We start from the raw sequence: 111788 nt of genomic DNA, 5'->3' as shown, positions 1-111788 counted from the left end.
TCCCACCAGACCGGCTCCAGCATCTGGTTGATGAACTCCATCGCGGTGTCCATGGACGCGTGGCCCCACTCGATGGCCTGGTCCAGTGCGGCCGGCGTCGGTGCGAGGGTGACGGGCGACAGGGTCGGACTCATGCTGAGGAGTTGGTCGGCGTACGGCGCGTTGCGGACCATCCCGAGTTGTACGGCTCGCGTGATCGGCGTCAGCCACAGGTGCCGCGGATCCCACTGGGGATGGAAGCAGTCGAGCGCGACGTAGAGCGCGTTGCGCGTTCCGATCCGGCCTCGCTGGACCTTGATCCACGCCTGCTCGACGGGCACGTTGCTGGCTGCCCCGCCGTCGACCAGCGCGGCGACCTCCTTCTCGGCGAGGAACCGGTCGAGCAGGGGGACCATCCGCGGGTCGCTCGTCTCGTGGTGGAGGACGCCGGGGATTGCCGCGGAGAACGACATGGCGTCGAGGACGTTGAACTGGCGGGTCAGGTCGTCGTCGCCGAGGACCAGCGGCTTGACCACGCGCGAGTCGATGAAGGAGGCGGCCTGGTACAGCCGGCTCACGATGGACGGTCCGAGCCCGATCGGGACGACCGGCAACGAACGCAGCCGCACCATCGCCATCTCCTGGCGACGGAACCGGGCGGGCAGGCGCGCGAACAGCTGCTGGTGCACACCCGCGACGATGGCGTCGAACGGAATGGCCAGGTCCTCCATCCGCATCTGCTCGCCGTCGGGCCGTTCGAAGAGCGGCGCGGCGAACGCATCGATGCGCAACGACAGCACGCTGGTCAGGCCGTGCCTGCGGCGTGCGGGCTCGGGTCCCAGGAGGGCCCGGTACGTCAGCGAGCGGGCGAATTCGAGGTAGTCGTCGAACGGGATCGGCGTCTGACGGGCGAAGAGTCCGCCCAGGACCGCGCCGATCGAGGAGCCGACGATGTAGTCGGGTTCGACGCCACTCTCCACGAGGCGCTTCATCGCGCCGATGTAGACGAACCCGGCGCCGCCGCCTCCGCCGAGCACCAGGGCCAGGCTCTTGTAGCCGACCTCTGCGTCGAGCTCGGCGGCGCTGAATTCCCCGGCCCGGTTCTCGATGAGCAGGCGCCGTTGTTCGGACTGTTGCTCCTCGAGCTCGTAGTAGGCCTCGCGGGCGGCGGCCAGTCGCTTCGCGGCCGTCTGTTCGCGCCGCAGCGGGCCGGTGAACCGGTCGAGGACGACGTCGCGCCAGGCCGCGAGATCGGCGCTGACGTCCACGTCGCCACGACCGCGGGTGCCCTGGGGGCCGGCGGCGCCCGGCTCGAAGACGGTCAGCCGGGCGAAGCTGATCAGGTAGCGCAGGCGGCGTACCTCGACATCGGTCATCATGTCCGGGGCCTCGAGGTGGGCGCGCACGAGCGCCTGGTCGAACTTCTGGAGCGCGAACGTCGGGTCCTTCGCGGGGTCCGGCGCCACGGGCACCCCCGTGACGGGATCTTCCAGACCCGGCGGGAACAGCGGGGTCTGGGTTCGGCCGGGTAGGCGGGGGAGGCGCATCCGGACAGCGTGGCGCACGGGCAGGGCCGCGTCGAGCACGGTCCCGGAGCGAGTCGTGGGAGTAGGTTTGCCGCTGTGAAGTCGATTGCTGGCGGCGAGACCGACACGGCCCTGTTGGAGGAGACGATCGGGGCGAGCTTCGAGCGCACCGTGGCGTCGTACGGCGACCGCGAGGCGTTGGTCGAGGTGTCGACTGGTCGGCGTTGGACGTATGCGGAGCTGGACCGTGACGTCGATGCTTTTGCGGTGGGGTTGTTGCGTGCCGGGGTCGTGAAGGGTGACCGGGTGGGGATCTGGGCGCCGAATTGTGCGGAGTGGACGATCACCCAGTACGCCACCGCGAAGATCGGTGCGGTCCTGGTCAACATCAACCCGGCGTACCGGACCCACGAGCTGGCCTACGTGTTGAAGCAGGCGGGTGTGAAGCTCCTCGTGTCGGCGACGGAGTTCAAGACCAGTGACTACCGCGCGATGGTGGCCGAGGTGGTCGAGGAGACGCCGGTCGAGAGGGTGCTGTTCCTCGGCACCCCGGAGTGGGACGAGGCCAACGTCCACGACCCCGGTGTCACGGTGGCGGAGCTGGTGACGTGGTCCCTGGACCCGAATGATCCGATCAACATCCAGTACACCTCAGGCACGACCGGCTTCCCGAAGGGCGCGACGCTGTCGCACCGCAACATCTTGAACAACGGGTACTTCGTGACCGAGACGATCAACTTCACCCACGAGGACCGGTTGTGCATTCCGGTGCCGTTCTATCACTGCTTCGGGATGGTGATGGGCAACCTCGGTTGCACCACCCATGGCGCGGCGATGGTGATCCCGGCACCCGGGTTCGACCCCGCGGTCACGCTGCAGACCATCCAGGACGAGGCCTGTACGGGTGTGTACGGGGTGCCGACGATGTTCATCGCGATGCAGAACGCACCCGGGTTCGCCGACTACGACCTCTCCAGTTTGCGGACCGGGATCATGGCCGGTTCGCCGTGTCCGGTCGAGGTGATGAAGCGTTGCATCGAGGACATGCACATGAGCGAGGTCTCGATCGCGTACGGGATGACCGAGACCAGCCCCGTCTCCACGCAGACCCGCGCGGACGACGACCTGGATCGTCGTACGGCCACGATCGGGCGGGCGCACCCGCATGTGGAGATCAAGGTCGTCGACCCGGTCACGGGCGAGACCGTGGAACGTGGCGAACCGGGTGAGTTCTGCACCCGTGGGTATTCGGTGATGCTCGGCTACTGGAACGACGAGGACAAGACGGCCGAGGCGATCGATGCCGAGGGGTGGATGCACACCGGTGACCTGGCGGTGATGCGCGAGGACGGGTACTGCGCGATCGTGGGCCGGATCAAGGACATGGTGATCCGTGGTGGGGAGAACATCTATCCCCGTGAGATCGAGGAGTTCCTCTACACCCACCCCGATGTCGAGGACGTCCAGGTGATCGGGGTCCCGGACGAGAAGTACGGCGAAGAGCTCTGTGCCTGGGTACGGATGCGACCCGGGGCGGTGCCGCTGGATGCGGTGGCCGTGAAGGAGTTCGCGACCGGGAAGCTCGCGCACTACAAGGTCCCGCGCTACGTCCTGGTCGTCGAGGAGTTCCCCATGACCGTCACCGGCAAGGTCCGCAAGATCGAGATGCGCGAGGAGACCACCCGACGCCTGGGACTGGGCTGAGGGACCACCTGCTGAGGTTCCGCCGCTTCCCGTTGGGGCAGATTTCGTTGCCCGGAGATGCGTCCACCGACATCTTCTGCCGTTCGATGAGTCGTCAGTAGGTTCTGCCGATGGGGGACCACGAGCGGGCGCCGACGACAGACGCGCCCGCCTCCGCTCGTCCCGCCTCGTCGACGGAGGTCGCCCCGGCGGTGGGCGGCCCGTCGCTTGGACTGTTCGCCGCTGCCGGTCGTGTCGGAGGTCCACGGCAGCTTGCCGCGCTCCAGCGGGTGGCGGGCAATCATGCGACGTCGGTCGCCGTCCAGCGTGCTGCCACGGTCCAGCGTCACAAGGACAACGAGAAACCCCTGGCGGACATCCAGGGCTTCGCCATGCCGCAGCTGCTCGCCGCCCTCGCGACCCTCGAACCAGCCGCCGCACGGACCGACAAGGTGGCCGGGGCATTCGTCGGCGGCCCGCGGCTGGTGGCGGCGATGAACGCGGTCACGATGAAGGGCGACTGGAAGGCCTACGCGTCAGCGACGGCCGCTGAGCTCGGATCGCTGCCGATCGATCAGATCACCGACATCATGAAGTACGTCGGAGCACCGAAGGACGCGAAGACCTTCGAACGCGGCGACTTCGACGGTCGGTTCGACGCGTTCGTCGAACCGACGACAGGACTCATCTCGTTGATCTTCAAGGCCAAGGTCGTGCCGGGCGGTGATCCGCCGCCGAAGCCGAAGGAGATCGAGACGTTCAAGGCCCAGTTCAAGTCGATCGTGGAATCGACGTGGTCGGGCAAGGGCACCGTCAAGCCGGCCTACTCGGCCGGGCTCAAGGTGCCGTCCTTCAAGACCCAGGTCACCGTCTTGTGGGTCGACGGCGGTGAGCACCTGCCGATCGACCTCAAGAACACCACCTACGAGTCCGGGGAGATCAGCACCGACCTGAAGACGGGTGAGCGCCGCGGTGGCATGGCTCCCGATGCGGGAGAGGTGAAGAAGCGGGAGCAGTACCAGGGTCAGCCGCGGGACCCGGTCACGGGGAAGATCACTCCGTTGGTCTCCGAGCAGGCCACCGCCGCCCACGAGTTCGGTCACGCGATCGGCGTCGACCACGTCGCCCACGGCAAGCGCACCGAGTACGGCGAGACCCAGCAGGAGTGGGACGACGTCATGGGCGGCGGCATGAAGGTGCAGGTCGTCAAGGACAAGGCCGGCAAGGTGCTGCACGACGACTTCAAGCCGTTCGAGCGGATCGGGGAGCGTTGGGGCAAGGACTTCTTCCCGGGCGCCCTGCAGGCCAAGAACGTGTGGTCGGCCGGCTGAGGCGGTGGCGAAGCACGAGGCGTCACGGCCTGCGACGGACTGACGTCGGCCGTTGTCGGCTGTTCGAACGTCACCCGTACCGGGACCCCGTGGCCGGCCGCCCCTCGATCGGTCGGAGCGTGCTCGGATCGCACCAGTCGGTGGTGATGCGCCCCACGGGGTCGATCCAGGTCACGAGGGCCTGCCAGCCGTTCGACGTCGGCCTCCACAGCAGCACCAGGCCGGGCATCTCGACCGGCACGAAGGCCGGCCGGACCCACACGTGCCGGACGCCTGACATCCCCCAAGAATAGAACATGTGTTCGAGTTGGGTCGGGGTGGTCCGGGACCCGGCGGCGAACGTGATGCCTGCCTGGCGTCGACACGGAAGAACGAAACAGCCCCTGAATCTGCGTCTCCGCAGCTCAGGGGCTGTTTGCTGTGCGTGGGCGATACTGGGTTTGAACCAGTACGACCTGCCGTCAACGACTCTGGTTCTGACCTGCCGAAACCCTCGCTGACCTGCGAATATGTGGAACAGTAGCGCGTCCTCCCGATGGACACAAGTGGACACGTGTAGCCTCTCATTGGACACGTTCGGGACACGACGGGCTGAGGTGAGTGGTGGCGAGCAGGGCCGACAAGCGCAGGTTCGGGCAGATCGCACGCCTGCCGAGCGGGCGATACCGGGCGCGGTACGCCGACCCGGCCGGGCGTCGCACGGACAAGGGCGAGCCGGTGCGCCACAACGCGCCGACCACCTTCGAGACCTCCGAGGATGCGTCTGCCTGGCTGCGCGCCGAAGAGAACCTGATTCGGGACTGGCATGAGAACCGTGCCGAATGGACGCCTCCCGCCGAGCGAATGGCTGCCCAGCGCGCCACGGTCGCGACCCTGTCCGAGTACGCGCCGAGGTGGGTGGCCGGCCGTAAGGTCCGCGGCAAGCCCCTGGCTGATCGGACTCGGGACCACTACCTCGATCTGCTCGAGCGGTTCATCTTGCCGAGGTTCGGAGACACTCCGCTGCCCAAGATCACCCCCGAGGCTGTCGCGGTCTGGTTCGACACTGTCGCTCCCGAGACGCCGACCTACAGGGCGCACGCCTACGGCCTTCTCCGCTCGATCATGGCGACGGCGGCCGACCCGACGAAGAACAACGGTCGCCCGCTCGTGCCGTTCAACCCATGCGGGATCGTTGGGGGAGGTTCGGCCGGTCGTGCCACCAGGACGGATCCGGCGACGGCCGAGGAAGTTGCCACGATCGTTGGCGCGATGCCCGAGCGGCATCGGCTCATGGTGCTGCTTGCCGACGGCTGCGGGCTCCGATATGGCGAGCTCGCTGAGTTGCGCAGGTCGGACGTGAAGATGCCGGCTAAGAACGCGAAGCCAGGTACGACGGCGATCCTGAAGGTGCGCAGGGGAGTGGTCCGCTCGAAGTCCGCTGGCGTCGTCGCCAAGGCGCCGAAGTCCGAGGCTGGGCGGCGAGACGTTCCCGTGCCGCCCCACCTCCTGCCGGCGTTGCGTGAGCACCAGCTCAAGCACACCGCGCCCGGCGCCGACGGTCTCCTGTTCCCGGGCCGCACCGGCGAGCACCTGGCGCCCTCGGCGTTCTATGGGCGTGCGAGCAAGGAGCTTCGTGGCAAGGACCCCACGAAGGGATGGGGCTGGTACGAGGCGCGTCAGGTCGCTGGCAGACCTGACCTCCGCTTCCATGACCTACGCCATGGAGCGCTGACCGAGGCAGCCCGGAATGGCGCGACCCTGGCCGAACTGATGGCCCTCGGCGGACACTCGACGAGCCAGGCGGCGATGCGGTACCAGGCCGCGGCCTCGAGCCGGCTCGAGGATCTGGCGCGCAAGAGATCCGAGGCAGCCGGCTGGACGGCGGAGGTGGGGGAATGAACTCATCCAACTGGGACTACAAGGTGCCAAGGCTCGCAGGATCGGGCTTCAAGAGCAACGTCGTTACCGATCTTGATCACCCGACGATCGGCGTCTATTGCGAAGGAATCGAGGGGGCTCGGCACGACCTGTTTCTGGTCGGATCGTTCTCGGTATCCGGCGCAGTGTTGGAGCAGAATGGAACGGTGCACTGGGGCTGGAACGCCAGCTATGTCACGGGCGATGGCTACGTCATCTACCTGCGTCGACAGGCTGGCGCTCACGCGCCCACCTACTTGGTTGACGACCAGGTTTGGGATGCGGACGCTGAGCGCAAGAAGTTGCTGGCGCTAGGTGACGATCTCTTTGGCAAGGCACACGCGGACCAGAGCGCTCGTATGGATCACGCGAACGAGGTCATGCGGTCAATGCCGAACCTTCTCTGTCGCGCTCACATCACTCACGGCAAGCGGTGCAGGATGAAGACAGACGCCCGCAACGAGCGTGTGCAAGACGTCCTGACCTGGCTCTGGCAGCAGGGATTCAGGGAGGTGTCGCTCGAGTCGATCGGTCTCGCCTACAGGAGTGTGGCATCCCACATCCCGGCCGACGAATGAAGTAGAGTCCTAGTTAGTCCATCTGTGCCACTGATTTGTGTGGCCATGTGACTTCAGCCCCTCCAACGCGGGATCGCTTTCACGCGCCCCAAGGAGGGGTCCCCGCATGGCGAAGAACGCCACGACACTCGCTCGCCGGTTGGTGAGTATCCAGCAAGCCGCTGACTACGCAGCGGTCAATCCCAAAACGATTCGGCGGCGAATCGCCGCGGGCGACCTGACGGGCTACCGGTTTGGCAGCCGGCTTCTGAGAGTCGACCTCAACGAGCTCGACGAACTGCTCCGTCCCATCCCGTCCGCGAAGGCCGGGTGACCGTCGATGAGTTCAATCAACCACAGAGGGCGCCCCGCCCTCGGAACGCCCTCGCAGATGTTGATCGCCACCAACGTCTCCATTGTAAGCCCGGTCGACGGTCATATCCGGTGTACGCGCTGCGGTGCTGCGCTGTCCGCTGGCGAGTCGATTCGGCTCGAGCTCGGTCCGGTCTGCCGGCGCTTGATCGCTGATCTCGGGGCGGTGGCCTGATGACGGCGTCCACGAAGCCACTGCGGATCATCGGCCGCGACGGGAAGTCGTATCCGCCTCGCTGGCTTCCGAGCAAGGATCGCGACTGGATGCATGGGCGCTGTCACTGGCTCAAGCACGTTGAGCACCTGTCAATCCGCCAGATTCGTGATCACCTGCTCTACAACCACCGCATCCAGCGGTCTGCCGGGTCGATCTCGTCGTACCTGTCGGAGCCCTGCACTGCGTGTTCAGGTGGCCAAGATGGAACACCTGAGCACTCGGTAGTCGGCGGTGACCGATGATCACCGGATCGATCTACGTCCGCATGCCTGACGACAACACACTCGTGCAGGACTTTGACGGCGCCGCCCTGGCGATTCTGGACCAGTGCCCCGACGGCGTCCGCGTGGTCGTCGACATTCATCGTCGCGAGTACTTCACATCGAGCGTCCCAACGCTTCTGCATCGCCACGGCGAGCGGCTGCACATCGAGATCACCGGCGTCGACCGCGAGGTTGTTACACGGGTGATTCGTGCGGGCCGTGCTGGCTCCTGGGGCGTGGTCGCATGAGTACGCGCAACAGGGTCACGGTCACTCTTGACGGCCGCGTTGCTGTCGTCCGTGGGTGGCGAGCTGCTGACCTCATCAAGGAGGCCGGCGGCAAGGCGATCTATGCCGGCTCGGCGGGCGGGTGGATGGTCGACCGACACCGCGTCAGCGACCTGCTGGCATACCTCGAGCAGCGCAACATTGCGGCGACCGTGTCCCGTCACGACGAATCGACCTACCTGCCGCGGAAAGGCGCAGATGCGCCTTTCGTTCCCGATGTCGTCGACGCCGAGATTGTCGAGGACGGTGGTCTCTGGTGAGCGCCGGCGGATTCGGGCAGGACTATCCCGACGTCGACGTGCCACCACCCGACCATCTGGCGGTCATCGAGCCGGTGTTCCGGCGATCGTGGAAGCCGGTCGACCTCAGCGCCGTGTTGGAAGGCTCATGGCGAGCCGCTGAGCCGACCGTGGGCCGCCGATCGGACGGAGTCGGGCTCTTCTACCCCGGCAAGGTCCACACGGTCTCCAGCGAGTCCGAGGGCGGCAAGACGTGGCTGATCCTGGCCGCTGTGCTCGAGGAGCTCCGCGCCGGTAACTCGGTGGTCTACGTCGACTTCGAGGACGACGAGGGCGGGATCGTCGGTCGGCTCCTGACACTGCAGGCCGATCGCCTCGACCTCGCCTCGCGGTTCCACTACGTCAGGCCGATGGATCCGCTCGGTGGCGGTGTCCACCTCGATGATCTCGATGCGTTGATGCGCGACGTTGGCCCGACGCTCGGTGTCGTCGATGGGGTCACCGAAGCGATGACACTGCATGGCCTCGACACCAACTCCAACTCCGATGCTGCGAAGTTCGGTCGGATGCTGCCGCGCCGGCTCGCGGCTGCTGGGGCCGCGAGCGTCAGCCTGGACCACGTCACCAAGTCGACCGAGGGTCGCGGCCGGTACAGCCTGGGCGCGGTCCACAAACTCAACGCCCTCGACGGCGCGGCCTACGTACTGGAGAACCGGAACTCGTTCGGTGTCGGAATCACGGGCCGCTCGACGATCAGGATCGCGAAGGACAGGCCCGGTCAGTTGCGCCGGCACGCCCTGTCCTCGAGCGGTGGCCTGCACTGGTTCGGCGACATGATCCTGACGTCGCATGGCGAGAACTTCGCAGAGATCGAGATCGCTGCACCGATCGACCGGGCGCAGGTCGAGTTCCGCCCCACTCACCTGATGGGTGCGATCTGCGAGGCAATCGAGAAGGCCGGCAAGCCGCTGTCCAGCACGCAGATCGAAACCTTGGTCAAGGGCAAGGCAACCTCCATCCGTACCGCTCGATCGCACCTCGAGATCGAGGGCTACATCTCCGACAAGACCCCGTTCGCATTGCTGAAGCCGTGGGATGGGGGAGACGAAGATGCCTGACTTCCGTCCCCCGTCCCGAGTCCGTCCCGCCCCGTCCCGGACGGGGGTCAATCAACCCCGTCCCCCGTCCCCCTCCCTTAGGGGGGACGGGGACGGGGGTACTGACAAGCACTCGCAGTACTGCCGCGTCCCCGTCCCGCGTCCCTGCAGGTCTTGGGGGTGGTGGACGTGGCGCGACAACTGACCCTGCAATCAGCCGATGCGCTGGCGATGTTGCGCGCCCTCATGCGAGACCTGAACGTGCAGACCCGCAACGGGCGCCCGGTTCCTGCCTGGGCTCACCGGGTGTTGCCTGAACTCGCAGGTATCGCCGACAGCCCGATCGATGGTTCCGATACCGGAACCAGTATCGAGACCCTGAAGGGGACGGATTGGCTCCAGATGGTGTCGATCGAGGAAGCGGCCAATCAAGTCGGTCGAAGCCCTGAATACATCCGGCGCCTAGCTCGCACAGGTCGAGTCAGAAGCCGGCGGATCAACGGCAAGGCATGGGTGGTTGATCCCGACTCACTCAGGTCCGTGCTCGATAGGGCGGCGTGATGGCCGGACTCAACGATCTAGGAGAACGACATGACACGAACCGAACCTCAGACCGAGGCCGACGAAGCTCAGTCCTTGGTTGACACACTCCTCGAGCGGGTGCGGAACGGCGATGACGGCGTCACTCCGGAGGAGATCGACAACGCGCGCAAGTTGGCCGAGTTCGCGCAGCTGCGCATTGAGGCCGCCGAGCGCAAGGCGTGGACACAGGCGGCCGAAGCCGCGGCTGCGAACCAGCTCACCGCTGCCGATGCCCTCAAGGCCGTGGTCGTGGTGACTCCCAAGGAGGTCGCGACGCTTGAACAGAAAGCCGCCAAGGCGTTCGAAGCCCTGATGGCCGCTGTCGATCAGCGATACGTTGCGGCATTCCTCGCTGCTCGCCGGCTCCGGATTGCGAACGAGGAGGCTGCGAAGTACGACCTCCCGAGCTCGATTCAGGCTCACGGCATCGGCTACAACGTGCGTGCTGATCGATTCGACTTCATCAATGAGCGTGGATCGCACGGACATGTGGATTGGGGACACCTGAAGGAACCGAAGCGTTGGGTTGAGGCAGTGATCGGGCCTGCCGGGGTCCAGCTCGAGCGCGGAACCCAGGTGACCAGTGCTCGACGTCCCGAGCGACTGATCGACGCGGATTGAGCCACGCCGAGGGCATGGGAGGTGGTGGACATGGAGGTGACTCCCGTACCACCTCGATCGGCAGTTGTCGTCGTTCCCCAGGCTCTTCGAGAGGTGGTGTTGCGGGCCTTGGTGTCTGACATCCGTCGTCGGCAGCTCGTTGATGGTGGTGCGCCACTCAATCCGCTGATGAGGACCTTTCTCCACGCGCTCAGCAGCGATGCCGTCGACAGCGAGCAGATCACTTCCTCGTGCGGAAGTGCCGTCTCGGAACCTGCAAACGTGGTGATCACAACTCCGCAGATCGCCGAGCGACTCGGGTGCACCACCCGGTGGGCTCGCGAAGTTGCAAGGAGGGTCGGTGGGGTCAAGCAAGGGCGGGACTGGTTGGTCTCGCTTGATGAACTGGATCGCTTCATGAAGCACGGGAGGGGTAGCAACGATGGTCAGCATCAGCGCAGTGCGTAGTGCAATCAGTCGACTGCAGGAGGCGCCAGCGCGCGTTCGTGCGGTGCGCCAGGAGCACGAAGCCCAAGACGTCGAACTGCGCAACAATCCGCAGCTCTCCGACACCTATCGCCGCCAGCTTCGAAAGGAGCTGCACGAGGTCACGATCGCCACGCCGGATCAGGTCGACATGGATCTCAAGAGAATCCAGACGACGCTCACCTCGCCGGCACCGGCCGATACTCGTCCCAGCGTCGACCAACTGCTCGATGAGCAGCGGCAGGCAAAAGCGTGGGGCCGCGCCGAACGGTTGCTGGGAGCAGGTACCTCGCCGCTCGAGGTGGTCAAGGACGCAGAGCAGGCCACAGACCTTGCCACCCTGCGGGCACTTCGCACTGAACTGCCGACCTGGATCGTGGCGACAACGCACGGCGGGGCAACGCACGAGGAGCGAGTCTCTGCCGCCACCTCGGCCAAGCGTCTGGTGGACCTGGCATTGGCGCGCACTCTGCCCGAGGGCATTGAGCGAGCAGCACTGCGCGGGCGTCTGCAGTGGGAGACCCACGCACCCATGGTCGGAGTGGAGATGGAACACGCCCGACGCCTACTCGAAGGCAAGACCGCCGATGGCTTGGGCGTTGCCATCTCGCTCCGCTACATGAGTGCCGACGCACAGGCGCTCGACACCCTGACGGTCTGACATGCCGCATAGGGGGTGGCGGGGGACCCCGAACACGCGTGCGATAGGGAACCGCGGGGGAGGTGTCTCCGAAGTTCTTGACCCAATCAACCTCAACCACGCTTGAGATCGGGAGGTAGCAATGGCAGCCCCACGCAACGCCAGCAAGCCGCGAAGCCGCGCTCATCGCGGCTCCATGGGCAGCCGGCAGGCACTGGTCGACCTGCCCGCTTCGGGCTGCGACCTGCCCGTGCCGGACATGCCCGACGGCCGCGACTGGACCACGACTGAGCGGTCTCGCTGGTCAGAGTTGTGGGCATCGCCCCAAGCAACGCAGTGGGACGAGACGGCCCGCGGGACGGTCGCTGCCCTGCTCATCTTCGAGAGCGCCATCATGACCGGGACTGCGTCCGCGTGGCAGGCCCAGGAGGCGCGCTACGCGGCCGAGTCGTTGGGCCTCACGCCTCGAGCGCTCGGACAACTCGGATGGCGGATCGTCGAGTGAGCGCCCGCCGCCAAGCTCGTGCGGGGCAATCCACCGCGACAGTCGCAGCGTCCAACGGCGTGCCGCGTTGCCTGGCGATCGGGCCGCACGTCGACGTCTGGAGCAATCCGAGTGACCGCCATTCAGTCTTCGACCCCTGGCATCGCTGGAAAGACGTTCGGCGCGCGTGGCTGGCCGCCGCAGGCGTCAGCGTCCGGGATGGGTGGAGCGTTATCCCGTCCGGCGGCCCACGGCTACACCCTGCCGGCACCGCTCGTGAGGTGAGGGAACTTCGAGCCGACGCCATCCGGCTTGCCATGCAGTTTGGGATGCACGGACCGAAGCACGGAGCCGCCAAATGATCGCCGACGCCGAGTACCTCTACAGCCTTCCCGAGCCCGTACAGGCCGAACTGGTGGAGCTCGTGCGTCTCGGTGCCGGCATGTCACAGGACGAGAAGGAAGTCGTGCTGACCCTGCTCGTCAACTACGCCGAGAGCGCCATCCGGCACGCGCTCTTCCAGGAGCAGATGACCCTCGTGCAACTGCTCAACCCAGTGGGCCAGCTGCTCGGCGCCCTCAACGACTGCAACTCACCTGAGACCAACGGAAAGGTGGCCTGACATGGCTGTCCGCAGAGAACGCGTCGTGTTGGAGTTGGAAGATCACTTTTCGACGGGCATGGCGAAGGCGGCGACTGCGGCTGCACTTCTGGACAAGAGCCTGGCTGAACTCGAAGGATCCGCGCTTCGCACGACCAAGACCACACGGGGGACCGAGAGCGAGATCGATGGACTCTCCCGGTCGCTGCGCAGAAACGGTCCAGAGATCGACCGCTTCTCTGGCCGCCTCCGCCTGATGGCCGACACGATGTCGATCCTCGGCCCATCGCTGGCACCCGTTGCTGCGATCGGAGTTCCGACAATCGCGGGCCTCGCGTCCCAGCTCGGCTTCGCCGCTCTCGGCATGACGTCGCTCGTCGCCGCCACGCAGGGTGTCGGTGACGCGCTCAAGGCCGTCAACGACGCCGCCCTTGAGCCGACCGCAAAGAACCTCGACAAGGCCGCCGAAGCGATGCGCAACCTCGGCCCAGAGGCTCGCGAGTTCGTGTCCCACTTCCAGGACATCCGTCCCGCGCTGGCCGACATCAGGCACTCCGCGGCCGCCGGTTGGTTCCCAGGTCTGACTGAGTCACTCGACTCCCTCGAGAGGGTCGCACCGCGGCTGGCATCCATGTTCGAGACCATCGGCCGGACCGGTGGCAGGTTGGTTGCCGACGGCGCTGATGCCTTGGCCGGCCCTGAGTGGACTGAGTTCCTGTCCTTCGTCGAGAACAACGCACCACAGGCACTCGACGACCTCGGCCGCACGGTCGGCAACCTCACGCGGGGGATGGCCGAGCTCTGGATGGCCTTCGACCCCGTCAGTGACGACTTCTCCTCCTGGCTGCTCGAGGCTTCACGAGGTTTCGTTGAGTGGTCCGACAACCTCTCGCAGACCGACGGCTTCCGCGAGTTCGTCGACTACATCCGCACCAACGGCCCCCGTGTCGCCGACGCAATGTCGGCAGTCGGGGAGGCGGTCGTCGACATCGTCGAGGCGATCGCACCCCTCGGTGGCCCATCTCTCAAGATCATCGAGACCTTCGCGACTGCAGTCGGCGCCATCGCCGACTCCGACCTCGGCACACCCATCTTCGCCGCGGTGGCCGCCTATGCCGCCCTCAATCGCGTCATGCAGGTCACCGTGGCCCTGCAGACCCGCATGACGGGCACGAGCGCGATCGGTGCAGGTATGGCGTCCGGCGGCGTCCTTGGCGGGCTCAAGGCAGGCGGGACTGGCCTGACGCGGACGAATCGCGACCTGCGCACTACGGCCATCAACGCCGCCAAGGCAACCTCGGCTGTCGGCGGGCTCGCCCTAGTGATGACCGGCGCGGCCGAATCCACCGGCCTGTCGAACACGGCCTCACTGGCCCTGATGGGCACGATCGCCGGCCCGTGGGGCACTGTGATCGGTGCCGGCGCGGGGGCGATGCTCGACCTTGCCGGCGCCACCGAGTACTACGCGGACGCCCAGGCGCGAGCGAATGATGCCGTCAAGTCGGGCAACATCGAATCACTCATCAAGTCGATCGCTGAGCAGAAGAAGATCCTGTCTGGCGCGCTCGACTCCGACAAGGTGACCGGCTTCGGTGACTTCTTCTCCGACATCGGACGCGGGATCAGCGGCGGAGGAAGCGGTGACGTCAAGGATGCCGCCCGCGCGGAGATCGCGCGCCTCGAGGAGGCCCTGGCGGGCGCCGCTGGAAACGCTGAGGACTTTGCCGACGCGATAGCCCAGATCGAGAAGGACAAGGCAGTGACTGCTTGGGCCAAGGAGACGGCCGCGTCGTTCTCGTCTCTTGCTGCCGACATCGAGAAGCCCGAGCTCTCGCTGAAGGCGCTGAACCAACGCATGCGCGACAACGCCCGCGCTGCCCTGAACATGGGCGACAACATCCGCGCTGCCCTGACGAACGGCGTCAATCCCGAGGCGCTGATGCAGGCATATGAGGATCTGGGGCCTGCCGCCGGTGCGGCATTCGAGGATCTGGCGAACGGTGGCGAGGGCGCGGCGCGCAGGTTCAATGCGGCGTTCGGCAGGTCGACCCACGCCTCTGAGGTTCTCCAGGGCGCACTCACCGATCTGAATCGCGCAGTCGCCGGTCTGCGCGACCCGACGCTGCAGGTTCGGTTCGGAACGGCCCGCGCGGATATCAATGAGTTCAAGGGGATGCTTGCGTCGATTCCGCGGTCCCGTCGTGTCGATCTCTACGTCAACCAGGTCAATTCATACGACAAGCGCAACCAGGTCGGCGGCATCGACGGTGACATCACGACCTCCCGCGCTGTCGGCGGATTCACCGGCCGCGGCGGCAAGTTCGATCCCGCCGGCATCGTGCACCGCGGCGAGGTCGTCATCCCGCAGGAGCTGGTGCGGCGCGACAGCGACCTGCTGTCGTTCCTCTATGGCGACCTCCCCAACATGCGCGAACTCCCTGCGCCACAGGTCAACATGGCTGCCATCGGGGCGGTGGAGGCAAGATGGCGTCCGGTCAGCTTTGAGCGGTCCGCACCTGCGAATAGCGGCATCAGCGCAGCCGACGTCAGTGCTCTGCAGAACGAGCTCAAAATCGCGAACCGGCGCCTCGCTGCGATCGAGGGGACGATCCACGGCGAGCACCACGCCGACCGCAAGTCGATGCGCGCCGGCAGCGGTACCGCCGCTCGCTCCAGGCCGAGGGGCCACATCTAAGTGGAGGACGACGGCATGGATGCCAAGGTGGTCATCGAGAGCCTCGAAGCAATGATCGACCGCGCCCACATGCTGACGCTTGAGGAACAGGCCAGCGGGCCGTTCAATCTCGACCTCGATCCCACGCTGCGCCGGGTGATGGGCGATGTCGCGGGGCTCGCGGTGATCGTGCAGAGACTGGTCGAGGATCTCTATCTCGACCCATGCGACATGGCGTAGGGGGGCACCGCCTCGACGTGGCCTGCCCGACCCCCAACGTGTCGGCGGTCTGCTTCTGCCGTCGGATGATCGCGATCCCGCTTGCTTCAACTGCCTGAGGTCTCGCGGTGGTTGGGATAGCGTTCGGTCACCCCGTCCAGCCAGGGGTGACGGAGGGGATCGGAGTACGCATGAGGATCTGTCATGCGCGCGGGTGGTGTGAGCCTTGGTTCTGATCGCGCAGCCGCCGGGCGTGCGCGCGACGCGGGACGGCGGAACGTGGAAGTTCGCTCGCGGGACCAGCGGCACCAACTTCGTCATGAACGACTTTGCGGCCCTCGAGCGCAGCCTCGGGAAGTACGTGATGGAGATCGTTCGCGCTGAGATCTTCTACAAGATGAAGCGGGCAGAATCCGGCAAGTTGGCTTACGGCGAGGGCCGGGAGTTCGACGTGCAGCAGATGCATGCGGCTCAGGACGTTCTCGAGCTTCGGCTGTCGGACCGCACCGGCGATCGGGGCAACCGGCTGCACATGCGCTTCTTCTTCTCCGAACCACTGCATTTGCCCGGTCTGCTCGTGGGCCTCGGGTTGTTGTGGAAGCGACCAGGCGAGATCGATCTGCCTATGCAGACGCAGTTCGCCAAGCAGGCCGCCGTGAGACTTCAGGAGTATTCGCAACGAGCCGACTACGGATTGTGAGAACCGCCCTGCGGCCGCTTGACGACGCGACTATGATCTAGAAGTTATATAGGCAAGGAGGTTGGGATGGAACTCGAAGCACTGCTCGGTATCGATCCGCGCAACCCTCTGCAGATCCGAGCGAAGCGACTCGTCGAGGAAGACGAGTCCTATCTCGACGCGTTGGTTGCCATGAGAAAGGCGAAGGGCCTGTCTCAGGAAGCCATCGCTGACCGGATGGAGATCTCGCAGGGCGCCGTTGCTCGCATCGAGTCCGGCGAGCGTGACCCGCGCCTTTCGACCCTGCGGCGATACGCGATGGCCGTTGGCGCCGTGTACTCACACGACGTGATGGACGACGAGCCTCGGGTCGTTAAGAGTCCGATCGGTGACCACCGCGCCGCTGAAGATTCTTGGCCGCTTGCCAGTCACAAGGTCTCTGGCCGACGTGGCTGATTCCCGGTTTCAGCCGGGCTGGCCCGACGCGTTCGTCGCTGGTTACACAGTTCTGCGCACACTTCTTGACACGGATCGTCGTCGCGAAGAGGGGGGTCTTGAGTGGCAGATCTCCCCGGGGCTCATCGAGAACAGCGACAGAGCCTCCGCTGAACCGACCCTTGCGATCATCGGGGACCTGACGGCCTGGACCACGAGTGAGTGGGCCGGGGTGAGGGTCTACGCCACGTTGTATCTCCGGGATCAAGCCGCCTTGGGAGATGACGACTGGGGGCTGGCCAATCAGCTGCTAGAGACGCACGCTGGCTGGGTTACCCACGGCCTGTATGACTTCGCGGCTCAAGGCATGCGGACGATGCTCGGCGGAGGGTCGGGAATCCGCGTACCGCGGGTAACGCCCGCCTTCACGCTCGCGTTGGTCGACCCAGCAGATCTGGATGACGTCGTGGATGTTGCGAACGATGACTCGACGCCACTGGACAACGTCGACCCGTGATATGGGCCCATGCCGCGGTGGTTACCTCGGCTCGGGAAAGTTCTCGTTCGTCAGCCCACCCTTGGGCATCTGCAGCTTCGTCCTGCTCTCGCCAGCCCGGTGAGCGTTCCAGGCGCGGATGGTCAGCGCGAGTCCCTCGGTCTCGTTGATCCGGCCGCCGGAGACGCGGAGCTTGATGACGCGGTTGCGCAGGACCGCGATCGGGTCGGTGGCCGGAATCCCGTCGCCGTCTGCGACGCGAAGGAAGAACCACGTCGCCGCGTCGGAGTCGAGTTGCGAGAACAAGAAGTGACACAAGCCGATCACCGACGCCGGTAGACGCTCGCGCGACGCCAGCCGGGATGCCAGATCGGCCGAGGCTCGGATGCCGGGATTCCGCTCAAGGAAGTCATCCATCTCGAGGGCGGTCGGCCGGATCGCGCCCGAGTTCGTTCGCATCCCGCGTTCCCACATGACCGCTCGGCGGACGACTGCCGCCAGGGTCGAGGTGTTCTCTTCGCCGGCAAGCTTGAGCGCGTCGGCGTAGGACCGCTTGGCACCAGTGTCGACCGTGGCCATCACGTCGTCAGCAAGGTCACGCACGACGACCATCGGGATCGTCACGCCAGTCTGCGCGACAGCGGAGAGGCGGTGCTGGCCGTCTAGGAGTTGGCCGCGGGGTCCGAACTTGATCGTCTCGCCGTTGAGGCGCCAGCGGCCGGCCTCGATGTCTCTGGCGTACCCGTCGACCACGGCTCGGCGGATGTTGCGGTTGTTCGGGTTGCGGCTCAGCCAGGTCTCGGCGAGCTCGGGTGTGACGTCGACGATCTCGACGGCGGGGGAGGGGTCGGGCATATCAGTGTCCTCGAAACGTAGGTTGGTGATCTTCGAGAACGCGAGGAGCAGTTGGTCAGGGCGACACCTCCTCGGCCATCACCTTGTTGTCACCGAGGTGATGAAACGGATCGGCACTCGAAGTCGGGCGAGCGGGTTCGTTCGGTGCCCGTCCTCGAGGACGGGCGTCTTGGTGGCTCGCGGGTGGGGAAGCGGTAGCGGGTCATTTGTTGGTCTCCGTTGCTTGGATGGGCGGCGGCTGTTTAGACGCTGTGCAGGCGGCGCACTCGTGCCGCTGGCGGCTTCGGCTTGACGAGCCCGCCTGTGCCCGCATCGACGCCGAGTTCGAAGGCGTTCCGCCACGAGCGCGACGCCCGACGCTGGGTCATGATGACCAGTCGCCCAACGACGACCCTGCCCTCACGCATCTCGGTGAGCGTGTCGATCAGCCAGAGCATCACTGGTCGGTCCTCTCGGTCTCCAGTGCGGTCGGCAGGTAAGCGCACGCGAGGTCGTGGCGCTCCTCCGACGTGAGGTCGGCTGCGATCAAGAGGATGCGGTGACTGGAGATCCAGATCGCCGCTTCCTCGAGGTCCTCCATTGGCACTACCCGAACGCCCGCGGCACGGAGCAGGTCTAGTTCGTCGCACCATTCCTCGGTCGCGCTCACTGGTCCGCCTCCGGCGACTCAATGAGCACCGCGGGCAGGTAGTCGGACACGACCTCGCGTCGCTCCTCGTCGGTGAGGTCAGCCGCGACCAGCAAGACTTGGCAGTCGTCTACCCAGGCGACCTGGTACCTGAAGTCCTCGATCGGCACCACGATCACGCCGGCCGCGCGAAACAGGTCAAGTCCATCAGCCCACGCCTCGGTGCTCATGCCGTCGCCTCGCTGACGACGCGCGAAGAACCCCACCGGATCGCGGGCTGCACCGCCGATGCCCGAGCAGCGCGGACCTGCCGCATCCTGCACTCGTGCTCGATGTCCCGGCGCATCTCCTCCTCGGTGGGGAATATGCAGGGAGCGCCGTGGTCCTCCTTGCAACGACCGGTGTCGCCGTAGATCGTGCAGCGCCCGACCGCGAGGTCGAGGTCGGAGATCGTGTCATGCAGGCGCGTCAGGGCTCCGATGGTCTCGCGCAACAGGTGCAGGGTGCCGGTTCCCCGGACGTTCGCGTGCACAGTGTCGTAGTCGCCATCCACGCCGAGGGTGATCAGGACCTGCCCAGCATGGTCGGTCCAGGTGGCGTAGTGCTCCAGTTCGTCGCGGTCGGCCCTCCAGACCGCGGTCCTCTGGTCGCCAGTGCCCTCAACCTGAAAGTCGTCAATCTGCATGCTCATCGGCTGGCCTCAACGCGCTGAGCCACCTGATCGAGGAGTGGTGTCATCTCGTCCTCGGACGGAGCGAGCGCAAAGAACGCTCCCACCACCGCGGCGAAGAGGGCGGCCAGGAGCAAGGCGGTGATCGTGCTCATGCTGCGACCTCGCAGAACGAGCAGGACCACTCCGACAGGTGGCAGGTGTCGGCGTCGTGGTCGGTCAGCGACTGCGCCACTGCGTGGGCGATCGCTTCGTGGATGTTGGTCATCGAGGTTCCTCTCACCAGTGGTGGAGGAGCGGGATCAGATGGACACGTGGTGGACACGAGAGCCAAATGCGAAACCGCCCCTGACTTGCGTTTCCGCAGGTCAGAGGCGGTTTCGTCTCTGTGGGCGATACTGGGTTTGAACCAGTGACCTCTTCCGTGTCAGGGAAGCGCGCTACCGCTGCGCCAATCGCCCGTGGTGAAGCTTGTGAAGTTGTGTTGTGGAGGTGGGTACGGGATTTGAACCCGTGTACACGGATTTGCAGTCCGTTGCCTCGCCTCTCGGCCAACCCACCGCGAAGGCCACCCAAACCAACAAATCTGGACTGACCTGGTCAGCCAGTGGGTCTGACCTCTCCGAGCGGACAACGAGACTCGAACTCGCGACCTCAACCTTGGCAAGGTTGCGCTCTACCAACTGAGCTATGTCCGCATGCACGCCATCTTCGGGTTTTTCGACCCTGTTCTGGTGCGCGTCAGAACATTAGCCGATGGGGTCGGCCGTGCCAAAACGGGCCCCTCCTTCGGGATGTCGCGGCGGCACCCGGTGCCTGAACAGGGTGCTTCTAGGGTGGTCCCATGCGCGTGTGGATCAACGGCCGGATGCTGCCCGATGCGACCGCTCCGGCGGTGCCTGTCACCGACCACGGCCTGACCGTCGGCGACGCGGTGTTCGAAGCCGTCAAGGTGGTCGACGGCCAGCCGTTCGCCTTCCAGCGCCACCTCGACCGGCTGGAGCGGTCCGCGGCCGGCCTCGGCCTGGTCGGGCTCTCGCCCGACGCCGTACGACGGGGAGTGGCTGCCGTGCTCGACGGCGACCCGATGCCGTTGGGTCGCCTGCGGATCACCGTCACCGGCGGGAACGCGCCGCTGGGATCCGGGCGGGGGGACGAGCCGCCGACGCTGATCGTGGTCGCGTCGCCCATGGAGGCGGCGGCGGAGACGACGGCCGTGATCACGGTGCCCTGGCCGCGCAACGAACGCGGTGCGCTGGCCGGGCTGAAGACGACGTCCTACGCGGAGAACGTGGTGGCGCTCGAGGCTGCCCGCGCGAAGGGTGCGACGGAGGCGATCTTCGCCAACCTCGCGGGCAACCTCTGTGAGGGCACGGGTACCAACGTCTTCTACGTGGTGGACGGCGAGCTGCGCACCCCGACCCTCGCCAGTGGCTGTCTGGCCGGCGTCACCCGTGACCTGGTCCTCGAATGGTTCGCCGGGCGTGAGGTCGACGAACCGCTGGCGGTCGCGGCGGCGGCCGACGAGATCTTCCTCGTCTCGACCACGCGCGACGTCCAGGGCGTGCACCTCTGGGACGACCGTGAGCTCCCGGCGCCCGGTCCGATCACCCTCGCGGCGGCCGCGGCCTGGCGTGAGCGGGAGCCGGAGCTGCTGGGGTTCGACCGTTGACCGTTGTTCGTCCGCGAGGTCAGGGGATGATCCGACGCTGGCGCAGGCCGTCGAGGATCTCGACGAACATGGCGCGGGTGTCGACATGGCGGTGAAATCCCATGCGCCTGGCCTTGGAGCCGTCGGCAATGACGTCGTAGTCCCAGCCGAGCACGAAGTCGCCGAAGGCCCACGACGACAGTTGTGAGTAGGGGATCGGCTCGAGGTCGTGCTCGCGCACGATCTCATCCCAGATCGATTCCTTTTCCGCCATCACGTCCACCAGTGCCAACGGCAGGGGAGCAGCCGTCTCGAGTCCGAAGTTCTCGGCAATGACCGGCCACATGTCCTGCCAGCGGAACAGGTCGCCGTTGTTGATGTTGAAGGCCTGGTTGGCGCACTCCGGTGTCGTTGCTGCCCAGACGGTCGCCTCGGCGAGGAGGCCGGCATCGGTCATCTCGATGAGGCTCGTCCAGGCGCCGGGCTTTCCCGGGAAGCGCAGCGGCACGCCGAGGTGCTTCGAGATGGTCGCGTACGTCGCCAGCAGCACCGCGAGGTTCATCGGGTTCCCCAGTGCGAACCCACACACCACGGACGGGCGGATCGCCGACCAGGTCCAGTTCTTGCCGTGCTGGCGTTCCTCCAGGAAGTCCTGCTGGCTGACGTTGAACTCTGGCGGCATGTGGCGGGCGTCGTCCTCGCGGGCAGGGGTCCGGAACGGCCCCAGGTGGGCGCCGTACACCTTGTAGCCCTGCATCAGGCTGACGTGCTCGAGGTTCGTCGCCACGGACTCGATCGTGGTGATCGTGTTGACGAGCATGGTCAGGTTCGGGGCGACGAGCTCTGCCCACGAGGGGCGGTCCTGGTAGGCGGCGTAGAAGACGTGGGTCACGCCGGCGAGGTGCGCGAGCTTCGCAGCCGTGTCGGCCTGGTCCAGGAGGTCGACGGCGATGTGGCGAACGCGGTCGGTGTCGACGCCACCCGATCGAGAGAGCCCGACGATCTCCCAGTCGCCCAGTGAGGCCAGGTGCTCGACCAGGTTGCCCCCGATCACCCCTCGAGCTCCGACGACGAGTGCGACCTTGGTTCCGTGCGGCATCAGCTGACTCTTCCCATCGATGAATCGTGAAATGACGATCTGAGTATGCCACAGATCCATCGCATATTGCCGATGCGTCTAGGATGCACGGGTGGAGCCGACGCTGCAGACCGACGAGCTGGAGGCCGCGCTCAAGGCGCTGGCCAATCCGGCGCGGGTGCGGATCCTCGGTTGGCTCAAGGACGTCGGTTCGTTCCCGTCGCAACTGGAACCGGCCGAGGAGGTCGGGGTGTGCCTGAAGCACATCCAGGCAAGGGCGAACGTCTCGCAGTCGACGGCGTCGCAGTACATGGCGAGCCTCGCGGCCGCTGGACTCGTGACCGCTACGCGCGTCGGCAAGTGGACTCACTACGCGCGCAACGAGGAACAGATCGCGCGCCTTGCCGAGCACATCCGCCGGGCTCTCTGAGCCTAGGCTCTCGCTGACTCGATCACCGTGAGCTCGACGCCTGCGCCGAGCCGGTAGGGGTTCGTCGCGAGCAGCGCACCGAGAGCGCGGCGCATCCGCGACACCTCGGCCCGGACCGTCACCTGGTGCTCGCCGTCGCCGTACAACCGATGGCTGAGGGTGGCTGCGGTGACGCCGACACGGCCGGCCGCGCCGAGGATGGCCACGATGTCCGCGTGCCGGGGTGACAGCGCCACCCGCCAGGGAGCGTCGCCGCCGGTGACCTCGAGCATCGCGGGGGAGGCGGTCAGGTCGAGGGTGGCGCGCAGCACGTGCCCGCCTCCGGACGGACGGATCAGCCACCCGCCGCGCAGCCGCTCGGGCAGGCACAGGCCCAGGCCGGGCACGGCCAGCGCCCGGTCGGCGCGTGGTGCTTCCACCCGGTCGCGCACCGCGACGCCCTGGTGGGCTGCCACCCAGCCGTGGTCGTCGACCACGAGCAACGGTCCGTTGGCGCCGGACAGCAGCGGTTCCGCCGTACGCCGGAGCAGCTCCAGGCCCTCCTCGTGATGGCGCCACAACCTGGCCTCCGCCAGCCGCACGGATGCCGTGACGAGGGCCTCGATCGCCGGGTGCAGCGTGAGTGCCGGCCCGCTCACGTCGACGATGCCGAGGAGGCTGCCGTCGATCGGGTCGTGGATCGGGGAGGCCGTGCAGTACCAGGGCACCTGTGCGTTCTCGAAGTGCTCGGCGGAGAACAGCTGCACGGGCGCGGACTCCGCCAGCGCCGTGCCGATGGCGTTGGTGCCGACGGCGCCCTCGGTCCAGACCGCGCCCTCGGCGAACCCGAGGTGGTCCGCCTGGCGCTTGACCCGGGGCGAGCCGCTGCGCCACAGCACGATTCCGTCGGCATCGGCCACCACGACGAGGTAGTTCGACGCGTCGGCGGCGCTCAGCAGCAGCTCCCGGATCTCGTCGATGACCAGGGCCAGCCGCGACGTACGACGACGTTCGTCCACCTCGAACGGGGCAAGCGGATCGCGACCGTTGCGACCGTCAGGGTCGATGCCGAGTCCGAGCACCCGGTTCCACGAACGCGCGACAACCGGCCGTGGCCGTTCCGGGGGCGCACCGCCGGACAGCACGGCGTCGTGGATCCGGACCAGGTCACGAGCCCGCGTCACCAGATCGGTCGGTGCGGTCATGCGTTCACTGTAGGTCCGGCGATGTGACGGGGACCACATGCAACAACGTGCAACGGTTCCCGGGGGTCACCGCCGCGGAGTGTCCTGTCGGCATGACCCAACTCGACGAACGTCCCGTGGACGCCGCCCCAACCGCCGGCGCGTCCGACCCCGCCACCACGTGGTTCGCCGCCCTTGAGGAGGCCTTCGCCGCCCGCGACATCGACCGGGCCGCCGGCCTCTTCGCCGCCACCAGCTTCTGGCGGGACCTGGTCGCGTTCTCGTGGAACCTCACCACCGTGGAGGACCCGGTCGGTGTGGCCGACCTCCTCACCCAGACCCTCGACCGTGTGGACCCCCGTGGGTTCCGCCTGTCGGAGCCGGCCGCCACCGCTGACGGCGTCACCACGGCGTGGTTCGAGTTCGAGACCGCCGTCGGCCGCGGCCGCGGACTTGTCCGGCTGGTCGACGAGGACGGCCCGAAGGCCTGGACGTTCCTCACGACGCTCTACGAGCTCAAGGGCCACGAGGAGCCCCGTGGAGTACGACGTCCGATGGGCGCCGAGCATGGCGCGACCCGCGACCGCGTGACCTGGGCGGAGAAGCGCCGTGCCGAGGAGGCGGCACTCGGAGTGGACACCCAGCCGTACGTGCTCGTCGTGGGCGGCGGTCAGGGCGGCATCGCCCTCGGTGCCCGGCTGCGCCAGCTCGGCGTACCCGCCCTTGTGATCGACAAGCACCCGCGACCGGGCGACCAGTGGCGCAACCGCTACAAGTCCCTCTGCCTGCACGACCCGGTCTGGTACGACCACCTGCCGTACCTCAAGTTCCCGGACAACTGGCCGGTCTTCGCGCCCAAGGACAAGGTCGGTGACTGGCTGGAGTTCTACACGCAGGTCATGGAGGTGCCGTACTGGTCGAACACCATGGCCACGAAGGCCTCCTACGACGAGGCCGCGGGGGAGTGGACGGTGCATCTCGAGCGCGAGGGCAAGCCGCTCGTCCTGAAGCCTTCGCAGCTGGTGATGGCGACCGGGATGTCGGGCAAGGCCAACATCCCGACCATCCCCGGCCAGGACGTGTTCGCGGGCGAGCAGCACCACTCGTCGCAGCACCCCGGCCCCGACGCCTACACGGGCAAGAAGGTCGTCGTGATCGGCAGCAACAACTCCGCCTTCGACATCTGCGGGGCGCTGTGGGAGCACGGTGCCGACGTCACGATGGTGCAGCGGTCCTCCACGCACATCGTGAAGAGCGACACGCTCATGGACATCGGCCTCGGCGACCTCTACTCGGAGCGGGCGCTCGAGGCCGGCGTCACCACCGAGAAGGCGGACCTGATCTTCGCGTCGTTGCCCTACCGGATCATGCATGAGTTCCAGATCCCGCTCTACGACCAGATGAAGGAGCGCGACAAGGACTTCTACGACCGGATGACCGCGGCCGGCTTCGACCTCGACTGGGGCGATGACGGCTCGGGCCTGTTCATGAAGTACCTGCGCCGAGGCTCGGGCTACTACATCGACGTCGGCGCCGCCGAGCTCGTGGCCAGCGGTGACGTGAAGCTGGCGAAGGGCGAGGTCGACCACCTCGACGAGCGTGCCGTCGTACTCGCGAACGGAACGGAGCTGCCGGCCGACCTGGTCGTCTACGCGACGGGCTACGGCTCGATGAACGGGTGGGCGGCCGACCTGATCAGCCAGGAGGTCGCGGACCGCGTCGGGAAGGTCTGGGGCCTGGGCTCCGACACGACGAAGGATCCCGGACCGTGGGAGGGGGAGCAGCGCAACATGTGGAAGCCGACCCAGCAGGAGAACCTCTGGTTCCACGGCGGCAACCTCCACCAGTCCCGCCACTACTCGTTGTACCTCGCGTTGCAGCTCAAGGCCCGGCACGCGGGCCTCGAGACGCCGGTCCACCGGCTCCAGGAGGTGCACCACCTCGGGTGATCTCCCGGCCTTGTCAGGAGTACGACGACCCCGGCCCGATTCCGGTGGCATGATCGGGATGCGTTAGAGTCTGCGACCGCATCACGATCGGGCGATTGGCGCAGTGGTAGCGCGCTTCGTTCACACCGAAGAGGTCACTGGTTCGAACCCAGTATCGCCCACCGATAAGCCGCAGCAAGCGACACCAAGAGACCCCCAGCCGGGTGAATCGGCCGGGGGTCTCTTCGTTTCACCGGGGTAGGTTCCCGGCAACCGGGTAACGCGCGTCTACGTACCTGGCGCGTCGCAAGTGGGAGAGCGCCGGACCCTCGACGAAGGAATGTCCGCATGGCCACGAAGCGACCGCCCGTCAGCACGCCAGAGCAGCGCGGCGAGGGGGACGAGCTGCACCAGGGCGTCAAGCGCGGTGAACGGATGACGACGGCGACCGGCACTCCGCTCGGCGACGGCCAGAACTCCCTCAAGGTCGGCGATCGCGGACCGACCCTGCTGGAGGACTTCGCGTTTCGCGACAAGCTGTTCCACTTCGACCACGAGCGCATCCCCGAGCGTGTCGTCCATGCGCGCGGGTACGGCGCCCACGGCACCCTCGAGTGCCTCGACCCGATCACGGACCTGACCAGGGCGGCCCCGTTCCAGGCGAAGGGCAAGAAGACCGAAGCGTTCGTCCGGTTCTCCACGGTCGCCGGCAACCTCGGCTCCCCGGACCTCGCGCGCGATGTTCGTGGCTTCGCAGTGAAGCTCTACACCGACGAGGGCAACTGGGACATCGTCGGCAACAACATTCCGGTCTTCTTCATCCAGGACGCGATGAAGTTCCCCGACCTCGTCCACGCGGTCAAGGAGGAGCAGGACCGCGGTTGGCCGCAGGCCGCGTCCGCCCATGACACCTTCTGGGACTTCGTGTCGCTCATGCCGGAGTCGACGCACATGCTGTTGTGGGCCATGAGTGACCGTGCGATCCCGCGTTCCTTCCGGTTCATGGAGGGATTCGGCGTCCACACGTACCGGTTCGTCGACGCGGACGGTCGGGACACCTTCGTCAAGTTCCACTGGAAGCCGCGGCAAGGCCTGCAGTCGGTGGTCTGGAACGAAGCGCTCAAGATCAACGGCGCCGATCCGGACTTCCACCGTCGTGACCTCTATGCCGCGATCGACTCCGGCGACTTCCCGCAGTGGGACCTCGGGGTGCAGGTCTTCGACGAGAAGTTCGCCGACGGATTCGACTTCGACGTCCTCGACGCCACCAAGGTGATCCCCGAGGAGGTGTTGCCGGTGCGCATCATCGCGCGGCTGACCCTGGACCGGGTGGTCGACAACGTGTTCGCCGAGACCGAGCAGGTGGCGTTCGGCACCCACAACGTCATTCCCGGCGTCGACTTCAGCAACGACCCGCTGTTGCAGGGCCGCAACTTCTCCTACCTCGACACCCAGCTCAAGCGCCTCGGCAGCACGAACTTCACCCAGCTCCCGGTCAATGCGCCTCGCTGCCCGGTCCTGCACTTCCAGCGCGACGGGCACATGCAGACCGATCCGCAACGGGGGCGGGGCAACTACGAGCCCAACTCGCTGACCGGCGACGACCGCGGACCCCGCGCAGACGTCACCCATGGCTATCAGAGCGTGCTCCGGCAGGAGCAGGGGCCGACGCGACGGCTGCGGGCCGAGTCGTTCGCCGATCACTACAGCCAGGCGCGGCAGTTCTTCATCAGTCAGACCGACGTGGAGCGCGACCACATCGTCGCGGCCTTCGCCTTCGAGCTCGGCAAGGTCGAGGACACGAAGATCCGCACCCGGATGCTGGCCAACCTCCGCAATGTCGCTGACGACCTGGCCCAGCGAGTCGCTGACCAGCTGGCCATGCCGTTGCCCGAAGCCTCGCCCGCCGCCGTACCCACTCGTACCGACCTGCCCGAGTCACCGGCCCTGAGCATCCTGCTCAACGGCCCCGAGTCGTTCGCCGGCCGCAAGCTCGGCGTGCTCGTGACCACCGGCAGCGACAAGGCCCTCGTCAACGCCGTCACATCGGCCTTCGAGGACGCCGGCGCCGTCGTGGAGTACGTCGCACCGGCGATCGGACCCGTCAAGCTCAAGGGCGGCGGCTCCCTCACCCCCGACCACGCGATCGACGGCGGCCCCTCGGTCCTGTTCGACGCAGTCGCGCTGCTGCCCTCCGCGGACGGTGCCGCCGACCTCGCCGGCCGGGCCAGCGCACGGGACTTCGTCAGCGACGCCTTCGCCCACCACAAGTTCGTGGGCCTCGGACCCGATGCTGCGGAGCTGCTGGCGGCGGCCGGGGTGGTGCCGGACGACGGCTTCGCCGAGCTTGCGGCAGCAGGCGATGCGGCTGACTTCTTCTCCCTGTGCGGTGCCCTGCGGCACTGGGCCCGCGACGTGCGCGCCTGAGAGGTGCCTGCCTGAGACGTGCGCGCCTGAGACGGAGCCGGCGAGAGCGGACCGTCTCACCTGCATCCGGGTTCCTTACTCCCGCGCGGCACGCGGCCGTCGGTCGGTACGATCGACACCCGGCCATCCGGCCGCGTCTCAGCACGTCTCGGGAACCACCACCAAGGAGTCATTTCGTGTCCGACATCAAGGTCGCCGTACTGTCCGCCGAAGCGCGCCAGGACTCGACGGTCGCCACGGGCACGAAGGCCTGGGAGCTGTTCCGCGAGGACCCTGACGTGATCGCGGCGCGGGTTGCCGGCGAGCTCAAGGACCTGTCCTACGAGCTCGTGGACGGCGACGAGGTCGAAGGCGTGGCGATCACCAGCCCGGACGGCCTCGACATCCTGCGCCACTCCACCGCGCACGTGCTCGCCCAGGCCGTGCAGCAGCTCTTCCCGGAGGCCAAGCTCGGCATCGGCCCGCCGATCGCGAACGGCTTCTACTACGACTTCGACGTCGAGACCCCGTTCGTTCCCGAGGATCTCGTCAAGATCGAGACCGCGATGCGCAAGATCATCAAGGAGAACCAGCGGTTCTCCCGTCGCGTGACCACCGATGCCGACGCGTTGGAGGAGCTGAAGGACGAGCCCTACAAGGTCGAGCTGATCGGCCTGAAGGGCAACGCCGGCGAAGCCGCGGAGGGCGCGGGTGCCGAGGTCGGCGCGGGCGAGCTGACCATCTACGACAACCTCAACCGCAACAACGAGGTCGCGTGGAAGGACCTCTGCCGCGGGCCGCACCTGCCGACCACCAAGCGGGTGCCGGCCTTCAAGCTGATGCGCAGCGCTGCGGCGTACTGGCGCGGCGACGAGAAGAACAAGCAGCTCCAGCGCATCTACGGCACCGCGTGGCCGAGCAAGGAGGAGCTCGACGAGCACCTCCACCGCATCGAGGAGGCTGAGCGCCGCGACCACCGCAAGCTCGGCCGCGAGCTCGACCTGTTCAGCTTCCCCGACGAGATCGGTTCCGGCCTCGCGGTCTTCCACCCCAAGGGTGGCGTGATCAAGCGCGTGATGGAGGACTACGTCCGCCAGCGCCACATCGAGGAGGGGTTCGAGTACGTCGGCACCCCGCACATCACCAAGGACCAGCTCTTCTACACCTCGGGCCACCTCCCGTACTACGCGGACACGATGTTCCCGCCCATGGAGTTCGAGGGATCGAACTACATGGTCAAGCCGATGAACTGCCCCATGCACAACCTGATCTACAAGTCGCGCGGGCGCTCCTATCGCGAGTTGCCGTTGCGACTCTTCGAGTTCGGCTCGGTCTACCGCTACGAGAAGTCCGGTGTCGTGCACGGCCTGACCCGCGTTCGCGGCATGACGCAGGACGACTCGCACTCGTACGTCACCGCTGAACAAGCCCCCGGTGAGATCAAGCACTTGCTGGACTTCGTGCTCGGCCTGCTCAAGGACTTCGGCCTCGACGACTTCTACCTCGAGCTGTCGACCCGTGACGACTCCAAGCCGGACAAGTTCGTCGGGTCCGACGAGGACTGGGCGATCGCGACCAAGGTGCTCGAGGACGTCTGCGTCGAGTCGGGGCTCGAACTGGTCCCCGACCCCGGCGGCGCCGCGTTCTACGGCCCCAAGGTCTCGGTCCAGTGCCGCGACGCGATCGGCCGCACCTGGCAGATGTCGACGATCCAGTACGACTTCAACCAGCCGGCCCGGTTCGAGCTCGAGTACAACGGCGCTGACGGCCAGAAGCACCAGCCGGTGATGATCCACTCGGCGAAGTTCGGTTCGCTCGAGCGGTTCTTCGGTGTCCTGGTCGAGCACTACGCCGGAGCGTTCCCCCCGTGGCTCGCCCCGATCCAGGTGCAGGCGATCCCGGTCGCCGACACGTTTGCGGACTACCTGTACGACGTGGCGAAGCAGATGAAGGCGGCCGGCCTGCGCGTCGAGGTCGACGACTCCGACGACCGGATGCAGAAGAAGATCCGCAACGCGCAGCTGCAGAAGGTGCCGTTCATGCTGATCGCCGGTGCGGACGATGTCGAGGCGGGCGCCGTGAGCTTCCGCTATCGCGACGGACGACAGGACAACGGCGTGCCGATCGCCGACGCCATCGCTCGGGTCCTCGAGGCCGTCGCCACCCGTTCGCAGGTCTGATCGTGAAGCGGCGGGCGTCGGTCGCGGCCTCGTCGGTCCTGTTGCTCCTGCTCGCAGGGTGTGGCGGAACCGACCCGACCGCGGGCGCGCCGCCGCGCCCGCCGGCCAGCACCGCCACGACGGAAGCAACGTCGGCGACCGACACCGGTCGTCCCGGAGGTGACGCCGGTGATCCCGGCGCCGACGCCAGCAACCTGGCCGAGGCTGCGGAGAACCTGGCTCGCGAGGGCAACCAGCCCACCAGCAACATCGCCCCGCGGGACGGCGAGGTCCTCGGCGGCGACGTGAGCTGGCCGCAGTGCCCCAAGGGGATGGGGATCCCCGAGAAGCAGGGCCTCGGCATGCCGATGCCGCTGCCGGCGGCGGAGTACGTCGTACTCGGATTGACCAACGGCCCGGGCTTCACGCCCAACCCGTGCCTGGCCGACCAGGTGAAGTGGGCCAAGGACAACGACGTCCTCGTCGCCGTCTACGCCGTGTCGAGCTATCCCGACAAGGCCACCCTCGCCAAGTACGGCGCCGACGGCCCGCACGACGCGTCGACGAAGATCGGTCGGCTCAAGAACGTCGGCTACCAGCAGGCCCGCTTCAACATCGGCACCATGGGCCAGGTCGGCCTGCTCAGCCCGATCGTCTGGATCGACGTCGAACCGGTCCCGGTCTTCGAGTGGAGCGACGACCTCCAGGCCAACGCCGCGGTCATCGAGGGCGTCGCCCGCGGGTACGTCGACGCCGGCTTCCGGATCGGCGTGTACTCGACCCCCAGCCTCTATCAGCGCGTCGTCGGCGACCTGGCCCTCGGGGGAGTCCCGGAGTGGCGGGCCGCCGGACAGACCTCCCGCACGGAGGCGCGGAATCGCTGCGGCGACGACTGGTCGATCCAGGGCGGGCCCGCCGTCATGGGTCAGTGGGTCGAGGAACGCCGGGACCAGAACATCACCTGCCCCGGCATCGCGCGGGACCTCGGGCAGTGGTTCCACCGGTACACCTGAGGGCCGTTGGCTAGTCTGCGCATGGTGTGCCGGACCTCCGGCAGGAGGGGGCCGCACGTGGGGAGAAAAAGGACAGGGGAGTGCTGATGTCTTCGGACGACAGCCCGGAGTTGCTGGACGGGCGCCGGACCAGGTGGCAGGAGCACAACCAGGTGCGCCGGCAGGTGATCATCGACGCTGCCATCGCGGTGATGGAGCGACAGGCGCCGGGTGAGGAGATCCAGGTGCAGGCCGTGGCCGACGAGGCCAAGATGAGCCGCACCGTCATCTACCGGCACTTCGAGGACCGCACCGATCTCGACCGGGCAGTCCAGCGCCAGGTCTGTGAGGACGTCGGCGCCGCGCTGCTGCCCGCACTCTCGTACGACGGCACACCGGACCAGATCATCCACCGGATCGTCGGCAGCTTCATCCGGTGGGCCGAGGCCCACCCGAGCCTCTACTGGTTCGCGGAGCGCGACCTCGCTGGTTGGGGTCCGAGCCCCCTGGGACAGGCCATCGAACAGGTGGCCGAGGGCATCGAGGGACTGATGGCGATCGTGGTCGGAGCCGTGGGAGTCGAGCTCAGCGACGACGACCGTGCAGCGCTCGACCCCTGGGTCTTCGGCATGATCGGCGCCGTGTTCGCGGCCGTGCGACGCTGGCTCGAGCGCGACGTGCGCGAACCCAGCATCGACACCTGCATCAGCATCCTCTCGGAGTCGATCTGGCTCCAGATCAACGGCCTGGCGCTCTCGCGCGGCATCAACCTGCCGGACCTGCCGATCGTCGACCTCCTGCAGGCGCTCTCTCCCGACAGCGAAGGGGCGTGAGCCGGGCCGTGTCCGACCTCAACCGGCTGGACCGGCTCTGGACGCCGCATCGGATGGCCTACGTGCGGGGCGAGGAGGACGTCGAACCGCCGACGCATGCCGAGCCCCGTCCGGTGTGCCCGTTCTGCCGGATCACGGCCGACCCGGCGACGTCGACCGACGACTCCCTGGTCGTCGTACGAGGGGAGACGGCGTACGTCGTCCTCAACCTGTATCCGTACAACCCGGGTCACCTCATGGTTCTGCCGTACCGGCACGTCGCCGACTACGCCGACCTGACGGACGCCGAGACCTACGAGGTCGCGGTGCTGACCCAGGCGTCGTTGCGCACCATCCGGTCCGTTTCACAGCCACAGGCGTTCAACGTCGGCCTCAACCTCGGTGAGGCGGCGGGTGGGTCGCTCTCGGGCCACCTGCACCAGCACGTGGTGCCGCGCTGGTCGGGAGACTCGAACTTCATGACCGTGATCGGTGGCACCAACACGTTGCCCCAGTTGCTGGAGCAGACCCGCGACCTGCTCGTGGACGCCTGGCACACCAGGGTCGTCGAGTAGCGACGAGCGCCAGCACGTCGCGTGTCGATGCGCGCTGATAGGTTCCGACCCGTGTTGGAGCGCTTCAAGGAGTTCTGGGGCGGGACCGTGCTGGCCCCCTTCGTCCGTCTCTTCATCCGGATGGGCATCAGCCCCGACGCGGTGACCCTCGTGGGCACGATCGGGGTGGTCGTGGGTGCACTTGCCTTCTTCCCCCGCGGCGAGCTGCTCTACGGCGTCCTGTTCATCACCGCGTTCGTGTTCAGCGACATCATCGACGGCCGCATGGCCCGAGAGCTGGGGCGGACCTCGAAGTTCGGGGCGTTCTGGGACTCGACCCTCGACCGGATCGGCGACGGTGCGATCTTTGGCGGCCTCGCGCTGTACTTCGCCGGCACCGGCTCCGGCCAGGGCGACAGCTACCTGTACCTCTGCGTGAGCCTGTGGTGCCTGGTCATGGGTTCGGTCACCTCCTACGCCCGCGCTCGCGCCGAGTCGCTCGGCATGGACGCCAAGGGCGGCATCGCCGAGCGGGCTGACCGGCTCGTCTCCATCCTCGTGATGACCGGGCTGTCGGACATCTTCGACCTGCCGATCCTGATGGAGGTCACCCTCTGGGTGCTCGCCGTCGCCAGCGCCTACACGGTCGTCTTCCGCGTCCTGAAGGTGCGACGCCAGGCGATCGCGGAGGAAGCCGCCGCCGCGGCGTCCACTGACGCCCCCGAAGCGTGAGGTTCGAGCAGGTCGCCGTAGAATCGGTGGCATGAGCGAGCAGCAGGAACAGGGCACCACCCGGGTCAAGCGCGGCATGGCCGAGATGCTGAAGGGTGGCGTCATCATGGACGTCGTCACGGCCGAGCAGGCGAAGATCGCCGAGGACGCCGGGGCGGTTGCGGTGATGGCGCTGGAGCGTGTTCCCGCTGACATTCGCGCCCAGGGTGGCGTGTCGCGGATGAGTGACCCGGACATGATCGACTCGATCATCGAGGCCGTGTCGATCCCGGTGATGGCCAAGGCCCGGATCGGCCACTTCGCCGAGGCCCAGATCCTGCAGTCGCTCGGTGTGGACTACATCGACGAGTCCGAGGTACTGACCCCGGCCGACTACGCGAACCACATCGACAAGTGGAACTTCACGGTTCCCTTCGTGTGTGGTGCGACCAACCTCGGTGAGGCGTTGCGCCGGATCACCGAGGGTGCGGCCATGATCCGCTCCAAGGGCGAGGCCGGCACCGGTGACGTCTCCAACGCGGTCACCCACATGCGCACCATCCGTGGCGAGCTGCGTCGCCTCTCCTCGCTGCCCGAGGACGAGCTGTACGTCGCGGCCAAGGAGCTCCAGGCGCCGTACGAGCTCGTCGCCGAGGTTGCGCGCTCCGGCAAGCTCCCCGTCGTCCTCTTCACGGCCGGTGGCATCGCGACCCCGGCGGACGCGGCGATGATGATGCAGCTCGGTGCCGAAGGCGTGTTCGTGGGTTCGGGCATCTTCAAGTCCGGCAACCCCGCCGAGCGGGCCGAGGCGATCGTCAAGGCCACCACGTTCTACGACGACCCCGACGTCGTCGCGAAGGTCTCGCGCGGTCTCGGTGAGGCCATGGTCGGCATCAACGTCGAAGACATTCCGCAGCCGCACCGCCTCGCCGAACGCGGCTGGTGACGCCTGCCGGACCTGGTCCGGCAGGGCCCGCCATCGGTGCCGAGGACCCCTCGGAACCGATGGATTGACATTTCGTCGAACCCCTTGGCAAAACTTTCGGGACAAAGTCCCGGTTTCCTGAACAGGGCATGCCCTGTCGTGATCCCCTTCGTTTGAGCTCGTGAGGCTGATGCCTCAGGAGAAGGCTCATCAAGTGGACCTGGGGACACAGGTCCAATGGGGACTGGAGATGTCAATGAAGAAGTCAACCAAGGGCGCGCTCGCAGCCGGATCTGCGGCGGTCCTTCTCATGGGTGGTGCAGGCACCCTCGCGTTCTGGACTGCAGACGCCGGTGTCGATGGCATCGCCGTCACGGCCGGTGAGCTGAAGATCGTCGAAGACGACTGCGACGACGCCCCCTGGGTGTTCGACAGTGGCGAGGACGAGGCCGACAAGGTCTACGAAGCCGGCGACCTGATCGTGCCCGGAGACGTGCTGACCAAGGAGTGCAGCTTCGAGGTCCAGGCGACCGGCGAGCACCTGCGCGCCACGCTCGACGTGACCGACCCGGTGCGCGGTGGCAGCCTCGCTCCCGCCGACCTGACGATCGACAGCTCGTTCGAGATCGGCGGCACCCCCGTCGCTGACGGCGAGATCGACGAGTCCAACGACGGCGACGTCGTCGAGGCGTCGATCACGATCTCGTTCCTGGGAACCGCTCTCAATGGGACGCAGACCCAGGACGTGACGCTGAGCGACTTCGGGTTCTCGCTGACCCAGGTCCACACGCCCTGATCGTCTGACCGTCCGCGCTGATCGGTGCCCCTCTCGGTACGAGCAACCTTCGGCTGGCTCTGGCAGGTCGTCCTCTGGCTCCTGATTCTCGGTGTGGTGGTCGTCCTGGCGGCCGCGGTCCTGGTACCGCGGATCGCCGGGGCGACTCCCTACACCGTGCTGACGGGCTCGATGACCCCCACCTATCCACCCGGGACGCTCGTGGTCGTCAAGCCGGTCGAGTTCGATGAGATCTCGATCGGTGACGTGATCACCTACCAGCTCGAGTCGGGCAAGGCGACGGTCGTGACGCACCGCGTGGTCGGCGTGGCGAACCGCTTCGACGGCACCACGGAGCTGATCACGCGAGGCGACGCCAACGAGGATCCGGATCCGCTTCCGGTCCAGCCAGTCCAGGTGAAGGGGGAGTTGTGGTACTCGGTTCCCTACCTCGGTCACCTGAACTCGGCATTGACCGGAAACCAGCGGCAATGGGCCGTTGTCGGAGTCTCGGGGGTCCTCGTCGGCTACGCAGCGTTCATGTTCGTCGGAGCGATCCGCGACCGTCGCCGGCAGAAGCAGTCACCACCAGCGACCGAGGTCGAACCCCTGTCGGGGACCACGACCGAGGTGGCGACAACGCAGGTGCCGTCACCGGCACCTGACCAGCAGGACCGCCGCCTTGCAGCGGCGGCTGGGGGAGCAGTGCTCCTCCTCGCAGTACTGGTCCTGATCGGCATCAGGGCACATCGCAAGCACAAGGAACAGACAGGGAGCTCGTCGTCATGATTCGCCGCTGGGCATCGATCGTGGTCACCGCAATCGCGGTGGTCGCACTCGGTGCTGCCCCGGCGCACGCCGACGACGAGATCGGGTTGAGCCGTGACGGAGTCACCTGGGCCCCTCAGCTCAGCGGGCCCCTGTTCGCTCCAGACTTCCGGTTCGTTCCGGGCGACGTCGAGGTGCGGTCCTTCCGGGTCCGCAACGACGGTCCGTCGGCCGGGGTCCTGACGGTCGATGTCGTTGCGACCGATCCGGATGCACTTCTCGTCTCCGACGACATCACGATCGAGGCCCGCGTCGGCACCGGGGCGTGGCTCGACGTCGACGCCGGGACCAATCGCGTGGCGACGGAGATCAAGGTTCCCGAGGGCGCCCAGAGCCAGGTTCAGGTTCGCGCCACCTTCGACTGGGACTCAACGGTGCAGCTCCTGGAGGTCCCGTTCCGGTTGGCGCTCACCTTGTCCGAGGACGGTGACGTCGCCGGTGAGGAAGAGGGCAACGGTGACGGTGATGGTGAGGTGGGCGGCCAGGAAAGCGGCCTGCCCGACACGGGTTCTGCCGTGGGACCCGGCACGATCTGGATCGCTGCCGGCCTGATCGGCGCCGGCCTGGCGCTCGTCCTGCCGCGACGCAACCGTCGCGAGGAGGTCGCTCGTGCCTAGTCACCGCAGTCCACGCGCCCGCTGGTTCGGCCGCGGCCGTACGCGCGCCCTGCTGTCCGTCGGCGCCCTCCTCGGTGTCGGGGCGGTCGGTACAGCGGCCTACTGGCACGACGATGCCAGCGTGCCCGGTGTCGCGGTCCAGGCGGGTGCGATCCACATCGACCTCGCCACCAACAACAAGGTGAAGCCCGAGACCTACACCTGGACCGACCTGAACAGCAGCCTGCCTTCAGCAGCGGGTGGATCGGTCGCCAAGGTGCTCCGGGTCAGGAACAACAGCACCGGTCGACTGGTCTTCAACTACACGGTCTCGGCGACGGCGTCCGGCACCCTCGGCGCTGCCCTCAAGGTGACCGTCCTCAAGGGCGGGACCGTGAGCGGATCCACCTGCACCGGCGGCACGGCGGTCGGCACGGCCAACGCCAGCCTCAACGGGTTCAGCGGTTCGGGCGGCAGCCTGCAGGCGACCGCCGTGACGCCGTACCACGACCTGTGCGTCCAGGTGACCCTGCCGCCGGGCGCCGCCGCCGGCGGCCTGTCCTCCAACGTCGTCTTCACCTTCCACGCGACGCAGGTGATCTTGTGACCAGGACCGCTCGCTGGGCTCGTGAAGCCGTGCTCTGGCTCGGGGGAGCAGTCGGCACCTTGTGCGTCGCCTCCTTCCTGGCCGGCTGGCTCTTCAACGTCACGCCGCTCGTCTTCTCCTCAGGTTCGATGAGCCCTGCCTTCGAGGCTGGGGCCCTGGGCGTGGCCCACGAGGTGCCCGGCGCAGACGTCAAGGTCGGCGACGTCGTCAGCGTCGTCAATGCCGAGGGCAACCGCGTCACTCACCGCGTGGTGCAGTCCGTGCCCTCCGGCGACGCGGTTGCGTTGACGCTCCAGGGTGACACCAACGACTCCCCGGACGCGGAGACCTACTACGTCACCGGCGCCGACCGCGTCGTCCTCGGCGTTCCGTACGCCGGTCACGTGCTCAGCGCCGCGTCGAGCCCGTTCGGGCTCCTGGTCATGGCTCTCCTGGTCCTGGCCTCCCTCGTCCTCGGCTTCGGTCGCCGCGCCAGCGACGCACCACGTGAGAGCGGCAACCGAAGCCGGGTCCTGGTACCCGCTGGCCTCGCATCCGTGATCGCCCTCGGCGGCGTCATCGGAGTGACGGGTGGAGCGCCCTGGGCCTTCACCTCGGCCGTCTGGACCGACACCTCCACCGCGACCGCCACCATCACGACCCCTGTCGTGGACACGACCCCGCCGGTGCTCTCCAACCCGCTGCCGGCCAACGGCGCGTCCGGGGCCGGTTGGACCGGACTCAGCTGTGCGTCGAGCCCCAACCAGATCTGCGTGACAGCGACTGACACCGGCGGATCCGGCATCAGCACGGTGTTCGTGAAGCTGGTCCGTACGAGCGGGACCGTCCAGTGCTGGAACGGGTCGGCGTTCGTCAACGGAACGGGCTGCTCGCCCCAATCGATGACCCTGGTCTCGGGCACGCAGTACCGCACCAGCGGGCTGACCGCGGCCCTGATGGTCGTGGGCACCTACACGACGGCGTTCACCGCAACCGATGTCGCGGGCAACGCAGCGACGCCCCTGAACACCGGGTTCACGGTCACTGCCCCTGCCGCTCCGACGATCACCAGTTGCATCCCTGCGAACGGGCTCACCGAGTACACCCTCAACTGGACCTGGCCCGGACCGGGCACGGCCGACTCGTTCAAGCTGTACTACGGAGGCGGTGGCAGCTTCAGGCCGCCCACGACGCTGCCCGACGTCACGTCGCCGTACACAGGACTGTCGGTCCCGATCAACGACGAGGCCGGGACGTTCCGGATCGCCGCGGTGGTCGGAGGAGTCGAATCGGCCCTTTCCAACACCTACAACTACGCAGGCAAGAACAACAGCAAGACCTGCGGTCCCTGACCTGAGGGACTCCCGTCCCGCCTTGCCGGGATGAAAGTCCTCAGCACTGGTCTGGACCGGTCGATGGAAGGGGGTATGAACCCCAACCTTCCTCGTGATCCGCGCCGACGCCGCGGCTTCGTGCTCGCCGCTGCCGGTGCTGTTTCGGCGGTGGTGTTGGCCCTCGGTATCAGTGGCACCCTGTCCAGCTGGACCGAAGCGGTCCTGGGCAACGACGACAACCATGCTGACAGCGCGACGTCCGTCGTGCTCGAGGAGACCGGTCCGGGCGCGACGACGTGCACGACCAGCGGGACGGCGAGCAACACCGCCACCTGCTCGACCATCAACAAGTACGGCGACGACGGCGCGGCAGCGACCGGCGTGACGGCGCTCGAGCCGGGTGACTCCATCTCGACGACGGTGACGCTGACCAACACGGGTAGCGGTGACGCAGCGACCTTCACACTGACGCCCGGCGCCTGCAGCGCGACGTACCACTCCGGCACCAACAGCGGCCAGGCACCTGCGCCCCTCGATGACCTGTGCAGCCAGCTGACCGTCGCGGTCTCCTGCGACGACGCCGGTGCGGTCAATGTCCTGTCGGTGGCGGCCGTGGCGCTCGGGACCTTCAGCGGCGCCCAGACCATCACCGGCGGGCTCGGTAGTGGTGACGCCGTCGACTGCACCTTCACGGTGGCCCTGCCCGCCGCGACGGCCGCGAACTATGGCGGGCAGACGGTGGCGCAGGACCTCGTCTGGCGGATCAGCGTGGTGTGAGATGTCGACCAGGCACCGCGCACCACGGCCGCGACGTCGCGCTGATCGCCAGCGGGGCATCGTCGTGATCTGGCTCGCCGGTGCTTGTTCGGCTGCCGTCCTGATGCTCGGCACGTCCGGTGCCCTTGCTTCCTGGACCAGTGCCGTCGTCGGCAACGACACCAACGCCGTCGCCACCGCCAAGGCAGTCATCCTGGCCGAGACCGACGGCAGCACCACCTGTCGTTCCAGCGACCAGACCACCAACGTCTCGACCTGCAGCGGGATCAACAAGTACGGCGGCACTGCCTCGCCACTGATGCCCGGCGGATCGCGGACCGTGGACGTCACGTTCTCGAACATCGGAGCCGCCAACGCGGCGACCTTCTCGCTCGCGCCAGGCGCCTGCAGCCAGACCCCGACGGCGGGCAGCGGGACGCCGGCGGCCACGAACCTGTGCACCGCGACCAGTGAGCTGACGGTCGCCGTCTCCTGCTCGCCCGGTGGGACGTACGCCGGCGGATCGGCCTGGGTGGACCTGGTCCACGTCGCGGGTGTGCCGCCGACGGCGACGAAGGTCCACACGGCGACCGGCGCCGAACTGAATGCGGGCGCCCAGTGGACCTGCCGGTTCACCATCGCGCTCAACGCCGCAGCGAGCATCGCGAGCCAGAACGTCATCGCTTCCCAGCCGCTGACCTGGACCCTCGCGTCATGAGGTGGCGGCCGCGCTCCGGGCCGCTGCTCCTTGCCCTGGTCGTCGGACTTGCGATCCTCGTCCTCGGTGCTGAGGCCACCCGCGCCGGCTGGACCACCGCGCAGGTCGCGAACGCCACCAACACGGCGAAGACCGGACGCCTGGCCTTCAGCCACACCTACGCCAGCACCACCTGCGTCGGCGCCGGTCCCGCGGACACAGCCTGCGCAGGCAGCCCGGTCACCGCGGCCGCCTCGTCGGCTTCGACGCAGACCCTCGACACGACGCTGAGCAATCAGACGACCGGAGGCGGGGCGTTCACCCAGCAGGTCCAGGTCACGTCGTGTGCTCCCGCGGCCTTCGCCAACAGCACGACGAGCGGTGATCCACTGCTGGCGCGCAACCGGGTGACTCGCAACGCGACCGACAAGTGGGGCACCACGAGCGCTGCGGCCTTCGACGGCAGCACGCAGTACGCCGCGGACGTGATCTCGACGACGACCGCGGCGGCCGCCTCGACGTCGTACACGATCGGACTGTGGTTCAAGGCGGCACCCGGCAGCGCGGGAGGCGGATTGCTCTCCCTGAACGCCAGTCCTGTCGACAGCACCAGCGCCGGCGCCAACCCGAGCGTTTACCTCGATCCGTCCGGGCGCGTCCGGGCGCGGTTCGACGGTGTGCCGATCATTGTTGTCCCGGTGATCCTGACCGTCGCCTCGGGTGCGGGGACGGACTACCGCGACAGCCAGTGGCACCACATCGCCCTCACCGTGGGACGCGGCGCCCTGACGACCGACCTGCGGCTCTACGTCGACGGCGCCGTGGTCGACACGGCGCTCGGAGTGACCCTTCTCGTGGGCACCGGCTCCGCAGCGTGGTGGCACGTCGGGTGGACCGACACCACCGGGCTCGTCGGACTCGGCAATCCAACGCCGTACTTCACGGGCTCGCTGTCCGGTGTCTTCCGGACGACGACCGCACTGTCCGGCGCCACCGTCTCGACCCTGGCGGGCGCCGCGTCGTCAACGGCGTACGTCTCTGCCCTGAGCGGGGCCCAACACGTGTGGATGCTCGCTGAGGGTCGTACGGCGACCTTCGCGACCGCGATCGCCTACGTGACCGGTGGCAACCCCTGCGCGCACGTCCGCCTCGGGTGGACCCTCGGTGCGACCACAGCGTTCACGCCGACGGCGCTCGCTTCCCTGACGAGTTCTGGCTGGCTGCCAGCCAGCCCGGCTGCCGCACCTGCAGGGGGAGCGAGCCACGTCCTCACCACGTCGTACTCTCGTGTCCCGGCGGGGTACGACACCGATGTCGCGGGCCTGGAGCTGGTCACGGCGCTGGGCCACCGGGCCAGCCTGTCGGGAAGCAGCTGGCGCCTGTTGTTCGCGTGGACCACGGCAGTGCTGCTCGGATGAGCGCGACCAGGTGGGCGCGCATCGCCGCTGCCGTCGCTGTGACTGCCGTCCTGGTGCTGCTGGTTTCGTGGCGTATCGACGGCGGCCGCTGGGTGCACGTCGAGTCGCCGTCGATGGGAACGGCCGCACCGGTCGGCTCACTGCTGTGGATTGCGCCCGTCGACACCGCCACCCTCGAGGAGGGCGACTTCATCACCTTCCACCCACCCGGGAGCGACGCGCTCTACAGCCACCGCGTGCTCGCGACGTACGACGACGGGTCGTTCACCACCAAGGGCGACATCCCGGGCCCGGACCCCTGGCGGCTGACGGCCGCGGACGTGGTGGGCGAGGTCCGGATGACGTGGCGGGGCGTGGGCTGGCTGGTGGTCTCCGCACCGGTCCTGCTGGGTGGCCTGGCCGTTGTCGTGGTTGCACGGGCAGCGGTCGGGCCGACCTGGCGACTCCCCGTCACGATGATGCTCGCCTCGACCGTCCTCAGCATTGCCGTGGCGGTGTACCAGCCGCTGATCGGCGCCCAGCGGATCGCCTTCGCCCCCGACGGGACCGCGGCGCGTGCCACCTATGTCGGCACCGGGCTGTTGCCCGTCAGGCTCTCCACCCACGGTGGCGAGAGCGCTCCGCTGTCCGCGGGTGAGGTCGGCACCGTCGTCGTACGCGACCCGGACGAAGACGGAATGCTGGAGGTCACCATCGAGCCGGCGGTGCCGACGTGGTGGTGGGCGGTGCTCGTGCTCGGCTGCCTGACGCCGGCGGCGATCCGGACCGCCGGGGGCCAACGCCCCCGCGAAGGTGTCCCGGCGGTGCCGCACTAGGCTTCCGGCGTGCCAGCGATCGGAGTCTTCGCCCTCCAGGGCGACGTCCGGGAACACCTCCAGGCCCTGACCGCCCTGGGGGCCGCCGCGTTCCCCGTACGACGCCCCCGGGAGCTCGACCAGTGCGACGGTCTCGTGCTGCCGGGTGGGGAGTCGACCACGATGGCGAAGCTCGCCCGCACCTTCGAGCTGCTCGACCCCATCCGTGAGCGGGTGAAGGCCGGCATGCCGACCTTCGGCACCTGCGCGGGGATGATCCTGCTGGCCGACCGGATCGAGGGCGGGACGGCTGACCAGGAGACGATCGGCGGGCTGGACGTCACCGTTCGCCGCAACGCCTTCGGACGCCAGGTCGACTCCTTCGAGGCCGACCTCGACTTCGCCGGGCTCCCGGCGCCGGTGCACGCCGTGTTCATCCGCGCGCCGTGGGTGGAGCAGACCGGCCCGGACGTCGAAGTCCTCGCGGAGGCACACGGCCACCCGGTCGCCGTACGACAGGGACACCTGATGGCGACGTCGTTCCATCCCGAGGTCGACGGGGACGGTCGGGTGCACCGACTCTTCCTCGACCTGGTGCAGGGCTAGACTCAGTCGCTGTTGTCGTTTCGCAGAGAGAGCTGGAAGAGGGACGGAAATGTCGGGCCATTCCAAGTGGGCAACCACGAAGCACAAGAAGGCGGCCATCGACGCCAAGCGCGGCAAGCTGTTTGCCAAGCTGATCAAGAACATCGAGATCGCGGCAAAGATGGGTGGGCCCGACCTCACGGGCAACCCGACCCTGTTCGACGCCGTCCAGAAGGCCAAGAAGCAGTCGGTCCCGAACAAGAACATCGACTCGGCGGTCAAGCGCGGCGGCGGCCTCGAAGGCACCGGCGTCAACTACGAGACGATCATGTACGAGGTCTACGGGCCCCAGGGCGTGGCCCTCCTCGTCGAGTGCCTGACCGACAACAAGAACCGCGCCGCGATGGAGGTCCGCACAGCGGTCACCCGCAACGGCGGCACCATGGCCGACCCCGGCTCCGTCTCGCGGCTGTTCACCCGCAAGGGCGTCGTCGTCGTCGCGAAGGACCAGGAAGGCAAGTCGGTCTCCGAGGACGACGTGCTCGAGGCGACGCTCGACGCCGGTGCCGAGGACGTCAACGACCACGGTGAGAGCTTCGAGATCCAGTCCGAGGCCAGCGACGTCGTCGCCGTCCGTACGGCGCTCCAGGACGCCGGTATCGACTACGAGTCGGCCGACGTGCTGTTCGTCGCGTCGATGGACATTCCCGTCGCGGACCCCGACGCCGCCGGCAAGGTGTTCAAGCTGGTCGACGTGCTCGACGACCTCGACGACGTGCAGAACGTCTTCTCCAACGCCGACATCCCCGACGACGTGCTCGAGTCCATCGACGCATGAGTTGGGCGTGTCATCGCCACAACTTCGACGCGCCCGGTTAGCGTTGGGTCCGAACACTTGTTCGGACGAGAGGTGATGACGTGCGCGTGCTCGGGATCGACCCGGGGCTGACCCGCTGCGGCATGGGCGTGGTCGAGGGCTCCGTGGGCCGGCCGCTGTCGCTGGTCGACGTCGGCGTGATCCGTACGTCGTCGCAGTTGGCCGTTCCCGAGCGGCTGGTCACGATCGAACGGGGCGTGGACGCCTGGCTCGACGAGCACCGTCCCGACGCTGTCGCGATCGAGCGGATCTTCGCCCGATCCGACGTCAGCACGATCATGGGCACCGCCCAGGCCGCCGGCATCGCCATGGTCTGCGCGGCCCGGCGCGGGCTGCCGGTCGCGCTGCACACGCCCAGTGAGGTCAAGGCAGCCGTCTCCGGCAACGGTCGGGCCGACAAGGCCCAGGTCGGTGCGATGGTGACCCGGATCCTTCGCCTCGACGCGTTGCCCAAGCCCGCTGATGCTGCCGACGCGCTGGCGCTGGCCATCACCCACATCTGGCGAGGAGGCAGCCAGGCCCGGCTCGAGGCGGCCGTGGCCGCTGCCGGTGCCCGCCAGAGCCGCCCTGCTGCAGGAGGAGTCCGATGATCGCGTTCGTCCGGGGCAATGTTGCTGCCCTGACCCTGTCCAGTGCCGTGGTCGAGGTCGGTGGCATCGGCCTCGAGCTGATGTGCACGCCGGGCACCCTCGCCCAGCTGCGCACCGGGCGCCAGGCACTGCTGCCGACGAGCATGATCGTCCGCGAGGACTCGCTGACCCTCTACGGCTTCGCCGACGAGGACGAGAAGACGATCTTCGAGCTGGTCCAGACGGCATCGGGCGTCGGGCCGAAGGTGGCGCAGTCGATCATCGCCGTGCTCTCCCCGGACGGCGTCCGCACCGCCATCGCGACCGAGGACGTCAAGACCCTGACCAAGGTGCCCGGCATCGGCCAGAAGGGTGCCCAGCGCATCATCCTGGAGCTGAAGGACCGGATCGGCGCGCCGACCGGCTCCGCCGGAGGCAGTACGACGACCGGCGCGGCTCCGTGGCGCGACCAGGTCCACCAGGGCCTGATCGGCCTCGGTTACAACACCCGCGACGCCGAGAAGGCGGTCGACGCCGTCGCCGACCAGGCCGGGACCGATCTGACCCCGGATGTCGGTGCCCTGCTGCGGGCCGCCCTCCGTTCGCTGTCGAAGGCCTGACGCGATGCCCTTCCACGAAGACGAGCTCGAGGCTGCCGAAGACGTTCACCTCCGGTCGCTGACCGCTGCCGAGGCAGAGGGCGACGAACGGGCCGTCGAGGCCGCGTTGCGTCCCCGCAGCCTCGACGAGGTCGTCGGGCAGGTGCGGGTCCGCGACCAGCTGGGCCTGGTGCTCGAGGCGGCCCGGCAGCGGGGGAGAGCGCCCGACCACGTGCTCCTGTCCGGACCACCGGGCCTCGGCAAGACCACCCTCGCCATGATCATCGCCCACGAGATGAACTCACCGCTGCGCATCACCAGCGGTCCCGCGATCACCCACGCCGGCGACCTGGCCGCCATCCTCTCGGGCCTCAACGAGGGCGACGTCCTCTTCGTCGACGAGATCCACCGGATGTCACGACCGGCCGAAGAGATGCTCTATCTCGCGATGGAGGACTTCCGCGTCGACGTGGTGATCGGCAAGGGGCCGGGCGCCACGGCGATCCCGCTCGAGATCCCGCCGTTCACGCTGGTCGGCGCCACCACCCGTGCAGGACTCCTGCCCGGCCCGCTGCGTGACCGGTTCGGCTTCACGGCGCACCTGGAGTTCTACGAGGCGCACGACCTCGACCTCATCGTCCATCGCTCGGCCGGCCTGCTGGGGGTCGAGCTGACGGCGGAGGGTTCATCCGAGATCGCCGGCCGCTCGCGCGGCACACCCCGGATCGCCAACCGCCTGCTGCGCCGGGTGCGCGACTTCGCCCAGGTCCGCGCCGACGGCGTGGTCACGCACGAGGTCGCCCAGGCCGCGCTCGACCTGTACGAAGTGGACTCGCTCGGACTCGACCGGCTCGACCGGGGCGTCCTGGACGTCTTGTGCCGCCGCTTCGGCGGGGGACCGGTCGGCGTCTCGACCCTCGCCGTCGCAGTCGGCGAGGAGCGGGAGACGGTGGAAGAGGTGGCCGAGCCCTTCCTGGTGCGCAACGGCTTCCTGGCCCGCACGCCGCGCGGCCGGATCGCCACGCCCGCGGCGTGGATCCACCTGGGCCTGACCCCACCGGCGGCGACGCCGGACACCGCAGTGCCGACCCTGTTCGAGGACTGACCGAGTCGCTGCCCGGCCGCAGGGCGCGCGGGTGCGCCACCGATCCTCGGTGGCCATGGGTCCGTGGCTACACTTGCCCGTCGGCCCGCCTCCACTCGTCCTGAGCGGTGGCTTACCCGCGCGTGCTGGAGAGGTTTGTCGGTGAAGGAGCTCTACCCCTGGCTGTGGATTGCCGCGATTGCGGTGGTCTTCTGGCTGCTGATCATCCGTCCTGCCGCGCGACGTCAGCGAGAGGTCAGTGCGCTCCACGCAGCGCTGTCCGTCGGTGACGACGTCCTGCTGACATCCGGTGTCTTCGCGACCATCGTCGGTGCTGCCGACGACCACCTCGAGGTGGAGATCGCGCCCGGCGTGGTCATCCACATCGTGCGGGGAGCGGTTGCCTCACTGCGGGTGGACACCGTGGACGACACCGACCAGACCGACCAGACCGATGACGCCGACGAGGCCGAGACGGCCGACGACGCCGTACCCACCGACACCGAGGACCGCTGACATGGCCGCCCGCCGCCCACGCCCCGGACGCACCCTGATCATCTTCTTCCTCGGCCTGGCCGTCTGTTACGGACTGGTCGCCCTTGCCGGGAGCTGGAAGCCCACCCTGGGTCTCGACCTCCAGGGCGGTACCCGGATCACGCTGACCGCCGAGAAGGCACCGAGCAGCGAGAACCTCGAAGAGGCTCGCCGGATCATCGACCAGCGCGTCAACGGCTCCGGTGTCGCCGAAGCAGCCGTGACCACCCAGGGCGGCAGGAACATCGTCGTCGAGGTCCCCGGCAAGACGACCGACCGGGCGCAGTTCGAGGAGACCGTCAAGCGGCAGGCACAGCTCCGGTTCCGCCTCGTTGCGTGTTCCGAGCGCAACCAGAGCGGCCCGTGTGCGCAGGCCAGCGGCCTCCCCGGCGGTCTGGGCCGTGCGCCCCTTTCCCTGGGCGCCGACGAGGAGCCGACCCCGACTCCGACCGCCACCGACACGGCGACCGGAACGGCCGACCCGACCGTGGACCCCAGCGCGGACCCCTCTGCCGACCCGAGCGCGACTCCGACCGCTCCTACCGCGACCGACCCGGGTGGTGACGGTGAGAAGTGGACCGTCAAGGACGACATCGCCTGGTCCCGTGCGCCCGACGCGGATGCGATCGCGGCGTACAACAACTACACCTGCGACACCAAGGGTGTCCTGCTCACGCTCGACGGCAAGCCTGCGGACCTGCCGGACGTCTGGGACGAGCCGCTCGTCGCCTGCAAGGAGCCGGAGGACGGCCAGTCCATCAAGTACCTCCTCGGCCGCTCGGTCGTCGAGGGCACCGAGCTCGAAGACGCCAGCGCGCAGACGCCCCAGGGCGCCGTCCGCTGGGTCGTGGCCATCGAGATGGGCAACGACAAGGACAAGGCGTTGCCGAAGGGCTCCGCTGGTGCTTCGACCGACTTCGAAGCTGTCTCCCGTGCGTTCGCCGGTACCGACGAGCAGTTCGCTGTCGTCCTCGACGGCCTCGTGCTGACCGACCCGGTCATGAACAGCGTCATCACCGACGGCCGCTCGCAGATCGAGGGCAACTTCACCGAGCAGAGCGCGCTCGACCTGGCCAACAGCCTGAAGTTCGGCGCACTGCCGATCCTCTTCGACGACGAGCAGACCTCGGTCGAGGAGATCGGGCCCTCCCTCGCCGGCAACCAGCTCAACGCAGGCATGCTCGCCGGGGCCATCGGCCTCGCGCTGGTGATGCTCTACTGCCTCTTCTACTACCGCGGCCTCGGCCTGGTGGTCGTGAGCTCGCTCTTCGTCGCAGCCGGCGTCACCTACGCCATGGTGCTGCTGCTCAGCGAGACGGCCGGCTTCACGCTCACCCTGCCCGGCATCGCCGGCCTGATCATCGCCGTCGGCATCACCGCGGACTCGTTCGTCATCTTCTTCGAACGCATCCGTGACGAGATGCGTGAGGGCAAGTCGATGCGGGTCGCCGTCGAGACCGGTTGGGCGCGTGCGCGCGTCACCCGCGTCGCGGCCAACACGGTGCAGCTGCTGTCCGCCTTCGTGCTCTACGTCTTCGCCACCGGCGCCGTGAAGGGCTTCGGCTTCGCGCTGGGCCTGACCACGTTGATCGACCTCGCGGTGCTCTTCTGGTTCACCAAGCCGCTGGTGTCCTGGCTCGCCCAGTTCAAGTTGTTCAACTCCGGACACAAGCTGTCGGGTCTCAGCAAGGAGACGCTCGGTATGGATGTCACGCCCGACCGCAAGGTTGCGACCGTGGGGGGTAAGGCCTGATGGGCAAGATGTCCCGACTGGGCAACGACCTCTACCAGGGTCGCAAGTCCTTCAACTTCGTCGCCAAGCCCTGGCTCTGGTACGGCGTCTCGATCGTCCTGGTGGGCGTCGCCGTGGCCGTGCTGTTCCTCAAGCCCCTCAACATGGGTGTCGAGTTCACCGGCGGTACGACGCTGTCGGTCCCCGTGGGATCCGGCAACGCGACTCAGGACGCGGCCGACGCGCTGCAGGAGGCGGTCGCCGGCTCCGGTATCGAGAACGCCGAGAACCCGACCGTCACCACCGAGGGCAACTCGGCACTGACCGTCCAGGTCGAGAACCTCAGCGAGCAGCAGCGCACCGAGATCTCGGAGCTCATCCACGACAAGTACCCCACCGTCACCGAGGGTGACCTCTCCATCCAGGACATCGGTCCCAGCTGGGGCAAGGAGGTCGCCAAGCGCGCTGCGATCGGCGTCGTGATCTTCCTGGTCCTCGTGGTGCTGTTCATCTGGGCGTACTTCCGTGAGTGGCGGATGTCCGTCGCGGCCTTCCTCGCGCTGGTCCACGACGTGGTTCTGACGGTCGGCGTCTACGCGCTGTCCGGCTTCCAGGTGACGCCCGCGGCGGTCACCGGTGTGCTCGCGATCCTCGGCTTCTCGCTCTACGACACGGTCGTGGTGTTCGACAAGATCAAGGAGAACACCCACCAGCTCCGCAAGAAGACGCAGTCGTACTCCGACGCGGCGAACCTCGCGGTCAACCAGACCCTGGTGCGCTCGATCAACACCTCGATCGTGGCGCTCATCCCGATCGGCGCGATCCTTTACGTCAGTGCGGTCCAGCTGGGTGCGAGCTCGCTCCAGGACCTGGCGCTGGCCCAGTTCGTCGGCATGGCGATCGGTGTCTACTCCTCGGTGATGCTCGCGCCCCGCGTGCTGGTGCACCTGAAGATGCAGGAGACCGAGGTCCAGCTGCAGGCCCGTCGCGCGAAGGCCAAGCAGCGTGCCCTGGCCGACAAGTACGCCGCCGTGCCCGTCTTCAAGGAGGACACGGCAGTCGTCGCTGGCCGCGCGGTCAGCAACGCCGAGGGGCTCGAGGAGCCCGACGAGCTCCGCGAGGACGAGCAGCCGGAGGAGACGCCGCGAGCGTCCCGCCAGCAGGTCCAGGGTGCCGTCGGCAAGGGACGCACCGTCCCCACCCCGACGCGTCCGGTCTCCGAGAGCGGCAGCGCCGGACGCAAGCAGCCGGTCCGCCAGTCGCGCTCCAAGCGCGGCAAGAAGTAGGGCCCCGGTGGGGGAGGACGCGGGCGCGCGCGCAGCGGAGGCATTGACCCGGCTGGTGCGCGACGTCCCGGACTTCCCCGAACCGGGGATCCTGTTCAAGGACATCACGCCGCTGCTGGCCGACCCCGAGGGCTTTGCCGCTGTCGTCGCCGGCCTGGCTGCGGCTGGCCGTGGCGCCGATGGCCGGCCGGTCGTCGACAAGGTCGTCGGCATGGAGGCTCGGGGATTCATCCTCGCCGCCCCTGTGGCGCTGGCACTCGGCGTCGGCTTCGTGCCCGTACGCAAGCCGGGCAAGCTGCCGGCTGCCACGCACGAGGTCTCCTACGAGCTGGAGTACGGCGCCGCCGTACTCCAGCTGCACCAGGACGCCCTGGCACCGGGTGACCGGGTGCTGCTCATCGACGACGTCCTGGCCACCGGCGGGACCGCACGCGCGACGTGCGAGCTCGTGTCCGCGTGCGGGGCGCAGGCCGTCGGCCTGGCCGTGCTGATGGAACTGGGTTTCCTGGCTGGCCGGGCGCAGCTCGGGAGCGTCCCCGTGACGGCACTGCTGGCCGTCTGAGACCCATACACTGGACGAATGACCGAGGAGCGCACACCCGCACGCGTTGAACCGCGTGACGACGCTGCGCCCGTCGACCCGGCCGCGCCTGCTTCGGTCGTCGTCGAACCGGCCGCCACTGCACGCAGCATGCGGGCGCGGCTGGCCCGCATGGGAAGCCGCAACCAGGGTTCCAACCCCGTCCTGGAGCCGCTGTTCCGCGCGGTGCGGACCAATCACCCCAAGGCCGACCTGGCGCTGCTCGAACGTGCCTACGTCACTGCCGAGCGCCTGCACGCGGAGCAGAAGCGCAAGAGCGGGGACCCGTACATCACCCACCCGCTGGCCGTCACGACGATCCTCGCCGGGATCGGCATGACGGAGCCGACGCTCGTCGCTGCGTTGCTGCACGACACTGTCGAGGACACGCCGTACACGCTGGAGGAGTGTCGTCGCGACTTCGGCGACGAGGTGGCGGTCCTCGTCGACGGGGTCACGAAGCTCGACAAGGTCGTCTACGGCGACAGCGCCCAGGCCGAGACCATCCGCAAGATGATCGTCGCGATGTCGCGCGACATCCGGGTGCTGGTCATCAAGCTGGCGGACCGCCTGCACAACATGCGCACGCTGCGTTTCGTGCCGCAGAAGAGCCAGGAGCGCACGGCCCGCGAAACGCTCGACATCTACGCGCCGCTGGCCCACCGGCTCGGCATGAACACCATCAAGTGGGAGCTGGAGGACCTCGCCTTCGCGACGCTCCACCCCAAGATCTACGACGAGATCGTGCGCCTGGTCGCCGAACGCGCACCGTCGCGCGACTCGTTCCTCGCCGAGGTGATCACCCAGGTCGAGAAGGACTTGCGCGAGGCGAAGATCAAGGCGACCGTCACCGGGCGACCGAAGCACTACTACTCGATCTACCAGAAGATGATCGTCGGCGGCCGCGACTTCTCCGACATCTACGACCTGGTCGGCATCCGCATCCTCGTCGAGGAGGACCGCGACTGCTACGGCGTCCTGGGCGTCCTGCACTCGCGGTGGAACCCCGTGCTCGGGCGGTTCAAGGACTACGTCGCGATGCCGAAGTTCAACATGTACCAGTCGCTGCACACGACGGTCATCGGTCCCGCGGGAAAGCCCGTCGAGATGCAGATCCGCACGTTCGCCCAGCACCGTCGCGCCGAGTACGGCGTCGCGGCCCACTGGAAGTACAAGGAAGACGGCCGCACCGGCACCGACACCGACAAGCGCGGCGACATGGACGACATGTCCTGGGTGCGCCAGCTCCTCGACTGGCAGAGCGAGGTCGAGGACCCGGGCGAGTTCCTGGAGTCGTTGCGCTTCGAGATCAACCAGACCGAGACGTACGTCTTCACCCCGCGCGGTGACGTCATCGCGCTGCCCTCGGGGGCGACGCCCGTCGACTTCGCGTACGCGGTCCACACCGAGGTCGGCCACCGCACCATCGGCGCGCGGGTCAACGGCCGCCTGGTGCCGCTCGAGTCGACGCTCGAGAACGGCGACGTGATCGAGGTCTTCACGTCCAAGGCCGAAGGTGCCGGACCGTCGCGCGACTGGCTGAACTTCGTACGCTCGCCGCGCGCCCGCTCCAAGATCCGCCAGTGGTTCACGAAGGAGCGCCGCGAAGAGGCGATCGAGCGCGGCAAGGACGAGATCGGCAAGCTGATGCGCAAGGAGGGCCTGCCCCTCAAGCGCCTGCTGACGCACGACTCGCTGTCGCTGGTCGCCGATGCCTTCCGCCTCGCCGACGTGACAGCGCTCTACGCCGCGGTGGGGGAGAGCAACCTCAGCGCCCAGGCAGTCGTCCGCCGCGTCATCGAGCTGCACGGCGGCGACGAGGGCGCCCAGGAGGACCTCGCCGAGGCCGTCACGATCACCGGCCGCAGCCGCTCGCGCCGTCCGGCCAGCGGCGACGCCGGCGTCATGGTCACCGGAGCGCCCGACGTCTGGGTGAAGCTGGCGAAGTGCTGCACCCCGGTGCCGCCCGACTCGATCCTCGGCTTCGTCACCAAGGGCGGGGGAGTCTCGGTGCACCGCAAGGACTGCACCAACGCCAGCGACCTCCTCGGCCAGCCCGAGAAGGTCGTCGACGTCGAGTGGGCCCCGACCGGCCAGTCGACCTTCCTGGTCAACATCCAGGTCGAAGCGCTCGACCGCTCGCGCCTGCTGTCCGACATCACCATGGCGCTCTCGGACGCCCACGTGAACATCCTGTCCGCCAACCTCACCACCTCCCGCGACCGGGTCGCCAAGTCCCGCTTCACGTTCGAGATGGCCGACGCCAAGCACCTCGACACGGTCCTGAACAACGTGCGTACCGTCCCCGGTGTGTTCGACGCGTACCGCGTCACTCAGTAGGTCGCGCTGCAGGAGTACCCGCTTCAGCGGGGATTCCTGCGCTTCCTGCCTGTTGCAACGGTCAAGGAGTGCCAGCAAAGGTCAGGAAGTGTGACGCTGCGGGCGTTGTCCACAGGCTCAAAGGTGGACGCCTGATTCGGGCCGGACCCGGGAACCGTGCATCGCATGATCCTTCCGCCGGATGACCCGCGACTCCTTCCCATCGGTCTACGCCGTGACCTGATCGCCCGCGGCGGCCAGTCTGACCGATCCCTGGCGCGACAGGTCCGAGCTGGTGTTCTGGACCGGCCGCGTCGCGGCGCCTACGTTGTTGGCGAGCTTTGGCGAGCGATGACAGACGAACAGCGTTATGCAGTGAGGTGCCGAGCGGTGTACCTGCAGGCGAGGACTGGCGTGATCCTCAGCCACGTGTCTGCCGTTCCCTTTCACGACGGTCCCGTCTGGGGGTTCGACCTGAGCGAGGTGCACGTGACCCGCGAGGACGGATTCGCAGGTCGAAGGGAAGCGGGCATCCAGAGACACTGCGGCAAGCTCCTCCCGCAGGATGTGGTCGAGACGCACGGGCTACTCGTCATGTCGGCTGTACGCGCAACGCTGGAGGCGACGATCCTGGGCTGTGCAGAGGCGGGGCTGGTGGTTGCCAACCACTTCCTGCATCGAGGCGAGTTCAAGGCATCCGACCTGGTGGCCCGCTACGAGGCGTCGATGGACCACTGGCCATACTCGCTCACGACCGACACTGTGCTTCGTCTGGCAGATCCCCGGATCGAGTCAGTCGGCGAGTCCCGCACGTCGTACTTCTTCTTCGCACGGAGTTTGCCCAAGCCGATTCCGCAGTTCGAGGTGTACGACGGCTCGGTACTCGTCGCACGCCTCGACTTCGCGCTTCCGGATCACGGGATCTGGATCGAGTTCGACGGTCGGGTGAAGTACGAGCAGTACCTGCGCCCGGGGGAGACGCCTGCTGACGCTGTCCTGAGGGAGAAGCGCCGCGAAGAAAAGATCGCCGAGCTCACTGGATGGCGCTGCCTGCGCATCACCTGGGCCGACCTCGCTGACCCCCAGGTGCTGGAGGCCCGTGTTCGGCGGCTCATCGCGTCAGTGTCGACGGCCCGTGCGCGTCGTACGGCCTCATGATGTGCCGGGCACCGGACTCCCTGACTGTTTCTTGCGCTTGCCGACCGTTGCAACGGCCAAGGAGTGCAGGAATACCCGCCTCAGCGGGTATTCCTGCAGCGCCCCATCAGCGGTAGTCGGCCGAGGCCTTCTTCGCCATGTCCAGGAACGACCGGCGCCCTTCGAGGTTCTCTTCGAGGTCGCGGATCTTCTTGGCGTCACCCTTGGCGCGGGCCGCTTCGAGCTTGGCTTCGGCTTCGGCGATGGCGGCTTCGAGCTTGGACACCATGTCGTCGGCGCGGGCCGACTTCTCGGGGTCGGACTTGCGCCACTGGTCGTCCTCGGCCTTGCGGATGGTCTGCTCGACGGCGCGCATCCGTCCTTCGAGGTCCTTGATCCGGTCGCGCGGCACCTTGCCGGCCTCGTCCCAGCGATCGGCGACGAGGCGGAAGGCGGCCTTGGCGGCCACGACGTCGCCGGTCTCGGCGAGGGGCCCGAGGACGGCCTCAGCCTCGACGATCAAGCCTTCCTTGACCTCGGCATTGGCGGCGAACTCGGTGTCGAGGGCGGCGTTCGCGGCGTCGCGGGCACCGAAGAACGCATCCTGCGCGCCCCGGAAGCGCTGCCAGAGCTTGTCGTCGACGTTCTTGGGCGCCGGGCCGGCAGCCTTCCAGTCGCGCATCAGGTCGCGGTACTTGCCCGACGTCGGACCCCAGTCGGTGGAATCCGCCAGGGCCTCGGCCTCCGCGACCAGGCGCTCCTTGACGATGCGTGCGCCTTCGCGCTTCTCGTCCTGCTCGGCGAAGTGCCCCTTGCGGGCCTTCGTGTACGCCGACCGGGCGGTCGAGAAGCGCTTCCAGAGTGCGTCGTCGGCAGCCTTGTCGATGCGCGGGAGCTGCTTCCACTGGTCGAGCAGCTCGCGCAGCCGGTTGGCGCCGTTGCGCCAGTCGCGGCCGCTCGCGATCTTCTCGGCCTCGAGGGCGAGCTTCTCCTTCTGCTCGCGGGCCTCGGCGGCCTTCTGCGCCTTGACGGCCTTGCGCGCCTCGCGCTGGATGGCGATGACCGGGCCGAGTTCGTCGAGCTTGCGCCCGAGGACGGCCAGGTCGCCCACCGCATGGATGTCGGCGAGCTGGTCGCGCACGAGCTTCACGGAGGAGACGGCCTCCTCGGGGGACAGGACCCCCGAGACCACCCTCTTGTGGAGCAGCTCCACTTCGAGCGCGATCGCGTCGTAGCGCTTCGTGTAGAAGGCCAGGGCTTCCTCGGGAGGCACGTCGGGGACCTGCCCGACCGCACGTTCGCCATCGGATGTCTTCACATAGACGGTGCCGTCGTCAGCGACGCGGCCCCAGTCGGAGGTAGTCACAGTGGGCCATGCTAGTGCCGAACCCTCAGGCCGATAGGCTGGGTCGGTGCTCATCGCTGCCTTCCCCGCTGGACCGTGGGGCACCAATTGCTATGTCGCGGCCACCGGAGCGGGTTCCGAGTGCATCGTGATCGACCCCGGCAAGGACGCCGCGAGCGGTGTCGCGGACGTGGTCCGTGAGCACAACCTCAAGCCGGTGGCGGTGCTGCTGACCCACGGACACATCGACCACATGTGGTCGGTCACGCCGGTCGCCGGTGCGTACGACGCGACGGCCTGGATCCACCCCGACGACCGGCACCTGCTGGCCAACCCCATGGCGGGCATGTCCCGGGAGACCGCGGCGATGATGCTGGGCGGCAAGTACGAGTTCACCGAGCCTGACCGGGTCGAGGAGCTCGCCGACGGCGCGGCCCTCGAGCTCGCGGGCCTTGAGGTCGTCGTCGACCACACGCCGGGGCACACGCCCGGTTCGGTGACGTTCCGGACGCCGTACGGCGACCAGGACATCTCGGAGCTGATGTTCTCCGGAGACCTGCTGTTCCAGGGCTCGATCGGTCGCACAGACCTACCCGGCGGCGACCACTCCGCCATGCTGCGCTCGCTGAGCGCCAAGGTGCTGCCGCTGCCCGACGACATCGTCGTGCTGCCGGGTCACGGTGAGCAGACGACCATCGGACGCGAGCGCGCGTCCAACCCCTTCCTGCTGGATCTGCTCGACTCGGGTTCAGCGGGCCGAGTGACCCGAGGGCTGTAGTTTCCATGGCAAAGCCGACCCCGCTCAGCGGGTTTCCCGAGTTCCTGCCTGCGCAGCGGCACGTCGAGCAGGAGGTCGTCGCGACGCTGGCGCGCACCTTCGAGCTGCACGGCTTCGCCAACGTCGAGACCCGTGCGGTCGAGCCCCTGGACCAGTTGCTGCGCAAGGGGGACACCTCCAAGGAGGTCTATGTCCTCAAGCGTCTCCACGACGAGTCGGGCGACGCCGGCATTGGCCTGCACTTCGACCTCACCGTGCCGTTCGCGCGTTACGTGCTGGAGAACGCCGGCAAGCTCGAGTTCCCGTTCCGCCGCTACCAGATCCAGAAGGTCTGGCGGGGCGAGCGTCCCCAGGAGGGTCGGTTCCGGGAGTTCACGCAGGCCGACATCGACATCGTCGGCCGCGACGGCCTGCCCTTCCACCACGACGTGGAGGTCGCAAGGGTGATGCTCGAGGCCCTCTCGCGACTGGGCTTTCTCCCGGGCTTCCGGCTGCAGGTCAACAACCGCAAGCTGATCCAGGGCTTCTACGCCGGCCTCGGCATCACCGCTGACGGGATCGACGAGGTGATGCGCCTGGTCGACAAGCTCGACAAGCTCGACCCCGCGAAGGTCCGCGAGCTGCTGCTCGCCGAAGCTGGGGTGACCGAGGAGCAGGCCGACAAGGCGCTCGCGCTGGCCACGATCCGCACCACCGACGACTCCTTCGTCGACGAGGTCCGGGCGCTCGGCGTCAAGGACGAGCTCCTCGACGAGGGCCTCGACGAGCTCGCGACGCTGGTCCGCGCGTGCGCCCCGCTGACGACTGCCACGGTCCGGATCGAGGCGGACCTGTCGATCGCACGCGGCCTCGACTACTACACCGGCACGGTCTTCGAGACCCGTCTGGACGGCTACGAGTCGCTCGGCTCGATCTGCTCGGGAGGTCGGTACGACGCCCTGGCCACCGATGGTCGTACGACGTACCCCGGCGTCGGCATCTCCCTCGGCGTCAGCCGGGTGCTGGTGCCCCTCGTCCAGCGCGGTCTGCTCACGTCGGACCGTTCGGTGCCGAGCGTCGTGCTGGTCGCCCTCACCAACGAGGACGCCCGCGCCGACGCGGACGCCACGGCGACAGCCCTGCGTGCGCAGGGGATTCCCTGCGAGGTCGCGCCGACCGCGGCGAAGTTCGGCAAGCAGATCCGTCACGCCGAGCGGCGCGGCATCCCGTACGTCTGGTTCTCCTCGATCGCCGAGGACGGCACCGTCGCGCACGAGGTCAAGGACATCCGCAACGGAAACCAGGTCGCTGCTGACCCGGCGACGTGGCAACCTCCGAGCCAGGACCTGCGCCCGCAGGTCGTGGCCATCTCCACCGACTCCAGCACCGACACACCCACCGAAAAGGAACTCTCGTGATCCGCACCCAGGACGCCGGCGCCCTCCGCGCCGAGCACGTCGGCCAGACCGTCACCCTTGCCGGGTGGGTGGCCAACCGGCGCGATCACGGCGGTGTGGCCTTCATCGACCTCCGCGAGTCCAGCGGCATCGTCCAGGTCGTCATCCGCGACGAGGCCGTCGCGCACAGCCTTCGCGCCGAGTTCTGCCTCAAGGTCACCGGCGAGGTCGTCGCGCGGATCGAGGGCAACGAGAACCCGAACCTGCCCACCGGCGCCATCGAGGTCGTGGCGACCGAGGTCGAGGTCCTGAACCCGGCCGCGCCGCTGCCCTTCCCGATCAGCGACCACGTCGACGTCGGCGAGGAGGTGCGCCTCAAGCACCGCTACCTCGACCTGCGCCGCAGCGGACCCGCCCACGCCCTGCGGCTGCGCAGCAAGGTCAACAAGGCCGCCCGCGACGTGCTGGACCAGCACGGCTTCGTCGAGGTGGAGACGCCCACCCTGACCCGCTCGACGCCCGAGGGCGCGCGTGACTTCCTGGTGCCCGCGCGTCTCGCGCCGGGCAGCTGGTACGCCCTGCCGCAGAGCCCGCAGCTGTTCAAGCAGCTGCTGATGGTCGGTGGCCTGGAGCGGTACTACCAGATCGCGCGCTGCTACCGCGACGAGGACTTCCGTGCCGACCGCCAGCCGGAGTTCACCCAGCTCGACATCGAGCTGAGCTTCGCCGACCAGGAGGACGTCATCGCCCTCATGGAGGACGTGCTCGCCGCGATGTGGGACCAGATCGGCTACGACATCCCGCGACCCATCCCGCGGATGACGTACGCCGACGCGATGGCGCGGTTCGGCTCCGACAAGCCGGACCTCCGCATGGGCAACGAGCTCGTGGACTGCACGGACTACTTCAAGGACACGACCTTCCGCGTGTTCCAGGCCGAGTACGTCGGCGCCGTGGTCATGCCCGGTGGCGCCAGCCAGCCCCGCAAGAAGCTCGACGCGTGGCAGGAGTGGGCCAAGCAGCGCGGCGCCAAGGGACTGGCCTACGTGCTCGTCACCGAGGACGGCTCGCTCGGCGGTCCGGTGGCCAAGAACCTCTCCGAGGCGGAGCAGGCCGGGCTCGCCGCCCACGTCGGTGCCGAGCCGGGGGACTGCATCTTCTTCGGTGCCGGTGCCACGAAGTCCAGCCGCGCGCTCCTGGGTGCCGCCCGCCTGGAGATCGGCCGCCGCTGCGACCTCATCGACGAGGACGCCTTCGCGTTCACGTGGGTGGTCGACGCCCCGATGTTCGAGCCGGCCTCCGACGCTGTCGCCTCGGGCGACGTCGCCGTCGGCGCCGGTGCCTGGACGGCCGTGCACCACGCGTTCACCGGGCCGAAGCCCGAGTTCGCCGACACCTTCGACACCGACCCCGGCAGCGCGCTGGCGTACGCCTACGACATCGTCTGCAACGGCAGCGAGCTCGGTGGTGGCTCGATCCGGATCCACCGCGAGGACGTCCAGAAGCGCGTCTTCTCGGTCATGGGCATCAGCGAGGAGGACGCCCAGGAGAAGTTCGGGTTCCTGCTCGACGCGTTCAAGTTCGGCGCGCCGCCGCACGGCGGCATCGCTGTCGGCATGGACCGGATCGTCGCCATGCTGGCCAAGGTGGACTCGATTCGCGAGGTGATCGCGTTCCCGAAGTCCGGTGGCGGCTATGACCCGTTGACGGCTGCTCCTGCGCCGATCACGCCCGAGCAGCGCAAGGAAGCCGGTGTGGACGCCCCTCCGGAGGACGAAACCAAGTCCTGACCGTTCGGGCCGGAAGGATTTTCCGGTAGGTCGAGACCAAACCGTTACCGCGTCGCTATCGCTTTGGCGCAACGTGAGCACCTAATGTCGCTCGCGGTGCCGACATCGGACGGCACTGAACGGGACGGCTCACAGACGTCCCGTTGGCGGCGAGCAACGGACGTAGAGGTGACATGACCACCACGGTGAGCAACCTCGAGAGCGAGAGTCTGCCCGACCCCACCGGTCATCCCGACGAGATGGATCGTGGCAAGGTCGAGGGCAAGTCACCGACACGACTCGCGATCGAGCGGTTCCGCAAGGACAAGCTCTCGATGGTGTCGTTCATCATCGTGGCGCTCTACATCATCGGCGGGATCCTGGCGCCGTTCCTGGTGAAGTTCGGTCTGCTCGACCCGACCAGCTACCACCAGGACCTGCTCAACGAGTTCACCCTTCCGGAGGGTTCGCTCGGCGGCATCAGCTGGAAGCACCCGCTGGGCGTCGAGCCGGGCACCGGCCGCGACGTGATGTCGCGGGTCTGGCTCGGTACGACGCTGTCGCTGACGATCGCGATCATCGCGAGCCTGCTCGCGATGGCCATCGGAACGGTCCTCGGCATCATCGCTGGATTCACGGGCGGCCTGACCGACGGCATCATCGGCCGGCTGATCGACCTGACCCTCTCGTTCCCCTCGACGCTGATGCTGCTGGCCCTGTCGGCGCCGATGTACGCACTGCTCACGAAGAACTTCCACGTGCCTGAGGGCGATGTCGCCTGGGCGACGTACTGCATCGTCTTCCTGGCCCTCTTCGGCTGGCCGCCGATCGCCCGGCTCATCCGGGGACAGGTGCTGTCGATCCGGGAGCGCGAGTTCGTGCACGCGGCGACCTTGTTCGGCGCCTCGCGGTACCGGATGTACTTCAAGGAGATCCTGCCGAACCTCTGGGCGCCGCTGCTGGTGTCGTTCACGCTGCTGCTGCCGGCCTACATCTCCGCCGAGGCCGCACTGAGCTATCTCGGCGTCAGCATCAAGCCGCCGACGCCGACCCTGGGCAACGTGCTGCGCGACTCGCTCACCTACGCAGAGTTCGACTTCGTCTACTTCTTCTCTCCCGCTTTCGTGATCGCACTGATCGTCGTGTGCTTCAACCTGATGGGCGACGGCATGCGCGACGCGCTCGACCCGAAGTCCAACCGCTAACCCAAGATCTTCGACGGCAGGTCGCCGCCGAATGTGCCGCCGCCAGGCGCGTACACACTGAAGGAGAATTCATGGCCAACACTCGAAAGCGGCTGCTCGCGGCGTCCGCTACGGCTGCCTTGGTGGTCTCTCTCGCCGCCTGTGGCGGTGGAAGCAGCGACGATGACGACTCGTCCAACCCGACTAAAGCCACGAAGGGCGGGACGCTGACCTACCTGCTCGCCAGCCCGATGGGTCACACCGACCCCCACCGGGTCTACGTCGGCCGTGACATCAGCAACCTCAGTCGCACCGTCTACCGCCAGCTCGTCACGTTCCCGACCGCGACCGACATCGAGACCGCCAACACGCCGGTCGCCGACCTCGCGACCGACACGGGTACGTCCAGCGATGACGGCAAGGTGTGGAAGTTCACCGTCAAGGACGGCGTCACCTGGCAGGACGGCAAGGACATCACGTGTGAGGACTTCAAGTACGGAGCCTCGCGTGCCTTCGCCAACGACGTCATCACCGGTGGCCCGAACTACCTCCTGAGCTACCTCGACATCCCCACGGATGCCGACGGCGCTCCGGTCTACAAGGGCCCCTACACCGACAAGGGCCAGGCGGACTTCGACAAGGCCGTCACCTGCGATGGCAAGACCATCACGTACAACTTCAAGAAGGCGTGGCCGGACTTCCCGCTCGCCATCGCGGCGTTGCACATGCTCGACCCGTACCGCGCGGACCTCGACAAGGGTGAGGGCTCCAACTTCGAGATCTTCTCGAACGGCCCGTACATGCTCGAGGGCAAGTGGGACGAGAACAAGGGCGGCACGCTCGTTCGCAACCCGGAGTACGACGCTTCGACGGACTCCCCGGAGAACCGTCAGGCCAACCCGGACAAGATCATCTTCGACATCGGCAAGACGCCGGAGGTCATCAACCAGTTGCTGATCGAGGACAGCGCAGAGGTCCAGGCTGCCGTCACCGGTACGCGTGTCCTGCCGCAGTTCATCGCCAAGGCTGTCACCCTCAAGGACCGGTACCAGAACGTCGAGTCCCCGTACGTCGACTACCTGGTGCCGAACACCAAGCGGCTCTCGCTGGAGGTCCGTGAGGCGCTCGCAACCGCCACGAACGTCGAGGCATGGATCACCGCCGGTGGTGGCGAGAAGTTCTACAAGAAGGCCGACTCGATCGTGAACCCGGTCGTCCCGGGCTACCAGCCGGTCGAGCAGTTCAAGGACCTGGGCGCCGGTGACCCCGACGCCGCCAAGAAGATCCTTGAGGACGCCGGCGTCAAGCTGCCGTACAAGCTCAAGTTCACGTACGACGGTGCGTCGGAGACTGCTGACAAGCAGGCTGCTGCGCTGAAGGAGACGTGGGACAAGTCGGGCTTCGACGTGACGCTCAACCCGCTGACCGACGCCTACTACCCGACCATCCAGGACCCCAACGCTGACTCGGACGTCACGTGGGCCGGTTGGGGTGCGGACTGGCCGTCGGCACTGACGGTCACCGCGCCGCTGTTCGACAGCCGGATCAACCTCACGCCGTCGTCCAACAACCAGGACTACGGCAACTACAAGAGCGACGAGTTCAACGCGCTCGTTGACGAGGCGCAGGCTGCCGGCACCCTCGAGGAGCAGACGGAAGCGCTCCAGAAGGCTGACGCCGTCCTCGGTAAGGACTACGCGTACGTCCCGCTCGAGATCGCGCTGTTCAACTGGGTGCACGGGTCGAAGGTCAACTTCGCCACCACCCCGGCCTCCAACGGGTTCGCGGACCTGGGGCTGATCAGCGTCAAGTGATTCAACCCGGTGGGTGAGGGGTCCAGGTGGCTCCTCACCCACCACCGGGTGCTCGTTCCTGAGTACACCCACACCACCGCGCTGCCGGGTGGACCCGGACTGACTCAGTCCGTGTCCATCCGGCCGCCGGAGTGGCCCAGACATCCCTCGGGGCCCTCACCGTTCCATCGCCATCGACCCCTGAGGTGATTCCCGCATGCTGGCCTACGTCATCCGCCGAGTCTTCGTCGGCGTTGCGATGCTCCTGGCGATGAGCCTGGTGACGTTCACCCTGTTCTTCGCCTCGCCCGTCGACCCGGCCCAGTTCGCGTGCGGCAAGAACTGCTCGCCCGTCCAGCGCGAGCAGGCCCGCAAGGCCCTCGGTTACGACAAGTCGACGATCGAGCAGTGGGGCTCCTTCGTGAAGGGGGTCGCGGTCGGTCGACAGTTCCCCGCTGACCCCGAGCTCCGCAAGGCAGCTCCCGAGAACGTCGTCGACTGCGACGCACCCTGCTTCGGCTACTCGACCTACAGCATCAAGACCGTCAACGAGATGGTCGGCGAGGCCATGCCCGTCACCTTCTCGATCGCGCTCGCGGCGGTGATCCTCTGGATCTTCTTCGGCGTCCTGATCGGGGTCCTGGCGGCCGTGACCAAGGGATCGTTCCTCGATCGCGGCATCGTCGGCACCTCCCTGTTCCTCTATGCGTTCCCGTCGTTCTTCATCGGCACGTTCCTGTTGACGTACATCTCCATCAAGTGGGACCTCTATCCGCTGCCGTCGTACACCTCGATCGCTGAGGGCGGCGTCGGCGCCTGGGCTTCGAACCTGCTGCTCCCGGCGGTGACCCTGGCCATGCTCTACATGGCCGGCTACGTCCGGATGACGCGCGCGTTCGTCCTCGAGTCGCAGGCGGAGGACTACGTCCGCACCGCGCGGGCCAAGGGGCTCGCCACGCGGAAGGTCCTGTTCAAGCACGCGCTCCGGGCCGCGTTGACCCCACTGGTCACGATGGCCGGTCTCGACTTCGCCAGCGTCCTGGGCGGCGCGATCATCACCGAGTCGATCTTCAACTTCAACGGTCTCGGCAAGCTCGCAGTCTCGGCGAACACCAACTACGACCTGCCCGTCCTGATCGGGATCGTGCTGATCGCCGGTGCCTTCGTGATCACGGCCAACATCATCGTCGACATCCTCTATGCATTCATCGACCCGCGGGTGCGGGTCGGCTAGGAGACGCCTCCATTGAGCACCGCGCCCACGCCGTACCTCTCGGTCCAGGACCTCAAGGTCCACTTCCCGACAGCAGACGGCATCGTCAAGGCGACCGACGGCCTTTCCTTCGACCTCGAGCGGGGAAAAACTCTCGGCATCGTCGGTGAATCGGGATCCGGCAAGTCGGTCTCCAGTTCGACGATCCTCGGCTTGCACCGGGGGAGCAGCGCCATCGTGAGCGGGCACATCCTGCTCGACGGTGTCGACCTGCTGGAGCTGAGCAACGAGGACATGCGCAAGATGCGTGGCCGCGACGTGTCGATGATCTTCCAGGACCCGTTGTCCGCGATGCACCCGTACTACACGGTCGGCAACCAGCTGATCGAGGCGTACCGCGTCCACAACCAGGTCACGAAGAAGGAGGCGCGGACCCGTGCCATCGAGATGCTCGACCGGGTCGGCATCTCCAACCCGGACAAGCGGATCAGTGACTACCCGCACCAGTTCTCGGGCGGCATGCGCCAACGCGCGATGATCGCGATGGGCCTGATCAACGACCCCGGCCTGCTGATCGCCGACGAGCCGACCACCGCGCTCGACGTGACGGTGCAGGCGCAGATCCTCGACCTGCTCCAGGACCTCCAGCGGGAGTTCAACTCCGCGGTCATGATTATCACCCACGACCTGGGCGTGGTGGCCGAGATGGCCGACGACGTCCTGGTCATGTACGCCGGGCGCGCGGTCGAGCACGGTCCCTGCAAGGAGATCCTCACGCACCCGGAGATGCCGTACACGTGGGGACTGCTCTCCAGCGTGCCCGACGTGACGGGTGACACCGACGCGCGACTGGTTCCGATCCCCGGCAGTCCGCCCAGCCTGCTCAACCCGCCGACCGGCTGCGCCTTCCACCCGCGCTGCCTGCACCGCGACAAGGTGCCCGGCGACCTGTGCCGTACGGAGCTGCCGCCGCTGGTCGCCGGAACCCGTGGCGGTGCGCACCTCAAGCGGTGCCACCTGAGCGACCCGGACAGCATCTACGAGACCGAGGTGCTCCCCGAGATCGCACCGGACCTGGTGGACGACATCCTTGCTGACAGTGCAGCGGACAACGCAGCGGACAACGCAGCGGACAATGCAGAAGGTGCCCGATGAGCTACGACGAATACACGCCCGGCGCGCTGGACGACCATGAGCCGGCCGCTGTGGCCGACGTGTTGACCGCCGCGGGGCACCCGGCGGCCGTGGCGCCCGTGGGAGCTGCGCCGATCCTCGAGGTCGACAACCTGCGGATGTACTTCCCGGTCAAGTCGCCCGGACTGCTGCGGCGCACCGTCGGCCACGTGCAGGCCGTCGACGGCGTCTCGTTCCAGGTGGTGGAGGGCGGATCGCTCGGCCTGGTGGGTGAGTCCGGCTGCGGGAAGTCCACGACAGGTCGGTTGATCACCCGCCTCTACACGCCGACCTCCGGGGCGATCCGCTTCGAGGGCGAGGACATCGCGCACGCCAAGGCTCGCCAGCTGAAGCCGCTGCGTCGCGACATCCAGATGATCTTCCAGGACCCGTACACGTCGCTGAACCCGCGGCACACGGTCGGCTCGATCATCGGTGCGCCCCTGGCGATCCACAAGATCCTGCCGAAGAAGCAGATCCTTCCCCGGGTCCAGGAACTGCTCGAGATCGTGGGCCTCAACCCCGAGCACTACAACCGCTACCCGCACGAGTTCTCGGGCGGTCAGCGCCAGCGCATCGGCATCGCGCGCTCCCTGACGCTCCAGCCCAAGCTGCTCGTCGCCGACGAGCCGGTGTCGGCGCTCGACGTGTCGATCCAGGCGCAGGTCGTGAACCTGCTCCAGGACATCCAGCGAGAGTTCGGCGTCGCGTTCCTCTTCATCGCGCACGACCTCGCCGTGGTCCGGCACTTCTGCCCCGAGGTCGCGGTGATGTACCTCGGCAAGATCGTCGAGATCGGTGACCGCGAGTCGATCTACAACAACGCCCACCACCCGTACACGCAGGCGCTGCTCTCCGCGGTGCCGGACGTCCGCCAGGCCGCCACCGGTGGCCGACGCGAGCGGATCCGGCTCGAGGGTGACGTCCCCAGCCCGATCGATCCTCCGTCGGGTTGCCGCTTCCGTACCCGTTGCCCGATCGCCCAGGAGATCTGCGCCCGGCACGAGCCGCCGCTCCTCCAGATCGGCCAGAAGCACAAGGTGGCCTGCCACTTCCCGGGACGCCTCGGCGAAGCACCGCGTGAGCCGCTGACCTCGGGCCTGCTCGGAGTGGACCGCGAGGGACGTCCGGACCCGGGCGCCAGCCCGAGCACGGACCTGGTCGAGCAGCCCGGCTTCGCCGACACGTGGTTCGACCTCGACAAGAAGACGATCGGGCGGGTCTGAACGGCGTCGTGCAGGGGCGCGAGCCCCTGTCGGCGCGGCGCCGTAGGCTGCTCACGTGAGCGAGCCGGGTCTGTTCGAGGTGCCTGGCAGTCGTACGACGTCCGGCGGGTCGCTCTCGGACGCGGCCCATGCCGCGGCGCCGCTGGCGGTGCGGATGCGGCCCCGCGACCTGGACGAGCTGGTCGGGCAGGCGCACCTGCGCGCTCCCGGATCGCCGCTGCGCCAGCTCGTTGAGGGTGACCAGTCGCTGTCCCTGTTGTTGTGGGGACCACCGGGCACCGGCAAGACCACGATCGCTTCGATCATCAGCCAGCAGACGGGTCGTCGGTTCGTCGAGGTGTCGGCGGTGTCGGCCGGCGTCAAGGAAGTGCGCGAGGCGATCTCGGCTGCCCGGTCGAGCCTGGTGTCGACGGGCGAGGAGACGGTCCTCTTCGTCGACGAGGTGCACCGGTTCAGCAAGGCCCAGCAGGACGCCCTGCTGCCGGGTGTCGAGAACCGCTGGGTGACCCTGGTGGCGGCGACGACGGAGAATCCGTCGTTCAGCGTGATCTCGCCGCTGCTCTCGCGCAGCCTGCTGCTACGGCTCCAGCCCTTGACCGACGACGACATCATCACGGTGCTCGACTCCGCGGTGACGGACGAGCGTGGTCTCGGGGGCCGGTTCGTCCTCGACGACGACGCCCGCGCCCACATCGTCCGGCTGGCCGGCGGAGACGCGCGACGGTCGTTGACCTACCTGGAGGCTGCTGCGGGTGCCGCGGTCTCGAGGCTCGCCGGCGCTCGCACCTCGACCACCGGCGACATGATCACCATCGACCTGGCCACGGCCGAGACGGCCGCCGACCAGGCGGCCGTGCGCTACGACCGTGACGGCGACCAGCACTACGACGTGATCAGCGCGTTCATCAAGTCGATTCGCGGCTCGGACGCGGACGCGGCGCTGCACTACCTCGCCCGGATGATGGAGGCGGGCGAGGACCCGCGGTTCATCGCCCGGCGGCTGATCATCCTCGCTAGCGAGGACATCGGGCTCGCGGACCCGACGGCGTTGCCCACCGCGGTCGCCGCGGCGCAGGCGGTCCAGCTGATCGGGATGCCGGAGGCGCGGCTGAACCTCGCCCAGGCGGTCATCGCGCTCGCGGTCGCCCCGAAGTCGAATGCGGTGATCGTGGCGGTCGACGAGGCGATCAGCGACGTGCGGCGAGGCAGGATCGGCGCCGTACCGCCTCATCTTCGCGACGCCCACTACGCCGGGGCGGAGCGCCTGGGCCACGGGAAGGGCTACAAGTACAGCCACGACGCGCCGTTCGGGGTGGCCGAGCAGCAGTACGCCCCGGACGTGATCGGTGACGCGCGCTACTACCGCCCGACCGAGCTGGGAGCCGAGGCTGCCGTGAAACAACGGTGGGAGCGGGTCCGCCGGCTGATCCGCGGCAAGTAGGCTTGTCCGTCGTGACCAACGAGCTTGCCGTACCCGTCTGGCTGGCCGTGGCGACCCTTGTCGCCCTGGTGGCCCTTGCGTGGGTTGCCTGGAACCTGAACCAGTCGTTGCGCAGGGTGCGTGAAGAGACCGACGAAGTCCTGGCCTCGACCGCCCGTGATGCCGACGAGCTGCGCGTCCAGCTGGGCGACCTCGACGAGGCGCTCAAGCGGCAGGCCGCCCTGTCGGTCGCGTCGTCCAACCTGCCCGACCGGGTGCCGGTCGCGGTCGTCGACGACCGTGAGTACCTCATCACCGACCTGCACCGCAACCGCGGTCCGCAGGTGCCCGCCCGGATCGTGCCGGCACCGATGTTCGCCGACATCCTGCTGCGCGAGAGCGTCATCAAGACCGCCGCGCTGGCCTCCGGGCTGCGCCGGGCCCTGTCGCCCGAGGTCCGCAACCGGATCCGCTTCGAGATGAAGCGCGAGATCAAGCGCTCGCGCAAGGGCCGCAAGCTGATGCTCAAGGCCGCCCGTCGCGACTGGGAGACCCGTCAGCGCGCCGGCGTCGAAGGCCCTTCATGAGGAGCGGTCTCTGGTTCGCGGCCGGCGCCACCGCCGGTGTCTACGGCATGGTCAAGGTACGACGCCTCGCGGAGGCGCTGACGCCCGATGGCATGCGCGACCGGGTCAACGCGGCCTTCGTCGGCGCCCGCATCTTCCGCGACGAGGTCGTGCAGGGTCAGGTCGACGCTGAAACCCAATTGCGCGAGCACTTCCGTGCTGTGGAGGCTGGGCAGCGTCGGGCGCCCCAGACCCACGAACTACCGATCCGTTCCACCACGACGGCCGTGCCGGCCGCCCACACCCTGGAAGGCCCCTCATGACGGCGACACCGGACGGCTACCTGACCAGCGCCGAGATCCGCAACCGGTTCCTCGCCCACTTCGAGGGCCGGGGACACACCGTCGTACCGTCTGCCTCGCTGCTGCTGGACGACCCGAACCTGCTGTTCGTCAACGCCGGCATGGTGCCGTTCAAGCCGTACTTCCTCGGCCAGGAGACGCCGCCGTACGCGCGCGCGGCGAGCGTCCAGAAGTGCATCCGGACCCCCGACATCGAAGAGGTCGGCAAGACCACCCGCCACGGCACGTTCTTCGAGATGTGCGGCAACTTCAGCTTCGGTGACTACTTCAAGGAAGGCGCCATCGAGCTCGCCTGGGAGCTGGTCACCAGGTCCCAGGCCGACGGCGGCTTCGGGCTGGACGAGTCGCTGCTCTACCCGTCGGTGCTCGACGGTGACGACGAGGCGATCGGCCTGTGGAAGAAGATCACGGGCCTCTCGGACGACCGCATCGTCCGGCTGCCTCCCAAGGAGAACTACTGGTCCATGGGCATCCCCGGGCCCGGTGGACCGTGCTCGGAGATCCTGATCGACCGCGGTCCCGAGTTCGGTGCCGACCGCGACTGGGACGCCGGCGACCGCTACCTCGAGTTCTGGAACCTCGTGTTCATGCAGGACGAGCTGTCCGCGGTCCGCAGCAAGTCGGACTTCGACATCGCCGGCCAGCTGCCCAACAAGAACATCGACACCGGCATGGGCCTCGAGCGGGTCGCGTACCTGCTCCAGGGCAAGAGCAACATGTACGAGATCGACGTCGTCTTCCCGGTGATCGAGAAGACGATGGCGCTCACCGGCAAGACCTACGGTGCGGCGTACGACGACGACGTCCGCTTCCGCGTCGTGGCCGACCACATCCGCTCTTCCATGATGCTGATCAGCGACGGCGTCACGCCGGGCAACGAGGGGCGCGGCTACGTGCTGCGCCGCCTGCTGCGCCGCGCGGTCCGCAACGTCCGCCTGCTCGGCTACGAGGACCCGGCGCTGCCCGAGCTGTTCCCCGTGTCGCGCGACCGGATGGGGGAGAGCTACCCCGACCTGATCGCGGACTGGGGCCGGATCGCCCAGGTCGCGTTCGCCGAGGAGGAGGCGTTCCGCAAGACCCTCCAGGCGGGCACGCAGATCTTCGACCTCGCGGCCGGACAGGTGAAGGGCGCAGGCGCCACGACGATCCCGGGCGACAAGGCCTTCGCGCTGCACGACACCTACGGGTTCCCGATCGACCTCACCCTCGAGATGGCGTCCGAGGCCGGCCTGAGCGTCGATGAGGACGGGTTCCGCCAGCTGATGGCCGAGCAGCGCAACCGGGCCAAGGCGGACGCGCGGTCCAAGAAGGGCCAGCACGCCGACACCGGTGTCTACCGCGGCATCCTCGATGCCAACGGCCCCACCGAGTGGCTCGCCTACGAGACGCTCGAGACCGAGTCCCGTGCGCTCGCCGTCCTCAAGGAGGGCGCGGCGGTGAAGTCGCTCGTCGCGGGCGAGGTCGGTGAGGTCGTCCTCGACCGCACCCCCTTCTACGCGGAGTCCGGCGGCCAGGTGGCCGACGCCGGCGTCATCGAGTTCGATGGCGGCAAGCTCGAGGTGCTGGACGTGCAGCGGCCCGTACGAGGCCTCGTGGTGCACCAGGTGCGGGTCCTCGAGGGCGAGCTGCCCGCCGAGGCACGTCAGCTCCAGGCGAAGGTCGACCCCGACTGGCGGACCGGCGCGCGCCAGGCGCACTCCGGCACCCACGTCGTCCACGCAGCGCTGCGCGAGGTGCTCGGTCCCACGGCCTTGCAGTCCGGTTCCTACAACCGCCCGGGCTACCTCCGCCTCGACTTCGGCTGGCTGAGCGCCCTGTCGCCCGACCAGGTGCAGCAGATCGAGCTCGTCTCCAACAACGCCCTGCGGGCAGACCTGCCCGTCGGCTGGGAGTACATGACCCTCAGCGAGGCGCGCGACTGGGGAGCGCTCGCGCTCTTCGGCGAGACCTACAACAACGAGAAGGTCCGCGTCGTCGAGATCGGCGGCCCGTGGTCGCGCGAGCTCTGCGGTGGCACCCACGTCGACCACTCCAGCCAGATCGGCACCATCGTCGTGACCGGTGAGGCCAGCGTCGGTTCCGGCAACCGCCGGATCGAGGCCTTCACCGGTGTCGAGGGCTTCTCGTACCTGGCGCGCGAGCGCGACGTGGTCAGCCAGCTCTCCACCCTGCTCAAGATCCAGCCCGACGACATCGTCGGCCGGGTCGGTGACCTCCTCGAACGCCTCAAGCAGTCCGAGAAGGAGATCGAGAAGGCCCGGCTCGCCCAGCTGCTGTCGGGCGGCGCCGCGCTGGCCGACGGTGCGGCGGACGTCAACGGCGTCCGACTGGTCGTGCAGCGGCTCGACGGTGCCACCGGTGGCGACGTCCGCACGCTCGCCACCGACGTCCGGGCCCGGCTCTCGGGCGACACCCCGGCGGTCGTCGTACTCATCGGCGCAGCGGACGGCAAGGCCGCCATCGTGGCCGCGCTCAACGACGCTGCGCAGGCGCGCGGCCTCGCCGCCGGCGAACTGGTGCGGGCAGCCGCGCCGCTCCTCGGTGGCAAGGGTGGCGGCAAGGCCGACATGGCCCAGGGCGGTGGCACCGACGTGTCCCGGATCGACGAGGCGCTGGCGGCCGTGACCGCCACGGTGGCGCAAGCACCGTGAGGCGCGGGGTCCGCCTCGGCATCGATCCGGGGGATGCACGGATCGGAGTCGCGCGCAGCGACCCGTGGGGAGTCCTGGCGACCCCCGTCGAGACCGTGCGTCGCGGCAAGGGCGACCTGCGCCGGATCCATCAGATCCTCGCCGAGGAGGAAGCCGTCGAAGTGATCGTCGGGCTGCCGCGATCGCTGAGCGGATCCGAAGGGCCGGCGGCGGTGAAGGCGCGCGAGTTCGCGGTGCGACTGTCCCGTCGGATCGCTCCGGTGCCGGTGCGGCTGGTCGACGAGCGCCTCACGACTGTGACGGCGACGGCTATGCTGCGCGACCAGCGCAAGGGAGCGAAACAACGCGCCGTGATCGACCAGGTCGCGGCCGTCGTGATCCTGCAGCAAGCGCTGGAGGTCGAACGCACCACGGGACTGCCTCCAGGCGAGGTCGTGGACCACGAGGCCACCACGATTGTCGCGGAGGACACCGCAGGACAAGGAGACGCATGAGCCAGTCGGATCTGCCGGAAGTGGGCCTCGAGACCGTTGCGCCCACGCAGCACGCAGCGCACCCGGCGCACGACCCGGGTCGCCGTCGCGCTGAGCGCAAGCGCCGCTCCGGCTCCGGCTGCCTTCCGATCCTGCTCGTGATGGTCCTGTTCTGTGCCGTCATCGCGTGGTTCGCGCGCGGTGCCATTGGTGACGTGAAGGACATGTTCGCCGGCCCCGAGGACTACCCGGGCCCGGGCACGGGCGAGGTCGAGGTCGTCATCGACCCCGGCCAGAGCATCCGGTCGATGGGCAACGAGCTCAAGGAGCTCGACGTGGTCGCGTCCTCGGACGCGTTCGTCGATGCCGCGTCGGCCAACAACGACGCGCAGAAGATCCAGGCTGCGACGTACGTCATGAAGCTCAAGATGAAGGCGGCCGACGCCGTCGCGTTCCTCGCCAACCCGGCCAACGCGGGATCCGGCAACACCGTGACGGTCCCCGAGGGGGCCCGGGTCGGACAGGTCGTCGAGACGATCGTCAAGAAGACCGACTTCACCGAGAAGCAGCTCACCGCACTCCTCGACAAGCCGGGCAAGATCGGGCTGCCGGCCGAGGCGGGCGGGAACCCCGAGGGCTACCTCTTCCCCGCGACCTACGAGATCACCGAGACGACCACCGCCCAGAGCCTGCTCAGCGAGATGGTCGCCCAGACCGAGGCGGCCGAGAAGGACCTCCAGATCGCGGCCGGGGCCGAGCGCTTGGGCCTGACTGCCCACGAGATCATCACGGTCGCGAGCATCCTGGAGTACGAAGCCAACCGCGGACCGGACTATCCGAAGGTCGCCCGCGTCATCTACAACCGGCTCGACGACGGCATGGCGCTGCAGCTGGACTCGACCGTCTCCTACGCCAGCAAGCGCAAGGGCGACGTCTGGACGACGGCCGACGAGCGCGACAGCGAGTCGCTCTACAACACCTACAAGCACACCGGCCTGCCGCCGGGCCCGATCGGATCGCCGGGCAAGGAGACCATCGAGGCCGCGCTCAATCCGGCGGACGGCAACTGGCTCTACTTCGTCCCGGACTTCGAGAAGGGCACGACGCTCTTCACGGACGACTACGACGAGCACCTCCGCAACGCCGAGAAGGCCAAGGAGTACTGCCGCACCCATGACGAGTGCTGATCGGGTGGGCGCTGATCGGGCCGGCGCGGGGTTGCGGTGCGCTGTCCTGGGAGACCCCATTGCGCACTCGCTGTCCCCGGTCCTGCACCGGGCGGGGTACGACGCCCTGGGGCTCGGGTTCGGCTACGACGCCGTGCAGGTGCCCGCTGGCGGGCTCGCGGGCTTCGTCGCCTCGCTCGGCGACGAGTGGCGGGGACTCTCGGTCACCGCTCCGCTCAAGCGGGAGGCCCTGGACTTCGCGACGGTCGTGAGCGACCGGGCGATGCTGGCCGGCGGTGCCAACACGCTGGTCCGGACCGACAACGGGTGGTCGGCGGACAACACCGACCTGCCGGGTGCGGTCGCCGCCATCCGGGAGCGGTACGACGGCCCCGTGGCCTCGGCGACGATCCTCGGTGCCGGAGCCACGGCTGCCTCGGTCGGGCTCGCGCTGGCCGAGCTCGGCGCCCACACGATCCGCCTGCTGGCCCGTGACCCGTCCCGGGCGCGGGAGACCGCCGCGGCGCTGACGCGGCACCCGGGCCTCGAGGTCGACGTGGTGGCGCTCGACGGCGCAGCCATGGTGGGGGAGGTCGTCGTCTCGACCGTCCCCGCCGCCGCGCAGACCGATCAGCTCCTGGCGGCGGCGTCCCAGGCTGCCGTTGTCTTCGAGGTCGTGTACGACCCATGGCCCACTCCGCTGGCGGCCGCGGCGATGGAGCGGGGCCAGGCGCTGGTCTCCGGCCTGGACCTGCTCGTGCACCAGGCCGTGCTCCAGTTCGCGATGTTCACTGGTCACAACGGACCACTCGACGCGATGCGCTCGGCCGGTCTGCGCGCGCTCGCCGACCGATAGGTTCCGCACATGGAACTGCTCCCGGCCCTCGTGGGGGCGCTCGCCGGCCTGCTCGGCGGACTCGTCGTCCCGCGCCTGATCGCGTTGTGCCCGGAGCCCGAGCACAACCCGGCGGAGAACCCCGAGGAGTTCCCTGACCACGTCCGCTTCACGGACCTCGCGGCGCGACCGGGGCTCATGCTCCGCACCGCCGCGGCCGGCGCCGTCGTCGGTGGCATCCTCGGCGCGTCGATCGGTTGGGGCTGGTCGCTGCCGTGGCTGCTGTACCTGGTGCCGATCTGCGTCGCGCTGTCCGTCATCGACTACGTCACCTGGTACCTCCCGAACCGCCTGATCCTGCCGTCGTACGGCGTCGTGGTGGCGCTCGAGGTGGTCGCCGCGATCGCGCTCGAGGAACCCGCGGTGCTGGTGCTGGCGGCCATCGGTGCCGCGCTGCTCGGCCTCTACTACGGGCTGATCTGGTTCATCAGCCCCCGCATGATGGCGTTCGGTGACGTCCGGCTCGGCGTCCTGCTCGGCCTCGCGCTGGGTCCGCTGGGCCTGGCGACGGTCGTCGTGTCCATCGCCACCGCGGCTGTCCTGGCTGTGATCGCCCTCGTGCCGCTGAGTCGCGGCGGCAACATGATCAAGCGCAAGGTGCCCTACGGGCCGTTCCTCGCAGCCGGGGCGCTGGTCGCGGTCGTCGTGGGACGGGTCCTCGCCGGCGCCTGACCCCGTGGGAGACTGGTGCTCATGTTGCGCTGGCTGACCGCAGGGGAGTCCCACGGCCCCTCACTGGTGGCGATCCTCGAGGGCCTGCCGGCCCACGTCGAGGTGACCACCGACGACATTTCCGATGCTCTCGCCCGTCGACGCCTGGGCTACGGCCGCGGCGCGCGGATGAAGTTCGAGGCCGACGAGGTCACCATCACCGGTGGCATCCGGCACGGACGTTCGCAGGGCGGTCCGGTGGCGATCCAGGTCGGGAACACGGAGTGGCCCAAGTGGGAGACCGTGATGGCGGCCGACCCGGTCGACGCCGACGTCCTCGACGCCCAGGCCCGCAACGCCCCGCTGACCCGTCCGCGGCCCGGGCACGCCGACCTCGCCGGCATGCAGAAGTACGACTTCGACGACGCCCGGCCGATCCTCGAGCGTGCCTCGGCCCGTGAGACCGCCGCCCGGGTGGCCCTCGGTCGCGTGGCCAGCAACTTCATCGAGCAGGCCACCGGCGCCCGGATCGTCAGCCACGTGCTGGAGATCGGCGGGGTCCGCACGCCCTCGCGTGAGGTCCCGGCTCCGGACGACGTCGCTCGTCTCGACGAGGACCCCGTGCGCTGCCTGGACCCCGACGGCTCCAAGCTGATGGTCGAACGGATCGACCAGGCCCACAAGGACGGCGACACCCTGGGTGGCGTCGTCGAGGTGGTCGTGCACGGTCTCCCGCCGGGACTCGGCTCGCACGTCCACTGGGACCGGCGCCTCGACTCCCGCCTGGCCGGCGCGCTCATGGGCATCCAGGCGATCAAGGGCGTGGAGGTCGGCGACGGCTTCGAGCTCGCTGCCACGCCCGGCTCGCTCGCCCACGACGAGATCGTGTCGACCGACGAGGGACTGCGCCGGGTCTCCGGACGATCCGGCGGCACCGAGGGCGGCATGTCCACCGGTGAGATCCTGCGCGTTCGCGCGGCGATGAAGCCGATCGCGACCGTTCCGCGGGCGCTGCGGACCGTCGACCTGGCCACGGGCGAAGAGGCCGTCGCCCACCACCAGCGCTCCGACGTCTGCGCCGTTCCGGCAGCGGGCATCGTTGCCGAGGCCATGGTGGCGCTCGTCGTCGCCGACGCGATCCTCGAGAAGTTCGGCGGAGACGCGGTGAGCGAGACCCGCCGTAACGTCCAGACCTACCTCGATTCGCTGAGGTTCAAGTGACTCCTCGGGCCGTCCTGATCGGCACCATGGGTGCCGGCAAGACGACCGTCGGCGAGCTGGTGGCCGCCGAGCTGGGCGTCGCCTTCGCCGACAGCGACCACCTCGTCGAGGACCGGGTCGGCAAGTCCGTCCAGGACATCTTCGTCGACGAGGGTGAAGCCGCCTTCCGTGCCGAGGAACGCGCAGCGGTCGCCTGGGCGCTGGAGAACCACGACGGCGTGCTGTCGCTCGGCGGTGGCGCGGTGCTCGACCCGGCGACCCAGGCCTTGCTCGCCGCCCACCAGGTGGTGTTCCTGCGCGTCGGCCTGGCCGATGCGGTGAAGCGGGTCGGCCTCGGCGTCGGCCGGCCGCTGCTGCTCGGCAACGTCCGGTCACGGATCAAGCAGCTGCTCGACGAGCGCACGCCGGTCTACCAGGGCCTCGCCCGGATCACCGTCGACACCGACGACCGCGCCCCTGCCGAGGTCGCCGCCGAGATCGTGGCGGCCATCAACGGGGGAGCGTCGTGAGCGCCCCCACCGTCATCCGCGTGGCCACCGCGTCGCCGTACGACGTCGTGGTCGGCCACGGGGTCCTCGACCGCCTGCGCGGGCTGCTGCCCGCGGGTGTCCAGCGCGTCGCGATCGTGTGCCCCGAGTCGCTCGAGGACATGCTGGTCCCGTTCGAGGACCTGCTCGAGGGCCTCGATGTCGTGGTGCTGCAGGTGCCCGACGGCGAGGAAGCCAAGAACTGGGAGGTCGCCGCCGCGTGCTGGGAGGCGCTCGGTGAGGACGGCTTCACCCGTTCCGACGCCGTCGTCACCCTCGGCGGCGGTGCGACCACCGACCTGGGTGGCTTCGTCGCCGCGACCTGGCTGCGCGGCGTTGCTGTCGTGCACGTCCCGACGACGCTGCTCGCCATGGTCGACGCCGCCGTGGGTGGCAAGACCGGCATCAACAGCCCGGCCGGCAAGAACCTGATCGGCTCGTTCCACGAACCCGCCGGCGTGCTCTGCGACCTCGCGCTGCTCGAGACCCTGCCGCGCGAGGAACTGGTCGCCGGCCTCGGCGAGGTCATCAAGTGCGGCTTCATCGCCGACCCGCGGATCCTCGAGCTGGTCGAGCAGACCGAGCCGTCGGCGCTGACCGCTGACTCACCCGTCCTGCGCGAGCTGGTCGAGCGGTCGATCGCGGTGAAGGCCGACGTCGTCGCCGGAGACCTCAAGGAGACCGGGGGAGTCGCCGGCCACCCGGGACGCGAGGCGCTCAACTACGGCCACACGCTCGCCCACGCGATCGAGAAGGCCACCGACTACTCCATCCGCCACGGCGAGGCCGTTGCGATCGGCTGCGTCTTCGTCGCCGAGCTGGCGGCGCGCGAGGGTGGCCTGCCCGCTGGTCTCGTCGAACGGCATCGTTCCGCGTTCGGCCGTGTCGGCCTGCCGACCACCTGGGACGGAGCCGACTTCGAGACGCTGCTCGCGACCATGCGGGTGGACAAGAAGTCCCGCGGCAACCAGCTCCGCTTCGTCGTACTCGACGACGTGGCGAAGCCGGTCGTGCTGGCCGGACCGTCCGAGGAGAACCTGCGGGCGGCCTACGACGCCGTCTCGGGCGGTGCGGCATGAGTGACCGGCAGGTGCTCGTCCTGAACGGCCCGAACATCGGTCGGCTCGGCCGTCGGCAGCCCGAGATCTACGGCGCCACCACCCATGACGAACTCGCCGACCTCTGTGTGGAGTGGGGCTCTGCTCTCGGCCTCCGGGTCCTGGTCATGCAGACCAATCACGAAGGCAAGCTGCTCGACTGGCTCAATGACGCCGCAGACAACAAGACTCCTGTGGTGCTCAACGCCGGCGCCTGGACGCACTACTCCTACGCCCTCTTCGATGCCTGTGCCCAGCTGGAGGCGCCACTCGTCGAGGTCCACATCAGCGCCCCGTCGCAGCGTGCTGAGGAGTTCCGACACACCTCTGTGGTGTCCCCCCATGCCGCGAAGGTGATCGAGGGCCAGGGCATCGACGGCTACCGCCAGGCGCTCGAATTCATCGCTGACCCGTCGGCACACTAGACTTCACTGCCGGTCCCGAGCACCCCGGGGACCACTCGAACCGCTTGACATCTGCATCGGAGAATACGCGCGCATGGCATCGACGAATGACCTCAAGAACGGCATGGTTCTCAACATCGACGGCCAGCTCTGGGCCGTGGTGGAGTTCCAGCACGTGAAGCCCGGCAAGGGCCCGGCGTTCGTCCGTACCAAGCTCAAGAACGTCGAGTCGGGCAAGAACGTCGACCGCACCTTCAACGCCGGCACCAAGGTCGAGACCGCCACGGTCGACCGCCGCACGATGCAGTACCTCTACAACGACGGCGTCAGCTACGTCTTCATGGACACCGGCACGTTCGAGCAGACCGAGGTCGCCCCCGAGATCGTCGGCGACGCCTCGGGCTTCATGCTCGAGAACCAGGAGGCGATCGTCGCCACCAACGAAGGCCGGGTGCTCTTCATCGAGCTGCCCGCCTCCGTCGAGCTCGTCGTCAGCTACACCGAGCCCGGCGTCGTCGGTGACTCCGCGACCGGTCGCACCAAGCCGGCCACGCTGGAGACCGGCGCCGAGATCCAGGTGCCGCTGTTCATCGAGCAGGGCGAGAAGATCAAGGTGGACACCCGCGAGGGTGGCTCGTACCTCTCCCGCGTGAAGGGCTGACCAGCAGGTGGGAGCCCGGACCAAGGCGCGCAAGCGAGCACTCGACGTCCTCTACGCCGCGGACATGCGGGGCGAGTCGGGACTCGAGGCGCTCGAGCGCGTCACGGCCGACGGCGAACAGCTGACCAACCCGTACACCGCCGTGCTGGTGCGCGCGGTGTCCGAGCACCAGGCGCGGATCGACGAGATCCTCGTCCAGTTCTCCACCGACTGGAGCCTGTCGCGGATGCCCGCCGTGGACCGCAACGTCCTGCGGATCGGCGTCTGGGAACTGCTCTGGGCCGATGACGTGCCGGACACGGTTGCCGTGACCGAGGCGATGACCCTGGTGCGCGAGCTCTCGACCGATGAGTCGCCGTCGTTCGTCAACGGCGTCCTCGGCGCGATCCAGCGGTCCAAGGCGACGCTGGTCTGAATTTCCCCGGCGTGCCAGTGTGTGGGCATGCCGGAATCAACTGAGGTCGACGTCGTCGTCATCGGACTCGGACCGGGCGGCGAGCACGTCGCCGCCTCCCTGGCCAAGGCCGGACTCTCCGTGGTCGGGGTCGACCGCCGCCTGGTGGGCGGTGAATGTCCCTACTACGGCTGCGTGCCGTCGAAGATGATGATCCGCGCGGCCGACGCACTGCAGGAAGCCCGGCGGGTCTCCTCGCTGGGTGGGTCGGCCGAGGTCACCCCCGACTGGACGCCCGTTGCGGACCGGATCCGCGACGAGGCGACCGACGACTGGGACGACATCGTCGCGGTCGAGCGCCTGGAGCGGGCGGGCGCGGAGTTCGTGCGCGGGACCGGCCGGCTCGCCGGACCGGGGCGCGTCCAGGTCGAGACCGCGGACGGCGTGCGGGACTTCGTCGTACGACGGGGCGTGGTGCTGAACACCGGCACCGAGCCGGCCGTCCCCCCGATCGACGGGCTGGCCGCGACGCCGTACTGGACCAACCGTGACGTGGTGCAGGTGCGCGACCTGCCCGCGAGTCTCGTCGTGATCGGCGGGGGAGCGATCGGTTGCGAGCTGGCCCAGGCCTTCGCGCGCTTCGGAGTCGACGTCACGGTGGTCGAGGGGGCCGAGCGGATCCTGGGACCGGAGGAGCCGGAGGCGAGTGCCGTGGTCGCCGAGGCCCTCGAGGCCGAGGGGATCGGCGTGCGGGCCGGCGTCGGGGTCACGGGCGTCGCCCACGACGGATCGGCGTTCACGGTCGGCCTGGCCGATGGCACCTCGATCGGCGCCGAGGCGCTGCTGGTGGCTGCCGGCCGGCGCAACAACCTCGGCGACATCGGACTCGACACCGTCGGGCTCGACCCCTCGGCGCGGGTCCTGGACACGGATGAGCGGGCGCGCGTCACCGACGGGGTCTGGGCGATCGGCGACATCACTGGCAAGGGCGCCTTCACGCACATGTCGATGTACCAGGCGAACGTCGTCATCCGGGACCTGACCGGTGAGGACGGCCCGTGGGCGGACTACCGCGCCGTCGCCCGTGCCACCTTCACCGACCCCGAGGTCGGGTCGGTCGGGATGACCGAGCAGCAGGCCCGTGACGCCGGACTGAACGTCGGTGTCGGGCTGGCGAAGCTGCCCGACTCGAGCCGGGGCTGGTTGCACAAGGTCGGCAACCACGGCCTGATCAAGGTCGTCGCCGATCTCGACCGGGGCGTGCTCGTCGGTGCCACGGCGGTGGGTCCGTCCGGCGGGGAGATCATCGGGATGCTCGTCACCGCCGTCCACGCGGAGGTGCCGTTGGCCACCCTGAAGGGGATGCACTTCGCGTACCCGACGTTCCACAGGGCGATTGAAATTGCGCTCGGCGATCTGGGGTGAGGACTTCGGGGTAGGTTGGCCTCGCCTTTAGGCCACCTGACTGCCTATCTCGGAGGTTCTCGTGAGTCAGCCCTTGACCGACCCGTTGTCCGACCCGATCTCCGCACACACAGCGGTTCGACCGACGGCACCGCCGCCGTTGAGCCCGCCGCCGTCGAGCCCGCCGCCGTCGAGCCCGCCACCGTCGGCGAGTCCACCGTCGGTGCCGCCGGATCCTCGTCGGTTCATGACGGCCACGGACTTCCTGGACCGCCGCGACAGCGAGAAGAAGCTCGGCCCGGCGACCTGGGGCTGGCGCGGGCGTGTACGGCGCTGGAGCGGTGGGCTGGTCAAGCCGGCGATGGGTGCCCGGGAGCAGGCCTTCGAGGCCGACCGCGCCCAGATCCAGAAGGACTTCGACGGCCCGCGGACGATCGCGTTCGTGAATCCCAAGGGTGGCGCGGCGAAGACCACCGGTGTCCTGGCCGCGGGCCACACCTTCGGCACCGTGCGCGGCGGGGGAGTCATCGCGTGGGACAACAACGAGACGCGCGGAACCCTCGGCATCCGTGGTGCGCGCAGCACCCACCGCAACACCACGCGGGAGCTGCTCGAGGACCTCGGCCGGTTCAAGGACGTCTACCAGTCGCGGATCGGCGACCTCGGCGCCTTCGTCCGTTCCCAGGGCGACGCCCACTTCGACGTCCTCGCCTCCGACGAACGTCCCGACGTCACCGGCGTGATCCACGCGAAGGACTTCGGTGAGGTCCACTCGCTGCTCGAGCGCTTCTACCGGATCATCCTGGTCGACACGGGCAACAACCTCCGGGCCGAGAACTGGCTCGCCGCGGCCGAGAAGGCCGACCTCCTCGTCGTCACCAGCACCATCCGCGAGGACACCGGCTACAGCGGCCTGTGGATGCTCGACGCCCTGCAGGACGCGGGCTACGAGAACCTCAAGTACAAGACGATCACCGTGCTCTCCGACCCCAGCCCGAAGGTCGACGAGGCCTTGGCCCGCGACCTCGTGGCCGTGTACGAGCAGCGCACCCGCGGCGTCTATCGGGTGCCGTACGACCCGGCACTCGTCTCCGGGTCGGTCGTCCCGTACGACCAGCTCTCCGAGGACACGAAGCGTTCCTGGCTGCGGGCGTGCGCGGGGATGGCCGCAGCCCTCTGAGGGAAGGAACCACCGGGCGAGGTTGATTGATATCAATCAACCTCGGCCAGGGGTCAGTGCTGGAGCGACGGGTCCCAGCGGTTGGCGATCAGCTTGAAGCTCGGGGTGTCGTCGAGCGAGGTCATGGCCTCGTAGATCCGCTCGTACCGGGTCGAGGCGATCCGCCAGGCGCCGTCGGCGTCCTTGCGATAGGTGTCGACGTAGTAGCCGGCGCCGCGGATCTGCACCTTGAAGTCCGGGACGATGACGGTGTCCTCGAAGGCCCACGACCCCGTCGCAGTGTCGCCGTCGACGTCGATCTCGGGGTGGTTGGCGATGTGGACCGTGACGACACCGGGGCCGAGGTTCTCCGTCATGAAGGCCACGACGCCGGCGCGGTTGTCGTAGTGCAGCGGCTCGCCCATCGCCTGGGTGCCGTACTGCGCGACGACGTCCTCCGCGAGGCAGTCGGCGAACTGGTCCCACAACTTCAGGTCGAGGGTGCGGAAGTAGCGGTGCTTGAGGCGCTTGATCTCCTCGACGGCGGCAAGGTCCATGTCGACCACCCTAGAACGTGTTCTAGTTCCTGTCGACGGGGTGTCCCGGTTCGGCGGGCGGAGTCGTCGGCGGTAAGGTGGCACCCGATCGACATCCTTTAACGAGCCGTCCTGTGAGGCGGAGAAGGAAGGTCAGCCAACCTTGCCTGCGCACCCCAGTTCCACGCCGCATGACGGCACCGCTGGACGCGTCGTCCTCGACGCCGGCGACATCAACCGGGCAGTGACCCGCATTTCCCACGAGATCCTCGAGCGCAACAAGGGCGCCGAGGATCTCCTGCTTCTCGGCCTCCAGACCCGCGGGGTCCCGCTGGCGGAGCGCATCGCCGCGAGCATCGCCAAGGTCGAGGGTACGACGGTCGCGACCGGGTCCCTCGACGTCACGATGTACCGCGACGACCTGCGCAACCACCCCACGCGAGTGGCCAGCCGCACCCAGGTGCCTGCCGGCGGCATCGACGGCAAGACCGTGGTGCTGGTCGACGACGTGCTCTACAGCGGGCGCACCATCCGCGCCGCGCTCGATGCCCTGTCCGACCTCGGCCGGCCGGCCGTCGTACGTCTGGCGGTGCTGGTGGACCGCGGGCACCGAGAGCTCCCGATCCGTGCCGACCACGTCGGCAAGAACCTTCCCACCGCGCGCAGCGAACGGGTCAGCCTGCGCCTGGTGGAGACCGACGGTGAGGACGAGGTCCGCATCGTCGACGCCCCCAATGGAGGTGAGGCATGACCCGCCACCTGCTCAGCATCGATGACCTCGAAGTCGGTGACATCGAGGACATCTTCACGACGGCTGCCGAGATGCACGACGTGCAGAAGCGCTCAGTCAAGAAGCTGCCCGCCCTGCGCGGCCGCACCGTCATCAACCTGTTCTTCGAGGACTCCACCCGGACGCGCTCGAGCTTCGAGATCGCTGGGAAGTGGCTCTCCGCCGACGTCATCAACCTGTCCGCCAAGGGCAGCAGCGCCAGCAAGGGTGAGTCGCTGCGCGACACCGTGCTGACGGTGACCGCCATGGGCATTGACGGACTGGTCGTCCGCCACGGCGCCAGTGGCGCGGCCGAGCAGATCAGCCGCTGGGTCGACGTCCCCGTCATCAACGCCGGCGACGGCACCCACGAGCACCCCACGCAGGCGCTGCTCGACGGCTACACGCTGACCCGCCGCCTCGGCACCCTCGAGGGCAAGCACGTCGCGATCGTCGGCGACCTGACCCACAGCCGGGTGTTCCGCAGCAACGTGAAGAGCCTGATCAAGCTGGGTGCCACGGTCACCGTCGTCGCGCCGCCGACCCTGATGCCGGCCGGTGTCGCCGACTGGTCGAAGGAAGCGGGGTTCGCGACGTCGTACGACCTCGACCCGGTCCTGCCCGAGGCCGACGCCGTGATGATGCTGCGCGTCCAGCGCGAGCGGATGAGCGGCGGGTTCTTCCCCACGGCCCGTGAGTACACGGTCGGCTACGGCCTGACCCGCGACCGGCTCTCCCTGCTCAAGCCCGGCACGCCGATCCTGCACCCGGGCCCGATGAACCGCGGACTGGAGATCTCCGCCGACGCGGCCGACGCGATCGACTCGGCCGTGCTCGACCAGGTCTCCGCGGGCGTCGCCGTCCGCATGTCCGTGCTCTACCACCTGCTGACTGGGGAACCCCAGGGCAACGAAGGAGTGGGCGAATGAGCTCGATCCTGATCAAGGGCGCTGCCCTTCCCGACGGTACGACGACCGATGTCCTCGTCGCGGACGGCGTGATCCGGGAGCTCGGGGTCTCGACAGGCTCGACCAACCTGGCTGGCGCATCGACGAAGGTGATCGACGCCGCCGGCCTGGTCCTGCTGCCCGGCTTCGTTGACCTGCACACGCACCTGCGCGAGCCCGGCCGTGAGGACGCCGAGACGGTCCTGACCGGCTCGCGCGCCGCCGCTGTCGGTGGCTTCACCGCGGTGCTCGCGATGGCCAACACCAACCCGGTCACCGACACCGCCGAGGCCGCGGAGCGGGTGTTCGACCTCGGCCGGACCGCCGGCCTGGTCGACGTCCAGCCGGTCGGCGCCGTCACCAAGTCGCTCGGTGGCGAAGAGCTCGCCGAGCTCGGCCTGATGGCGCGCTCGCGGGCGAAGGTCCGGGTGTTCTCCGACGACGGCAAGTGCGTCGCCGACCCGCGGGTCATGCGCCGCGCGCTGGAGTACGTCAAGGCGTTCGGTGGCGTGATCAGCCAGCACAGCCAGGACCCGTCGCTCGCCGGTGCCACCGCCTGCTGCCACGAGGGCGAGCTCTCCGGTCGCCTCGGCCTTCCCGGCTGGCCCGGCGTCGCCGAGGAGATCATCATCGCCCGCGACGTGATGCTGGCTCGCCACACCGGCAGCCGGGTGCACGTCGCGCACGTGTCGACCGCCGGCAGCGTCGAGGTGATCCGCTGGGCCAAGGCGCAGGGGATCGACGTCACCGCCGAGGTGACTCCGCACCACCTGCTGCTGACCACCGACCTGCTCGGCACCTACGACCCGACGTTCAAGGTCAACCCGCCGCTGCGCCCCAACGAGGACGTCGAGGCGCTCCGCGCCGCGCTCGCCGACGGCACGATCGACGCCGTCGCCACCGATCACGCCCCGCACGCCCGGCACGACAAGGAGCACGCGTTCGTCGACGCGGCCTTCGGCATGCTCGGCCTGGAGACCGCCCTGTCGGTCGTCAGCACGGTGATGGTCGAGGGCGGCCTGCTCGACTGGGCCGGCGTCGCCCGCGTGATGAGCACCAACCCCGCACGGATCGCCGGACTGGACGGCCACGGCCGGCCGATCGCCGTCGGTGAACCCGCCAACCTGACCCTGGTCGACCCGGCAGCGCAGGTCGTCGTCGACCGCGACGCCAGCGTCTCGCTGAGCCGCAACAACCCCTGGCACGACCGCAAGCTGACCGGGCGGGTGATTGCCACGCTGCTGCGCGGCACCCCGACGGTTCTGGAAGGAGCACTCCTGTGACCACTCCCGCCCTGCTCGTCCTCGAGGACGGCCGCACCTTCCATGGGGAGGCGTACGGCGCCGAGGGCGAGACCTTCGGCGAAGCCGTCTTCAACACCGGCATGACCGGATACCAGGAGACCCTCACCGACCCGTCGTACCACCGCCAGGTCGTGGTGATGACGGCCCCGCACATCGGCAACACCGGCATGAACGACGAGGACCCGGAGTCGAAGCGGATCTGGGTCGCGGGGTACGTCGTCCGCGATCCTGCCCGCCTGCCCAGCAACTTCCGGTCGCAGCGCTCGCTGGACGACGACCTGCGCTCGCAGGGCGTCGTCGGGATCTCGGGGGTCGACACCCGGGCGCTGACCCGTCACCTGCGTGAGCGGGGCGCTATGCGCGTCGGCATCTCCACCGTCGAGACCGACCCGGCCGCGCTGCTGGAGAAGGTCAAGAGCTCCGCCGCGATGAGCGGGGCGAACCTCTCCGAGGCCGTCTCCACCGGCGAGGCCTATGTGGTCCCTGCCGTGCCGGGTGAGTACGGCGAGAAGCGGTTCACCGTCGCCGCGCTCGACCTCGGCATCAAGGACATGACTCCCCAGCGGATGAGCGAGCGCGGCATCGAGGTGCACGTCCTGCCTGCGACGTCCACGCTCGACGACGTCCTCGCGGTGAACCCCGACGGGCTCTTCTACTCCAACGGCCCGGGTGACCCGGCCGCCACGACCGGTCAGGTCGAGCTGCTCAAGGAGGCGCTGGGTCGCGACCTGCCGTACTTCGGGATCTGCTTCGGCAACCAGCTCTTCGGTCGCGCGCTCGGCTTCGACACCTACAAGCTGAAGTACGGCCACCGCGGCATCAACCAGCCGGTGATGGACCTGACCACCCGCAAGGTGGAGGTCACCGCGCACAACCACGGCTTCGCGGTCGACGCTCCGCGCGACACCGCCACGGAGACGCCGTACGGCAGCGCCACGGTGAGCCACGTCTGCCTCAACGACGACGTCGTCGAGGGGCTCGAGCTGCGCACCGCGGAGGGCAAGCTCAAGGCGTTCTCCGTCCAGTACCACCCCGAGGCCGCCGCCGGTCCGCACGACGCGGCGTACCTCTTCGACCGATTCGTACAGCTGCTGGAGGGCAACGCCTGATGCCGAAGCGTGAAGACATCAAGTCCGTCCTGGTGATCGGGTCCGGTCCGATCGTCATCGGCCAGGCCTGCGAGTTCGACTACTCCGGCACCCAGGCCTGCCGGGTGCTCAAGGAGGAGGGCCTGCGGGTCGTCCTCGTGAACTCCAACCCGGCCACGATCATGACCGACCCCGAGTTCGCCGACGCGACGTACGTCGAGCCGCTCACGGCCGAGTTCGTCGAGAAGGTCATCGCGCGGGAGGCCGACCGCGGCTTCCCGATCGACGCCGTGCTGCCGACGCTCGGCGGCCAGACCGCGCTCAACGTCGCGATCGCGCTGCACGAGAACGGCGTGCTCGAGAAGTACGGCGTCGAGATGATCGGCGCCAGCTTCGAGGCCATCCACCGCGGCGAGAACCGCGAGCTGTTCAACGCGATCGTCGACAAGGTCGGCGGCGAGACGGCCCGCAGCTACGTCTGCCACACGATGACCGAGGTCGAGGCCGCCACCGTCGAGCTGGGCTACCCCGTCGTCGTACGCCCGTCCTTCACCATGGGTGGACTCGGCTCCGGCATTGCGTACGACGCCACCGACCTGGCCCGGATCGCCGGTGCCGGCCTGTCCGCCAGCCCCACCACCGAGGTGTTGATCGAGGAATCGATCATCGGCTGGAAGGAGTACGAGCTGGAGGTGATGCGCGACAAGGCCGACAACGTCGTGATCATCTGCTCCATCGAGAACTTCGACCCGATGGGCGTGCACACCGGTGACTCGATCACTGTCGCTCCCGCAATGACCCTGACCGACCGCGAGTACCAGCACCTGCGCGACCTGGCGATCGGCATCATCCGCGAGGTGGGCGTCGACACCGGCGGCTGCAACATCCAGTACGCCGTCAACCCGGCCGATGGGCGCGTCATCGTCATCGAGATGAACCCCCGTGTGTCCCGCTCGAGTGCGCTGGCGTCGAAGGCCACGGGCTTCCCGATCGCCAAGATCGCCGCCAAGGTCGCCGTCGGCTACACGCTCGACGAGATCCCGAACGACATCACCAAGGAGACCCCGGCCTCCTTCGAGCCCTCGCTCGACTACGTCGTCGTCAAGGTGCCGCGGTTCGCGTTCGAGAAGTTCCCGACCGCCGACACCACGCTGACCACCCACATGAAGTCCGTGGGTGAGGCGATGTCGATCGGCCGCAACTTCACCGAGGCGTTCAACAAGGCGCTCCGGTCGCTCGAGGACAAGAAGGCGCCGTTCGACTGGGCGTCCCCGCTCGGCGACAAGGCCGAGCTGCTCGAGGCGATCAAGGTGCCCCACGACGGCCGCGTGCAGAAGCTGATGCAGGCGATCCGCGCCGGGGCCACCCAGGCCGAGGTCCACGACGCCACGAAGATCGACCCCTGGTTCGTCGACCAGATGTTCCTGATCGACGAGGTCGCCCAGCAGGTCGCCGCCACCGACGTGCTCGACGCCAGCGCCCTCCGGGTCGCCAAGCGGCACGGCTTCTCGGACGCCCAGATCGCGGGCATCCGCGGCCTCAAGGAGTCCGAGGTCCGGATCGCGCGGCAGACCCTCGGTGTCCGACCGGTCTACAAGACCGTCGACACCTGCGCCGCCGAGTTCGCCGCGGCCACGCCGTACTACTACTCGTCCTACGACGAGGAGACCGAGGTCCAGCCGCGGGCCGAGGGCAAGCAGGCCGTGATCATCCTCGGCTCCGGCCCGAACCGGATCGGCCAGGGCATCGAGTTCGACTACTCGTGCGTGCACGCCTCCCTCGCGCTCAGCGAGGCTGGCTACGAGACGATCATGGTCAACTGCAACCCCGAGACGGTCTCGACCGACTACGACACCTCCGACCGGCTCTACTTCGAGCCGCTGACCCTGGAGGACGTGCTCGAGATCTACGAGGCCGAGAAGGCTGCCGGCCCGATCGCCGGCGTCATCGCGACCCTCGGCGGCCAGACGCCGCTCGGGCTCGCGCAGGGCCTGCAGGACGCGGGTGTCCCGATCGTGGGCACCAGCCCCGAGGCGATCGACCTCGCCGAGGAGCGCGGCGCGTTCGGCCGGGTCCTCGCCGAGGCCGGCCTCGTCGCCCCGAAGCACGGCACCGCGGTCTCCTTCGAGGACGCGCAGGCGATCGCCCACACCATCGGGTACCCGGTGCTGGTGCGGCCGTCGTACGTCCTCGGCGGACGCGGCATGCAGATCGTCTACAGCGACGCGGCCCTCAAGGCCTACATCGAGGCCGCGACCGAGATCAGCCCCGACCGGCCCGTGCTGGTCGACCGGTTCATCGACGACGCCGTCGAGATCGACGTCGATGCCCTGTACGACGGCACGGAGCTGTTCCTCGGCGGCGTGATGGAGCACATCGAGGAGGCCGGCATCCACTCCGGTGACTCGTCGTGCGCCTTGCCGCCGATCACCCTCGGCGCCGCCGAGATCACCCGGATCCGCGAGGCGACCGAGGGGATCGCGCGCGGAGTGGGGGTGCAGGGCCTGATCAACATCCAGTTCGCGCTGGGCTCGGACGTCCTCTACGTCCTGGAGGCCAACCCCCGCGCCTCGCGCACGGTGCCGTTCGTCTCCAAGGCCACCGGCACGCAGCTGGCGAAGGCCGCGGCCCGGTTGATGCTGGGTGAGTCGATCGCCGAGCTGCGCGCTGCCGGTGTCCTGCCCGCCGAGGGTGACGGCGGCACGCTGCCGGCCGACTCGCCGATCGCGGTCAAGGAAGCGGTGCTGCCGTTCAACCGGTTCCGCACCAAGGAGGGCAACTTCGTCGACACGGTGCTCGGCCCGGAGATGAAGTCGACGGGCGAGGTCATGGGCTTCGACGCCGACTTCGGGACGGCATTCAGCAAGTCGCAGGCCGCGGCCTACGGCTCGCTGCCGACCTCGGGCAAGGTCTTCATCTCGATCGCCAACCGCGACAAGCGGACGATGATCTTCCCGGCCCGCGTGCTGGTCGACTACGGCTTCGAGATCCTCGCTACGCAGGGCACCGCCGAGGTGCTGCGCCGCAACGGCATCCAGGCCACGATCGTGCGCAAGCACTTCGAGGGCGTGGGGCCCGCGGGGGAGAAGACGACCGTCCAGATGATCCTCGACGGAGAGATCGACCTGATCGTCAACACTCCGCACGGTGCCACCGGCGGCGGCGACTCGCGCGTCGACGGCTACGAGATCCGGTCCGCCGCCGTGCTGACCGGCACGCCCTGCATCACCACGGTGCAGGGACTCGCGGCCGCCGTACAAGGCATCGCAGCGATCCGCTCCGGCACGGTCGGCGTGCGTTCCCTGCAGGAGTGGAACGCCGCGTCGAAGACCGGTGCCTGAGGTGCGGGTCTATGACCGGGTCTTCGAGAAGTGCCTCGTCAAGATGGACGCCGAGAAGGCGCACCACCTGACCTTCGACGCACTCAAGGCCGGGGGAGTCGTCCTGGGTCGCGCGCCGATCCCGGGCCAGTCCCCGGTCGAGGCGATGGGCCTGACCTTCCCCAACCGCCTCGGCATGGCCGCGGGCTTCGACAAGACCGGTGAGGTCTTCGACGAGCTGGCCGCGTTCGGCTTCGGCCACGTCGAGATCGGCACGATCACCGCGATCGCCCAGCCGGGCAACCCGCAGCCGCGGTTGTTCCGGCTGCCGGAGGACCGCGCGATCGTCAACCGGATGGGCTTCAACAACGACGGTGCCGGGACTGTCGCGGCCCGGCTCGCCAAGCGTGGCCTGGGCAAGCCCGGCCATCGCCGTACCAAGCGGGGGCTGGTCCTCGGCGTCAACATCGGCAAGTCGAAGGTCGTCCCCGACGACGACCAGGCTGCGGTCGAGGCGGACTACGAGACGTCGACCCGCCTGCTGTCGCCGTACGCCGACTACCTCGTCGTGAACGTCAGCTCACCGAACACGCCCGGCCTGCGGAACCTGCAGGCGGTCGAGAAGCTCGCGCCCCTGCTCGCCCACGTGCGCCGTACGGCGGACGAGGCGACCGACGCCGTCAGCCGCGACCGGGTGCCGCTGCTCGTGAAGATCGCCCCTGACCTGTCCGACGAGGACGTGCTCGCCGTCGCGGACATGGCGCTGGACCTCGGCCTGTCGGGCATCATCGCGACCAACACCACCATCACCCGCGACGGCCTTGCCACGCCGACGGAGGTCGTCGAGGCCGCCGGCGCCGGCGGACTCTCCGGCGCCCCGCTGCGCGAGCGCTCGACCGAGGTCGTGCGCCTGCTGCGCGGCCGCGTCGGCCCCGACCTCACGCTCATCGGTGTCGGCGGGATCAGCACGCCCGACGACGCCCGCGAGCGGATCGCCGCCGGTGCCGACCTGGTCCAGGTCTACAGCGGCCTCGTCTACGGTGGCCCGATGTGGCCACGCCGGATCCTGAAGGGCCTCAACGAGAAGGGAACGCGATGACTGCCTTCGGCGCTCGCCTGTCCGCCGCGATCGCAGAACGCGGCCAGTTCTGCGTCGGCATCGACCCGCACAGCGCGCTGCTGCACGACTGGGGCTACGACGACGACCTCTCCGGGCTCGAGCGGTTCGCGCTCGGCGCGGTGGAGGCCGTGGCGCCGTACTGCAGTGTGGTGAAGCCGCAGTCGGCGTTCTACGAGCGGTTCGGCAGCAAGGGCGTCGCCGTCCTCGAGCGCGTCATCGCCGAGTCCCGTGCCGCCGGTGCGCTGGTCCTGCTCGACGTCAAGCGGGGGGACATCGGCTCGACGTCCCAGGCGTACGCCGATGCGTACCTCGACCCTGCCTCCCCGCTGGCGAGCGACGCGATCACGATCAGCCCCTACCTCGGGTTCGGCTCCCTGCTTCCCTTCGTCGACACCGCGCGCCGCTTCGACGCCGGCCTGTTCGTGCTCGCGGCCACCTCCAACAAGGAGGGTCCCGAGGTCCAGGAAGCCGTGACGAGCGAGGAGTTCGGCGGCCGCACGGTCGCCGCGGCGATGCTCGACCACCTGCGTGAGCTGAACGCCGGCGCCTCCCCGCTCGGTTCCTTCGGCGCCGTTGTCGGCGCCACGATCGACGGCTCGGGCCTCGACTTCGCGCTCAACGGCCCGATCCTCGCTCCCGGGTACGGCGAGCAGGGCGGCACCACCGCCGACATCCTGCGGATCTTCGGGGCGAGCGCCTCCCACGTGCTGGCGTCGTCCTCCCGAGGCGTCCTGCGCCTCGGCCCGGACCCGATCGCCCTGCGCGACGCCGTCCACCGCGGCAACGACGAGTTGCGGGGCCTGCTCGGGTGAGCCTGCGACGTCTCGTGGCGCTCGTGGTCGTCGTGGCGCTGGCGGTGGGTGCCGGCGCCTGGCTGCTGCGGTCCACGGACGACGACGACCCGTTCACGACGTACTGTGCCGAGGTCGAGGAGCGGCGCGGTGAGCTCGGGGCGGCGCTGGCGGCGGGGGAGCGGCTCGGGCTGATCCGCGCGCTGCCGACGTTCGAGCTGCTGGCCGAGAAGGCACCGGAGGATCTTCGCGACGAGTGGCGGATCGTGATCGACCGCGTCACCGAGGTCCGCGACGCCTTCGCGGACGCCGACGTGGATCCCGCGACCTACGACCCCGAGAAGCCGCCGAAGGACCTGCCGAAGGCCGACGTCGACGCGATCCAGGCAGCTGCGGTCCGACTCGGTGCGCGGGAGACGAAGCTGGCGCTCGCCGGCGTCAGCCAGCAGGCGCGTGATGTCTGCAAGACCCCGTTGAGCCTGTAGGAACGCCCACGACGGCGCCGCATTGCCCCGGCCGAACGTGAATGGCTAGATTGACCGCGGCGGCCCCATCCGCCCGAAGACCGCCCTGTTGCAGACCGAAGGATCCCTTTCGTGGCCTTGCCTCCCCTGACACCCGAACAGCGCCAGGCTGCCCTCGCGAAGGCGGCGGCCGCGCGGCGCGAACGGGCCGAGGTGAAGAACCGGTTGAAGAACTCGGGCGGGTCGATCAGCGAGGTCCTCGCGCAGGGCCAGGTCAACGATGTCGTCGGCAAGATGAAGGTCCTCGACCTGCTGCAGGCCGTTCCCGGCCTCGGCAAGGTCCGCGCCCGGCAGGTGATGGAGCGCCTCGGCATTGCCGAGTCCCGGCGGGTCCGCGGTCTCGGCACGAAGCAGATCGCCGCTCTGGAGCGCGAGTTCGCGCCCGGTGAGTAGTCGTCTCTTCGTCCTTGCCGGGCCCACTGCGGTCGGCAAGGGCACCGTTGCTGCCGCCATGCGCGACCAGCATCCCGAGGTCTTCCTGTCCGTCTCGGCGACGACCCGGAGCCCGCGACCGGGCGAGGTGGACGGCGTCCACTACCACTTCGTCGACGACGCGACCTTCGACGCGATGATCGCCGAGGACCAGCTGCTCGAGTGGGCCGTGGTCCACGGCGTGAACCGCTACGGCACCCCGCGCGGACCCGTGGACGAGGCGCTGGCCGCCGATCGTCCGGCCATGCTGGAGATCGATCTGCAGGGTGCCCGCCAGGTCCGCAAGACGATGCCCGAGGCCGTCTTCGTGTTCCTCAAGCCGCCGTCGTGGGACGAACTGGTCCGCCGCCTGGTGGGTCGCGGGACCGAGGGCGAGGAGGAGCGGGAGCGCCGACTGGCCACCGCGCGCCTCGAACTGGCCGCCGAGTCGGAGTTCGACGTCACCATCGTGAACGTGGAAGTTAACGCTGCGGTCCAGGACTTGGTAGCCTTAATGGTTGATTCCACCCACGAACTGTGAGGCTCTAACACGTGTCTGCCCCGAACATCGCCGCCGAGGGTGTCACCAACCCCCCGATCGACGACCTGCTGTCCAAGACCGACAGCAAGTACAAGCTGGTTCTCTACAGTGCCAAGCGCGCCCGGCAGATCAACGCCTACTACTCCCAGCTCGGCGAAGGCCTGCTGGAGTACGTCGGCCCGCTCGTGGAGACCCACGTCCAGGAGAAGCCGCTCTCGATCGCGCTGCGCGAGATCAGCCAGGACCTGCTGACCTGCGAGGACATCGACCCGGCCGAGATCGCTGCCGCCGAGGCTGCCGCGGCCGCGCCGGCTGCTGCTGAGTGAACTGACTCCAGCCATGCCCCGCGTCGTGCTCGGTGTGTCCGGCGGTATCGCGGCCTACAAGGCGTGCGAGTTGCTCCGCCGGTTCACCGAGTCCGGACATGACGTGACGGTCGTTCCGACCGCTGCGGCGCTGGAGTTCGTCGGCGCGCCCACGTGGGCCGCGCTGTCGGGCAAGCCGGTGTCCGCCGACGTCTGGTCAGCGGTCCACGAGGTGCCGCATGTGCGCCTCGGGCAGACCGCTGACCTGGTGGTCGTCGCTCCGGCGACCGCCGACCTGCTGGCCAAGGCCGCCCACGGGCTGGCCGACGACCTGCTCACGAACACCCTGCTCACCGCACGTTGTCCCGTCGTGCTGGCCCCGGCCATGCACACGGAGATGTGGGAGCACCCCGCGACGGCTGCCAATGTCGCCACCCTGCGCGCTCGCGGCATCGTGGTGATCGAGCCCGCCGAGGGCCGCCTGACCGGTGCCGACACCGGCAAGGGCCGGCTGCCCGAGCCGTCGGAGATCTTCGAGATCGCCCGCGACGTGCTCGCCCGCGTCTCGACCGGCGCCTCCGGGAGCCCGTCGCTCACCGACCTCGCCGGACGCAACGTCGTGGTTTCGGCCGGCGGCACCCGCGAACGGCTCGACCCGGTGCGCTTCCTCGGCAACCGCTCCTCGGGCCTGCAGGGCTACGCCCTGGCCCGCGCCGCGGCCGCACGTGGTGCGGAGGTCACGCTGATCGCCGCCAACGTGACCCTGCCCGACCCGGCCGGCGTGAAGGTCGTTCGCGTCGAGTCGACCGCAGAGCTGCGCGACGCCGTACTCACTGCCAGCGCCAGCGCTGACGCCGTGGTGATGGCGGCGGCGCCCGCCGATTTCCGTCCGCTGAACCGGTCGGACGTGAAGATCAAGAAGGCCGACGACGGCTCGGCGCCGTCGATCATGCTCGAGCAGAATCCCGACATCCTCAAGGAGATCTCGACGCACCGGGTCCGCCCGGACGCCGTGATCGTGGGATTCGCGGCAGAGACGGGCGACGCCACCGGCGGCGTCCTGGACCTGGCTCGGGCCAAGCTGGTCCGCAAGGGCTGCGACCTGCTCGTCGTCAACGACGTGAGCGGTGGCGCGGTCTTCGGGAGCGCCGACAACGAAGCGGTGATCCTGGGTTCCGACGGCTCGGCCGTCGAGGTTCCGCACGGATCGAAGTCCGCCCTCGCACACCTCATCTGGGACAACGTCGTCTCCCGTCTCAGCCAGCGATAGTGAGACGACCGGCCATGACTCCGGCCGGTCCGTATCGTTGGATCGACGACAACATCTGTCACACCGTCACTGCCGAGCGGGTTCGGGGGATCCCGTACTCGGTCTGAGAACCAGGAGCTTCCACCAACATGACCGGACGTCTGTTTACGTCGGAGTCGGTGACCGAGGGTCACCCGGACAAGATCGCCGACCAGATCAGCGACACGATCCTCGACTACCTCCTCGAGCACGACCCGTCGAGCCGGGTGGCCGTGGAGACGCTGTTGACCACCGGCCTGGTCGTTGTCGCCGGTGAGGTCACCACCTCGGCGTACGCCCCCGTCGCCCAGCTGGTTCGGGCGAAGATCCTCGAGATCGGCTACGACTCGTCCGAGAAGGGCTTCGACGGCAACTCCTGTGGCGTCCAGGTCGCCATCGGTGCGCAGTCCGCTGACATCGCGCAGGGCGTCGACGACGCCTTCGAGGAGCGCGTGGACGGCTCGGGCGACGAGCTCGACCGCCAGGGCGCCGGCGACCAGGGCCTGATGTTCGGCTACGCGTGTGACGACACCCCCGAGCTCTTCCCCCTGCCGATCAAGATCGCGCAGACCCTCGCCGAGAAGCTCACCGCGGTGCGCAAGGACGGCACGCTGCCCTACCTGCGTCCCGACGGCAAGACCCAGGTCACCATCGAGTATGACGAGGACGACCGTCCCCTGCGTATCGACACCGTGGTCCTCTCGACGCAGCACGCCGAGGACATCGACCAGGAGCAGCTCGCCAAGGACATCCTGGTCAACGTCATCGAGCCCGTTCTCGAGGCCTTCCAGGCCATCGTCCCGTCCGAGGGCTACCAGCTCTTCATCAACCCGACCGGCCGCTTCGTCGTCGGTGGCCCGATGGGTGACGCCGGCCTGACCGGCCGCAAGATCATCGTCGACACCTACGGCGGCATGGCCCGTCACGGTGGCGGCGCGTTCTCCGGCAAGGACCCGTCGAAGGTCGACCGTTCCGCGGCCTACGCCATGCGCTGGGTTGCCAAGAACATCGTTGCCGCGGGCCTGGCCCGTCGCGCCGAGGTCCAGGTCGCCTACGCGATCGGCGTCGCCAAGCCCGTCGGTGTCTTCGTGGAGACCTTCGGCACCGGAGTCGTTCCGGACGAGAAGATCCAGGAGGCCGTGCTCTCGGTCTTCGACCTGCGTCCCGGCGCGATCGTTCGCGACCTCGACCTGCTGCGCCCGATCTACGCCAAGACCGCTGCGTACGGCCACTTCGGCCGCGAGCTGCCCGAGTTCACCTGGGAGCGCACCGACCGCGCCGAGGCGCTCAAGGCTGCTGCCGGGATCTGATCCCACCAGCTTCACCAGACGCCCGTCGTCCCTGCCCGGGGACGGCGGGCGTCCGTGCATTTGCGGATCGCCCCGAGCCGCGTCGGGGGCCGCTGGTAGAACTGCGCCCATGACCCCGACCCCCGACGAGCCGGCACTGGAGCTGCCCGGCCTCGTGCGGGACCGGGCAGCGGAGGGTCGCGCCAAGGCGGCCGCGACGCGCGCCCGCAAGGTGGCGGAGACGGAGCTGGCCACGGTGGATCCGGTCGCCCGGGTCGTCCTCGAGGTGCCGTTGGCCCACCTGGACCGGGTGTTCGACTACCTCGTGCCCGCGGCGATGGACGAGGGAGCCGTCCCGGGAGCGCGGGTCAAGGTGCGCTTCGCCGGGCAGGCGGTGGACGGGTTCGTGGTGGAGCGGACCGCGGCGTCCGGGCATGACGGCGTGCTGTCGCCGCTGCGGCGACTCGTGAGTGCCGAGCCGGTGCTGAGCCCTGCCGTCGAGGCGCTGTGCCGCCGCGTGGCCGAGCGCTACGCCGGTGTCTCTGCCGATGTACGACGCCTCGCTGTCCCGCCCCGCCACGCGACCGCCGAGAAGGAGGCCTCGCCGACATCCCCGCCGTTGCCGGTGCTCACCGGCTGTGACGAGGCGTGGTCGCCGTACCCGGCCGCGGCGGCGTTCCTCGAGCACCTGCGCAGCGGCCACGCGCCGCGCGCTGTCTGGGGTGCTGGGCCGGGTGAGGACTGGCCGGCCCTGCTCGCACAGATGGCGGGTGCCGCGCTCGCCGCGGGGCGCGGGACGATCATCTGTCTTCCCGACCATCGTGACATCACCCGCGTCGACGCTGCGCTGACGGCGTTGCTGGGGGAGGGCCACCACGTCACGCTGCAGGCAGAGCCCGGCCCGGCTGCCCGCTACCGCGACTTCCTCGCGGTCAGTCGGGGCACCCGCAAGATCGTGGTCGGCCCGCGGTCCGCTGCCTTCGCCCCCGTGCACGACCTCGGGCTGGTCGTGATCTGGGATGACGGCGACGACCTGCACGCCGAGCCGCGGGCGCCGTACCCGCACACACGTGAGGTCCTGCTCCTGCGGGCCGATGAGGAGAACGCCGCCGCCCTGGTGGGCAGCTTCGCCCGCACCGTCGAGGCCGACCAGTTGTTGCGCTCGGGATGGGCCCGCGAGATCGCGTTGCCGCGAACCGAGGTCCGCGCCCGGGCTCTGGTTGCCGTGTCCGGTGCGACCGAGCAGGCGCTCGAACGCGACCCGAACAGCGCCGGCGCCCGGATACCGCGCGAGGCGCACCAGGCGATGAAGTGGGGCCTCGAGCGCGGGCCCGTGCTCGTGCAGACCCCGCGTGCGGGCTACGCGCTGCGCCTTGCCTGCGAGCGCTGCCGCACTCCGGCCCGCTGCACCGCGTGCGCCGGGCCGTTGGGACTGACCGGCCCGACGACGCCGCCGCGCTGCCGGCTGTGCGCCACCGAAGCGACGGCCTGGGCGTGTCCCGAGTGCGGTGCTGCCGGGCTCCGGTCCCCGATGCTCGGCGATGCCCGCACGGCCGACGAGCTGGGCCGGTCCTTCCCGAAGATCCCGGTGCTCGCCTCGTCCGGCGACCGGATCCGGGCAACGGTCGACGGCGCACCACGTCTCGTCGTGGCGACGCCGGGCGCCGAGCCAGTCGCCGACGGCGGGTACGCGGTCGTCGTACTCCTGGACACGTGGTGGGTGCTCGGGCGCGACAGCATGCGCGCTGCCGAAGAGGCCCTGCGGCGCTGGTGCAATGCGGTCGGACTCGTGCGACCCGGCGGGCGTGCGCTGGCGGTCGGTGATCCGGCCCAGCCCGCGCTGCAGGCCTTGGTGCGATGGGACCCGGCCGGGTTCGCCGCCCGCGAGGCGGAAGAGCGGCGTGAGGCCCGGTTGCCCCCGGCGGCACGGGTCGCCTCCCTCACTGGAGCCCCCGGCGCGGTCGACGACATGCGTGCCCTGCTGCACCTGCCGGAGGTCGCCGACGTCCTCGGGCCGGTGCCGGTCGAGGGCAACCCTGACGAGGAGCGCCTGGTCGTTCGGGTGCCCCGTGCGCAGGGTCCCGCGCTGTCGCGGGCGCTGGTGGAGGCGCAACGCCTGCGGTCGGCCCGCAAGCTCGATCCCGTGAGGATTCAGGTCGATCCCCCCGAACTCCTAGGATGACCCGGTGGCCATTCGACCCATCCGCCTGTTCGGCGACCCGATCCTGCGCAAGCCTGCGATCGAGGTCGTCGATTTCGACACCGACCTGCGGCAACTGGTCACCGACCTGACCGACACGATGCTGGAGGCCCCGGGCGCCGGCCTGGCCGCGCCGCAGATCGGGGTCGGGCTCCGCGTCTTCACCTGGTACGTCGACGGGGAGGTCGGCCACCTGGTCAACCCCTCGCTGCAGCTGTCCGACGAGACCCAGGACGGCGCCGAGGGGTGCCTGTCCCTGCCCGAGCTCACCTACGACTGCCTGCGAGCGATGTCGGTGGTCGCCTCCGGCTTCAACATGTACGGCGACCCGGTCCGCATCGAGGGATCCGAGCTGCTCGCGCGGGCGATCCAGCACGAGACCGACCACCTCGACGGGATCCTGTTCATCGACCGCCTCGACGCCGCGGCACGCAAGGCCGCGATGCGCGAGATCCGTGAGTCCGAGTGGTTCGGGCTCGAGAAGCCGACCGTGAAGCTGTCCCCCCACGCGACGGGAGGCTTCGGCCGATGAGAGTTGTCTTCGCCGGTACCCCCGAGGTGGCGGTCCCCGCCCTCGATGCGATCGTCGCGTCCCCCCATGAGCTGGTCGGCGTGATCACGCGACCCGACGCACCCTCGGGCCGTGGCCGCAAGCTGACCCCGAGCCCGGTCGGCCTGCGTGCCGAGGAGTTGGGCGTTCCGGTGCTCAAGCCGACGCACCCCCGCGACCCCGGGTTCCAGGCCGAGCTGAAGGCGCTCGAGCCCGACTGCTGCCCGGTCGTCGCCTACGGCGCCCTGATCCCGCGCAGTGCGCTCGACATCCCGAAGCACGGCTGGGTCAACCTGCACTTCTCGGTGCTGCCGGCCTGGCGCGGTGCGGCACCCGTCCAGCACTCCATCTGGGCGGGCGACGAGTACACCGGCGCCACCACGTTCCAGATCGTCGAGGCGCTCGACGCCGGTCCGACGTTCGGTGTGATGACCGAGCGCATCAAGCCCACCGACACCGCGGGTGACCTCCTGGAGCGGTTGGCCGAGGGCGGGTCCAGCCTGCTCGTCGCGACGCTCGACGGCATCGCTGACGGAGCCCTCGAGGCCCGTACCCAACCGCTCGAAGGTGTCAGCCTCGCACCGAAGATCACGGTCGAGGACGCCCGCATCAGCTGGACCGATCCGGCTGTCGGCATCGATCGGTTGATCCGTGCCTTCACTCCCGGCCCCGGCGCGTGGACCACGCTCGACGGCGAGCGGGTGAAGGTCGGCCCCGTGTCCGTCGAGGCGGACGCACCGGCCCTGGCCCCCGGCGCGATCAGCGTCGGCAAGAACCACGTCCTCGTCGGCACCGCCTCCGGTGCGGTGCGCCTGGGCGAGGTCAAGGCATTCGGCAAGAAGCAGATGGCAGCGGCCGACTGGGCACGCGGTGTGCGCTTGCCCGAGACCGCGATGTTCGAGTGAGCGGGTCTCGGGACGGCCGCCGCCGCAGGTCCACGGGGCCCGCACGCCCGCCCAAGCCGAAGAGCGACCCGGTCCGGGCGGCCGCACTCGACGTGCTCCGTGTCGTCCGCGTCGACGGCGGCTACACCAACCTGGTCCTGCCGTCGGTCATCGCCCACCACGGCCTGGTCGGACGCGACGCGGCGTTCGTCACCGAGCTCGCTGCCGGCACCATCCGCCGCCAGGGCACGTACGACGCCATCCTCGCCACCTGCATCGACCGGCCGCTGCGCAAGGTGGAGGTCGCCGTCCTCGACGCGCTCCGCCTCGGCGCCCACCAGCTGCTGGCGATGCGCGTGCCTTCGCACGCGGCGATCAACACGACGGTCGACCTCGTCCGCGACAAGGTCAGCGTCGGTGCCAGCGGCTTCGCCAACGCCGTCCTCCGCAAGGTCAGCAACCGTGACCTGGAGGCCTGGATCGCCGAGGTCGCGCCGGACATCGCGACCAACCCGAACGGTCACCTCGCGATCGCGCACAGCCACCCCGCCTGGGTCGTCGAGGCGCTCGGCCAGGCGGTCGGCGCCGACGACCTCCCGGCCCTGCTGGCCGCCGACAACGTCCCGCCCCGGGTGACCCTGGTGGCTCGCCCGGGACGCTCGAGCCGCGACGAGCTCCCCGGTACGCCGACGCCGTACTCCCCGTTCGGGACGGTGCTCTCCAGCGGTGGTGACCCGTCCGCGATCGCCGCGGTGGTCGAGGGACGTGCCGGCGTGCAGGACGAGGGTTCGCAGCTGGTCGCGCTCGCGCTGGCCGACGCCACTGTCGACGGCCGCGACCAGCGCTGGGTGGACCTGTGTGCCGGCCCGGGCGGCAAGGCCGCCTTGCTCGCTGCGCTGGCCACCGAGCGGGGCGCCCTGCTGATCGGCACCGAGCTGCACCACCACCGGGCGGGCCTCGTTGCCAAGGCAGCAGGTGCGGACCTGGCCGGCGTGCTGCAGACCGATGCGACCCGCGCGCCCTTCGCCGACGACAGCATCGACCGGATCCTGCTCGATGCACCGTGCACCGGCCTCGGCGCCCTGCGCCGCCGTCCGGAGGCGCGCTGGCGTCGTACTCCGGCGGACCTCGCCGACCTGGTCGCGCTCCAGCAGGCGCTGCTGACCGAGGCCGCGCGCATCCTGCGGCCCGGCGGAGCGTTGCTCTACGCCACCTGCTCGCCGGTGCTCGCGGAGACGGCCGATGTCGTGACGGCAGTGACCGGTGCTGTGCCGGGACTGCGGGTCGATGACGTGCGCCCGCTGCTGCCGGGCGTCACCGATGCCGACGGTCCGCTGCCCGGGACCGCCCAGCTGTGGCCGCACCGCCACGGCACCGACGCGATGTTCCTGGCGCTGCTCCGCAAGGAATGATCCAGACTGGTTGAAGGTTGAACGACCTGTGAAGAAGATCGGATTCCTTTCCTTCGGCCACTGGGCGGACAGCCCCGGTTCGCTGACGCGTACCGCCTCCGACACGCTGCTCCAGTCGATCGACCTCGCGGTCGCGGCGGAGGAGCTGGGTGCCGATGGCGCGTACTTCCGCGTCCACCACTTCGCCCGCCAGCTCGGCAGCCCCTTCCCGTTGCTCGCCGCGATCGGCGCCCGGACCAGCCGGATCGAGATCGGTACCGGTGTCATCGACATGCGGTACGAGAACCCGCTCTACTTCGCGGAAGACGCTGGGGCAGCCGACCTGATCTCCGGCGGCCGCCTGCAGCTCGGCATCTCGCGAGGCTCACCCGAGCAGGTCATCGACGGCTGGCGCCTCTTCGGGTACGCCCCGGCCGAGGGCGAGACCGAGGCCGACATGGCCCGTCGTCACACCGAGGTGTTGCTGGAGGTGCTGCGCGGCGAGGGCTTTGCGCAGCCGAACCCGCGCCCGATGTTCGCCAACCCGCCGGGACTGCTGCGGCTGGAGCCGTTCTCCGAGGGCCTTCGTGACCGGATCTGGTGGGGCGCTGCGTCGAACGGTACGGCGCGCTGGGCCGCCGGTCTGGGGATGAACCTGATGAGCTCGACGCTGAAGGAGGACGAGGGCGGCCAGCCGTTCCACGTCCAGCAAGCGGAGCAGATCCGGATCTTCCGCGACGCCTGGGCCGAAGCCGGCCACCCGCACGAGCCGCGGGTGTCGGTCAGCCGGTCGATCTTCCCGCTCGTCAACGAGCAGGACCGGATGTACTTCGGCGGTCGCCCGGACAGCGACCAGGTCGGCCAGATCGACAACATGCGCGCGATCTTCGGTCGCTCCTACGCCGCCGAACCGGATGCCCTCATCGAGCAGCTGCGCGAGGACGAGGCCATCGCCGAGGCGGACACGCTGCTGCTGACGGTGCCGAACCAGCTGGGTGTCGACTACAACGCCCACGTGATCGAGTCGATCCTGACCGAGGTCGCGCCGGCGCTCGGCTGGCGCTGAACCTCAGGAGCTCGCAGCCGCGTCGGACCGGGTCTGGGCGAGGTAGCGCCGGATCGTGTCGCGGCTGCGGGTCAGGCAGCTGATCCGCTGGTCGAGCCCTTCGAGCTCGGTCGCGAGCAGGTGCGAGACCTCGTCGGGGCAGGTGGCCTCTTCGCGGGCGCAGGCGTCTTCGGCCTCGAGGAGGACCTTGACCAACCGGGTCGGGATGCCGGCCTGGATCAGTCCGGCGGCGCGCTCGACCCGGTCGACATGGGCCTCGGTGTAGCTGCGGTAGCCGTTGTCCGCGCGGTCCGCGCTGACCAGCCCCTGCTGCTCGTAGTACCGGATCAGCCGGGCTGCGACGCCGGTGCGTTCGGCGACCTCACCGATCTTCATGTCTGCTGCCTCACAATCCTGACATCACGCCTTGACATTGACATCAGTGTAAACCTTTAGCGTCGATTCCATGAGTACGACGACACGTCCCGCCGCCCCTGACCAGACCCCCGACACCACCTCTGACACCCAGCAGCCGGACCGGCTGCCCTGGCCCGCACTGCTCGTCCTCGGTGCCGCCACCCTCGTGATGGTGACGGGGGAGATGCTGCCGACCGCAGTCCTGCCCCAGATGAGCGCCGGACTGGGGGTGAGCGAATCCGCCGCCGGCCTGCTGGTCAGCATCTGGGCAGCAGTGGTCGTGGTCGCGAGCTTCCCGCTGGTGCGGTTGACCCGCGGCGTCCGGCGCACGCCGGTCGTGGCCGCCAGCCTCGTGGTCTTCGCCCTCGCCGCCGCGGCGACCGCGCTGGCACCGACCTACGCCGTGGTGCTCGTCGCCCGCACCATCGGCGCGGCCTCCGTCGGCCTGCTGTGGTCGACCGTCAACGCGCACGTCGCCGACCTCGTGCCGGACCGCCTGCTCGGACGCGCGACGGCTGTCGTGCTCGGCGGCGCCACGCTCGGCATGGTGCTGGGCACGCCCATCGGCCGGTTCGTCGCCGACCTCGCCGGCTGGCGCGCGTCGTTCTGGGTGCTCGCCGTGCTGAGCCTCGTCGGCGCGGGACTGGTCCGCGCGGTGGTGCCGGACGCCGACCCGCAGGCACGGTCCGCTGAGGACGGGGGGAGCGGCGGGCGTCGTACCGTCCGGCCGATGGTGGTGGTGACCGTGCTGGTGGGCCTGATCCTGGTGGGCCACTACGGCGCGTACACCTTCATCACACGACTGGGCGAGCCCGCCGCCTCGGTCGTGCCCGGCGGGATGGGCAGCCTGTTGCTGGCCTTCGGACTGTCGTCCGCCGTGGGCGTCGCCCTCGCCGGCCGCGTGCTCGATCGGACGGCTCCGGCGCTGGTCGCGGCGACCCTCGCCACCGCTGTCGCGGTCCTCGGCTTCTTCGTTGCCGGTCAGGGCGCCCTGGCCGGAGTGGCCGTGGTGCTGCTCTGGGGTGTCGCATCCGGTGCCCTGCCGCCGCTCGCGCAGACGATGATCCTGCGGCTGGCCGGCCCGGAGCACCGTTCCCTCGCGGGTGCCCTGATCCCCGTCGTCTTCAACGGCGGGATCGCGATCGGCGCCGCCTTCGCGTCCGGTGTGGTCGCGCAGGGTGGTGCCGAGGGACTGCCTGTCCCGGCCGCGGCCCTGATCGGGCTGGCCGCGGCCGGACTGGCGGTCGTCAGTCGACCCAGGTGAGGGACTCGCCCAGCACGTGGATCTCGCTGTTCGTGGTGCCTCGGCCGCCCTGGACAGAGATGAAGATGCCGCCGTGCGCCTCGGTCGTGTAGACGGAGGGGTCGTCGCCCTTGTCGCTCGAGCCGAGCCAGGCGGCGCGGTCGGCCGCATCCCGGATCACGAGCGAGGCGACGCCTCCGTCAGCGGATTCGCAGGACGCCTTGTCGTCGATCAGGAACCACTCGCACGTCCAGTTCGACGGAACGATGACCGGGATCTTGTCCACCATGCCGAGCATGCCGAGCTCGTCGGCCTTGGCCATGGTCACGGCCACCGTGATGCCGGGCCACTCCTCGGTGAGGAAGCCGCCGGACTTCGTCGTGAAGCCGTCGGACCAGAACGTGTCGACGGCGTCCTTCGGGCCGTCGACGACGAGGACGAAGTCGGAACCCGGTCCAGCGAGCGTGCTGGAGCCCAGCTCGTAGAGACCGGCCTTGTCCGTGCGCACCGTGCCGGTGACGCCGTTGCCCAGGTCGATCACCTGTCCGGCCCGCAGTGTCGGCTCGCTGGGGGCCGAGGGAGTGTCGGCGTAGTCCGGGTCGTCGGCCGTCGTACCGCCTCCCATCTGGGAGGTGGCGAGGGCGATCACCGCCACGCCGGCAACGGCGCCGGCGGTGACGCCGATGCGGCGGCGACGACGCAGCCGGGTGCCGGCCCGGAGCGACGCGGTGGCGAGGTGTTCGAGGTCGGGCTGTTCGCTCCGCACGCGGTCGCGGAGGGCGGGGCCCAGGTAGGGGTCGTGGTCGAGGTCGTTCATGAAGAGGTCCTCTCGGGCAGTGCGTTCAGGTCGGTGGGAGGGGCGACCAGTGGTCGCAGTCGCTGCAACGCCCGTCGAGCTCGAGTGCGGATGACGGTCTCCGACAAGCCGAGGTCGGTGGCCGTCTCCGCGACACTCCGGTCCTCCCAGTACCGCAGGACGATGATCGCGCGGTCCAGCGGAGGCAGGTCGCCGAGTGCGGCAAGCAGGTCGACGCGCGTACCGGGATCGGCATCCACGACGGCCGTGCGTGCCGCGCTGATTCCGTCATCGGCGCCGGGTGTGAGGTCGGTCGGACGCTCGGAGTTGCGGCGCAGGCGGCGGTGGGACAGGAATGTGTTGAGCAGGGTGGTGCGTGCATAGGCGAGCGGGCTGTCTGCGGTGGCCACTCTTCTCCAGTGGACGAACACCTTGGCGTACGTCGCCTGGGTGAGGTCCTCTGCCAGATGGTGATCGCCGGTCAGCAGCATCGCTGCGTGGTGGAGTTGTGTGCCAGTGTCGCGGACGAACGCGGTGAACTGTTCCGCCTGCTTGTCTGACTTCACACCCATCTGACGCTCCGATGTGCCGGGCGCGTGACACCCGATCGGTCACGCGTTGTCTCGAGTGTCCTCAGTCGAGGACGTGGCGCAAGTAGCGCTGCGGGTCGTCGAGGTAGCGGCGCCAGTGCTGGACCAGGTCGAGGTCCTCCCAGCGGGCGGGGCGCAGCCCCCAGTCGCCCACCTCGAGGATGGTCGCGCCGGGCATCGAGGCGAGCACGGGAGAATGGGTGGCGCAGAGCACTTGTGCTCCATCGGCAGCCAGGTCGTGCAACTTGGCGATCAGTCCGAGGGTGGAGGAGAACGACAGGGCCGCTTCGGGCTCGTCCAGGCAGTAGAAACCGGGCGAGTCGAAGCGGGTGCGCAGCACCTCGAGGAACGACTCCCCGTGGCTCATCTCGTGGTAGCGCGGGTCGCGATCTGCTGCGTGCTGTTCGGCGAAGGTGTACCAGCCGTGCATGGTCTCGGCCCGCAGGAAGAATCCCCACCGTCCACTCCCGATGCCGCGCTGGAGTCGCAAGGCCGTGTGGAGCGGCGACTCGGTGGGCCGCGTCGCGTGGATGCCGAAGCGGGTGCCGCCCTCGGGTGACAGGCCGTACGCGACCGCGATGCCCTCGACTAGCGTCGACTTCCCCGAGCCGTTCTCCCCGACCAGGAAGGTGACGCCCTTGGGCAGGTCGAGGCCCTTGCGCACGACCTGGGCGACTGCCGGCACCGTCATCGGCCACTCGCGCGGATCAAGGCCGCCACGCTCTGCGGTGACCCGTACGACGGGCGGCTGGTCGAAGTCCACGACGTCACGGTACTGAGATGGTCCGACCCGTTCGGTACTGTCCCCGCATGGCATCGCCGGCGATCGAGATCGAGGTCGAGAGCCGCGTCGTGCGGGTCAGCAATCCGGATCGCGTGTACTTCCCGGAGATCGGCGCCACCAAGCTGGACCTGGTCGAGTACTACCTCTCCGTCGGCGAGGGCATCGTCAACGCGCTGCGCGAGCGGCCGTGCATGCTGCACCGCTTCCCCAAGGGACTGGCGGGGGAGAAGGTCCATCAGAAGCGGCTTCCTGCAGGCGCGCCGCCCTGGGTCGAGACGGTCGAGCTGTTCTTCCCGCGCTGGAAGCGGACTGCCGACGAGCTGTGCGTGACCGAGCTGGCGTCGGTGATCTGGGCGGTGCAGATGTCCACGGTCGAGTTCCATCCGTGGAACAGCCGCCGCGGCGCGGTGGAGCAGCCGGACGAGTGGCGCATCGATCTCGACCCGGGCCCGGAGGCGTCGTACGACAGCATCCGGAAGGTGGCCCACGTCGCGCACGAGGTCCTCGACGAGCTGGGAGCGGTCGGCTATCCCAAGACCAGTGGCAGCAAGGGCCTGCACGTCTACGTACGGATCCGTCCTGACCACGACCACAAGGCCGTACGACGCGCGGCGCTCGCCTTTGCGCGGGAGGTCGAGCGGCGAGCGCCCGAGCTGGTGACGACGACCTGGTGGACGAAGGATCGTGACCCGGCCGCGGTCTTCGTCGACTACAACCAGAACGCTCGTGACCACACCATCGCAGCCGCCTACTCGGTCCGGGGCCTGCCCGACGCACGGGTCTCCACACCCATTCGCTGGGCGGAGATCGATGACGCCGATCCTCGTGACTTCACGATCCTGACCGTGCCCGCGCGGTTCGCCGAGATCGGCGACCTGCACCACGACATCGATGACCACGTCTTCGACATCGCGCCGCTCCTGGAGTGGGCCGATCGGGACGAGGCGGACGGCAAGGCCGTGCCGGACGAGGAGGAGACGACGTGACGTTCGATGCGGCTGCGCTGGACGCGGCTGACCCGTTGGCCGGACATCGCGACCGTTTCGTCGGCGCCGACACGCCGCTCGTCTATCTCGACGGCAACTCCCTCGGCAGGCCGCTGCGCGCGACCGCCGACCGGATCGGCAGCTTCGTGGCCGAGGAGTGGGGCGGCCGGCTGATCCGCGGCTGGGACGAGCGCTGGTTCGAGCTGCCGCTGGTCCTCGGTGACCGGCTGGCCGCCGTCGCGCTGGGTGCGGCCGCCGGGCAGACCGCCGTCGGGGACTCGACCACGGTCCTGCTCTACAAGCTCGTCCGTGCGGCCGTCGCTGCGCGACCCGGCCGGCACGAGATCGTCGTGGACCGCGACAACTTCCCGACCGACCGGTACGTCGTCGAGGGCGTCGCCCGCGAGTGCGGACTGACCGTCCGCTGGCTCGACGTCGACCCCGACGGCGGCGTCACCCCGGACGGGCTGGCCGCCGTCCTCGGGCCGGAGACCGCGCTGGTCGTGGTCAGCCAGGTCGCCTACAAGTCCGGCTGGCTGGCCGACGTCGAGACACTGACCCGGCTCGCCCACGACGCGGGCGCGTGGATCCTCGTCGACCTCTGTCACTCCTCGGGCGTCGTACCGGTGGAACTGGATGCGTGGGCGGTCGACCTGGCCGTCGGTTGCACCTACAAGTACCTCAACGGGGGACCGGGTTCCCCGGCCTTCGGGTACGTCGCGCAGCGGCACCTCGAGGGTGATGTGTTCGTCCAGCCGGTCCAGGGCTGGATGGGGGCCGCCGATCCGTTCAGGATGGGCCCGACCTACGCACCGGCCACCGGGATCCGGCGGTTGCTCAGTGGCACGCCGCCGATCATCGGCATGCTCGGGCTGGAGGACATGGTCGACCTGCTGGAGGAGGTCGGTGTCCCGGCCATCCGCGCCAAGTCGGTCGCGCTGACGGAGTACGCCGCCGCGCTGATCGACCGCGACCTGCCCGATGTGCGGTTCGCTTCACCCCGGGACCCGGAGCAGCGTGGCGGGCACGTGACGATCGCGCACCCGTCGATGCGTGCGGTGACCGCGGACCTCTGGGCACACGACGTGCTGCCCGACTTCCGCGAGCCCGACGGCCTGCGTCTGGGCCTGTCACCGCTCTCGACCTCCTTCGCGGAGGTCGAGGCCGGGATCACGGCGATCGCGGCGGCACTCAGGCGCTGAGCTGCTCCGAGAGCGCGGCGCGGAGCTCGCGCGCCTGCGCGTGCAGGACGGCGGCGGCGAACCCGTTTCCGCACGCGTCCTCGTGGTCGGCCTTCTCGTCCCAGACATCGGCGAGGTGGGCGACGGCGGCCAGCGGCTTGGCGTTGGCCTGTTCCTGGGCCCTCTTTCGGGCCTCACTGTTCATCATCATGCGGGCCTCCTTGGGCCGATACGGAGATCGTAGGCTTCCCATCGGTCGCTTCGTGGCGGATCGAAGAAGTTCAGATCCGGTCCCATGTCGTGCCGCCGTCGGTGGACTCGAGCAGGCCTCCTGTCGTGGCGAGGTAGAGGACTCCGTCGACCTGCGCTGCATCCCAGACAAAGGCGTCGTCCGCGAGGCCCAGGTCGACCGGGGACCCACCTTCTTCGGTCACCAGGACCGGGTCCGCGCCCGGAACTAGGACGCTGTCCTCGGTGAGGGGAATCGCACCCGAGACGGCGGCGGCGTTGCTGAACCCTACGAAGTAATCGCTCCCAACGGTCCATCGGTAGATGGTCGCCTCGGGTTCTCCGACACCCTCGCAGGTCATGAAGATCGCCCCGTTGGTAGGGAGCAACCTGTGCTCGCCGGAGCATGGCCACGGGAGCTCCTGCCACGAGATGCCGTTGTCCGTGCTGAGTCGCGGGACCGACGTGATGTTGCCCTCGCCGATCGGTCGCGGCTCGACGACGACGGTGTCGCCGACGATCGCGACCCACTGCATGCCGTCGGTGTCGGGGACGTCGAAGTGCTGGAAGTCGTCGCTGCCGACCGGAGCGCGCCAGAGGCTGCCCGACCCGAAGTTCACCATCCACGCGTAGTCCGCGGAGGAGTCCACGAGGTAGCTGTCGCCGAGGTACTGAGGCGCTTCGGGCGGGAGGTCGAGGGTGGTCCAGGTGCGTCCGGCGTCGTGCGTGGTCCAGACCTGGTCCTCGGCCGCGGCCCAGCCGTTGCGGCCGTCGGGGGTGAAGGACAGCCGGTCGACGAACGGGACCGGGAACCGGTGCAGCTCCTGCAGCTTGCCGGTGCGCCGTTCGTAGAGCACCGAACAGTCGCACTGGGCGTTGTCTGCGGTCACGTAGAGAACACCGCCTGCGGCCTCCACCGCGAGCGAGGACGGCAACGCATCGAGCGGCGCGGGGTCAGTGACCGTCTCCGTCGGCCTCGGTGCCGGGGACGGGCGCGAGTCGTCGGACAGCAGCGATCCGCCGAACGCGATGCCGCCGACCACGACGGCAGATGCCACCACGGCACCCAGCGTGGTCCGGGTCGTACGACGGCGCCGGGCGCCGCGGCGTACGTCGCTGAGCATCCGGTCGGTGGCGCCGTCGACGTCCGCGCCGAAGGCCTCGCGCAGGGCTTCCTCGAGGCTGGTCATGACATCTCCTCCCGGTCGGCGAAGGTGGGCAGCTGGACACGGAGGGCAGCCATGGCGCGGTTCGCCTGGCTCTTGACGGTTCCGATCGAGCAACCGAGCGCCTCGGCGGTCTGCGCCTCGGTGAGGTCCTCGTAGTAGCGCAGCGCGATCACGGCCCGTTGCCGCGGTGGCAGCCGTCGTACGGCGGCGAGGAGCTCGTGGTCGAACGGCCGCTCTGATCCACCGGAATCGGCATCGCCCCGCTCGGTGAGGGGGCGTTCGCGGCGCACCTTGCGCCAGACCGACACGCTGCGGTTCACCATCGCTCGTCGTACGAATGCCTCGGGGTCATCGACGCGCCTCCACCGCAGGAGTGTGCGCTCGAGGGCGTCCTGCACGAGGTCCGCTCCGCGCTGCTCGTCGCCGGCCAGGGCCCGGCCGAGCTTGAGCAGGTGGGGGAGCCGCGCCTCGACGAAGGCCGCGAACGCGGCGTCGTCCCGCTCGTCCGCGCCGCTTTCAGCCGCACCCCGTCGGGGCCGCGCTGTCATCGCGCCTCCACCGGGCTCATGTTGCCGCTCCATGTCCCAAGGACGCGCGAGCCACGCAAAGGGTTGTACGCGAGTTTCCCGGCCGGTGAGCAGGCTCCCTAGACTGGCCGATCGTGGGCCACATCCAGATCACGCCGTCGATCCTCAACTCCGACTTCGCCAGGCTCGGGGAGGAGGTCGCGCGGATCCCCGGTGCTGACTGGGTGCACGTGGACGTCATGGACAACCACTTCGTGCCCAACCTGACCTTCGGCCCGACCATGGTCGAGGCGCTAGCCCGCGCGAGCTCGGTGCCGCTGGACGCGCACCTGATGATCGAGGACGCCGACCGCAACGCCCTGGCCTACGTCGAGGCCGGTTGCGGCTCCGTGACCTTCCACGTCGAGGCGGCCAAGGCCCCCGTGCGCCTGGCGCGGGAGATCCGCAAGGCCGGCGCCCGGGCGAGCATGGCGCTCAAGCCTGCGACCCCGATCGAGCCCTACGAGGACATGCTCGCCGAGCTCGACATGGTGCTGATCATGACCGTGGAGCCCGGCTTCGGTGGCCAGAAGTTCCTCGACCTGTGCCTGCCCAAGATCCGCCGCGCGCGGGCGCTGATGGACAAGCACGGCGTCGAGACCTGGCTGCAGGTCGACGGTGGCGTGTCCCTGGAGACCATCGAGCGCTGCGCCGAGGCGGGGGCCGACGTGTTCGTCGCCGGCTCTGCCGTCTACTCCGCCGAGGACCCGGACAAGATGATCGCTTCCCTGCGCGAAGCCGCCACCGCTGCACAGGTGAAGTAGCTCCGCACCCCACGCGTACTGTCGGTGGGGAAGCCGTTCAGGCTTCCACTCAAAGGAGCAGTCATGGCCGACAAGTCACCCCGTCAGAACCTGTCCAAGAAAGCGGGCAAGTCTCTGAAGGAGAAGCGCGCGGACAAGCACGCCAAGGCCGATGCGAAGAACACGTCGTCGATCGTTCCCCCGGGCAAGGGCCGCTGAGGCCTGCGCTTCTGCTGATGCTTGAGATGGTCCCGCCCTCGGGCGGGGCCATCGCCCGTTTTCAGTGGACCAGGTCGCTGGGCGCGTGGAACAGCACGTCGGGTCGGTGCCGTGTCAGCCATGCCTCGATCAACCGAACCTGGTCCGGGCCGTAGGTGGCCACGATCATCGAGAGCATCGCGGCCGCAGGGCTGATCCCGAGGACGACGGCCTTGGTGGCGTCGTACGACGTGATCCTGTCGAACTTGATGGCCGCCTCGTCCCGGGCAACGAAAGAAACGACCGGTCTCTCGACCTCGGCCCCGAAGAGCGGCGGCCCCAGGGTGCGCGTTCGTACGACGATGGCGCTGAGGTCCGTCCACGCGAGGTGGCCCCAGCCGACGTGATCCGCGAACATGCCGTGGCGCACTGAGATTCCCTCGTCGCTGAGCCGAAGGATGACCGCCCGGCTCAGAAGTCCGCGGTGGCGCAGCGGTCGACTCAGCCCGAACGTCATCAACTGGACGCCGATGACGCCGAACATCACCGCATTGAACTGCTGGAACCTTGTCATGTCGCCGGTGCTGGCGGCGATCAACGTGGTGACCAGGAGAATTCCACCACCGAGCCCCAAGGCGCTCGCGATGGCGACGACGCGCCACACAGCGGGCGGCACGACTCGGCGAATCTCCAGCGGCGTGCTCATCCCGAGATCTTCTGCATGCAGGGAATCCTAGGGGAGGTTCGGCGGGGCACCGACGTCGATCGTGACTTCGACCTGGTGCTCGCCGAGCCACGCCCCGAGGTGCTGGAGCGCCTCTGAGTCCGACGGATCGAGTACGGCGATCAGCGCGGCCGACTCGGGCGACACCTGGAACGCTCCGGCCAGTGCCCTCGACTGCACCTGGGCACCACTGACCTGGATGTAGGCGTCGTTGCGGCTGACGAATCGCAGGACGGGAAGGTGTTCCGGGTCCTCGACGAACGGCGGCACGATCTCCCACCAGTGCACTTCGATCCGCTCCACGTCGCGCCAGGCCACGTGGCCCCACCCGCCGTCACGCGCCGAACCGGTGTGCAACGCGACTCCGTCATTGTCGAGCTGGACGACCGCGTCATGGCGCAGGCGTGAGCTGTTGCCGATCAGCCCGGTGACTCCCCAGCCGAGGATCAGCAGGCCGGCCGCCGCCGTGAGGAGTGCGTCCAGCCGGTCCAGCGATTCGAGCTCCTGGGTGGCGAGCGCCACGAACAGGCTCCCGGACAGGGCAAGGCCGACAGCGACCGCGGCCGGCCGAAGTGGTGAATGCCCACTGGCGGGCGCCCGCAGCCGGAGCTCCAGCGCGTCACTCACTCGTTTGTCCTGTCATGGGCTGCACCCTAACCTCGGGGCGTGGAGCTGCTGCCGACAGTCGAGTCCATCCATCTCGCCAAGGCGACCCGCCTGCCGATGCAGCCGAAGACGACCGTCGAGGTGGAAGCCGGCAAGGGAATCGTGGGCGACCGGTACCACGGCACGAAGCACCGTCACGTCACCGTGCAGAGCAGGGAGAGCCTCGACGAAGCGGCGACGGTCTACGGGCGCGCCGTCCCCTCGCACCTGACCCGGCGCAACCTGACCCTCAGCCACGGTGTGGTCCCGCGCGAGCCCGGCGCGCTGTTGCGGATCGGCGACGTCCTGCTGGAGGCCGTGCGCGTCGCCGCACCGTGCAAGCTGCTCGACGACACGATCGGCGCAGGCGCCCAGGAGGCGCTGCGCCGCCGTGCCGGCACCGTGTTCCGGGTCCTCGAGGGCGGGACGATCACCGTCGGGGACGCCGTCGTCGGGGTCAGCTCTCGAGCGCCGCGTCCAGCGTGATGCTGTCGACGCCGGCGAGCGCCTTGCTGATGATGCAGCCGGCCTTCGCCTTCTCGGCCGCTGCGACGAAGCCGTCGTTGTCGAGGCCCTCGGCCTCGCCGCGGACGGTGAGCTTGATGAGGGTGATCCGGAAGCCGCCTGCCGGGTCGGGGCCGAGCGTCACGTCGGCGGTGACGTCCAGTGCGATCGGGGTTCCGCCGGCGTCGGCGATCGCCTTCGACAACGACATGGCGAAGCACGCGGAGTGCGCGGCGCCCACGAGTTCCTCGGGGGACGTCGTACCGGCAGCCTCGTCGGCCGCGCGCTTCGGGAACGACACGTCGTAGGTGCCGACGCCGGACGAGGTCAGCTCGACCTGTCCGGAACCATCCATGAGTCCGCCGTTCCAGGCGGTGCGTGCGGTACGAATCGGCATGGGGAGACCTTT

At 68.8% G+C, this 111788-nt stretch carries 119 protein-coding genes and 4 tRNA genes (1 of these 123 cut by a window edge); 97 read left to right on the top strand and 26 right to left on the bottom strand.

All coding sequences use genetic code 11. The annotated features are described in order from the left end of the window. Positions 1 to 1526 carry the 5' portion of a patatin-like phospholipase family protein gene (locus ACOACQ_RS17735; RefSeq protein ID WP_420288930.1) on the bottom strand. It extends 139 nt beyond the left edge of the window, so the window shows 1526 of its 1665 coding nt (coding positions 1-1526); its start codon is at positions 1524 to 1526; its stop codon lies off the left edge, out of view. 75 nt (positions 1527 to 1601) lie between these two features. Between ACOACQ_RS17735 and ACOACQ_RS17730 the strand changes: the two genes are divergently transcribed. Continuing rightward, entirely contained in the window at positions 1602 to 3209 is a 1608-nt protein-coding gene (locus tag ACOACQ_RS17730) for an AMP-binding protein (protein WP_420288929.1), read from the top strand. 110 nt (positions 3210 to 3319) lie between these two features. Then, complete coding sequence (locus tag ACOACQ_RS17725; RefSeq protein ID WP_420288927.1) at positions 3320 to 4519, top strand: hypothetical protein; 1200 nt, start codon at positions 3320 to 3322, stop codon at positions 4517 to 4519. Positions 4520 to 4589: 70 nt separating this feature from the next. Here ACOACQ_RS17725 and ACOACQ_RS17720 read toward each other — a convergent pair whose 3' ends face one another. After that, positions 4590 to 4799: a hypothetical protein gene (locus ACOACQ_RS17720; RefSeq protein WP_420288926.1), complete on the bottom strand. Its 210-nt coding sequence runs from the start codon at positions 4797 to 4799 to the stop codon at positions 4590 to 4592. A gap of 323 nt (positions 4800 to 5122) precedes the next feature. On the opposite strand from ACOACQ_RS17720, the gene ACOACQ_RS17715 reads away from it, so the two are divergent. The 16 genes from ACOACQ_RS17715 (at position 5123) to ACOACQ_RS17640 (ending at position 17367) form a co-directional block, all read left to right on the top strand. After that, on the top strand, positions 5123 to 6400 hold the full coding sequence (locus ACOACQ_RS17715) for a tyrosine-type recombinase/integrase (protein ID WP_420288925.1): 1278 nt from the start codon (positions 5123 to 5125) through the stop codon (positions 6398 to 6400). Continuing rightward, positions 6397 to 6996, top strand: coding sequence for a hypothetical protein (locus tag ACOACQ_RS17710; protein WP_378599728.1), 600 nt, complete (start codon positions 6397 to 6399; stop codon positions 6994 to 6996). Before ACOACQ_RS17715 ends, ACOACQ_RS17710 begins: the two co-directional genes overlap by 4 nt. A gap of 106 nt (positions 6997 to 7102) precedes the next feature. Further along, positions 7103 to 7309 carry a helix-turn-helix domain-containing protein gene (locus tag ACOACQ_RS17705; protein WP_378599725.1) on the top strand — a complete coding sequence of 69 codons (207 nt, stop codon included), beginning with the start codon at positions 7103 to 7105 and terminating at the stop codon, positions 7307 to 7309. 493 nt (positions 7310 to 7802) lie between these two features. Further along, positions 7803 to 8075: a hypothetical protein gene (locus ACOACQ_RS17700; protein WP_378599722.1), complete on the top strand. Its 273-nt coding sequence runs from the start codon at positions 7803 to 7805 to the stop codon at positions 8073 to 8075. After that, the gene (locus ACOACQ_RS17695) at positions 8072 to 8374 is read left to right on the top strand and encodes a hypothetical protein (protein WP_378599720.1); all 303 of its coding nucleotides are present in this window, start codon (positions 8072 to 8074) and stop codon (positions 8372 to 8374) included. The genes ACOACQ_RS17700 and ACOACQ_RS17695 overlap by 4 nt, the downstream gene beginning before the upstream one ends. Then, positions 8371 to 9471, top strand: a complete 1101-nt coding sequence (locus ACOACQ_RS17690; protein WP_378599718.1) for an AAA family ATPase — start codon at positions 8371 to 8373, stop codon at positions 9469 to 9471. Before ACOACQ_RS17695 ends, ACOACQ_RS17690 begins: the two co-directional genes overlap by 4 nt. 159 nt (positions 9472 to 9630) lie before the next feature. Beyond that, complete coding sequence (locus tag ACOACQ_RS17685) at positions 9631 to 10011, top strand: hypothetical protein (RefSeq protein ID WP_420288924.1); 381 nt, start codon at positions 9631 to 9633, stop codon at positions 10009 to 10011. 30 nt (positions 10012 to 10041) lie between these two features. Beyond that, a complete protein-coding gene (locus ACOACQ_RS17680; RefSeq protein WP_420288923.1) occupies positions 10042 to 10653 on the top strand; it encodes a hypothetical protein in 612 nt (203 codons plus the stop codon). A 421-nt stretch (positions 10654 to 11074) separates the two neighbouring features. Continuing rightward, on the top strand, positions 11075 to 11779 hold the full coding sequence (locus ACOACQ_RS17675; protein ID WP_420288922.1) for a hypothetical protein: 705 nt from the start codon (positions 11075 to 11077) through the stop codon (positions 11777 to 11779). Positions 11780 to 11900: 121 nt separating this feature from the next. Next, positions 11901 to 12263, top strand: coding sequence for a hypothetical protein (locus ACOACQ_RS17670; protein WP_420288921.1), 363 nt, complete (start codon positions 11901 to 11903; stop codon positions 12261 to 12263). 337 nt (positions 12264 to 12600) lie between these two features. Then, a complete protein-coding gene (locus ACOACQ_RS17665; protein WP_378599703.1) occupies positions 12601 to 12864 on the top strand; it encodes a hypothetical protein in 264 nt (87 codons plus the stop codon). A gap of 235 nt (positions 12865 to 13099) precedes the next feature. Then, positions 13100 to 15538, top strand: coding sequence for a hypothetical protein (locus tag ACOACQ_RS17660; protein ID WP_378599700.1), 2439 nt, complete (start codon positions 13100 to 13102; stop codon positions 15536 to 15538). Between the two features lie 15 nt (positions 15539 to 15553). Beyond that, complete coding sequence (locus ACOACQ_RS17655; protein WP_378599698.1) at positions 15554 to 15757, top strand: hypothetical protein; 204 nt, start codon at positions 15554 to 15556, stop codon at positions 15755 to 15757. 205 nt (positions 15758 to 15962) lie between these two features. Continuing rightward, the gene (locus tag ACOACQ_RS17650; RefSeq protein ID WP_378599697.1) at positions 15963 to 16436 is read left to right on the top strand and encodes a hypothetical protein; all 474 of its coding nucleotides are present in this window, start codon (positions 15963 to 15965) and stop codon (positions 16434 to 16436) included. Between the two features lie 66 nt (positions 16437 to 16502). After that, positions 16503 to 16871 carry a helix-turn-helix domain-containing protein gene (locus ACOACQ_RS17645; protein ID WP_378599696.1) on the top strand — a complete coding sequence of 123 codons (369 nt, stop codon included), beginning with the start codon at positions 16503 to 16505 and terminating at the stop codon, positions 16869 to 16871. Continuing rightward, on the top strand, positions 16804 to 17367 hold the full coding sequence (locus tag ACOACQ_RS17640; protein WP_420288920.1) for a hypothetical protein: 564 nt from the start codon (positions 16804 to 16806) through the stop codon (positions 17365 to 17367). Before ACOACQ_RS17645 ends, ACOACQ_RS17640 begins: the two co-directional genes overlap by 68 nt. Positions 17368 to 17388: 21 nt before the next feature. Here the strand turns inward: ACOACQ_RS17640 and ACOACQ_RS17635 are convergent, their stop codons facing one another. From ACOACQ_RS17635 to ACOACQ_RS17595, 9 genes are all read right to left on the bottom strand, one after another. Continuing rightward, positions 17389 to 18201, bottom strand: coding sequence for a hypothetical protein (locus ACOACQ_RS17635; protein ID WP_420288919.1), 813 nt, complete (start codon positions 18199 to 18201; stop codon positions 17389 to 17391). A gap of 242 nt (positions 18202 to 18443) precedes the next feature. After that, positions 18444 to 18641 carry a hypothetical protein gene (locus ACOACQ_RS17630; RefSeq protein WP_420288918.1) on the bottom strand — a complete coding sequence of 66 codons (198 nt, stop codon included), beginning with the start codon at positions 18639 to 18641 and terminating at the stop codon, positions 18444 to 18446. Further along, positions 18638 to 18850, bottom strand: coding sequence for a hypothetical protein (locus ACOACQ_RS17625; protein WP_420288917.1), 213 nt, complete (start codon positions 18848 to 18850; stop codon positions 18638 to 18640). Before ACOACQ_RS17625 ends, ACOACQ_RS17630 begins: the two co-directional genes overlap by 4 nt. After that, positions 18847 to 19059, bottom strand: coding sequence for a hypothetical protein (locus ACOACQ_RS17620; RefSeq protein WP_420288916.1), 213 nt, complete (start codon positions 19057 to 19059; stop codon positions 18847 to 18849). Before ACOACQ_RS17620 ends, ACOACQ_RS17625 begins: the two co-directional genes overlap by 4 nt. Next, entirely contained in the window at positions 19056 to 19520 is a 465-nt protein-coding gene (locus tag ACOACQ_RS17615) for a hypothetical protein (protein WP_378597552.1), read from the bottom strand. Before ACOACQ_RS17615 ends, ACOACQ_RS17620 begins: the two co-directional genes overlap by 4 nt. After that, positions 19517 to 19654, bottom strand: a complete 138-nt coding sequence (locus tag ACOACQ_RS17610) for a hypothetical protein (RefSeq protein ID WP_378597551.1) — start codon at positions 19652 to 19654, stop codon at positions 19517 to 19519. The genes ACOACQ_RS17615 and ACOACQ_RS17610 overlap by 4 nt, the downstream gene beginning before the upstream one ends. 234 nt (positions 19655 to 19888) lie before the next feature. Next, positions 19889 to 19960: transfer RNA gene (locus ACOACQ_RS17605), tRNA-Val, on the bottom strand. 26 nt (positions 19961 to 19986) lie between these two features. Beyond that, positions 19987 to 20060: transfer RNA gene (locus ACOACQ_RS17600), tRNA-Cys, on the bottom strand. 64 nt (positions 20061 to 20124) lie between these two features. Next, a tRNA-Gly gene (locus ACOACQ_RS17595) sits at positions 20125 to 20197 on the bottom strand. Between the two features lie 146 nt (positions 20198 to 20343). On the opposite strand from ACOACQ_RS17595, the gene ACOACQ_RS17590 reads away from it, so the two are divergent. Beyond that, positions 20344 to 21171: an aminotransferase class IV gene (locus tag ACOACQ_RS17590; protein ID WP_420288915.1), complete on the top strand. Its 828-nt coding sequence runs from the start codon at positions 20344 to 20346 to the stop codon at positions 21169 to 21171. Positions 21172 to 21190: 19 nt separating this feature from the next. Here ACOACQ_RS17590 and ACOACQ_RS17585 read toward each other — a convergent pair whose 3' ends face one another. Continuing rightward, entirely contained in the window at positions 21191 to 22249 is a 1059-nt protein-coding gene (locus tag ACOACQ_RS17585; RefSeq protein ID WP_420288914.1) for an SDR family oxidoreductase, read from the bottom strand. A gap of 91 nt (positions 22250 to 22340) precedes the next feature. On the opposite strand from ACOACQ_RS17585, the gene ACOACQ_RS17580 reads away from it, so the two are divergent. Further along, on the top strand, positions 22341 to 22658 hold the full coding sequence (locus ACOACQ_RS17580; RefSeq protein WP_420288913.1) for an ArsR/SmtB family transcription factor: 318 nt from the start codon (positions 22341 to 22343) through the stop codon (positions 22656 to 22658). Positions 22659 to 22660: 2 nt separating this feature from the next. Here the strand turns inward: ACOACQ_RS17580 and ACOACQ_RS17575 are convergent, their stop codons facing one another. Then, positions 22661 to 23842, bottom strand: a complete 1182-nt coding sequence (locus tag ACOACQ_RS17575; protein WP_420288912.1) for a GAF domain-containing protein — start codon at positions 23840 to 23842, stop codon at positions 22661 to 22663. A gap of 92 nt (positions 23843 to 23934) precedes the next feature. Here ACOACQ_RS17575 and ACOACQ_RS17570 point away from each other — a divergent pair, with 92 nt between their 5' ends. The 29 genes from ACOACQ_RS17570 (at position 23935) to ACOACQ_RS17430 (ending at position 53415) form a co-directional block, all read left to right on the top strand. After that, on the top strand, positions 23935 to 25770 hold the full coding sequence (locus ACOACQ_RS17570) for a flavin-containing monooxygenase (RefSeq protein WP_420288911.1): 1836 nt from the start codon (positions 23935 to 23937) through the stop codon (positions 25768 to 25770). A gap of 89 nt (positions 25771 to 25859) precedes the next feature. Then, a tRNA-Val gene (locus ACOACQ_RS17565) sits at positions 25860 to 25931 on the top strand. A gap of 166 nt (positions 25932 to 26097) precedes the next feature. Continuing rightward, positions 26098 to 28176 (top strand): catalase, encoded by a 2079-nt coding sequence (locus ACOACQ_RS17560; RefSeq protein ID WP_420288910.1) that lies wholly within the window; start codon positions 26098 to 26100, stop codon positions 28174 to 28176. A 176-nt stretch (positions 28177 to 28352) separates the two neighbouring features. Then, on the top strand, positions 28353 to 30335 hold the full coding sequence (thrS, locus tag ACOACQ_RS17555; RefSeq protein WP_378595987.1) for a threonine--tRNA ligase: 1983 nt from the start codon (positions 28353 to 28355) through the stop codon (positions 30333 to 30335). A 2-nt stretch (positions 30336 to 30337) separates the two neighbouring features. Continuing rightward, positions 30338 to 31327 carry a hypothetical protein gene (locus ACOACQ_RS17550; RefSeq protein WP_378595986.1) on the top strand — a complete coding sequence of 330 codons (990 nt, stop codon included), beginning with the start codon at positions 30338 to 30340 and terminating at the stop codon, positions 31325 to 31327. Positions 31328 to 31413: 86 nt separating this feature from the next. Then, positions 31414 to 32139 (top strand): TetR/AcrR family transcriptional regulator, encoded by a 726-nt coding sequence (locus tag ACOACQ_RS17545; protein WP_378595984.1) that lies wholly within the window; start codon positions 31414 to 31416, stop codon positions 32137 to 32139. After that, complete coding sequence (locus tag ACOACQ_RS17540) at positions 32136 to 32693, top strand: HIT family protein (protein ID WP_378595983.1); 558 nt, start codon at positions 32136 to 32138, stop codon at positions 32691 to 32693. Before ACOACQ_RS17545 ends, ACOACQ_RS17540 begins: the two co-directional genes overlap by 4 nt. Before the next feature lie 51 nt (positions 32694 to 32744). Further along, positions 32745 to 33404, top strand: coding sequence for a phosphatidylinositol phosphate synthase (pgsA, locus tag ACOACQ_RS17535; protein WP_420288909.1), 660 nt, complete (start codon positions 32745 to 32747; stop codon positions 33402 to 33404). 31 nt (positions 33405 to 33435) lie between these two features. Beyond that, positions 33436 to 34329 (top strand): pyridoxal 5'-phosphate synthase lyase subunit PdxS, encoded by an 894-nt coding sequence (pdxS, locus tag ACOACQ_RS17530; protein ID WP_420288908.1) that lies wholly within the window; start codon positions 33436 to 33438, stop codon positions 34327 to 34329. 235 nt (positions 34330 to 34564) lie between these two features. Continuing rightward, entirely contained in the window at positions 34565 to 35104 is a 540-nt protein-coding gene (locus ACOACQ_RS17525) for an alternate-type signal peptide domain-containing protein (protein WP_420288907.1), read from the top strand. Between the two features lie 24 nt (positions 35105 to 35128). Then, complete coding sequence (locus ACOACQ_RS17520; protein ID WP_378596692.1) at positions 35129 to 35872, top strand: signal peptidase I; 744 nt, start codon at positions 35129 to 35131, stop codon at positions 35870 to 35872. Further along, a complete protein-coding gene (locus tag ACOACQ_RS17515) occupies positions 35869 to 36528 on the top strand; it encodes an LPXTG cell wall anchor domain-containing protein (protein WP_378596690.1) in 660 nt (219 codons plus the stop codon). Before ACOACQ_RS17520 ends, ACOACQ_RS17515 begins: the two co-directional genes overlap by 4 nt. Then, a complete protein-coding gene (locus ACOACQ_RS17510; RefSeq protein ID WP_420288906.1) occupies positions 36521 to 37114 on the top strand; it encodes a SipW-dependent-type signal peptide-containing protein in 594 nt (197 codons plus the stop codon). Before ACOACQ_RS17515 ends, ACOACQ_RS17510 begins: the two co-directional genes overlap by 8 nt. Beyond that, positions 37111 to 38445 (top strand): signal peptidase I, encoded by a 1335-nt coding sequence (locus ACOACQ_RS17505; RefSeq protein ID WP_420288905.1) that lies wholly within the window; start codon positions 37111 to 37113, stop codon positions 38443 to 38445. The genes ACOACQ_RS17510 and ACOACQ_RS17505 overlap by 4 nt, the downstream gene beginning before the upstream one ends. 75 nt (positions 38446 to 38520) lie before the next feature. Next, positions 38521 to 39204, top strand: coding sequence for a hypothetical protein (locus ACOACQ_RS17500; RefSeq protein WP_378597872.1), 684 nt, complete (start codon positions 38521 to 38523; stop codon positions 39202 to 39204). A gap of 1 nt (position 39205) precedes the next feature. Then, complete coding sequence (locus tag ACOACQ_RS17495; RefSeq protein WP_378597874.1) at positions 39206 to 39901, top strand: hypothetical protein; 696 nt, start codon at positions 39206 to 39208, stop codon at positions 39899 to 39901. Then, complete coding sequence (locus tag ACOACQ_RS17490) at positions 39898 to 41298, top strand: hypothetical protein (RefSeq protein WP_420288904.1); 1401 nt, start codon at positions 39898 to 39900, stop codon at positions 41296 to 41298. Before ACOACQ_RS17495 ends, ACOACQ_RS17490 begins: the two co-directional genes overlap by 4 nt. Beyond that, entirely contained in the window at positions 41295 to 42113 is an 819-nt protein-coding gene (locus ACOACQ_RS17485; protein ID WP_420288903.1) for a hypothetical protein, read from the top strand. Before ACOACQ_RS17490 ends, ACOACQ_RS17485 begins: the two co-directional genes overlap by 4 nt. A 9-nt stretch (positions 42114 to 42122) precedes the next feature. Next, positions 42123 to 42698 carry a pyridoxal 5'-phosphate synthase glutaminase subunit PdxT gene (gene pdxT / locus ACOACQ_RS17480; protein ID WP_420288902.1) on the top strand — a complete coding sequence of 192 codons (576 nt, stop codon included), beginning with the start codon at positions 42123 to 42125 and terminating at the stop codon, positions 42696 to 42698. A 49-nt stretch (positions 42699 to 42747) separates the two neighbouring features. Beyond that, on the top strand, positions 42748 to 43515 hold the full coding sequence (locus ACOACQ_RS17475) for a YebC/PmpR family DNA-binding transcriptional regulator (protein ID WP_420288901.1): 768 nt from the start codon (positions 42748 to 42750) through the stop codon (positions 43513 to 43515). An 80-nt stretch (positions 43516 to 43595) separates the two neighbouring features. After that, positions 43596 to 44144 carry a crossover junction endodeoxyribonuclease RuvC gene (gene ruvC, locus ACOACQ_RS17470; RefSeq protein WP_420288900.1) on the top strand — a complete coding sequence of 183 codons (549 nt, stop codon included), beginning with the start codon at positions 43596 to 43598 and terminating at the stop codon, positions 44142 to 44144. After that, a complete protein-coding gene (ruvA, locus tag ACOACQ_RS17465; RefSeq protein WP_378597890.1) occupies positions 44141 to 44743 on the top strand; it encodes a Holliday junction branch migration protein RuvA in 603 nt (200 codons plus the stop codon). The genes ruvC and ruvA overlap by 4 nt, the downstream gene beginning before the upstream one ends. A gap of 4 nt (positions 44744 to 44747) precedes the next feature. Continuing rightward, positions 44748 to 45827: a Holliday junction branch migration DNA helicase RuvB gene (ruvB, locus tag ACOACQ_RS17460; RefSeq protein WP_378597892.1), complete on the top strand. Its 1080-nt coding sequence runs from the start codon at positions 44748 to 44750 to the stop codon at positions 45825 to 45827. A gap of 141 nt (positions 45828 to 45968) precedes the next feature. Continuing rightward, positions 45969 to 46322, top strand: a complete 354-nt coding sequence (gene yajC / locus ACOACQ_RS17455; protein WP_378597894.1) for a preprotein translocase subunit YajC — start codon at positions 45969 to 45971, stop codon at positions 46320 to 46322. A gap of 1 nt (position 46323) precedes the next feature. Next, on the top strand, positions 46324 to 48093 hold the full coding sequence (gene secD, locus ACOACQ_RS17450) for a protein translocase subunit SecD (protein WP_420288899.1): 1770 nt from the start codon (positions 46324 to 46326) through the stop codon (positions 48091 to 48093). Continuing rightward, positions 48093 to 49358: a protein translocase subunit SecF gene (gene secF / locus ACOACQ_RS17445; protein ID WP_378597898.1), complete on the top strand. Its 1266-nt coding sequence runs from the start codon at positions 48093 to 48095 to the stop codon at positions 49356 to 49358. The genes secD and secF overlap by 1 nt, the downstream gene beginning before the upstream one ends. Before the next feature lie 7 nt (positions 49359 to 49365). Then, the gene (locus ACOACQ_RS17440) at positions 49366 to 49920 is read left to right on the top strand and encodes an adenine phosphoribosyltransferase (protein WP_378597900.1); all 555 of its coding nucleotides are present in this window, start codon (positions 49366 to 49368) and stop codon (positions 49918 to 49920) included. A 129-nt stretch (positions 49921 to 50049) separates the two neighbouring features. Beyond that, positions 50050 to 52278, top strand: coding sequence for a RelA/SpoT family protein (locus tag ACOACQ_RS17435; protein WP_378597976.1), 2229 nt, complete (start codon positions 50050 to 50052; stop codon positions 52276 to 52278). 165 nt (positions 52279 to 52443) lie between these two features. After that, positions 52444 to 53415 carry a hypothetical protein gene (locus tag ACOACQ_RS17430; RefSeq protein ID WP_420288898.1) on the top strand — a complete coding sequence of 324 codons (972 nt, stop codon included), beginning with the start codon at positions 52444 to 52446 and terminating at the stop codon, positions 53413 to 53415. A gap of 106 nt (positions 53416 to 53521) precedes the next feature. Here ACOACQ_RS17430 and ACOACQ_RS17425 read toward each other — a convergent pair whose 3' ends face one another. After that, a complete protein-coding gene (locus tag ACOACQ_RS17425; protein ID WP_378597904.1) occupies positions 53522 to 54760 on the bottom strand; it encodes a DUF349 domain-containing protein in 1239 nt (412 codons plus the stop codon). Between the two features lie 46 nt (positions 54761 to 54806). Between ACOACQ_RS17425 and ACOACQ_RS17420 the strand changes: the two genes are divergently transcribed. The 23 genes from ACOACQ_RS17420 to ACOACQ_RS17310 all read left to right on the top strand — a co-directional run bounded on the left by ACOACQ_RS17420 (position 54807) and on the right by ACOACQ_RS17310 (position 79164). Continuing rightward, entirely contained in the window at positions 54807 to 55517 is a 711-nt protein-coding gene (locus ACOACQ_RS17420; RefSeq protein ID WP_378597906.1) for an MBL fold metallo-hydrolase, read from the top strand. Positions 55518 to 55522: 5 nt separating this feature from the next. Further along, on the top strand, positions 55523 to 56914 hold the full coding sequence (gene hisS, locus ACOACQ_RS17415) for a histidine--tRNA ligase (protein WP_378597908.1): 1392 nt from the start codon (positions 55523 to 55525) through the stop codon (positions 56912 to 56914). After that, positions 56911 to 58683 carry an aspartate--tRNA ligase gene (aspS, locus tag ACOACQ_RS17410; protein ID WP_378597910.1) on the top strand — a complete coding sequence of 591 codons (1773 nt, stop codon included), beginning with the start codon at positions 56911 to 56913 and terminating at the stop codon, positions 58681 to 58683. Before hisS ends, aspS begins: the two co-directional genes overlap by 4 nt. Positions 58684 to 58856: 173 nt before the next feature. Next, entirely contained in the window at positions 58857 to 59867 is a 1011-nt protein-coding gene (locus ACOACQ_RS17405) for an ABC transporter permease (RefSeq protein ID WP_378597912.1), read from the top strand. 71 nt (positions 59868 to 59938) lie between these two features. Next, positions 59939 to 61660, top strand: coding sequence for an ABC transporter substrate-binding protein (locus ACOACQ_RS17400; protein ID WP_420288897.1), 1722 nt, complete (start codon positions 59939 to 59941; stop codon positions 61658 to 61660). 196 nt (positions 61661 to 61856) lie between these two features. Then, entirely contained in the window at positions 61857 to 62873 is a 1017-nt protein-coding gene (locus ACOACQ_RS17395; RefSeq protein WP_378597916.1) for an ABC transporter permease, read from the top strand. 12 nt (positions 62874 to 62885) lie between these two features. After that, positions 62886 to 64007, top strand: coding sequence for an ABC transporter ATP-binding protein (locus ACOACQ_RS17390; RefSeq protein ID WP_378597918.1), 1122 nt, complete (start codon positions 62886 to 62888; stop codon positions 64005 to 64007). After that, on the top strand, positions 64004 to 65251 hold the full coding sequence (locus tag ACOACQ_RS17385) for an ABC transporter ATP-binding protein (RefSeq protein WP_420288896.1): 1248 nt from the start codon (positions 64004 to 64006) through the stop codon (positions 65249 to 65251). Before ACOACQ_RS17390 ends, ACOACQ_RS17385 begins: the two co-directional genes overlap by 4 nt. Before the next feature lie 55 nt (positions 65252 to 65306). Beyond that, the gene (locus tag ACOACQ_RS17380; RefSeq protein ID WP_420288895.1) at positions 65307 to 66692 is read left to right on the top strand and encodes a replication-associated recombination protein A; all 1386 of its coding nucleotides are present in this window, start codon (positions 65307 to 65309) and stop codon (positions 66690 to 66692) included. Positions 66693 to 66703: 11 nt separating this feature from the next. Continuing rightward, positions 66704 to 67258 carry a hypothetical protein gene (locus ACOACQ_RS17375; protein WP_420288894.1) on the top strand — a complete coding sequence of 185 codons (555 nt, stop codon included), beginning with the start codon at positions 66704 to 66706 and terminating at the stop codon, positions 67256 to 67258. Beyond that, positions 67255 to 67560 (top strand): DUF6167 family protein, encoded by a 306-nt coding sequence (locus ACOACQ_RS17370; RefSeq protein WP_420288893.1) that lies wholly within the window; start codon positions 67255 to 67257, stop codon positions 67558 to 67560. The genes ACOACQ_RS17375 and ACOACQ_RS17370 overlap by 4 nt, the downstream gene beginning before the upstream one ends. Continuing rightward, positions 67557 to 70250, top strand: a complete 2694-nt coding sequence (gene alaS / locus ACOACQ_RS17365) for an alanine--tRNA ligase (RefSeq protein WP_420288892.1) — start codon at positions 67557 to 67559, stop codon at positions 70248 to 70250. Before ACOACQ_RS17370 ends, alaS begins: the two co-directional genes overlap by 4 nt. Next, positions 70247 to 70744, top strand: a complete 498-nt coding sequence (gene ruvX / locus ACOACQ_RS17360; protein ID WP_378597928.1) for a Holliday junction resolvase RuvX — start codon at positions 70247 to 70249, stop codon at positions 70742 to 70744. The genes alaS and ruvX overlap by 4 nt, the downstream gene beginning before the upstream one ends. Then, the gene (mltG, locus tag ACOACQ_RS17355; RefSeq protein ID WP_420288891.1) at positions 70741 to 71910 is read left to right on the top strand and encodes an endolytic transglycosylase MltG; all 1170 of its coding nucleotides are present in this window, start codon (positions 70741 to 70743) and stop codon (positions 71908 to 71910) included. The genes ruvX and mltG overlap by 4 nt, the downstream gene beginning before the upstream one ends. After that, positions 71897 to 72745, top strand: a complete 849-nt coding sequence (locus ACOACQ_RS17350) for a shikimate dehydrogenase (RefSeq protein WP_420288890.1) — start codon at positions 71897 to 71899, stop codon at positions 72743 to 72745. The genes mltG and ACOACQ_RS17350 overlap by 14 nt, the downstream gene beginning before the upstream one ends. A gap of 9 nt (positions 72746 to 72754) precedes the next feature. Continuing rightward, positions 72755 to 73456 (top strand): prepilin peptidase, encoded by a 702-nt coding sequence (locus ACOACQ_RS17345; protein ID WP_420288889.1) that lies wholly within the window; start codon positions 72755 to 72757, stop codon positions 73454 to 73456. Between the two features lie 21 nt (positions 73457 to 73477). After that, a complete protein-coding gene (gene aroC, locus ACOACQ_RS17340) occupies positions 73478 to 74656 on the top strand; it encodes a chorismate synthase (RefSeq protein WP_378597936.1) in 1179 nt (392 codons plus the stop codon). Next, on the top strand, positions 74653 to 75165 hold the full coding sequence (locus ACOACQ_RS17335) for a shikimate kinase (protein WP_378597938.1): 513 nt from the start codon (positions 74653 to 74655) through the stop codon (positions 75163 to 75165). The genes aroC and ACOACQ_RS17335 overlap by 4 nt, the downstream gene beginning before the upstream one ends. Then, positions 75162 to 76262: a 3-dehydroquinate synthase gene (gene aroB, locus ACOACQ_RS17330; protein ID WP_420288888.1), complete on the top strand. Its 1101-nt coding sequence runs from the start codon at positions 75162 to 75164 to the stop codon at positions 76260 to 76262. The genes ACOACQ_RS17335 and aroB overlap by 4 nt, the downstream gene beginning before the upstream one ends. Continuing rightward, entirely contained in the window at positions 76259 to 76705 is a 447-nt protein-coding gene (locus ACOACQ_RS17325) for a type II 3-dehydroquinate dehydratase (RefSeq protein WP_378597941.1), read from the top strand. The genes aroB and ACOACQ_RS17325 overlap by 4 nt, the downstream gene beginning before the upstream one ends. 73 nt (positions 76706 to 76778) lie before the next feature. Then, positions 76779 to 77345, top strand: a complete 567-nt coding sequence (gene efp / locus ACOACQ_RS17320) for an elongation factor P (protein ID WP_420288887.1) — start codon at positions 76779 to 76781, stop codon at positions 77343 to 77345. Between the two features lie 7 nt (positions 77346 to 77352). Next, complete coding sequence (gene nusB / locus ACOACQ_RS17315) at positions 77353 to 77760, top strand: transcription antitermination factor NusB (protein ID WP_378597945.1); 408 nt, start codon at positions 77353 to 77355, stop codon at positions 77758 to 77760. A 27-nt stretch (positions 77761 to 77787) separates the two neighbouring features. Then, positions 77788 to 79164, top strand: a complete 1377-nt coding sequence (locus ACOACQ_RS17310; RefSeq protein WP_420288886.1) for a dihydrolipoyl dehydrogenase family protein — start codon at positions 77788 to 77790, stop codon at positions 79162 to 79164. 66 nt (positions 79165 to 79230) lie between these two features. Here the strand turns inward: ACOACQ_RS17310 and ACOACQ_RS17305 are convergent, their stop codons facing one another. Then, positions 79231 to 79392, bottom strand: a complete 162-nt coding sequence (locus ACOACQ_RS17305) for a hypothetical protein (protein ID WP_420288885.1) — start codon at positions 79390 to 79392, stop codon at positions 79231 to 79233. Here ACOACQ_RS17305 and ACOACQ_RS17300 point away from each other — a divergent pair. Continuing rightward, positions 79391 to 80323 carry a MinD/ParA family ATP-binding protein gene (locus ACOACQ_RS17300; RefSeq protein ID WP_420288884.1) on the top strand — a complete coding sequence of 311 codons (933 nt, stop codon included), beginning with the start codon at positions 79391 to 79393 and terminating at the stop codon, positions 80321 to 80323. The genes ACOACQ_RS17305 and ACOACQ_RS17300 overlap by 2 nt on opposite strands. Positions 80324 to 80376: 53 nt before the next feature. On the opposite strand, the gene ACOACQ_RS17295 is transcribed toward ACOACQ_RS17300, so the two are convergent. Continuing rightward, a complete protein-coding gene (locus ACOACQ_RS17295; RefSeq protein WP_378597949.1) occupies positions 80377 to 80859 on the bottom strand; it encodes a nuclear transport factor 2 family protein in 483 nt (160 codons plus the stop codon). A gap of 142 nt (positions 80860 to 81001) precedes the next feature. Between ACOACQ_RS17295 and pyrR the strand changes: the two genes are divergently transcribed. The 18 genes from pyrR (at position 81002) to ACOACQ_RS17205 (ending at position 100626) form a co-directional block, all read left to right on the top strand. Further along, positions 81002 to 81589, top strand: a complete 588-nt coding sequence (gene pyrR, locus ACOACQ_RS17290) for a bifunctional pyr operon transcriptional regulator/uracil phosphoribosyltransferase PyrR (protein ID WP_378597951.1) — start codon at positions 81002 to 81004, stop codon at positions 81587 to 81589. Continuing rightward, positions 81586 to 82536, top strand: a complete 951-nt coding sequence (locus tag ACOACQ_RS17285; RefSeq protein ID WP_378597953.1) for an aspartate carbamoyltransferase catalytic subunit — start codon at positions 81586 to 81588, stop codon at positions 82534 to 82536. The genes pyrR and ACOACQ_RS17285 overlap by 4 nt, the downstream gene beginning before the upstream one ends. Further along, positions 82533 to 83837: a dihydroorotase gene (locus tag ACOACQ_RS17280; protein ID WP_420288883.1), complete on the top strand. Its 1305-nt coding sequence runs from the start codon at positions 82533 to 82535 to the stop codon at positions 83835 to 83837. Before ACOACQ_RS17285 ends, ACOACQ_RS17280 begins: the two co-directional genes overlap by 4 nt. Continuing rightward, the gene (gene carA / locus ACOACQ_RS17275; protein ID WP_378597958.1) at positions 83834 to 84967 is read left to right on the top strand and encodes a glutamine-hydrolyzing carbamoyl-phosphate synthase small subunit; all 1134 of its coding nucleotides are present in this window, start codon (positions 83834 to 83836) and stop codon (positions 84965 to 84967) included. Before ACOACQ_RS17280 ends, carA begins: the two co-directional genes overlap by 4 nt. Next, a complete protein-coding gene (gene carB / locus ACOACQ_RS17270) occupies positions 84967 to 88287 on the top strand; it encodes a carbamoyl-phosphate synthase large subunit (protein WP_420288882.1) in 3321 nt (1106 codons plus the stop codon). Before carA ends, carB begins: the two co-directional genes overlap by 1 nt. Continuing rightward, positions 88280 to 89365, top strand: a complete 1086-nt coding sequence (locus tag ACOACQ_RS17265; RefSeq protein ID WP_420288881.1) for a quinone-dependent dihydroorotate dehydrogenase — start codon at positions 88280 to 88282, stop codon at positions 89363 to 89365. Before carB ends, ACOACQ_RS17265 begins: the two co-directional genes overlap by 8 nt. Further along, positions 89362 to 90198, top strand: coding sequence for an orotidine-5'-phosphate decarboxylase (pyrF, locus tag ACOACQ_RS17260; RefSeq protein ID WP_378597962.1), 837 nt, complete (start codon positions 89362 to 89364; stop codon positions 90196 to 90198). The genes ACOACQ_RS17265 and pyrF overlap by 4 nt, the downstream gene beginning before the upstream one ends. After that, on the top strand, positions 90195 to 90662 hold the full coding sequence (locus tag ACOACQ_RS17255) for a hypothetical protein (RefSeq protein ID WP_420288880.1): 468 nt from the start codon (positions 90195 to 90197) through the stop codon (positions 90660 to 90662). Before pyrF ends, ACOACQ_RS17255 begins: the two co-directional genes overlap by 4 nt. Positions 90663 to 90773: 111 nt before the next feature. Further along, on the top strand, positions 90774 to 91094 hold the full coding sequence (mihF, locus tag ACOACQ_RS17250; protein WP_182376527.1) for an integration host factor, actinobacterial type: 321 nt from the start codon (positions 90774 to 90776) through the stop codon (positions 91092 to 91094). Beyond that, a complete protein-coding gene (gene gmk / locus ACOACQ_RS17245) occupies positions 91087 to 91653 on the top strand; it encodes a guanylate kinase (protein WP_378597968.1) in 567 nt (188 codons plus the stop codon). The genes mihF and gmk overlap by 8 nt, the downstream gene beginning before the upstream one ends. A gap of 11 nt (positions 91654 to 91664) precedes the next feature. Next, positions 91665 to 91979 (top strand): DNA-directed RNA polymerase subunit omega, encoded by a 315-nt coding sequence (rpoZ, locus tag ACOACQ_RS17240; protein ID WP_056711745.1) that lies wholly within the window; start codon positions 91665 to 91667, stop codon positions 91977 to 91979. 13 nt (positions 91980 to 91992) lie between these two features. After that, positions 91993 to 93228, top strand: a complete 1236-nt coding sequence (coaBC, locus tag ACOACQ_RS17235) for a bifunctional phosphopantothenoylcysteine decarboxylase/phosphopantothenate--cysteine ligase CoaBC (RefSeq protein ID WP_420288879.1) — start codon at positions 91993 to 91995, stop codon at positions 93226 to 93228. A gap of 128 nt (positions 93229 to 93356) precedes the next feature. Next, the gene (metK, locus tag ACOACQ_RS17230; RefSeq protein ID WP_378597972.1) at positions 93357 to 94556 is read left to right on the top strand and encodes a methionine adenosyltransferase; all 1200 of its coding nucleotides are present in this window, start codon (positions 93357 to 93359) and stop codon (positions 94554 to 94556) included. Between the two features lie 109 nt (positions 94557 to 94665). Beyond that, positions 94666 to 96717, top strand: a complete 2052-nt coding sequence (locus ACOACQ_RS17225; protein ID WP_420288878.1) for a primosomal protein N' — start codon at positions 94666 to 94668, stop codon at positions 96715 to 96717. A 4-nt stretch (positions 96718 to 96721) separates the two neighbouring features. Beyond that, positions 96722 to 97267, top strand: a complete 546-nt coding sequence (gene def / locus ACOACQ_RS17220; protein WP_378598390.1) for a peptide deformylase — start codon at positions 96722 to 96724, stop codon at positions 97265 to 97267. Continuing rightward, complete coding sequence (fmt, locus tag ACOACQ_RS17215) at positions 97264 to 98190, top strand: methionyl-tRNA formyltransferase (RefSeq protein WP_420288877.1); 927 nt, start codon at positions 97264 to 97266, stop codon at positions 98188 to 98190. The genes def and fmt overlap by 4 nt, the downstream gene beginning before the upstream one ends. After that, positions 98187 to 99581: an RsmB/NOP family class I SAM-dependent RNA methyltransferase gene (locus tag ACOACQ_RS17210; protein WP_420288876.1), complete on the top strand. Its 1395-nt coding sequence runs from the start codon at positions 98187 to 98189 to the stop codon at positions 99579 to 99581. The genes fmt and ACOACQ_RS17210 overlap by 4 nt, the downstream gene beginning before the upstream one ends. Before the next feature lie 28 nt (positions 99582 to 99609). Then, positions 99610 to 100626 (top strand): LLM class flavin-dependent oxidoreductase, encoded by a 1017-nt coding sequence (locus tag ACOACQ_RS17205; RefSeq protein WP_378597262.1) that lies wholly within the window; start codon positions 99610 to 99612, stop codon positions 100624 to 100626. Positions 100627 to 100629: 3 nt separating this feature from the next. On the opposite strand, the gene ACOACQ_RS17200 is transcribed toward ACOACQ_RS17205, so the two are convergent. After that, the gene (locus ACOACQ_RS17200; RefSeq protein ID WP_420288875.1) at positions 100630 to 101001 is read right to left on the bottom strand and encodes a MerR family transcriptional regulator; all 372 of its coding nucleotides are present in this window, start codon (positions 100999 to 101001) and stop codon (positions 100630 to 100632) included. A gap of 70 nt (positions 101002 to 101071) precedes the next feature. Here ACOACQ_RS17200 and ACOACQ_RS17195 point away from each other — a divergent pair, with 70 nt between their 5' ends. Beyond that, positions 101072 to 102286, top strand: a complete 1215-nt coding sequence (locus tag ACOACQ_RS17195) for an MFS transporter (RefSeq protein WP_420288874.1) — start codon at positions 101072 to 101074, stop codon at positions 102284 to 102286. Here ACOACQ_RS17195 and ACOACQ_RS17190 read toward each other — a convergent pair. The 3 genes from ACOACQ_RS17190 to ACOACQ_RS17180 all read right to left on the bottom strand — a co-directional run bounded on the left by ACOACQ_RS17190 (position 102270) and on the right by ACOACQ_RS17180 (position 104414). Continuing rightward, complete coding sequence (locus ACOACQ_RS17190) at positions 102270 to 103082, bottom strand: hypothetical protein (RefSeq protein ID WP_420288873.1); 813 nt, start codon at positions 103080 to 103082, stop codon at positions 102270 to 102272. The two genes, ACOACQ_RS17195 and ACOACQ_RS17190, sit on opposite strands and share 17 nt — an antisense overlap. Further along, the gene (locus tag ACOACQ_RS17185) at positions 103079 to 103633 is read right to left on the bottom strand and encodes a SigE family RNA polymerase sigma factor (protein ID WP_378597259.1); all 555 of its coding nucleotides are present in this window, start codon (positions 103631 to 103633) and stop codon (positions 103079 to 103081) included. Before ACOACQ_RS17185 ends, ACOACQ_RS17190 begins: the two co-directional genes overlap by 4 nt. Positions 103634 to 103694: 61 nt before the next feature. Then, the gene (locus tag ACOACQ_RS17180; protein WP_378597258.1) at positions 103695 to 104414 is read right to left on the bottom strand and encodes an AAA family ATPase; all 720 of its coding nucleotides are present in this window, start codon (positions 104412 to 104414) and stop codon (positions 103695 to 103697) included. Between the two features lie 47 nt (positions 104415 to 104461). On the opposite strand from ACOACQ_RS17180, the gene ligD reads away from it, so the two are divergent. Beyond that, the gene (ligD, locus tag ACOACQ_RS17175) at positions 104462 to 105421 is read left to right on the top strand and encodes a non-homologous end-joining DNA ligase (RefSeq protein ID WP_378597256.1); all 960 of its coding nucleotides are present in this window, start codon (positions 104462 to 104464) and stop codon (positions 105419 to 105421) included. Then, positions 105418 to 106623, top strand: coding sequence for a kynureninase (locus ACOACQ_RS17170; protein ID WP_420288872.1), 1206 nt, complete (start codon positions 105418 to 105420; stop codon positions 106621 to 106623). The genes ligD and ACOACQ_RS17170 overlap by 4 nt, the downstream gene beginning before the upstream one ends. Here ACOACQ_RS17170 and ACOACQ_RS17165 read toward each other — a convergent pair. The 3 genes from ACOACQ_RS17165 to ACOACQ_RS17155 form a co-directional block, all read right to left on the bottom strand. Further along, positions 106613 to 106813 (bottom strand): hypothetical protein, encoded by a 201-nt coding sequence (locus tag ACOACQ_RS17165; protein ID WP_420288871.1) that lies wholly within the window; start codon positions 106811 to 106813, stop codon positions 106613 to 106615. The two genes, ACOACQ_RS17170 and ACOACQ_RS17165, sit on opposite strands and share 11 nt — an antisense overlap. Positions 106814 to 106883: 70 nt before the next feature. Next, a complete protein-coding gene (locus ACOACQ_RS17160; RefSeq protein WP_420288870.1) occupies positions 106884 to 108020 on the bottom strand; it encodes a hypothetical protein in 1137 nt (378 codons plus the stop codon). Further along, positions 108017 to 108547, bottom strand: coding sequence for a SigE family RNA polymerase sigma factor (locus ACOACQ_RS17155; protein ID WP_420288869.1), 531 nt, complete (start codon positions 108545 to 108547; stop codon positions 108017 to 108019). The genes ACOACQ_RS17160 and ACOACQ_RS17155 overlap by 4 nt, the downstream gene beginning before the upstream one ends. Before the next feature lie 113 nt (positions 108548 to 108660). Between ACOACQ_RS17155 and rpe the strand changes: the two genes are divergently transcribed. Next, positions 108661 to 109329, top strand: coding sequence for a ribulose-phosphate 3-epimerase (rpe, locus tag ACOACQ_RS17150; RefSeq protein WP_378596148.1), 669 nt, complete (start codon positions 108661 to 108663; stop codon positions 109327 to 109329). A gap of 63 nt (positions 109330 to 109392) precedes the next feature. Continuing rightward, on the top strand, positions 109393 to 109527 hold the full coding sequence (locus ACOACQ_RS17145) for a hypothetical protein (RefSeq protein ID WP_378596147.1): 135 nt from the start codon (positions 109393 to 109395) through the stop codon (positions 109525 to 109527). A gap of 61 nt (positions 109528 to 109588) precedes the next feature. Here the strand turns inward: ACOACQ_RS17145 and ACOACQ_RS17140 are convergent, their stop codons facing one another. Then, a complete protein-coding gene (locus ACOACQ_RS17140; protein ID WP_420288868.1) occupies positions 109589 to 110212 on the bottom strand; it encodes a hypothetical protein in 624 nt (207 codons plus the stop codon). Between the two features lie 27 nt (positions 110213 to 110239). Next, on the bottom strand, positions 110240 to 110857 hold the full coding sequence (locus tag ACOACQ_RS17135; RefSeq protein ID WP_420288867.1) for a hypothetical protein: 618 nt from the start codon (positions 110855 to 110857) through the stop codon (positions 110240 to 110242). Positions 110858 to 110896: 39 nt separating this feature from the next. On the opposite strand from ACOACQ_RS17135, the gene ACOACQ_RS17130 reads away from it, so the two are divergent. After that, positions 110897 to 111361 (top strand): MOSC domain-containing protein, encoded by a 465-nt coding sequence (locus ACOACQ_RS17130; RefSeq protein WP_378597987.1) that lies wholly within the window; start codon positions 110897 to 110899, stop codon positions 111359 to 111361. Here the strand turns inward: ACOACQ_RS17130 and ACOACQ_RS17125 are convergent. Then, positions 111333 to 111776: an OsmC family peroxiredoxin gene (locus ACOACQ_RS17125; RefSeq protein ID WP_378597989.1), complete on the bottom strand. Its 444-nt coding sequence runs from the start codon at positions 111774 to 111776 to the stop codon at positions 111333 to 111335. The genes ACOACQ_RS17130 and ACOACQ_RS17125 overlap by 29 nt on opposite strands. Positions 111777 to 111788: the final 12 nt, after the last annotated feature.

Origin of the sequence: Nocardioides sp. CPCC 206347 (genome assembly GCF_048654605.1) — a bacterium.
Lineage (GTDB): Bacteria > Actinomycetota > Actinomycetes > Propionibacteriales > Nocardioidaceae > Nocardioides.
Note: the sequence above shows the minus strand (reverse complement) of the source record. Positions and strands in the feature narration are given on the sequence as shown.

What these genes read in the sequence shown, in the direction of transcription:
- ACOACQ_RS17725 (WP_420288927.1), top strand. Translation starts at nt 3,320, where the DNA reads ATGGGGGACCACGAGCGGGCGCCGACGACAGACGCGCCCGCCTCCGCT.
- ACOACQ_RS17720 (WP_420288926.1), bottom strand. Translation starts at nt 4,799, where the DNA reads ATGTCAGGCGTCCGGCACGTGTGGGTCCGGCCGGCCTTCGTGCCGGTC.
- ACOACQ_RS17710 (WP_378599728.1), top strand. Translation starts at nt 6,397, where the DNA reads ATGAACTCATCCAACTGGGACTACAAGGTGCCAAGGCTCGCAGGATCG.
- ACOACQ_RS17705 (WP_378599725.1), top strand. Translation starts at nt 7,103, where the DNA reads ATGGCGAAGAACGCCACGACACTCGCTCGCCGGTTGGTGAGTATCCAG.
- ACOACQ_RS17700 (WP_378599722.1), top strand. Translation starts at nt 7,803, where the DNA reads ATGATCACCGGATCGATCTACGTCCGCATGCCTGACGACAACACACTC.
- ACOACQ_RS17695 (WP_378599720.1), top strand. Translation starts at nt 8,072, where the DNA reads ATGAGTACGCGCAACAGGGTCACGGTCACTCTTGACGGCCGCGTTGCT.
- ACOACQ_RS17680 (WP_420288923.1), top strand. Translation starts at nt 10,042, where the DNA reads ATGACACGAACCGAACCTCAGACCGAGGCCGACGAAGCTCAGTCCTTG.
- ACOACQ_RS17675 (WP_420288922.1), top strand. Translation starts at nt 11,075, where the DNA reads ATGGTCAGCATCAGCGCAGTGCGTAGTGCAATCAGTCGACTGCAGGAG.
- ACOACQ_RS17670 (WP_420288921.1), top strand. Translation starts at nt 11,901, where the DNA reads ATGGCAGCCCCACGCAACGCCAGCAAGCCGCGAAGCCGCGCTCATCGC.
- ACOACQ_RS17665 (WP_378599703.1), top strand. Translation starts at nt 12,601, where the DNA reads ATGATCGCCGACGCCGAGTACCTCTACAGCCTTCCCGAGCCCGTACAG.
- ACOACQ_RS17660 (WP_378599700.1), top strand. Translation starts at nt 13,100, where the DNA reads ATGGCCGACACGATGTCGATCCTCGGCCCATCGCTGGCACCCGTTGCT.
- ACOACQ_RS17655 (WP_378599698.1), top strand. Translation starts at nt 15,554, where the DNA reads ATGGATGCCAAGGTGGTCATCGAGAGCCTCGAAGCAATGATCGACCGC.
- ACOACQ_RS17645 (WP_378599696.1), top strand. Translation starts at nt 16,503, where the DNA reads ATGGAACTCGAAGCACTGCTCGGTATCGATCCGCGCAACCCTCTGCAG.
- ACOACQ_RS17635 (WP_420288919.1), bottom strand. Translation starts at nt 18,201, where the DNA reads ATGCCCGACCCCTCCCCCGCCGTCGAGATCGTCGACGTCACACCCGAG.
- ACOACQ_RS17620 (WP_420288916.1), bottom strand. Translation starts at nt 19,059, where the DNA reads ATGAGCACCGAGGCGTGGGCTGATGGACTTGACCTGTTTCGCGCGGCC.
- ACOACQ_RS17615 (WP_378597552.1), bottom strand. Translation starts at nt 19,520, where the DNA reads ATGAGCATGCAGATTGACGACTTTCAGGTTGAGGGCACTGGCGACCAG.
- ACOACQ_RS17610 (WP_378597551.1), bottom strand. Translation starts at nt 19,654, where the DNA reads ATGAGCACGATCACCGCCTTGCTCCTGGCCGCCCTCTTCGCCGCGGTG.
- ACOACQ_RS17590 (WP_420288915.1), top strand. Translation starts at nt 20,344, where the DNA reads ATGCGCGTGTGGATCAACGGCCGGATGCTGCCCGATGCGACCGCTCCG.
- ACOACQ_RS17585 (WP_420288914.1), bottom strand. Translation starts at nt 22,249, where the DNA reads ATGCCGCACGGAACCAAGGTCGCACTCGTCGTCGGAGCTCGAGGGGTG.
- ACOACQ_RS17575 (WP_420288912.1), bottom strand. Translation starts at nt 23,842, where the DNA reads ATGACCGCACCGACCGATCTGGTGACGCGGGCTCGTGACCTGGTCCGG.
- ACOACQ_RS17570 (WP_420288911.1), top strand. Translation starts at nt 23,935, where the DNA reads ATGACCCAACTCGACGAACGTCCCGTGGACGCCGCCCCAACCGCCGGC.
- ACOACQ_RS17560 (WP_420288910.1), top strand. Translation starts at nt 26,098, where the DNA reads ATGGCCACGAAGCGACCGCCCGTCAGCACGCCAGAGCAGCGCGGCGAG.
- ACOACQ_RS17545 (WP_378595984.1), top strand. Translation starts at nt 31,414, where the DNA reads ATGTCTTCGGACGACAGCCCGGAGTTGCTGGACGGGCGCCGGACCAGG.
- pdxS (WP_420288908.1), top strand. Translation starts at nt 33,436, where the DNA reads ATGAGCGAGCAGCAGGAACAGGGCACCACCCGGGTCAAGCGCGGCATG.
- ACOACQ_RS17525 (WP_420288907.1), top strand. Translation starts at nt 34,565, where the DNA reads ATGAAGAAGTCAACCAAGGGCGCGCTCGCAGCCGGATCTGCGGCGGTC.
- ACOACQ_RS17515 (WP_378596690.1), top strand. Translation starts at nt 35,869, where the DNA reads ATGATTCGCCGCTGGGCATCGATCGTGGTCACCGCAATCGCGGTGGTC.
- ACOACQ_RS17500 (WP_378597872.1), top strand. Translation starts at nt 38,521, where the DNA reads ATGAACCCCAACCTTCCTCGTGATCCGCGCCGACGCCGCGGCTTCGTG.
- ACOACQ_RS17495 (WP_378597874.1), top strand. Translation starts at nt 39,206, where the DNA reads ATGTCGACCAGGCACCGCGCACCACGGCCGCGACGTCGCGCTGATCGC.
- ACOACQ_RS17490 (WP_420288904.1), top strand. Translation starts at nt 39,898, where the DNA reads ATGAGGTGGCGGCCGCGCTCCGGGCCGCTGCTCCTTGCCCTGGTCGTC.
- ACOACQ_RS17485 (WP_420288903.1), top strand. Translation starts at nt 41,295, where the DNA reads ATGAGCGCGACCAGGTGGGCGCGCATCGCCGCTGCCGTCGCTGTGACT.
- ACOACQ_RS17475 (WP_420288901.1), top strand. Translation starts at nt 42,748, where the DNA reads ATGTCGGGCCATTCCAAGTGGGCAACCACGAAGCACAAGAAGGCGGCC.
- ruvA (WP_378597890.1), top strand. Translation starts at nt 44,141, where the DNA reads ATGATCGCGTTCGTCCGGGGCAATGTTGCTGCCCTGACCCTGTCCAGT.
- ruvB (WP_378597892.1), top strand. Translation starts at nt 44,748, where the DNA reads ATGCCCTTCCACGAAGACGAGCTCGAGGCTGCCGAAGACGTTCACCTC.
- secD (WP_420288899.1), top strand. Translation starts at nt 46,324, where the DNA reads ATGGCCGCCCGCCGCCCACGCCCCGGACGCACCCTGATCATCTTCTTC.
- secF (WP_378597898.1), top strand. Translation starts at nt 48,093, where the DNA reads ATGGGCAAGATGTCCCGACTGGGCAACGACCTCTACCAGGGTCGCAAG.
- ACOACQ_RS17435 (WP_378597976.1), top strand. Translation starts at nt 50,050, where the DNA reads ATGCGGGCGCGGCTGGCCCGCATGGGAAGCCGCAACCAGGGTTCCAAC.
- ACOACQ_RS17430 (WP_420288898.1), top strand. Translation starts at nt 52,444, where the DNA reads ATGATCCTTCCGCCGGATGACCCGCGACTCCTTCCCATCGGTCTACGC.
- hisS (WP_378597908.1), top strand. Translation starts at nt 55,523, where the DNA reads ATGGCAAAGCCGACCCCGCTCAGCGGGTTTCCCGAGTTCCTGCCTGCG.
- ACOACQ_RS17405 (WP_378597912.1), top strand. Translation starts at nt 58,857, where the DNA reads ATGACCACCACGGTGAGCAACCTCGAGAGCGAGAGTCTGCCCGACCCC.
- ACOACQ_RS17400 (WP_420288897.1), top strand. Translation starts at nt 59,939, where the DNA reads ATGGCCAACACTCGAAAGCGGCTGCTCGCGGCGTCCGCTACGGCTGCC.
- ACOACQ_RS17395 (WP_378597916.1), top strand. Translation starts at nt 61,857, where the DNA reads ATGCTGGCCTACGTCATCCGCCGAGTCTTCGTCGGCGTTGCGATGCTC.
- ACOACQ_RS17385 (WP_420288896.1), top strand. Translation starts at nt 64,004, where the DNA reads ATGAGCTACGACGAATACACGCCCGGCGCGCTGGACGACCATGAGCCG.
- ACOACQ_RS17370 (WP_420288893.1), top strand. Translation starts at nt 67,255, where the DNA reads ATGAGGAGCGGTCTCTGGTTCGCGGCCGGCGCCACCGCCGGTGTCTAC.
- alaS (WP_420288892.1), top strand. Translation starts at nt 67,557, where the DNA reads ATGACGGCGACACCGGACGGCTACCTGACCAGCGCCGAGATCCGCAAC.
- mltG (WP_420288891.1), top strand. Translation starts at nt 70,741, where the DNA reads ATGAGCCAGTCGGATCTGCCGGAAGTGGGCCTCGAGACCGTTGCGCCC.
- ACOACQ_RS17350 (WP_420288890.1), top strand. Translation starts at nt 71,897, where the DNA reads ATGACGAGTGCTGATCGGGTGGGCGCTGATCGGGCCGGCGCGGGGTTG.
- ACOACQ_RS17345 (WP_420288889.1), top strand. Translation starts at nt 72,755, where the DNA reads ATGGAACTGCTCCCGGCCCTCGTGGGGGCGCTCGCCGGCCTGCTCGGC.
- aroC (WP_378597936.1), top strand. Translation starts at nt 73,478, where the DNA reads ATGTTGCGCTGGCTGACCGCAGGGGAGTCCCACGGCCCCTCACTGGTG.
- ACOACQ_RS17325 (WP_378597941.1), top strand. Translation starts at nt 76,259, where the DNA reads ATGAGTGACCGGCAGGTGCTCGTCCTGAACGGCCCGAACATCGGTCGG.
- efp (WP_420288887.1), top strand. Translation starts at nt 76,779, where the DNA reads ATGGCATCGACGAATGACCTCAAGAACGGCATGGTTCTCAACATCGAC.
- ACOACQ_RS17310 (WP_420288886.1), top strand. Translation starts at nt 77,788, where the DNA reads ATGCCGGAATCAACTGAGGTCGACGTCGTCGTCATCGGACTCGGACCG.
- ACOACQ_RS17300 (WP_420288884.1), top strand. Translation starts at nt 79,391, where the DNA reads ATGACGGCCACGGACTTCCTGGACCGCCGCGACAGCGAGAAGAAGCTC.
- ACOACQ_RS17305 (WP_420288885.1), bottom strand. Translation starts at nt 79,392, where the DNA reads ATGAACCGACGAGGATCCGGCGGCACCGACGGTGGACTCGCCGACGGT.
- ACOACQ_RS17295 (WP_378597949.1), bottom strand. Translation starts at nt 80,859, where the DNA reads ATGGACCTTGCCGCCGTCGAGGAGATCAAGCGCCTCAAGCACCGCTAC.
- ACOACQ_RS17285 (WP_378597953.1), top strand. Translation starts at nt 81,586, where the DNA reads ATGACCCGCCACCTGCTCAGCATCGATGACCTCGAAGTCGGTGACATC.
- ACOACQ_RS17280 (WP_420288883.1), top strand. Translation starts at nt 82,533, where the DNA reads ATGAGCTCGATCCTGATCAAGGGCGCTGCCCTTCCCGACGGTACGACG.
- carB (WP_420288882.1), top strand. Translation starts at nt 84,967, where the DNA reads ATGCCGAAGCGTGAAGACATCAAGTCCGTCCTGGTGATCGGGTCCGGT.
- pyrF (WP_378597962.1), top strand. Translation starts at nt 89,362, where the DNA reads ATGACTGCCTTCGGCGCTCGCCTGTCCGCCGCGATCGCAGAACGCGGC.
- coaBC (WP_420288879.1), top strand. Translation starts at nt 91,993, where the DNA reads ATGCCCCGCGTCGTGCTCGGTGTGTCCGGCGGTATCGCGGCCTACAAG.
- metK (WP_378597972.1), top strand. Translation starts at nt 93,357, where the DNA reads ATGACCGGACGTCTGTTTACGTCGGAGTCGGTGACCGAGGGTCACCCG.
- ACOACQ_RS17225 (WP_420288878.1), top strand. Translation starts at nt 94,666, where the DNA reads ATGACCCCGACCCCCGACGAGCCGGCACTGGAGCTGCCCGGCCTCGTG.
- fmt (WP_420288877.1), top strand. Translation starts at nt 97,264, where the DNA reads ATGAGAGTTGTCTTCGCCGGTACCCCCGAGGTGGCGGTCCCCGCCCTC.
- ACOACQ_RS17200 (WP_420288875.1), bottom strand. Translation starts at nt 101,001, where the DNA reads ATGAAGATCGGTGAGGTCGCCGAACGCACCGGCGTCGCAGCCCGGCTG.
- ACOACQ_RS17195 (WP_420288874.1), top strand. Translation starts at nt 101,072, where the DNA reads ATGAGTACGACGACACGTCCCGCCGCCCCTGACCAGACCCCCGACACC.
- ACOACQ_RS17190 (WP_420288873.1), bottom strand. Translation starts at nt 103,082, where the DNA reads ATGAACGACCTCGACCACGACCCCTACCTGGGCCCCGCCCTCCGCGAC.
- ACOACQ_RS17185 (WP_378597259.1), bottom strand. Translation starts at nt 103,633, where the DNA reads ATGGGTGTGAAGTCAGACAAGCAGGCGGAACAGTTCACCGCGTTCGTC.
- ligD (WP_378597256.1), top strand. Translation starts at nt 104,462, where the DNA reads ATGGCATCGCCGGCGATCGAGATCGAGGTCGAGAGCCGCGTCGTGCGG.
- ACOACQ_RS17165 (WP_420288871.1), bottom strand. Translation starts at nt 106,813, where the DNA reads ATGATGATGAACAGTGAGGCCCGAAAGAGGGCCCAGGAACAGGCCAAC.
- ACOACQ_RS17160 (WP_420288870.1), bottom strand. Translation starts at nt 108,020, where the DNA reads ATGACCAGCCTCGAGGAAGCCCTGCGCGAGGCCTTCGGCGCGGACGTC.
- ACOACQ_RS17155 (WP_420288869.1), bottom strand. Translation starts at nt 108,547, where the DNA reads ATGACAGCGCGGCCCCGACGGGGTGCGGCTGAAAGCGGCGCGGACGAG.
- ACOACQ_RS17145 (WP_378596147.1), top strand. Translation starts at nt 109,393, where the DNA reads ATGGCCGACAAGTCACCCCGTCAGAACCTGTCCAAGAAAGCGGGCAAG.
- ACOACQ_RS17140 (WP_420288868.1), bottom strand. Translation starts at nt 110,212, where the DNA reads ATGAGCACGCCGCTGGAGATTCGCCGAGTCGTGCCGCCCGCTGTGTGG.
- ACOACQ_RS17125 (WP_378597989.1), bottom strand. Translation starts at nt 111,776, where the DNA reads ATGCCGATTCGTACCGCACGCACCGCCTGGAACGGCGGACTCATGGAT.